The 109250-nt window shown below is 70.5% G+C and carries 113 protein-coding genes, 1 pseudogene and 1 riboswitch (1 of these 115 running past the window's edge); of the genes and pseudogenes, 73 read left to right on the top strand and 41 right to left on the bottom strand.

The window, feature by feature from the left end:
* Nucleotides 1-93 precede the first annotated feature (93 nt).
* Nucleotides 94-411 carry a PepSY domain-containing protein gene (locus AC1ROY_RS17855; protein WP_493150210.1) on the bottom strand — a complete coding sequence of 106 codons (318 nt, stop codon included), beginning with the start codon at nt 409-411 and terminating at the stop codon, nt 94-96.
* A 161-nt stretch (nt 412-572) separates the two neighbouring features.
* On the opposite strand from AC1ROY_RS17855, the gene AC1ROY_RS17860 reads away from it, so the two are divergent.
* Nucleotides 573-806, top strand: coding sequence for a hypothetical protein (locus AC1ROY_RS17860; protein WP_493150211.1), 234 nt, complete (start codon nt 573-575; stop codon nt 804-806).
* A 73-nt stretch (nt 807-879) separates the two neighbouring features.
* Here the strand turns inward: AC1ROY_RS17860 and AC1ROY_RS17865 are convergent, their stop codons facing one another.
* Nucleotides 880-1467, bottom strand: coding sequence for a malonic semialdehyde reductase (locus tag AC1ROY_RS17865; protein WP_493150212.1), 588 nt, complete (start codon nt 1465-1467; stop codon nt 880-882).
* A gap of 226 nt (nt 1468-1693) precedes the next feature.
* Complete coding sequence (locus AC1ROY_RS17870; RefSeq protein ID WP_493150213.1) at nt 1694-2254, bottom strand: NifU family protein; 561 nt, start codon at nt 2252-2254, stop codon at nt 1694-1696.
* A 118-nt stretch (nt 2255-2372) separates the two neighbouring features.
* On the opposite strand from AC1ROY_RS17870, the gene AC1ROY_RS17875 reads away from it, so the two are divergent.
* The gene (locus AC1ROY_RS17875) at nt 2373-2891 is read left to right on the top strand and encodes a hypothetical protein (RefSeq protein ID WP_493150214.1); all 519 of its coding nucleotides are present in this window, start codon (nt 2373-2375) and stop codon (nt 2889-2891) included.
* Here AC1ROY_RS17875 and AC1ROY_RS17880 read toward each other — a convergent pair.
* Nucleotides 2873-3556 carry a YggS family pyridoxal phosphate-dependent enzyme gene (locus AC1ROY_RS17880; RefSeq protein ID WP_493150215.1) on the bottom strand — a complete coding sequence of 228 codons (684 nt, stop codon included), beginning with the start codon at nt 3554-3556 and terminating at the stop codon, nt 2873-2875. The two genes, AC1ROY_RS17875 and AC1ROY_RS17880, sit on opposite strands and share 19 nt — an antisense overlap.
* A 52-nt stretch (nt 3557-3608) precedes the next feature.
* Here AC1ROY_RS17880 and AC1ROY_RS17885 point away from each other — a divergent pair, with 52 nt between their 5' ends.
* The 13 genes and pseudogenes from AC1ROY_RS17885 to AC1ROY_RS17945 all read left to right on the top strand — a co-directional run bounded on the left by AC1ROY_RS17885 (nt 3609) and on the right by AC1ROY_RS17945 (nt 14697).
* Entirely contained in the window at nt 3609-4187 is a 579-nt protein-coding gene (locus AC1ROY_RS17885; RefSeq protein ID WP_493150216.1) for a thiamine phosphate synthase, read from the top strand.
* A 184-nt stretch (nt 4188-4371) separates the two neighbouring features.
* Entirely contained in the window at nt 4372-5805 is a 1434-nt protein-coding gene (locus AC1ROY_RS17890; RefSeq protein WP_493150217.1) for a porin, read from the top strand.
* Nucleotides 5806-5892: 87 nt separating this feature from the next.
* The gene (locus AC1ROY_RS17895) at nt 5893-6450 is read left to right on the top strand and encodes a DUF3576 domain-containing protein (protein ID WP_493150218.1); all 558 of its coding nucleotides are present in this window, start codon (nt 5893-5895) and stop codon (nt 6448-6450) included.
* Between the two features lie 82 nt (nt 6451-6532).
* Nucleotides 6533-9187 (top strand): leucine--tRNA ligase, encoded by a 2655-nt coding sequence (leuS, locus tag AC1ROY_RS17900; protein WP_493150219.1) that lies wholly within the window; start codon nt 6533-6535, stop codon nt 9185-9187.
* A gap of 43 nt (nt 9188-9230) precedes the next feature.
* On the top strand, nt 9231-9791 hold the full coding sequence (gene lptE, locus AC1ROY_RS17905) for an LPS assembly lipoprotein LptE (protein ID WP_493150220.1): 561 nt from the start codon (nt 9231-9233) through the stop codon (nt 9789-9791).
* A 7-nt stretch (nt 9792-9798) separates the two neighbouring features.
* Entirely contained in the window at nt 9799-10812 is a 1014-nt protein-coding gene (gene holA / locus AC1ROY_RS17910; RefSeq protein ID WP_493150221.1) for a DNA polymerase III subunit delta, read from the top strand.
* Between the two features lie 288 nt (nt 10813-11100).
* Complete coding sequence (gene rpsF / locus AC1ROY_RS17915; RefSeq protein WP_493150222.1) at nt 11101-11574, top strand: 30S ribosomal protein S6; 474 nt, start codon at nt 11101-11103, stop codon at nt 11572-11574.
* A gap of 4 nt (nt 11575-11578) precedes the next feature.
* Entirely contained in the window at nt 11579-11857 is a 279-nt protein-coding gene (gene rpsR / locus AC1ROY_RS17920) for a 30S ribosomal protein S18 (protein WP_131548281.1), read from the top strand.
* Between the two features lie 16 nt (nt 11858-11873).
* The gene (locus AC1ROY_RS17925) at nt 11874-12770 is read left to right on the top strand and encodes a hypothetical protein (RefSeq protein WP_493150223.1); all 897 of its coding nucleotides are present in this window, start codon (nt 11874-11876) and stop codon (nt 12768-12770) included.
* Nucleotides 12771-12785: 15 nt separating this feature from the next.
* Nucleotides 12786-13337: a 50S ribosomal protein L9 gene (gene rplI, locus AC1ROY_RS17930; protein ID WP_493150224.1), complete on the top strand. Its 552-nt coding sequence runs from the start codon at nt 12786-12788 to the stop codon at nt 13335-13337.
* Nucleotides 13338-13663: 326 nt separating this feature from the next.
* Nucleotides 13664-13768, top strand: a pseudogene (locus AC1ROY_RS17935) (hypothetical protein); the annotation flags it as partial.
* Nucleotides 13755-14033: a BrnA antitoxin family protein gene (locus AC1ROY_RS17940; RefSeq protein ID WP_493150225.1), complete on the top strand. Its 279-nt coding sequence runs from the start codon at nt 13755-13757 to the stop codon at nt 14031-14033. The pseudogene AC1ROY_RS17935 and the gene AC1ROY_RS17940, both read left to right, overlap by 14 nt.
* A gap of 76 nt (nt 14034-14109) precedes the next feature.
* Nucleotides 14110-14697: a LysE family translocator gene (locus AC1ROY_RS17945; RefSeq protein WP_493150226.1), complete on the top strand. Its 588-nt coding sequence runs from the start codon at nt 14110-14112 to the stop codon at nt 14695-14697.
* Here the strand turns inward: AC1ROY_RS17945 and AC1ROY_RS17950 are convergent.
* Entirely contained in the window at nt 14690-15373 is a 684-nt protein-coding gene (locus tag AC1ROY_RS17950; protein ID WP_493150227.1) for a DJ-1/PfpI family protein, read from the bottom strand. The genes AC1ROY_RS17945 and AC1ROY_RS17950 overlap by 8 nt on opposite strands.
* A gap of 118 nt (nt 15374-15491) precedes the next feature.
* On the opposite strand from AC1ROY_RS17950, the gene AC1ROY_RS17955 reads away from it, so the two are divergent.
* Nucleotides 15492-16082 (top strand): DUF4136 domain-containing protein, encoded by a 591-nt coding sequence (locus AC1ROY_RS17955; RefSeq protein ID WP_493150228.1) that lies wholly within the window; start codon nt 15492-15494, stop codon nt 16080-16082.
* Between the two features lie 7 nt (nt 16083-16089).
* On the opposite strand, the gene AC1ROY_RS17960 is transcribed toward AC1ROY_RS17955, so the two are convergent.
* Nucleotides 16090-16488, bottom strand: coding sequence for a YbhB/YbcL family Raf kinase inhibitor-like protein (locus AC1ROY_RS17960; RefSeq protein WP_493150229.1), 399 nt, complete (start codon nt 16486-16488; stop codon nt 16090-16092).
* A gap of 10 nt (nt 16489-16498) precedes the next feature.
* Entirely contained in the window at nt 16499-19195 is a 2697-nt protein-coding gene (gene acnA, locus AC1ROY_RS17965; RefSeq protein WP_493150230.1) for an aconitate hydratase AcnA, read from the bottom strand.
* Between the two features lie 74 nt (nt 19196-19269).
* On the opposite strand from acnA, the gene ccmA reads away from it, so the two are divergent.
* The 6 genes from ccmA (at nt 19270) to AC1ROY_RS17995 (ending at nt 24317) form a co-directional block, all read left to right on the top strand.
* The gene (gene ccmA / locus AC1ROY_RS17970) at nt 19270-19857 is read left to right on the top strand and encodes a heme ABC exporter ATP-binding protein CcmA (protein WP_493150500.1); all 588 of its coding nucleotides are present in this window, start codon (nt 19270-19272) and stop codon (nt 19855-19857) included.
* Nucleotides 19854-20504, top strand: coding sequence for a heme exporter protein CcmB (gene ccmB, locus AC1ROY_RS17975; RefSeq protein WP_493150231.1), 651 nt, complete (start codon nt 19854-19856; stop codon nt 20502-20504). Before ccmA ends, ccmB begins: the two co-directional genes overlap by 4 nt.
* Before the next feature lie 81 nt (nt 20505-20585).
* Entirely contained in the window at nt 20586-21824 is a 1239-nt protein-coding gene (locus tag AC1ROY_RS17980) for an extracellular solute-binding protein (protein WP_493150232.1), read from the top strand.
* Between the two features lie 56 nt (nt 21825-21880).
* On the top strand, nt 21881-22705 hold the full coding sequence (locus AC1ROY_RS17985) for a carbohydrate ABC transporter permease (RefSeq protein WP_493150233.1): 825 nt from the start codon (nt 21881-21883) through the stop codon (nt 22703-22705).
* A complete protein-coding gene (locus tag AC1ROY_RS17990; protein ID WP_493150501.1) occupies nt 22705-23520 on the top strand; it encodes a carbohydrate ABC transporter permease in 816 nt (271 codons plus the stop codon). Before AC1ROY_RS17985 ends, AC1ROY_RS17990 begins: the two co-directional genes overlap by 1 nt.
* A complete protein-coding gene (locus AC1ROY_RS17995) occupies nt 23517-24317 on the top strand; it encodes a PfkB family carbohydrate kinase (RefSeq protein WP_493150234.1) in 801 nt (266 codons plus the stop codon). Before AC1ROY_RS17990 ends, AC1ROY_RS17995 begins: the two co-directional genes overlap by 4 nt.
* Here AC1ROY_RS17995 and AC1ROY_RS18000 read toward each other — a convergent pair.
* Both AC1ROY_RS18000 and AC1ROY_RS18005 read right to left on the bottom strand, forming a co-directional pair.
* Nucleotides 24304-24786: a MarR family winged helix-turn-helix transcriptional regulator gene (locus tag AC1ROY_RS18000; protein ID WP_493150235.1), complete on the bottom strand. Its 483-nt coding sequence runs from the start codon at nt 24784-24786 to the stop codon at nt 24304-24306. The two genes, AC1ROY_RS17995 and AC1ROY_RS18000, sit on opposite strands and share 14 nt — an antisense overlap.
* A 285-nt stretch (nt 24787-25071) precedes the next feature.
* Entirely contained in the window at nt 25072-25473 is a 402-nt protein-coding gene (locus AC1ROY_RS18005) for a hypothetical protein (RefSeq protein ID WP_493150236.1), read from the bottom strand.
* Between the two features lie 165 nt (nt 25474-25638).
* Between AC1ROY_RS18005 and radA the strand changes: the two genes are divergently transcribed.
* The 8 genes from radA (at nt 25639) to AC1ROY_RS18045 (ending at nt 33626) form a co-directional block, all read left to right on the top strand.
* Entirely contained in the window at nt 25639-27045 is a 1407-nt protein-coding gene (radA, locus tag AC1ROY_RS18010; protein ID WP_493150237.1) for a DNA repair protein RadA, read from the top strand.
* Complete coding sequence (locus tag AC1ROY_RS18015) at nt 27042-27566, top strand: methylated-DNA--[protein]-cysteine S-methyltransferase (RefSeq protein WP_493150238.1); 525 nt, start codon at nt 27042-27044, stop codon at nt 27564-27566. The genes radA and AC1ROY_RS18015 overlap by 4 nt, the downstream gene beginning before the upstream one ends.
* A gap of 80 nt (nt 27567-27646) precedes the next feature.
* On the top strand, nt 27647-28207 hold the full coding sequence (locus AC1ROY_RS18020; RefSeq protein WP_493150239.1) for a CvpA family protein: 561 nt from the start codon (nt 27647-27649) through the stop codon (nt 28205-28207).
* 11 nt (nt 28208-28218) lie between these two features.
* Nucleotides 28219-29670 (top strand): amidophosphoribosyltransferase, encoded by a 1452-nt coding sequence (gene purF / locus AC1ROY_RS18025; RefSeq protein ID WP_493150240.1) that lies wholly within the window; start codon nt 28219-28221, stop codon nt 29668-29670.
* Nucleotides 29667-30374 carry an SDR family NAD(P)-dependent oxidoreductase gene (locus AC1ROY_RS18030; protein ID WP_493150241.1) on the top strand — a complete coding sequence of 236 codons (708 nt, stop codon included), beginning with the start codon at nt 29667-29669 and terminating at the stop codon, nt 30372-30374. The genes purF and AC1ROY_RS18030 overlap by 4 nt, the downstream gene beginning before the upstream one ends.
* A 141-nt stretch (nt 30375-30515) precedes the next feature.
* Nucleotides 30516-31334, top strand: coding sequence for a 23S rRNA (adenine(2030)-N(6))-methyltransferase RlmJ (locus tag AC1ROY_RS18035; protein WP_493150242.1), 819 nt, complete (start codon nt 30516-30518; stop codon nt 31332-31334).
* Nucleotides 31327-32301 carry an NAD(P)H-dependent glycerol-3-phosphate dehydrogenase gene (locus AC1ROY_RS18040; RefSeq protein WP_493150243.1) on the top strand — a complete coding sequence of 325 codons (975 nt, stop codon included), beginning with the start codon at nt 31327-31329 and terminating at the stop codon, nt 32299-32301. The genes AC1ROY_RS18035 and AC1ROY_RS18040 overlap by 8 nt, the downstream gene beginning before the upstream one ends.
* Nucleotides 32302-32639: 338 nt before the next feature.
* On the top strand, nt 32640-33626 hold the full coding sequence (locus AC1ROY_RS18045) for an alpha/beta hydrolase (RefSeq protein ID WP_493150244.1): 987 nt from the start codon (nt 32640-32642) through the stop codon (nt 33624-33626).
* Nucleotides 33627-33664: 38 nt separating this feature from the next.
* Here the strand turns inward: AC1ROY_RS18045 and AC1ROY_RS18050 are convergent, their stop codons facing one another.
* The 4 genes from AC1ROY_RS18050 to hemC are packed head-to-tail and all read right to left on the bottom strand — an operon-like array spanning nt 33665 to nt 37819.
* Nucleotides 33665-34915: a heme biosynthesis HemY N-terminal domain-containing protein gene (locus AC1ROY_RS18050; RefSeq protein WP_493150245.1), complete on the bottom strand. Its 1251-nt coding sequence runs from the start codon at nt 34913-34915 to the stop codon at nt 33665-33667.
* Between the two features lie 6 nt (nt 34916-34921).
* Nucleotides 34922-36133, bottom strand: a complete 1212-nt coding sequence (locus AC1ROY_RS18055; protein WP_493150246.1) for a hypothetical protein — start codon at nt 36131-36133, stop codon at nt 34922-34924.
* Complete coding sequence (locus AC1ROY_RS18060) at nt 36130-36831, bottom strand: uroporphyrinogen-III synthase (RefSeq protein ID WP_493150247.1); 702 nt, start codon at nt 36829-36831, stop codon at nt 36130-36132. The genes AC1ROY_RS18055 and AC1ROY_RS18060 overlap by 4 nt, the downstream gene beginning before the upstream one ends.
* Nucleotides 36824-37819 (bottom strand): hydroxymethylbilane synthase, encoded by a 996-nt coding sequence (hemC, locus tag AC1ROY_RS18065; protein ID WP_493150248.1) that lies wholly within the window; start codon nt 37817-37819, stop codon nt 36824-36826. The genes AC1ROY_RS18060 and hemC overlap by 8 nt, the downstream gene beginning before the upstream one ends.
* A gap of 25 nt (nt 37820-37844) precedes the next feature.
* On the opposite strand from hemC, the gene tsaD reads away from it, so the two are divergent.
* Together tsaD and AC1ROY_RS18075 are read left to right on the top strand one after the other, a co-directional pair.
* Complete coding sequence (gene tsaD, locus AC1ROY_RS18070) at nt 37845-38903, top strand: tRNA (adenosine(37)-N6)-threonylcarbamoyltransferase complex transferase subunit TsaD (protein WP_493150249.1); 1059 nt, start codon at nt 37845-37847, stop codon at nt 38901-38903.
* A 44-nt stretch (nt 38904-38947) separates the two neighbouring features.
* Nucleotides 38948-40168 (top strand): MFS transporter, encoded by a 1221-nt coding sequence (locus AC1ROY_RS18075; RefSeq protein ID WP_493150250.1) that lies wholly within the window; start codon nt 38948-38950, stop codon nt 40166-40168.
* 157 nt (nt 40169-40325) lie between these two features.
* On the opposite strand, the gene ahpD is transcribed toward AC1ROY_RS18075, so the two are convergent.
* The 5 genes from ahpD to AC1ROY_RS18100 form a co-directional block, all read right to left on the bottom strand.
* Nucleotides 40326-40856: an alkylhydroperoxidase, AhpD family gene (gene ahpD, locus AC1ROY_RS18080; protein ID WP_493150251.1), complete on the bottom strand. Its 531-nt coding sequence runs from the start codon at nt 40854-40856 to the stop codon at nt 40326-40328.
* Nucleotides 40857-41025: 169 nt separating this feature from the next.
* Nucleotides 41026-41601, bottom strand: a complete 576-nt coding sequence (locus AC1ROY_RS18085) for a peroxiredoxin (RefSeq protein ID WP_493150252.1) — start codon at nt 41599-41601, stop codon at nt 41026-41028.
* Nucleotides 41602-41727: 126 nt separating this feature from the next.
* A complete protein-coding gene (locus tag AC1ROY_RS18090; protein WP_493150253.1) occupies nt 41728-46014 on the bottom strand; it encodes a DUF4011 domain-containing protein in 4287 nt (1428 codons plus the stop codon).
* 4 nt (nt 46015-46018) lie between these two features.
* On the bottom strand, nt 46019-47587 hold the full coding sequence (locus tag AC1ROY_RS18095) for a Na+/H+ antiporter (protein ID WP_493150254.1): 1569 nt from the start codon (nt 47585-47587) through the stop codon (nt 46019-46021).
* 14 nt (nt 47588-47601) lie between these two features.
* A complete protein-coding gene (locus tag AC1ROY_RS18100; protein ID WP_493150255.1) occupies nt 47602-47760 on the bottom strand; it encodes a hypothetical protein in 159 nt (52 codons plus the stop codon).
* Between the two features lie 104 nt (nt 47761-47864).
* On the opposite strand from AC1ROY_RS18100, the gene AC1ROY_RS18105 reads away from it, so the two are divergent.
* Nucleotides 47865-48815, top strand: a complete 951-nt coding sequence (locus tag AC1ROY_RS18105; RefSeq protein ID WP_493150256.1) for a S1C family serine protease — start codon at nt 47865-47867, stop codon at nt 48813-48815.
* 395 nt (nt 48816-49210) lie between these two features.
* Here AC1ROY_RS18105 and AC1ROY_RS18110 read toward each other — a convergent pair whose 3' ends face one another.
* The 3 genes from AC1ROY_RS18110 to AC1ROY_RS18120 form a co-directional block, all read right to left on the bottom strand.
* Nucleotides 49211-50713 carry a tripartite tricarboxylate transporter permease gene (locus AC1ROY_RS18110; RefSeq protein ID WP_493150257.1) on the bottom strand — a complete coding sequence of 501 codons (1503 nt, stop codon included), beginning with the start codon at nt 50711-50713 and terminating at the stop codon, nt 49211-49213.
* Between the two features lie 22 nt (nt 50714-50735).
* Nucleotides 50736-51311, bottom strand: coding sequence for a hypothetical protein (locus tag AC1ROY_RS18115; RefSeq protein ID WP_493150258.1), 576 nt, complete (start codon nt 51309-51311; stop codon nt 50736-50738).
* 118 nt (nt 51312-51429) lie between these two features.
* The gene (locus AC1ROY_RS18120) at nt 51430-52401 is read right to left on the bottom strand and encodes a Bug family tripartite tricarboxylate transporter substrate binding protein (protein ID WP_493150259.1); all 972 of its coding nucleotides are present in this window, start codon (nt 52399-52401) and stop codon (nt 51430-51432) included.
* Nucleotides 52402-52577: 176 nt separating this feature from the next.
* Between AC1ROY_RS18120 and AC1ROY_RS18125 the strand changes: the two genes are divergently transcribed.
* From AC1ROY_RS18125 to AC1ROY_RS18140, 4 genes are all read left to right on the top strand, one after another.
* On the top strand, nt 52578-53753 hold the full coding sequence (locus AC1ROY_RS18125; RefSeq protein WP_493150260.1) for a M20 metallopeptidase family protein: 1176 nt from the start codon (nt 52578-52580) through the stop codon (nt 53751-53753).
* Nucleotides 53750-54517: a creatininase family protein gene (locus AC1ROY_RS18130; protein WP_493150261.1), complete on the top strand. Its 768-nt coding sequence runs from the start codon at nt 53750-53752 to the stop codon at nt 54515-54517. Before AC1ROY_RS18125 ends, AC1ROY_RS18130 begins: the two co-directional genes overlap by 4 nt.
* The gene (locus AC1ROY_RS18135) at nt 54517-55464 is read left to right on the top strand and encodes a ketopantoate reductase family protein (RefSeq protein ID WP_493150262.1); all 948 of its coding nucleotides are present in this window, start codon (nt 54517-54519) and stop codon (nt 55462-55464) included. The genes AC1ROY_RS18130 and AC1ROY_RS18135 overlap by 1 nt, the downstream gene beginning before the upstream one ends.
* 200 nt (nt 55465-55664) lie before the next feature.
* Nucleotides 55665-55919, top strand: a complete 255-nt coding sequence (locus tag AC1ROY_RS18140; protein ID WP_493150263.1) for a GNAT family N-acetyltransferase — start codon at nt 55665-55667, stop codon at nt 55917-55919.
* Here AC1ROY_RS18140 and AC1ROY_RS18145 read toward each other — a convergent pair.
* Entirely contained in the window at nt 55892-56851 is a 960-nt protein-coding gene (locus tag AC1ROY_RS18145; protein WP_493150264.1) for a hypothetical protein, read from the bottom strand. The two genes, AC1ROY_RS18140 and AC1ROY_RS18145, sit on opposite strands and share 28 nt — an antisense overlap.
* A gap of 45 nt (nt 56852-56896) precedes the next feature.
* Here AC1ROY_RS18145 and AC1ROY_RS18150 point away from each other — a divergent pair, with 45 nt between their 5' ends.
* Entirely contained in the window at nt 56897-57421 is a 525-nt protein-coding gene (locus AC1ROY_RS18150; RefSeq protein ID WP_493150265.1) for a cytochrome b, read from the top strand.
* 61 nt (nt 57422-57482) lie between these two features.
* Here the strand turns inward: AC1ROY_RS18150 and aat are convergent, their stop codons facing one another.
* Entirely contained in the window at nt 57483-58148 is a 666-nt protein-coding gene (gene aat, locus AC1ROY_RS18155) for a leucyl/phenylalanyl-tRNA--protein transferase (protein ID WP_493150266.1), read from the bottom strand.
* 247 nt (nt 58149-58395) lie between these two features.
* Between aat and AC1ROY_RS18160 the strand changes: the two genes are divergently transcribed.
* On the top strand, nt 58396-60045 hold the full coding sequence (locus tag AC1ROY_RS18160; protein WP_493150267.1) for an FkbM family methyltransferase: 1650 nt from the start codon (nt 58396-58398) through the stop codon (nt 60043-60045).
* Nucleotides 60046-60047: 2 nt separating this feature from the next.
* Here the strand turns inward: AC1ROY_RS18160 and accC are convergent, their stop codons facing one another.
* The 3 genes from accC to aroQ all read right to left on the bottom strand — a co-directional run bounded on the left by accC (nt 60048) and on the right by aroQ (nt 62473).
* On the bottom strand, nt 60048-61394 hold the full coding sequence (accC, locus tag AC1ROY_RS18165; protein ID WP_493150268.1) for an acetyl-CoA carboxylase biotin carboxylase subunit: 1347 nt from the start codon (nt 61392-61394) through the stop codon (nt 60048-60050).
* A 141-nt stretch (nt 61395-61535) separates the two neighbouring features.
* On the bottom strand, nt 61536-62021 hold the full coding sequence (accB, locus tag AC1ROY_RS18170) for an acetyl-CoA carboxylase biotin carboxyl carrier protein (protein WP_493150269.1): 486 nt from the start codon (nt 62019-62021) through the stop codon (nt 61536-61538).
* On the bottom strand, nt 62018-62473 hold the full coding sequence (gene aroQ / locus AC1ROY_RS18175) for a type II 3-dehydroquinate dehydratase (RefSeq protein WP_493150270.1): 456 nt from the start codon (nt 62471-62473) through the stop codon (nt 62018-62020). The genes accB and aroQ overlap by 4 nt, the downstream gene beginning before the upstream one ends.
* 362 nt (nt 62474-62835) lie before the next feature.
* Here aroQ and AC1ROY_RS18180 point away from each other — a divergent pair, with 362 nt between their 5' ends.
* From AC1ROY_RS18180 to AC1ROY_RS18205, 6 genes are all read left to right on the top strand, one after another.
* Nucleotides 62836-63168 (top strand): hypothetical protein, encoded by a 333-nt coding sequence (locus tag AC1ROY_RS18180; protein WP_493150271.1) that lies wholly within the window; start codon nt 62836-62838, stop codon nt 63166-63168.
* 144 nt (nt 63169-63312) lie between these two features.
* Nucleotides 63313-63423, top strand: a riboswitch (TPP riboswitch).
* Nucleotides 63424-63465: 42 nt separating this feature from the next.
* Nucleotides 63466-63702 carry a sulfur carrier protein ThiS gene (gene thiS, locus AC1ROY_RS18185; RefSeq protein WP_493150272.1) on the top strand — a complete coding sequence of 79 codons (237 nt, stop codon included), beginning with the start codon at nt 63466-63468 and terminating at the stop codon, nt 63700-63702.
* Between the two features lie 3 nt (nt 63703-63705).
* Nucleotides 63706-64518: a thiazole synthase gene (locus AC1ROY_RS18190; RefSeq protein ID WP_493150273.1), complete on the top strand. Its 813-nt coding sequence runs from the start codon at nt 63706-63708 to the stop codon at nt 64516-64518.
* A 70-nt stretch (nt 64519-64588) separates the two neighbouring features.
* Nucleotides 64589-65728 (top strand): GTPase family protein, encoded by a 1140-nt coding sequence (locus AC1ROY_RS18195; RefSeq protein WP_493150274.1) that lies wholly within the window; start codon nt 64589-64591, stop codon nt 65726-65728.
* Nucleotides 65729-65802: 74 nt separating this feature from the next.
* Entirely contained in the window at nt 65803-66582 is a 780-nt protein-coding gene (locus tag AC1ROY_RS18200) for an SDR family oxidoreductase (RefSeq protein ID WP_493150275.1), read from the top strand.
* Nucleotides 66583-67003: 421 nt separating this feature from the next.
* On the top strand, nt 67004-68134 hold the full coding sequence (locus AC1ROY_RS18205) for a type III PLP-dependent enzyme (protein ID WP_493150276.1): 1131 nt from the start codon (nt 67004-67006) through the stop codon (nt 68132-68134).
* Here AC1ROY_RS18205 and AC1ROY_RS18210 read toward each other — a convergent pair.
* Both AC1ROY_RS18210 and AC1ROY_RS18215 read right to left on the bottom strand, forming a co-directional pair.
* Nucleotides 68125-69315, bottom strand: coding sequence for a PepSY-associated TM helix domain-containing protein (locus AC1ROY_RS18210; protein ID WP_493150277.1), 1191 nt, complete (start codon nt 69313-69315; stop codon nt 68125-68127). The two genes, AC1ROY_RS18205 and AC1ROY_RS18210, sit on opposite strands and share 10 nt — an antisense overlap.
* Nucleotides 69315-71396: a TonB-dependent siderophore receptor gene (locus AC1ROY_RS18215; RefSeq protein WP_493150278.1), complete on the bottom strand. Its 2082-nt coding sequence runs from the start codon at nt 71394-71396 to the stop codon at nt 69315-69317. Before AC1ROY_RS18215 ends, AC1ROY_RS18210 begins: the two co-directional genes overlap by 1 nt.
* Before the next feature lie 227 nt (nt 71397-71623).
* Here AC1ROY_RS18215 and AC1ROY_RS18220 point away from each other — a divergent pair, with 227 nt between their 5' ends.
* On the top strand, nt 71624-71923 hold the full coding sequence (locus AC1ROY_RS18220; RefSeq protein WP_493150279.1) for a colicin immunity domain-containing protein: 300 nt from the start codon (nt 71624-71626) through the stop codon (nt 71921-71923).
* 7 nt (nt 71924-71930) lie between these two features.
* Here the strand turns inward: AC1ROY_RS18220 and AC1ROY_RS18225 are convergent, their stop codons facing one another.
* Nucleotides 71931-72155 (bottom strand): hypothetical protein, encoded by a 225-nt coding sequence (locus tag AC1ROY_RS18225; protein WP_493150280.1) that lies wholly within the window; start codon nt 72153-72155, stop codon nt 71931-71933.
* 52 nt (nt 72156-72207) lie between these two features.
* Here AC1ROY_RS18225 and AC1ROY_RS18230 point away from each other — a divergent pair, with 52 nt between their 5' ends.
* On the top strand, nt 72208-72765 hold the full coding sequence (locus tag AC1ROY_RS18230) for a helix-turn-helix domain-containing protein (RefSeq protein ID WP_493150281.1): 558 nt from the start codon (nt 72208-72210) through the stop codon (nt 72763-72765).
* Between the two features lie 141 nt (nt 72766-72906).
* Here the strand turns inward: AC1ROY_RS18230 and AC1ROY_RS18235 are convergent, their stop codons facing one another.
* Complete coding sequence (locus AC1ROY_RS18235; protein ID WP_493150282.1) at nt 72907-73848, bottom strand: aldo/keto reductase; 942 nt, start codon at nt 73846-73848, stop codon at nt 72907-72909.
* A 42-nt stretch (nt 73849-73890) separates the two neighbouring features.
* The gene (locus tag AC1ROY_RS18240) at nt 73891-74901 is read right to left on the bottom strand and encodes a quinone oxidoreductase family protein (RefSeq protein WP_493150283.1); all 1011 of its coding nucleotides are present in this window, start codon (nt 74899-74901) and stop codon (nt 73891-73893) included.
* 117 nt (nt 74902-75018) lie between these two features.
* On the opposite strand from AC1ROY_RS18240, the gene AC1ROY_RS18245 reads away from it, so the two are divergent.
* Nucleotides 75019-75426, top strand: coding sequence for a DOPA 4,5-dioxygenase family protein (locus AC1ROY_RS18245; protein WP_493150284.1), 408 nt, complete (start codon nt 75019-75021; stop codon nt 75424-75426).
* Nucleotides 75423-76124 (top strand): SDR family NAD(P)-dependent oxidoreductase, encoded by a 702-nt coding sequence (locus AC1ROY_RS18250; RefSeq protein ID WP_493150285.1) that lies wholly within the window; start codon nt 75423-75425, stop codon nt 76122-76124. The genes AC1ROY_RS18245 and AC1ROY_RS18250 overlap by 4 nt, the downstream gene beginning before the upstream one ends.
* 59 nt (nt 76125-76183) lie before the next feature.
* On the opposite strand, the gene lepA is transcribed toward AC1ROY_RS18250, so the two are convergent.
* Nucleotides 76184-77989 carry a translation elongation factor 4 gene (lepA, locus tag AC1ROY_RS18255; RefSeq protein WP_493150286.1) on the bottom strand — a complete coding sequence of 602 codons (1806 nt, stop codon included), beginning with the start codon at nt 77987-77989 and terminating at the stop codon, nt 76184-76186.
* 135 nt (nt 77990-78124) lie between these two features.
* Here lepA and AC1ROY_RS18260 point away from each other — a divergent pair, with 135 nt between their 5' ends.
* The gene (locus AC1ROY_RS18260; protein ID WP_493150287.1) at nt 78125-79093 is read left to right on the top strand and encodes a Bug family tripartite tricarboxylate transporter substrate binding protein; all 969 of its coding nucleotides are present in this window, start codon (nt 78125-78127) and stop codon (nt 79091-79093) included.
* Between the two features lie 233 nt (nt 79094-79326).
* A complete protein-coding gene (locus tag AC1ROY_RS18265) occupies nt 79327-80901 on the top strand; it encodes an MDR family MFS transporter (protein ID WP_493150288.1) in 1575 nt (524 codons plus the stop codon).
* Nucleotides 80902-80980: 79 nt separating this feature from the next.
* Here the strand turns inward: AC1ROY_RS18265 and AC1ROY_RS18270 are convergent, their stop codons facing one another.
* Complete coding sequence (locus AC1ROY_RS18270; RefSeq protein ID WP_493150289.1) at nt 80981-81976, bottom strand: isopenicillin N synthase family dioxygenase; 996 nt, start codon at nt 81974-81976, stop codon at nt 80981-80983.
* Nucleotides 81977-82119: 143 nt separating this feature from the next.
* On the opposite strand from AC1ROY_RS18270, the gene AC1ROY_RS18275 reads away from it, so the two are divergent.
* From AC1ROY_RS18275 to AC1ROY_RS18290, 4 genes are all read left to right on the top strand, one after another.
* Nucleotides 82120-82419, top strand: a complete 300-nt coding sequence (locus AC1ROY_RS18275; RefSeq protein WP_493150290.1) for a YMGG-like glycine zipper-containing protein — start codon at nt 82120-82122, stop codon at nt 82417-82419.
* A 71-nt stretch (nt 82420-82490) separates the two neighbouring features.
* A complete protein-coding gene (locus AC1ROY_RS18280; RefSeq protein ID WP_493150291.1) occupies nt 82491-82874 on the top strand; it encodes a RidA family protein in 384 nt (127 codons plus the stop codon).
* A gap of 38 nt (nt 82875-82912) precedes the next feature.
* Nucleotides 82913-83152 (top strand): type II toxin-antitoxin system ParD family antitoxin, encoded by a 240-nt coding sequence (locus AC1ROY_RS18285; RefSeq protein WP_493150292.1) that lies wholly within the window; start codon nt 82913-82915, stop codon nt 83150-83152.
* A complete protein-coding gene (locus tag AC1ROY_RS18290; protein WP_493150293.1) occupies nt 83149-83475 on the top strand; it encodes a type II toxin-antitoxin system RelE/ParE family toxin in 327 nt (108 codons plus the stop codon). Before AC1ROY_RS18285 ends, AC1ROY_RS18290 begins: the two co-directional genes overlap by 4 nt.
* 5 nt (nt 83476-83480) lie before the next feature.
* Here AC1ROY_RS18290 and AC1ROY_RS18295 read toward each other — a convergent pair whose 3' ends face one another.
* Genes AC1ROY_RS18295 through AC1ROY_RS18305 form a run of 3 tightly spaced genes read right to left on the bottom strand, consistent with a single transcriptional unit; the run spans nt 83481 to nt 86462 of the window.
* Entirely contained in the window at nt 83481-84116 is a 636-nt protein-coding gene (locus AC1ROY_RS18295; RefSeq protein ID WP_493150294.1) for a DNA-3-methyladenine glycosylase family protein, read from the bottom strand.
* 2 nt (nt 84117-84118) lie between these two features.
* Nucleotides 84119-85510 carry an L-lactate permease gene (locus AC1ROY_RS18300; protein ID WP_493150295.1) on the bottom strand — a complete coding sequence of 464 codons (1392 nt, stop codon included), beginning with the start codon at nt 85508-85510 and terminating at the stop codon, nt 84119-84121.
* A gap of 25 nt (nt 85511-85535) precedes the next feature.
* Nucleotides 85536-86462 carry a DMT family transporter gene (locus AC1ROY_RS18305; protein WP_493150296.1) on the bottom strand — a complete coding sequence of 309 codons (927 nt, stop codon included), beginning with the start codon at nt 86460-86462 and terminating at the stop codon, nt 85536-85538.
* A gap of 25 nt (nt 86463-86487) precedes the next feature.
* Between AC1ROY_RS18305 and AC1ROY_RS18310 the strand changes: the two genes are divergently transcribed.
* From AC1ROY_RS18310 to AC1ROY_RS18325, 4 genes are read left to right on the top strand one after another with little or no spacing between them, the layout of a single operon-like run.
* Nucleotides 86488-88365 (top strand): propionyl-CoA synthetase, encoded by a 1878-nt coding sequence (locus AC1ROY_RS18310; RefSeq protein WP_493150297.1) that lies wholly within the window; start codon nt 86488-86490, stop codon nt 88363-88365.
* The gene (locus AC1ROY_RS18315; RefSeq protein ID WP_493150298.1) at nt 88362-88805 is read left to right on the top strand and encodes a hypothetical protein; all 444 of its coding nucleotides are present in this window, start codon (nt 88362-88364) and stop codon (nt 88803-88805) included. The genes AC1ROY_RS18310 and AC1ROY_RS18315 overlap by 4 nt, the downstream gene beginning before the upstream one ends.
* Complete coding sequence (locus AC1ROY_RS18320) at nt 88802-89572, top strand: enoyl-CoA hydratase (RefSeq protein WP_493150299.1); 771 nt, start codon at nt 88802-88804, stop codon at nt 89570-89572. Before AC1ROY_RS18315 ends, AC1ROY_RS18320 begins: the two co-directional genes overlap by 4 nt.
* On the top strand, nt 89572-91191 hold the full coding sequence (locus AC1ROY_RS18325; RefSeq protein WP_493150300.1) for an acyl-CoA synthetase: 1620 nt from the start codon (nt 89572-89574) through the stop codon (nt 91189-91191). The genes AC1ROY_RS18320 and AC1ROY_RS18325 overlap by 1 nt, the downstream gene beginning before the upstream one ends.
* Nucleotides 91192-91275: 84 nt before the next feature.
* Here AC1ROY_RS18325 and AC1ROY_RS18330 read toward each other — a convergent pair whose 3' ends face one another.
* From AC1ROY_RS18330 to AC1ROY_RS18350, 5 genes are all read right to left on the bottom strand, one after another.
* Nucleotides 91276-91806 (bottom strand): dihydrofolate reductase family protein, encoded by a 531-nt coding sequence (locus tag AC1ROY_RS18330; RefSeq protein WP_493150301.1) that lies wholly within the window; start codon nt 91804-91806, stop codon nt 91276-91278.
* 84 nt (nt 91807-91890) lie between these two features.
* On the bottom strand, nt 91891-92523 hold the full coding sequence (locus AC1ROY_RS18335) for a trimeric intracellular cation channel family protein (RefSeq protein WP_493150302.1): 633 nt from the start codon (nt 92521-92523) through the stop codon (nt 91891-91893).
* 13 nt (nt 92524-92536) lie between these two features.
* Nucleotides 92537-93244 carry a metallophosphoesterase family protein gene (locus AC1ROY_RS18340; RefSeq protein WP_493150303.1) on the bottom strand — a complete coding sequence of 236 codons (708 nt, stop codon included), beginning with the start codon at nt 93242-93244 and terminating at the stop codon, nt 92537-92539.
* A 123-nt stretch (nt 93245-93367) separates the two neighbouring features.
* Nucleotides 93368-94499 (bottom strand): peptide chain release factor 2 gene (prfB, locus tag AC1ROY_RS18345; protein ID WP_493150304.1). Its coding sequence is split into 2 segments (ribosomal slippage): nt 93368-94429 and nt 94431-94499, totalling 1131 coding nucleotides; the frame shifts between segments, so codons are not numbered across the junction.
* Between the two features lie 6 nt (nt 94500-94505).
* A complete protein-coding gene (locus AC1ROY_RS18350) occupies nt 94506-97100 on the bottom strand; it encodes a penicillin-binding protein 1A (RefSeq protein WP_493150305.1) in 2595 nt (864 codons plus the stop codon).
* Between the two features lie 295 nt (nt 97101-97395).
* Between AC1ROY_RS18350 and AC1ROY_RS18355 the strand changes: the two genes are divergently transcribed.
* The 14 genes from AC1ROY_RS18355 to AC1ROY_RS18420 form a co-directional block, all read left to right on the top strand.
* Nucleotides 97396-98988 (top strand): ABC transporter substrate-binding protein, encoded by a 1593-nt coding sequence (locus AC1ROY_RS18355; RefSeq protein WP_493150306.1) that lies wholly within the window; start codon nt 97396-97398, stop codon nt 98986-98988.
* A gap of 1 nt (nt 98989) precedes the next feature.
* Nucleotides 98990-99964 carry an ABC transporter permease gene (locus tag AC1ROY_RS18360; protein WP_493150307.1) on the top strand — a complete coding sequence of 325 codons (975 nt, stop codon included), beginning with the start codon at nt 98990-98992 and terminating at the stop codon, nt 99962-99964.
* Complete coding sequence (locus AC1ROY_RS18365; protein ID WP_493150308.1) at nt 99961-100884, top strand: ABC transporter permease; 924 nt, start codon at nt 99961-99963, stop codon at nt 100882-100884. Before AC1ROY_RS18360 ends, AC1ROY_RS18365 begins: the two co-directional genes overlap by 4 nt.
* Nucleotides 100881-101861 (top strand): ABC transporter ATP-binding protein, encoded by a 981-nt coding sequence (locus AC1ROY_RS18370; protein ID WP_493150309.1) that lies wholly within the window; start codon nt 100881-100883, stop codon nt 101859-101861. The genes AC1ROY_RS18365 and AC1ROY_RS18370 overlap by 4 nt, the downstream gene beginning before the upstream one ends.
* Before the next feature lie 8 nt (nt 101862-101869).
* Nucleotides 101870-102904, top strand: a complete 1035-nt coding sequence (locus AC1ROY_RS18375) for an ABC transporter ATP-binding protein (protein WP_493150502.1) — start codon at nt 101870-101872, stop codon at nt 102902-102904.
* Between the two features lie 154 nt (nt 102905-103058).
* A complete protein-coding gene (locus AC1ROY_RS18380; RefSeq protein ID WP_493150310.1) occupies nt 103059-103649 on the top strand; it encodes a hypothetical protein in 591 nt (196 codons plus the stop codon).
* Nucleotides 103646-104815, top strand: a complete 1170-nt coding sequence (locus AC1ROY_RS18385; protein ID WP_493150311.1) for an MFS transporter — start codon at nt 103646-103648, stop codon at nt 104813-104815. Before AC1ROY_RS18380 ends, AC1ROY_RS18385 begins: the two co-directional genes overlap by 4 nt.
* A 32-nt stretch (nt 104816-104847) precedes the next feature.
* Nucleotides 104848-105402, top strand: coding sequence for a hypothetical protein (locus AC1ROY_RS18390; protein WP_493150312.1), 555 nt, complete (start codon nt 104848-104850; stop codon nt 105400-105402).
* Between the two features lie 90 nt (nt 105403-105492).
* Nucleotides 105493-106431, top strand: coding sequence for an SPFH domain-containing protein (locus tag AC1ROY_RS18395; protein WP_493150313.1), 939 nt, complete (start codon nt 105493-105495; stop codon nt 106429-106431).
* Nucleotides 106432-106436: 5 nt separating this feature from the next.
* Complete coding sequence (locus AC1ROY_RS18400) at nt 106437-106862, top strand: NfeD family protein (RefSeq protein ID WP_493150314.1); 426 nt, start codon at nt 106437-106439, stop codon at nt 106860-106862.
* 13 nt (nt 106863-106875) lie between these two features.
* Entirely contained in the window at nt 106876-107274 is a 399-nt protein-coding gene (locus tag AC1ROY_RS18405) for a (R)-mandelonitrile lyase (RefSeq protein ID WP_493150315.1), read from the top strand.
* A 74-nt stretch (nt 107275-107348) separates the two neighbouring features.
* The gene (locus AC1ROY_RS18410) at nt 107349-107990 is read left to right on the top strand and encodes a TetR/AcrR family transcriptional regulator (protein WP_493150316.1); all 642 of its coding nucleotides are present in this window, start codon (nt 107349-107351) and stop codon (nt 107988-107990) included.
* The gene (locus AC1ROY_RS18415) at nt 107987-108934 is read left to right on the top strand and encodes an HlyD family secretion protein (protein WP_493150317.1); all 948 of its coding nucleotides are present in this window, start codon (nt 107987-107989) and stop codon (nt 108932-108934) included. The genes AC1ROY_RS18410 and AC1ROY_RS18415 overlap by 4 nt, the downstream gene beginning before the upstream one ends.
* On the top strand, nt 108931-109250 hold the start of the coding sequence (locus tag AC1ROY_RS18420; protein ID WP_493150318.1) for an ABC transporter ATP-binding protein. Its footprint extends 637 nt past the window's final position; only the first 320 of its 957 coding nucleotides appear in the window; its start codon is at nt 108931-108933; its stop codon lies beyond the right edge, outside the window. The genes AC1ROY_RS18415 and AC1ROY_RS18420 overlap by 4 nt, the downstream gene beginning before the upstream one ends.

Here is a 109250-nt window from a genome sequence, read left to right on the forward strand (position 1 = left end):
CCCCAAATCATGAGTATTTTCTTGTGGGCTGGGAGGGGTGGAGAAGAGACAGGGCCACGCGAGTGGCCGGCGCGCTGCGTTTCGTGGCTGGGTTCAGGTGGGCGGGCCGCGGCGGCCCGACCGGATCACGGCGCCGGTCGAGGCATCCAGCTCGACCGTGAAGACCTCGCCATTGGGCGGCAGGATCTTGATCTCGTAGCGCCACTGACCGTCCTCCGTCTCCAGCTCCGCCTCGATGACGCGGCCATGGAACTGGCGCTCCACCCCGGAGAGGATTTCGGAAAGGGGACGGATCTGTCCCGCCTCCAGCGCGGCGCGGGCCCGCTCGTGGTCCCGCCGCTCGCCGCTGGCGACGCGCCCGTGGAAGACAGGCGGCAGGGCGAGCAGGGATGGCAGGAGGCGGCGGCGCATGGGCGTCGATTCGCGCGCCGGGGCTGAACGAAGGCTGAACCATGTGCTCAGTCCATGTTCAGGAAAGGGTCTCTAGAAGAGGCAGCAGGACGACTAGGCCCCACGGCGTTTCACGCCCGGAATTTCGAACGGCGCCGCGTCCGGCAAGGAGTTTCGGAGTCATGCTGCTCGATCTGGAAGAACTCGCACCGCATATGCTGGGTGTGTTCATGATCGCGCTGGCCTGCATTCCGCTCGTCTTCGTCTGGCAGGACCGCGGCCGCAAGCAGGCAGAGCGGGATCGCGTCGCGAGGCTGCAGCGCGAGGCACGCCTCGCCGCGCGGCTGCGGGCCCAGGGCGCAGCCGGCGCAGAGCCCCGCTTTGCCGAGGATTGGCTGGGCGAAGCCCGGCGGTAGATCGCGTTTTCAGGCAGGTATCAGGCGCCGGCCGCGGGAGCGGCCGGCGCCTTGGCATTTCAGCCGGGGGCGTTCAGACGATCGTCGCGACCTCGTCGAAGCCGAAGCGCGGCAGGCGCTCCATGACGCCGGCCGGGTCGCCATGGCCGAGGTTGATGAGGAAGTTCGTCTTGAAGCCCGAATCGGCGAAGAAGAGCTCGTCCACCTTGGCGTTGTCGAAGCCGCTCATCGGGCCGGTGTCGAGGCCGAGCGCGCGCGCCGCCAGGATCAGATAGGCGCCCTGCAGCGTGCCGTTGCGGAAGGCCGTCGTGTCGGCCAGCGACCAGTTGCCGGCGAACCAGCTCTTGGCATCGGCATGCGGGAAGAGCCGCGGCAGGTGATCGTAGAACTTCGGATCATGGGCGACGATGACCGTGACCGGGGCCGTCATCGTCTTCTCGGTGTTGCCGGAGGAGAGCGCCTGCTTCAGCTTGGCCTTGGCCTCGGGCGAGCGCACGAAGACGAAGCGCGCCGGCGAGGCGTTGGCGCTGGTCGGGCCGAATTTCAGCAGGTCGTAGAGCTCGCGCAGCTCCTCGTCGGTGACGGGGGCGTCGGTCCACTTGTTCTGGGTGCGCGCGGTGCGGAACAGCGCGTCGAGGGCGGTGTCGTCGAGCTTGGTCATCGGGGAGGCTCCGATCGGGTTGATGCCCCGACTATGCCGGCGCCCGCCCGTGCCCGCCATCCCGTCCGGCGCCATGAAGATCATTCATGGCGCTGATATTTATGCCCTCAGACGCCGGGCGCCGCCTTCGGCGGCTTGGCTTCGCCGCGCCCCGCCGGCGCGCCGGTGGAAAGGTCAGTTGGGCGGATCCGGCCGCCTCGCGGCCGGATCCGGGAGGCTTCCGGCCTCAGCCCTCGACCTGCTCCACCGCCACAACCTCGGGGATGTAGTGGCGCAGCATGTTCTCGACGCCGTGCTTCAGCGTGGCGCGCGAGGAGGGGCAGCCGCTGCAGGCGCCCTGCATCTTCAGCTTCACCATGCCGTCGCGATAGCCGCGGAAGACGATGTCGCCGCCGTCGCCGGCCACGGCCGGGCGGACGCGCTGGTCCAGCAGTTCCTTGATCTGGTCGACGATCTCGGCGTCGGCCGGGTCGAAGTCCTCGGCCTCGTCGGCGCCGATCCCCTCGATGACGGGCTGGCCGGACAGAAAATGCTCCATCACGGCGCCGAGCACCTGCGGGCGCAGCGCCTGCCAGTCGGTGGCGTCCGACTTGGTGACGGTGATGAAGTCGGCGCCCAGGAAGACGCGCGCCACGCCGTCGAGCGCGAGGAGGCGCCCGGCCATGGGCGCGCGGTCCGCGTCGTCGCCGGCGACGAAATCGGCCGTGCCGGCCTCGCCCATGACGCTCCGGCCAGGCAGGAACTTCAGGGTGGCGGGATTGGGAGTGCTCTCGGTCTCGATGAACATGTCTCGGTGCCCTTCAATCCGGGCTGATGTGGTCCGGTTTGCCCAGCTACGCAAGGTGGCCCCGGGGCTGGCATGGGGGTTGCTGCCCTGCCGGGCCGATCCGTCCCAGGAGCATGCCATGCTGGCCGACCCCATCCGCCTCGCCTTCCGCCCGCCCGGCCGGCTCGACGTGCCCGAGCCCACGGATGGCGGGCCGGCGCTGGGGCCGGACGAGGCCATCCCCATCCCGGGCGAGATCACCTTCGACGAGGTGCTGCGGGGGCTGAACCCGCTGCATCATCTGCCGGGGGTGGGCATCGCCTACCGGGCGGTGACGGGCGAGGACATCCACCCGGTGATGCGCGTGCTGGGGGCCGGGATCCTGGGCGGACCGCTGGGCATGGCGCTGGCCGGCGTCGCCTCGGCGATCGAGATGACCATGCCCGGCGCCCGGCTGCGGGCCGCGCTCAAGGGCGAGCCGGACCCGCTGCCCTCCGCTCCTTCCCCTGGGCTGGCGGTCGCCCCGCAGGACGTGGCGGGGGCCTATCGCCGATGGGTGGAGCTGGCCTCGCCGGCCCGGACGGCGGCGGCGCTGGCCGAGGCAACTCGGCCGCCCAACCAGGCGACGCGGCGGGCGGATCAGGCTCCGGCGGGATAGGCCCGGGCGCCGAAGATCGCCGACCCCACCCGGACCAGGGTGGCGCCCTCCTCGATCGCGGTCTCGAAATCGCCGCTCATGCCCATGGAGAGTTTTTTCAGCCCATGCTCCTTCGCCATCGCCGCCAGGGCCGCGAAGTGCGGGCGCGGATCGCCCTCGGCCGGCGGGATGCACATGAGGCCGGTCACCGGCAGGCCCCATTCCTCACGGCAGGCGCGGATGAAGCCGGCCGCCTCGGCGCGCGGCACGCCGGATTTCTGCGGCTCGTCGCCGATGTTCACCTGGATCATCAGCTCCGGCCGCCGGTTCTCCTTCGCCATGGCCTCGGCGATGGCCTGGGCGAGCTTCGGGCGGTCCAGGCTCTCGATGACGTCGGCCAGCCGCACGGCGTCGCGCGCCTTGTTGGTCTGCAGCCCGCCGATGATGTGGAGCCGCAGCTCCGGGTGGCCTTCGCGCAACGCCGGGAATTTTTGGGCTGCCTCCTGGACCCGGTTCTCGCCGAAGACCGCCTGGCCGGCCTGGAGCGCGGCGATCACCGCCTCGGCGGGGTGTGTCTTGGACACGGCGACCAGCGTGACTTCCGCGGGGTTGCGGCCGGCCCTGCGGGCGGCGGCCTCGATTCGCGCGTGGATTCGGGCGAGGCTCTGGGAGATGTCGTCGGGCATGCACCATAGAATACGGAGAGGGACGCGCGGCGCCAGGGTGGGGAAAGCCCCGGTGCCGCGTCAGTGGCTCCTGAGCGACCCCGTGCGGCTGCCGGACCCGACGCCGCTGCTCGGCCGGCTGCCGCGCGGCTCGGCGGTCCTGCTGCGGGGCGCGGCGCCGGAGGTGGCGCGCCGCGTGGCGCGGATCGCCCGGGCGCGCGGCCTCGTCCTGATGGTCGGGGGGGACGGGCGGGCGGCGCTGCTTCTCGGCGCCGGCCTGCACGTCCCGGACCGGATGTCCTGCCGCAACCTGTTGCCTTTTCTCCTGAATCGGCGGGGAAGGTTACTCTCCGTCGCGGTGCACGGCCGCGCCGGCGTGGCGCGGTCGCAGCGGCTGAATGCTGATGCGGTGCTGGTCTCACCGGCCTTCCCGACCGCGAGCCATCCCGGCGCGCCGGCGCTCGGCCCGATTCGCTGGGGCGACCTGGCCCGTGCCGCGGGCCGGCCGGCGGTGGCGCTGGGCGGGATGACGGCGCTCCGGATGCGGCGGCTGCCGCCGGGACGGGCGGCCGGATGGGCCGCGATCGGGGCGTGGCAGCCGTCTGTGGCGCATCCGCCACAGTGTCTCAGGGAAGTCGCGCTCCGGCGATGATGCCGGTTGCCCGCCCGTAACGCGCCAACGCATAGTCCGCCGCGGACCCGAGTGATCATTGGTTGTCGCGCATCGGCTATGTCCGGAGCGCAGGAACCGGGGGGTCACGGCCTCGCCCAGGGATGGGGGGGGAGGGTCAAGGGGAACAAAGCCGGCTCTGCCGGCCCGTAAGGAGAGTTTGAACATGCGCAAGATTTTGCTGGGCACGACGGCAGTCGTCTCGGCGGTCGTGGGCAGCGCCGTCATGGCGCCCCAGGCCTCCGCTCAGGAAGCGCCGACCGTTCGTATCGGTGGCTTCTTCCGGGCCTACTACGGCTACACGCAGCAGAGCAGCCGCAACTCGGTGACCTCGAGCGGCCTGCCGCAGAACGTTTCCGGCGGCACCGAAAACCTGGCCGGCGTCGGCACCAGCACGGTCTCGACGACCAACGTCGCCCGCCTCAGCAAGTTCGACATCTCGACCGATGCCGGCATCGACGTCATCGTGAGCGGCAAGCTGGCCAATGGCCTGACCTACGGCGCGCAGATCTCGATGAACAGCAACGGCCTCGAAGGTCGTCAGATCGTCCAGGGCCGCGCCAGCGCCGGCAAGACGACGGTCGCCGTGGACGAGATGTACGCCTACATCGCGCATCCCCGCTTCGGTCAGGTCCGCTTCGGTGACGAGGACGGCGTCATGGGCGGCCTGATGAACTCGGGCTGGGTCCAGGGCTTCGGCACGGGCGGTGTGCACGGCTCGTGGGAAAGCTTCGTCACCCGCCAGGCTGGCGCCCGTACGACGACGGCGCCGGGCGGCATCGGTGACAGCTCCAAGATCATCTACATGTCCCCGCAGTTCTTCGGCTTCGACTTCGGCGCGAGCTTCTCGCCGAATGCGAATGTCGGTGAGGACACGGGCTGCTCGAACAACTCCGCCTCGGGCTACTGCGACAGCGCCTATGCCTTCTCCGGCGCCCGGAACTTCGGCATCTACGCCGCGGGTCCCGAGCAGGCGGTGAAGCGCAACGAGATTCAGGCCGCCGTCCGTTGGCGCGGCAATCTGGCCGGTGTCGGCCTGGCTGCGACCTTCGGCTACATCGGTTCCGGCGCCGCCCGCGACATCTCGTCGGCGAACGTCCAGTCCCGCGTGTTCAACGGCCTGAACATCTTCCAGGCCGGTGCGCAGGCGAGCGCCTATGGCTTCACGGTCGGTGCGAACTACACCTGGGGTGACTACAACTACTTCTGGGGCAACACCATGCGTGGTGACCGCTCCGCCGAGCAGATCACCGTGGGTGCCCAGTACACCTTCGGGCCCTTCACGGTGGGTTCGAACTTCGTGACGGGCTCCTTCGAGGGTGGCAGCCGCTCGACCTTCAACGACAGCACCACCGGTGGCATCACGCAGACCTCCTGCCGCCCGACCGCTCCGGGCGTGTCCAACTCCTGCGCCGGCCAGCGCCGCTGGGGTATGTCGGTCGGTGGCAACTACCGCCTCGCGCCCGGCATGGACCTGATCGCCGAGTGGGTTCACTACTCGATCCGCGAGCAGGGCCGCGATCTCGATCCCGTCCGCCCTGGCATCCAGAGCCGCGGCTTCGAGGATGTGTTCATCCTCGGTACGCGTATCGCCTTCTGAGGCTGGTCACTCTTCGTGACGGATCGGGGCGGCAGGGCAACCTGTCGCCCCTTTTCTTTTGCAAGCCCCTCCCCTAGAAGCGCAGCCATGACACACGCCATCCGTCCGATTCTCGCGCTGGGCCTCGCCCTCGCCGCCCTCGCGGCCTGCCAGGGTGGTCGCCAGGTGCGAAACGACGAATACGGCACCGACAGCCAGCGCGAGCTCGCGCTGCGCCAGACGGGTGCCAACCCGACGAGCTCTGGCATCGTGGTCTTCGGTGTCGACCGCTCGCGCGAGGCGCAGGGTGGCGGCGGGTCCGGCCCCAATGCGGGCGGCGGCGGCATGACGGTCAACGCCTATCTCTGGCGCGCCACGCTCGACACGCTGTCCTTCATGCCGCTGGCCAGCGCCGATCCCTTCGGCGGGGTGATCATCACCGATTGGTACTCGCCGCCCCAGGCCGATGGCGAGCGCTTCAAGGCCACCGCCTATGTGATCGGCCGGCAGCTGCGCTCCGACGGCGTGCGCGTGCAGGTCTTCCGGCAGGTGAACCGCAACGGCACCTGGGTGGACGCCGCCGCCTCGACGGCGACGAACTCCGAGATGGAGGACCGCGTCCTCGCCCGCGCCCGCGAGCTGCGGAGCCAATCGGCCGGCCGATAAGTCCCGCCGCCGCGCGCGGCATGCCTGCCCGCTGATGATGGCGCCTTGAGGTGGCCGCGGGCCGGCTCTATTCAGGGGCGTCATGCCCGATACACCACAGCCCCATATCGCAGCCAGCACGGCCGCCGATCGCTACGACTTCGCCGCCGCCGAGCCGCGCTGGCAGGAGGCCTGGGAGGCCGCCGCCTGCTTCTCGGTGCCCGACGTGCCGCCGGCCGGTGCGAAGAAGTACTACGTGCTCGAGATGTTTCCCTACCCCTCGGGCAAGATCCACATGGGGCATGTGCGCAACTACACGCTCGGCGACGTGGTGGCGCGCTACAAGCGGGCGCAGGGCCATCTGGTGATGCACCCGATGGGCTGGGACGCCTTCGGCCTGCCCGCCGAGAATGCGGCGCGCGAGCGCGGCACGCATCCGGCCACCTGGACCTACGCGAACATCGCCAACATGCGCGCCGAGCTGAAGCGCATGGGCCTCTCGCTGGAATGGGCGCGCGAGTTCGCGACCTGCGATCCGGAATACTACGGCCAGCAGCAGAAGCTGTTCCTGGACTTCCTCGCCGCCGGCCTCGTCGAGCGCAAGGAGAGCTGGGTCAACTGGGATCCGGTGGACGGCACCGTTCTGGCCAATGAGCAGGTGATCGACGGCAAGGGCTGGCGCTCCGGCGCGCCGGTCGAGAAGAAGCTGCTGAGCCAGTGGTTCTTCTCCATCACCAAGTTCGCGCCGGACCTGCTGGCGGCGCTGGACGGGCTGGACCGCTGGCCCGAGCGGGTGCGGCTGATGCAGGCCAACTGGATCGGCCGCAGCGAGGGCGCGCGCGTGCGCTTCCCGCTGGCCCGCGAGAGCCTTGACGCCGTGGGCTCCAACAGCGGCGCCGTCGCGCTGACCACGGCCGAGCCGGCGCCGGTCGACGGCATCGCCGAGGTCGAGGTCTTCACCACGCGGCCGGACACGCTCTTCGGCATGTCCTTCCTGGCCGTCGCCGCCGAGCATCCGCTGGCCGCCGCGGCCGCCGCGCGCGATCCGGCCGCCGCCGCCTTCGTCGCCGAATGCCGCAGCCAGGGCACCAGCGAGGCCGTCATCGAGCAGGCCGAGAAGCGCGGCTACGACACCGGCTTCCGCGTCGCGCATCCCTTCATCGAGGGCGCGACCTACCCCGTCTGGATCGCGAATTTCGTCCTGATGGAATACGGCACGGGCGCGATCTTCGGCTGCCCGAGCGGCGACCAGCGCGACCTGGATTTCGCGCGCAAGTACGGCCTGCCCGTGCCGCCCGTGGTCCTGCCGCATGGTGCCGATCCCGCCACCTTCACGATCGCCGACGAGGCCTTCACCGAGGACGGCACGCTCTTCAACTCCGGCTTCCTGGACGGGCTCCCCGTCGCCGAGGCCAAGCGCGTCGCCATCGCGCGGATCGAGGAGCTGGGCCGCGGCCAGGGCGTCACCAACTGGCGCCTGCGCGACTGGGGCGTCTCGCGCCAGCGCTACTGGGGCTGCCCGATCCCCGTCATCCATTGCGACGATTGCGGCGCGGTGCCTGTGCCGCAGGACCAGCTCCCGGTGATCCTGCCCGAGGACGTCGACTTCTCGCGCCCTGGCAATCCGCTCGACCATCACCCGACCTGGAAGCACGTCGCCTGCCCGTCCTGCGGCAAGCCGGCGCGGCGCGAGACCGACACCTTCGACACCTTCGTCGACAGCTCCTGGTACTTCGCCCGCTTCTGCTCGCCGCGCGCCAACCAGCCGGTGACGCAGGCGGCAGTCGATTCCTGGCTGCCGGTGGACCAGTATATCGGCGGCATCGAGCACGCGATCCTGCACCTGCTCTACAGCCGCTTCTTCGTGCGCGGCATGCACGCGACCGGCCATGTGAAGATCGACGAGCCCTTCGCCGGCCTCTTCACCCAGGGCATGGTCCAGCACGAGAGCTACAAGGGCGCCGACGGCCGCTGGCTCTATCCGGAAGAGGTGGAGAAGCGCCCCGACGGCACCTCCATCGTGCGCGGCACCAACGAGCCGGTGACGGTCGGCCGCGTCGAATCCATGTCCAAGTCCAAGCGCAACACGGTGGATCCCGGCGCCATCATCGGCCGCTACGGCGCCGATACCGCGCGCTGGTTCATCCTGAGCGACAACCCGCCCGAGCGGGACATGGAGTGGTCGGAATCCGGCGTGGCGGGCGCGAGCCGCTTCATCGGCCGCGTCTGGCGCCTCGCGCAGAACCTGCGCGAGGCCGATGCGCCGGACGAGGCGGTGGGCCGAAAGCTCCTGCAGGCCACGCACCGGACCATCGCCGCGGTCACCGAGGCGCTGGAGGGCTTCGCCTTCAACGTCGCCGTGGCCCGCATCCACGAGCTCGCCAATGCCATCGGCGATGCCGCAAGCGCGCCCCTGGCCGTCCGACGGGAAGCGCTGGAGGCGCTGGTCCGCCTGTCCTCGCCCATGATGCCGCATCTCGCCGAGGAGCTGTGGTCCGGCCTGCGTCCCGGCGCCGGGCTGGTGGCGCAGCTGCCCTGGCTGGAGGCCGATCCGGCGCTGCTCAAGGCCGAGACGGTGACGCTCGCGGTCCAGGTCCTGGGCAAGCTGCGCGGCACCATCGAGGTCGCGGTGGACGCGCCGGACGAGGTGGTCTTCGCCGCCGCCGAGGCGGAGGAGAACGTCCAGCGTGCCCTGGGCGGCAAGCCGATCAGGAAGCGCATCCATGTGAGGGGACGGGTGGTCAACCTTGTCATCTAGAGCATGATCATCGAAGGAGCTGGCGCCTGAGGAGGGAGCGAACGTGAGCGGATCAGGCCTTAGGCGTCGCGGCCTTCTCCTGTCCTCCTTGGGGCTGGCCTCGGCCGGGCTGGCGGGCTGCGGCTTCCAGCCCGTCTATGGGTCGGACGGGGAGCGGAACATCGCCACGGGCGCGAACGAGCCCGCCTTGCGGGACCAGCTCGCCTCGGTGCGCGTGGGCCCGATCGGCGAGCGCAACGGGCAGATCCTCCGCCGCTCGCTGCAACGGCAGCTCGAGGGGCTGCGGCCGGGCACACAGGCCCGCTTCGATCTCGCCGCTTCGCTCGCCTACCAGGTCGAGGGGCTGGGCTACCGGCGCGACGGGACCATCACCCGGGTGCGCTATACCGCGACCGGCACCTGGATCCTGGCCACGGCCGCGGTTCCGCCGGTGGTGATCGAGCGGGGCACGGCTCGCACGCTGGACGATTTCAACATCCCCGACCTGCAGTTCTTTGCCGCCGACTCCTCGCGCGACGCCATGGAGCGCCGGCTGATCGACGAGCTCAGCGATCGGATCGTGCTCGGCGTGGCGGTTGCGCTGCGCCGGCGCATGCAGGGCTGAGCGCGGCTTGGCCGCGAAGCTCGACCCCCGCCGGCTGACCGCCTTCCTCGCCGATCCTCCGGAGGATTGCCGGGTGGTTCTGCTGGTCGGCGACGATGCCGGGCTGGTGAACGAGCGCGCGGGCCAGCTGGTGCGGAGCGTGGCGGGCAACGACCCGATCCGCGTCGTGGAGCCGGGGCGCGAGGCTGCGAAGGATGCGGGCTCGCTGGCCGGGGAGGCGGCCTCGGTGCCGCTGACAGGCGGGCGCGTGGCGATCCGCCTGCGCGACGCGCGCGACGCCTGGGCCGAGGCTGTCCGCGGCGCGTTGGCCGGGCCGGGGCCGGGGCTCGTGATCATCGAGGGCTCGGGGCTCACCGGACGGTCGAAGCTGCGGACGCTGGTGGCGGCGGATGCGCGCGGCCAGGTGATCGAATGCTATGCGGAGCGGGGGCGGGACCTGGTCGCCTCGATCCAGCGCATCCTCGGCGAGCTGGGCGCCCAGGCCGAGCCGGCCGCGCTGGACTGGCTGGCCGAGCGCGCCGGCGAGGACCGGCTGGCCATGCGCCGCTCGCTGGAGATCCTGGCGCTGCATGCCGAGCCCGGTGGGCGCATCACGGCCGAGGAGGCCATGGAGCTGCTCGGCGAGGGCAGCATGCTGGACCTGGACGAGGCGCTGCTGGCGGCCTCGCTGGGCGAGGTGGCGGTGGCGGACCGCGCCATCGCCAAGGCCTTTGCCGAGGGGGCGAACCCCGTGCAGGTGCTGCGCGCGGCGCTGCGGCATGTGCAGCGGCTGCATCTGGCGGCGCTGGCGGTGGCCGAGGGCAGCGCGCCGGCCGACGCGATCGGGGCGCTCCGGCCGCCCGTCTTCTGGAAGGCCAAGGGGCCGATGGAGCGGGCGCTGCAGCGCTGGTCGCCGGCACGGCTGGAGGCGCTGGGCGCAGCCCTGCTGCGCGCGGAGCGCCAGACCAAGTCGACGGGCCTGCCGGACGAGGTCATCGCGCGGCAGGTGGTGCTGGGGATGGCGCGCAGCGCGGCGCGGTAGGCTTCTGTCCGGCTCGACCACGCAAGGCCGTCGGAACCTTGGAGAATCCGGCCGCACAGCGGCCGGCGCCGCTGTGCGGCCTGCCAGGGGGCTTCAGCGGTGCGGCGAAGCCAAGGCCGCGGACGCGGCCGCCCGGCGTTTGAGGGCGTAAAAACAATATTGACCCGCGAAGCGGGGCATGGTTGATGCGCCGGACCCTGCCGCCGGCGTTGGCACGCCCGCGGCTATGCCTGTTTGCGCGCTCCGATTTCCGAGGCCGCCCGGGCTGAGCAGCCATAGGGAGCTCCCATGCCACTCTACGAATGCGTGTTCATCGCGCGCAACGACGTGACTCAGCAGCAGGTCGAGACGATCGCCGACAACATCGGCACGACGCTCGGCGAGCAGGGCGGCCACGTCCAGAAGCGCGAATACTGGGGCCTGCGCGGCCTCGCCTACAAGGTGAAGAAGAACCGCAAGGGGCACTACATGCTCCTCGGCATCGACGCACCCGCCCCCGCGATGCAGGAAGTCGTCCGGCAGCTCGGCCTCAACGAGGACGTGCTGCGCGAGATGACCATCCGCGTCGAGGCCATCGACCCCGAGACGCCCTCCGCCATCCTGGCCAAGCGCGCCGACGATCGCGACCGTGAGCGCGGCTTCCGCGGGCCCAAGCCCGCCGGCCGCTTCAGCTCGGGCCGCACCGGCGGCCGCGACGACCGCGAGGAGTTCCGGGCCCGTCCGCGCGACGAGATGGACCTCAACCTGAACGACGAGATGTGAGCCGATGAGCGAGACCGCAGAACCCAACATCGCCAATCGCCGCGCCGCCGTGGGGGCCCGCCGCCCCTTCTACCGGCGCCGGAAGTCCTGCCCCTTCTCCGGCCCGAACGCGCCGAAGATCGACTACAAGGACGTGCGCCTCCTGTCCCGCTTCCTGAGCGAGCGCGGCAAGATCGTGCCGAGCCGCATCACGGCCGTCAGCGGCAAGAAGCAGCGCGAGCTGGCGAACGCCATCAAGCGCGCGCGCTTCCTGGCCCTGCTGCCCTACGTGATCAACGACTGACACAGGAGTGTCCGGGGTGAGTCAGACATCGGGCCAAGGGGGGCTGTTCAGCCATCCCGCCGCCCTCGCGGCGGGCGCCGCGGGGGTGGGCTCGGCGCTGCTCGCCCTCTGGGCGATGCGCGGGATGCCGCTGGGCGGGCTGCTGATGTGGCTGTCGCCCATGCCGCTCTTCGCGGCGGGCTTCGGCTTCGGCGCGCGCGCGGCGGTCTCCGCCGTGGGCATCGCGGCGGCGCTGGTCTTCTTCAGCACGAGCTCGCTCGGCCTGCTGGTCTACCTGGCGGTCTTCGGGCTGCCGGCGGCGATGATCGTCGCGACCGCGATGCAGCCGGGCCGGATGGAGCTCTCGCTGCCGCTCGCGCTGCTCGGCCTCTGGCCCGTGGTGGTGCTGGCGGTGCTGGCGCTGGCCATTCCCGACATCGAGGCCGAGATGCGCGAGGCGGTGGAACTGGGCGTGCGCCGCATGGGCGTGTCGCTGCCGGACGGCATGGTGGACCAGATCGCGCAGGTGAAGGCGGCCGCGGCCGGCTTCTGGGTGGCGCTGCTGATGGTGGGCAACGGGCTGGCGGCGCAGGCGCTGCTGGCGCGCAACGGTCTCGCCATCCATCGCACGCCCCCGGCCGACGCGCTGCACCTGCCGGGCTGGTACCTGCTGCTGCCGGCCGTCGCGCTGGCGGCCTGGCTGGCCTTCGGGGGCGCCGTGGCGCTGTCGTCGCTGCTGATCCTGCTGGTGCCGGTCTTCCTGCTGGGCGTCGCCGGCGTGCATCGCCGGCTGCGCGGGCGGACGGGGCGGGTCGCCTTCCTGGCCGGCTTCTACGTGCTGATGCTCCTGTTTCTTCAGATCATGGCTCCGCTGATGGTCGGCGTGGGCCTTCTCGACCAATATCGGCGGCCCTCGATGCCGCCCCAAACCTGAGATCCGAGGCTAATCATGATTGAACTCATCCTGATGCAGCGCGTGGACAAGCTCGGCCAGATGGGCGAGCTCGTTAAGGTCAAGCCTGGCTACGCGCGCAACTACCTGCTCCCCGGCGGCAAGGCGATCCGCGCCACCAAGTCCAACCTCGAGAAGTTCGAGCAGGACCGCGTGCAGCTGGAGGCCCAGAACCTCAAGCGGCGCGAGGAGGCCGAGCGCGTGGCCGAGCGTATGGAGGGGCTCTCCGTGGTCCTGATCCGCTCCGCGGGCGAGAGCGGCGGGCTGTACGGCTCCGTCTCCGCGCGCGACATCGCCGACGGCTGCACCGAGGCGGGCCTGACGGTGAACCGCTCGCAGGTGCTGCTGGACCAGCCGATCAAGACGTTGGGCCTCACCACGGTGCGCGTGGAGCTGCATCCGGAGGTGCTGCTGCCGGTGGTCGTGAACGTGGCCCGCAGCCCGGAAGAGGCCGAGAAGCAGGCCCGCGGCGAGGAGATCTCGCGCGAGGAGGACATCACGCTCGAGGACGAGCTGGTGGCCGAGCTGGGCGCGGCGACGCGGGAGTAAATTTCCCGGCTTTGCTGGTGTTGGGAGAGGGGGCCGTGAGGCCCCCTTTTTCGTGCATGCGTGTTGAAGGCGCGACTCTGCCCCTCCCATGGTCGACACACGAATCGCGTATTGCCATTCCGTAGCTACAGGATCGGTGTATGCTGCCGCCATCAGCCTTCGAATGGGACGAAGCCAAGCGCCGATCCAATCTTGCCAAGCATGGCCTGGATTTTGTCGCCGCCGTTCGCATCTCGGGTGTGCCGTATGGGTAAGGCAGGACAGGGCGTCGCGATTATGGGGAAGATCGATTCCAGGCCGTCGGCGCCGTCCAGGGCCGAGTCGTCTTCATCACCTTCACGTGGCGCGGGGAAGCCTGCCGCATCATCCAAGCCCGCATCGCGAGCCGCGAAGAGCGTGCGCTCTACCAAGCCTTCCTTGCCAAAGGCTGATCTGAAGGACTGGGCGCGGCTCGACGCCTTGACGGACGAGCAGATCGAGGCCGCCATCGCCGATGACCCGGATGCAGCCCCGATCGTCGATGAGGCTTGGTTCGCCTCCGCCAAACTCGTTCTCCCCGAGCCCAAGCGCCAGACCACCCTCCGCCTCGACGCCGACCTGCTCGACTGGTACCGCGGCGCCGGCCCCGGCTGGCAGACGCGGATGAACGCCGTGCTGCGCGGCTACATGGAAGCCCAGCGGAAGAAGAAGCGCTGAGCCCGCGTCCGGCGCCGCCCTGCCATTACGTCAGCATTATTGACGTAATATCCCGGCCACGTGGACACTTCCCGTCATGGAATACCTCCTCACCCTGATCGGCTTCGCTTTCGCGACCTCCGCCACGCCGGGGCCGAACGTGCTGATGGTCGCGGCCTCGGCCGCGCAGGTGGGGTTCCGGCGGGTCATCCCACACATGCTGGGCGTGAGCCTCGGCTTTCCCGCGATGTTCCTCGCCATCGCGCTGGGCCTCGGGCTGCCCTTCGAAAGCTATCCCTGGCTGCACCGGGTCATGCAGGTCGCGGGCGGCGCCTGGCTGCTCTGGCTGGCCTGGAAGATCGCCTCCGCCCCGCCGCCGGGCGAGGCGAAACCCTCTCCGCCGCTGGGCTTCCTCGGTGCCGCCGCCTTCCAATGGGTGAATCCCAAGGCCTGGATGATCGTCCTCGCCGCCCTGCCGGCCTTCACCACCCCCGGCGAGCCCATCCTGCCGCAAGCCCTCACCATCGCGCTGGTCTTCGCCCTGGTCTGCATGCCCTGCCTGCTGCTCTGGGCCTGGCTCGGACAGGAGGCGGGGCGGGTGCTCGGCAGCGGCCTCCGGCTGCGCGCCTTCAACTGGTCGATGGCGGCGCTGCTGATCCTGAGCCTCGTGCCCCTGGTCAGGTGAAGGCGGCGCCGATCCGGCGGGCCATCTCCTCGCGCCGGCCGATCACGCCGGCCATCGCCGTCCGTGTCGCATGCACGAGCTCCGGCGGCGCGGTCTCGGGCGTGCCGGCGTCGAAGGGCGGCTTCGGGTCGTACTGCATGTAGAGCTGGATGCCCTCGGCCACCGCCTGGCCGCGCAGCTTTGCGGCCAGATGCAGCGCGCCGTCGAAACCCGAGGTCACGCCGGCGGCCGTCACGAATTTTCCATCCTCCACCACCCGTGCCTGCACCGGCACCGCGCCGAAGGAGGGGAGGATGTGGTGGCTCGCCCAATGCGTCGTGGCGCGGCGGCCGCGCAGCAGCCCGGTGGCGCCCAGCAGCAGGGCTCCCGTGCAGACGGTGAAGACGGCCTGGGCGCCCTCGGCCTGCCGCCGCACCCAGGCGAGGACCTCCGGGTCGGCCATCTGCGCATCCACCCCGAAACCGCCGGGGATGTGCAGCACGTCGAGCTGCGGCGCCTCCTCCAGCGTCGCGTCCGGGAGGATTCGCAGCCCCTTCATGTCGCGCGCCGGCGCCATGGTCTTCCCGTAGATGGCGTAGCTGGAATCCGGCAGGCGCGAGAGCACCTCGTGCGGCCCGGTCAGGTCCACCTGGTCGAGCTCGTCGAAGATCAGGCTGCCGATGGTGAGGTGGGCCATGTCGCGCGCTCCGCGTTGCGCGCGGATGGTGGCGGCGGCGTAACACCGCTGCAAGACCCGCCGTTGAATTTGCGATCCGTTCGCAATAGCGTGACCATCGATCGGAAGGAAACACCTCATGCTGCGCCGCCTGTTCGCCCTGATGCTCCTCGGGACGCTCGCCGCCTGCGCCGTCGGCCCCGACGTGCGCGTGGACTACGACCACAGCGCCGATTTCGCGCGTTACCGGACCTTCGGCTGGGCGAACCCCCTCGGCACCGACCGCTCGGGCTACACCACGCTCGTCACCGACCGCCTGAAGGCGGCGGTGGAGCGCGAGATGACGGTGCGCGGCTACACCTATTCCGCCAACAGCCCCGACCTGCTGGTGAACTTCCACGGCCGCTTCCGGGAGCGGCTCCAGGTCTCGGGCGGCCCGGCCTTCGCGGCGCCCATGACCTATTACGGTTATCGCGGCTACGGCGTCTGGCCGGGCTACACCTTCGGCAGCGGGCCCTTCGTGGATCAGTACACCGAGGGAACGATCAACATCGACATCGTCGACCGCCGGCGCGACATGCTGGTCTGGGAGGGCGTCGCGATGGCGCCGATCACCGACCGCGACCTCGTCTATCCGCAGGAGCGGATCGACACCTTCGTGGGCGCGATCTTTGCCCGCTATCCCTACCGGGCGGGCATCGGCACGCCGGTTCCGCTGCCGGCGCGCTGACCGGGCCTCACTCGGGCGGGAACATGCGGGTCGCCTGTCCCGTCCCGATGATCCGGCCGGAGGCATCCACGGCGTCGACGATGAAGCGGAAGGAGTGCCGCTCCCCCGCCGGCGGGCAGGGCCCGGCATAATTGGGCAGGGTTCCGGCCGGAATCCGGCCATCGGGCGGCACGAAGACGTCGCTGCCCTGCGAGAAGGTCGGCATGTTCAGGTCGGTCAGCCGGACCGTGACCTTGGTGGTGCCGGGCGGGATGCCGCGGATCGCCAGCGCCGGTGACCGCGGGGAGCACCGGTCCGCGGCACCCCACTGGAAATCGACGCCGATCGCCGCCGCATCGGCGGCCCGCTCGCGCTCCGGCGCGCAGCCCGTGGCGAGCAGCGCGAGGAGCAGGCCGGCGGACCGCATCGCCCTCACATCAGGCGGCCTTGGCCATCCCGCGCAGCACGTAGTGCAGGATGCCGCCGTTCCGGTAGTACTCGACCTCGTCGGCCGTATCGACGCGGCACAGCACCTCGGTCCTCATCACATGGCCGTCGGCCCGGGTGATGACCATCTCCAGCTTCATGCGCGCCTTCAGGTCCTCGACGCCGAGGATGTCCACCGTCTCGTCGCCGCGAAGCGAGAGCGAGTTGCGGCTCTCGCCTTCCTTGAAGACCAGCGGCAGGACGCCCATGCCCACGAGGTTGGAGCGGTGGATGCGCTCGAAGCTCTCGGCGATGACCGCCTTCACGCCCAGCAGGAAGGTGCCCTTGGCCGCCCAGTCGCGCGAGGAGCCGGTGCCGTATTCCTTGCCGCCGAAGACCACCAGCGGCACGCCCTCGGCCTTGTAGCGCATGGCGACGTCGTAGATCGGCGCCACGTCGCCCGAGGGGTAGTGCTTGCTGATGCCGCCCTCGATGCCCGGGACCATCTCGTTCTTGATGCGGATATTGGCGAAGGTGCCGCGCATCATGACCTGGTGGTTGCCGCGGCGGGCGCCGTAGCTGTTGAAGTCCAGCGGCCGGACCTGGTGCTCGAGCAGGTACTCGCCGGCCGGGCTCGTCTTGCGGATGTTGCCCGCGGGCGAGATGTGGTCGGTCGTGATGCTGTCGCCGAGCAGGCCGAGCACCCGCGCGCCCTTGATGGAGGCGAGCGGCTTCACGTCCATGGTCATGCCCTCGAAGTAGGGCGGGTTCTGGACGTAGGTGGAGCCGCCGTTCCAGCGGTAGGTGTCGCTGCCGGCATCCACGCGGATGGCCTGCCACTGCTGCGGGCCCTTGAAGACGTCGGAGTAGCGGGACATGAACATCGGGCGCGTGACGTTGCCATGGACGATCGCGTTGACCTCCTCCTGCGTCGGCCAGATGTCGAGCAGCATGACGGGCTGGCCGTCGCTGCCGGTGCCGATCGGCTCGTGCATCATGTCGATCTTCACCGTGCCGGCCAGCGCATAGGCGACGACCAGCGGCGGGGAGGCGAGGTAGTTCGCGCGGACGTTGGCGTGGACGCGGCCCTCGAAGTTGCGGTTGCCCGAGAGCACACCGGCGACGACCAGCTTGTTGTCCTCGATCGCCTCGACCATCGGCTCGGGCAGCGGGCCGGAATTGCCGATGCAGGTGGTGCAGCCGTAGCCGACCGTCTGGAAGCCGATCGCGTCCAGGTCCTCGGTGAGGCCCGAGGAGTTCAGGTAGTCGGTGACGACCTGGGATCCGGGGGCCAGCGAGGTCTTCACCCAGGGCTTCGGCATCAGGCCCTTGGCGCGCGCCTTGCGGGCCACGAGGCCGGCGGCGACGAGCACGTAGGGGTTCGAGGTGTTGGTGCAGGAGGTGATGGCGGCGATGACCACGTCGCCATGGCCGAGGTCGAACTTGGCGCCATCGACCGCAACGCGCTTGTTCGCCTCGTCACCGGGCACGCCCATGGTGCCGGCGGCAAGGTCCTTGGCGAAGGAGGTGCCGACGGAGCCGAGCGCCACGCGGTCCTGCGGGCGCTTCGGGCCGGCCATGGAGGGCTCGACGGTGGAGAGGTCGAGCTCCAGCGTGTCGGTGAACACGGGGTCGGGCGCGCCGTCCTCGCGCCACAGGCCCTGCGCCTTGCAGTACTCACGCACGAGGTTGATGCGGTGCTCGTCGCGGCCGGAGAGGTTGAGGTAGCCCATCGTGACCTCGTCCACCGGGAAGAAGCCGCAGGTCGCGCCGTATTCCGGGGCCATGTTCGCGATGGTCGCGCGGTCGGCCAGCGCCATGCCGGAGAGGCCGGGGCCGAAGAACTCGACGAACTTGCCGACGACGCCCTTCTTGCGGAGCATCTGCGTGACGGTGAGCACCATGTCGGTGGCGGTCACGCCCTCGCGCAGCTTGCCGCTGAGCTTGAAGCCGATGACGTCGGGGATGAGCATGGCGATGGGCTGGCCGAGCATGGCCGCCTCGGCCTCGATGCCGCCGACGCCCCAGCCGAGCACGCCCAGGCCGTTGATCATCGTCGTGTGGCTGTCGGTGCCGTAGCAGCTGTCGGGATAGACGTAGGTGTTGCCGATGTCCGTCGCGGTCCACACGACCTGGCCGAGGTACTCCAGATTGACCTGGTGGCAGATGCCCGTGCCCGGCGGGACGACCCGGAAGTTGTTGAAGGCCTCCTGGCCCCAGCGCAGGAACTCGTAGCGCTCGCCGTTGCGCTCGAACTCGATGTCCACGTTCTTCTCCAGCGCGCTGGCGCTGCCGGAGACGTCCACCATCACCGAGTGGTCGATCACGAGGTCGACGGGGACGAGCGGGTTCACCTTGCGCGGATCGCCGCCGAGGCTGAGCAGCGCGTCGCGCATGGCGGCGAGGTCGACGACGGCGGGCACGCCCGTGAAGTCCTGCAGCAGGATGCGCGACGGCTTGAAGGGGACTTCCTTCTCGCTGTGGCCCTGCTGGACCCACTCGGCGATGGCCTTGGCGTCGGCGACGGTGTAGCTGCGGCCGTCCTCGAAGCGCAGGACGTTTTCCAGGAGCACCTTGAGGGAGAAGGGGAGGCGCGAGATGTCGCCGATCTGCTTCGCCGCCTCGGGCAGGGAGAAGTAGTGGTAGGTCTTGCCGTCGACGGAAAGCTGGCGTGCGACCTTGAGACTGTCCTGCCCGATCATGCGCATCTTGAAATCGTCCTCTACTCTGTCGTTGCGGGTTTAAGCATGACGACGGTTCACGGTCCATGGAGGCGAGCCTGATCGAGGCGCAGGAATTGGCGTGCTGGCGCGCGGAAAGGCTTGTTTTTGATTGCGTCTCATTCGCAATTGAGCCGGGCGACGCGCTGCTGCTGACGGGCGCGAACGGGGCGGGCAAGTCGTCGCTGCTGCGAGTATTGGCGGGGCTGCTGCCGGCAGCGGCGGGGCGGCTGCTGTGGAGCGGCGCGGATGCCTTCGCCGACCTGCCGGTGCATGGCACGCGGCTGCGCTACCTCGGCCACCAGGATGCGCTGAAGCCGGCGCTGAGTGCTGCGGAGAACCTGGGCTTCTATGCAAGCCTGCATGGCGGAGATGTCATGGCCGCCCTGGCCGCGCTCGGCCTCGCTGATCTCGCGGAGCTGCCGGCGCGGGTGCTCTCCTCGGGTCAGAAGCGGCGGCTGGCGCTGGCGCGGCTGGCGCTGGGACACGCGCCGCTCTGGCTGCTGGACGAGCCTTCCGTGGGGCTGGACGCGGCATCGGTGGAGAAGCTGGCGCCGCTCTTCGCCACGCATCGCGCCGCGGGCGGCATGGTGATCGCGGCCACGCACCTGCCGCTGCCGCTGCCGGACGCCCGGGAGCTGCGGCTTTGATCCCACTCCTGTCTCGCGAGCTGCGGCTGGCCTTCCGCCACCCGGCCGACACGCTTGCGGCCGTGATGTTCTTCGTGCTGGTGGCCGCGCTCTTCCCCTTCGGCGTCGGCCCCTCGCCCGAGCTGCTGGCGCGGCTCGCGCCCGGCGTGCTGCTGGCCTCCGCGCTGCTGGCGGCGCTGCTGCCGCTCGACCGGCTCTTCGGCGCCGAGGCGGAGGACGGCTCGCTCGACCAGCTCCTGCTGAGCAGCCTGCATCCCGCCGCGATCGCGGCGGTGAAGGCGCTGGCGCACTGGATCACGACGGGCGTGCCGCTGGTCGTCGCCACGCCACTTGCCGCGGCGCTGCTGAACCTGCCCGTCGAGGCCATGGCGGTGGCGATGATCGCGCTGGCGCTGGGCTCGGCGATCCTGTCGCTGCTGGGCGCGGCCGGCGCGGCGCTGACGCTGGGCGCGCGGCGCGGCGGCGTGCTGCTGCCCCTGCTGGTGCTGCCGCTCGCCATCCCGGTGGTGATCTTCGGCGCCGCGGCGATCGAGGCGGCCGCCTCGGGCCTCGAGGCCCGGCCCTTCCTGCTGTTGGAGGCGGCCATGCTGGCGCTGGCGATCCCGCTGGCGCCGCTGGCCGCGGGAGCCGCGCTGCGGGGGGATTGAGACCTCCTCATTTCACGCGACTGACACCCAAAGCATCCGGATGACCGGTTAAGTCAGCTCCTCCGCTGAGAGGGACAACCGATGCTTACCCGCCGCTTCGCCCTGGCCGGCCTCATGGCTTCCCCATTGGCCACCCCCTTCGTCTCTCGCGCTGCCCGCGGGGACGATGCGCAGATCGACGTGATGAGCATTTGGGGCAGCGACCGGCCCTTCCAGAAGGTGGTGGACGCCTTCAACGCCAGGCGGCTCGGTGTCACCCTGCGTAATCGCTTCTCCGCGAATTACGAGGAGGCCACGGCCCAGGCCACCGCCAGCATCGCCGCCGGCCGGCCGCCGGCGCTCATGACCACGGGCTGGAAGTTCGGTTCCTACGCGAAGCGCACCCTCGGCGCCCGCGACCTGCGCGAGATCGATCGCGAGCTCGCCGGGCGGCTGATCGCCAACTTCGTCCCCTCGGTGCATCAGCTGGTGACCATCGACGGCGCGCTGATCGGGCTGCCCTGGGCCATGTCCACGCCGATCACCTACGTCAACCTGGCGCTGTGGCACGAGGCCGGCCTGCCGGAGGTCCCGCAGCAGTTCGACACGGACTGGCTCTACGCCCAGGCGCGGGCGATGGACGCGAAACTGAAGGGCCGGCATGCGGCCTACCGCTCGGCGCTGGCGCTCTCGAACAACGAATGGACCAGCCAGTCCTTCATCCAGAATGCGGGCGGCTTCCTCATCGATCCGCAGGGCCAGCTCACGCTCAACCGCCCCGAGGCCATTGCCGGCATGGAGGCCTATTGCGCGCCGGCGCATGAGGGGCTCTGGCAGCCGGTCAACGGGCGCGAGCAGGACACGGCCTTCGATGCCGGCGCGCTGGCCATCGTCACCACCTCCTCGACGCGGGTTTCGGTCCTGAAGGGCCTGCCCTTCCCGGTGGCGACGGCGAAGTTCCCGGGACTGCCAGGCCGCTCCCGCCGGATGAACAGCGGCGGCAATTTTCTTGCGATCTACGCCCGCAACGCGGAGCAGGCCCGGGCCGCCATGGCCTTTCTCGAATTCTGCGCCTCGGCCGAAGGGCAGACGCTCTGGTCGGAGGTCGGCTACCTCAACACCTCCGTGCATCCGCTGCCGCTGATCGCCCCGGAGATGGCCGCCGCCGCCGCGCAGCTCGCCGACGGGCTGACCGCGGAGACCATCTGGCCCGGCCGCCGCGGCTTCGAGGGCCAGGACATCTGGCGCCGCTGGGTGACCCGCATGCTGCTGAAGGAGGTACCGGTCGCCGAGGGTATGGCCCGCGCACAGGCCGAGCTGGCCCGGGTGGTCGTGGCCTGAGGGCTTTCGGGGCACGGATCGCCCCCTACCTCTTCGTCGGCCCCGCCGTCCTCGCGGTGCTGGTCTTCCTGTACCTGCCGATCCTCGCCTCGGCGGGCCTGTCGGTGAGCGACTGGAACCTGCTCTCGCCGGAGGCTGACTTCGTCGGGCTGGAAAATTACCGCACGCTGCTCGACAGCGAGGATTTCGGCCATGCGGCCCGAAACACCTTCTGGTACGTCGCGATCCTCGTGCCGGCGCAGATCGTGCTGCCGCTGGTCCTGGCACTGGCCCTGACCCAGGTCGCCTCGCGCCGGCTGAGCCAGACCTATCGCAGCCTGCTCTTCCTGCCGACGATCCTGGCCTATTCGGTCGCCGGCGTGGCCTGGTCCTGGCTGCTCTCGCCGGTGAACGGCGTGTTGAACGAGGTGCTGGCTGCGCTTGGCCTGCCGCGCTCGCGCTGGCACACCGACCCGGACCTCGCGCTGCTCTGCGTGGCCGTGGTGACCTTCTGGAAGACCTTCGGGCTTAACATGCTGCTCTGGGCGGCAGCGCTGCTGGGCATCCCGAAGGAGGTCCACGAGGCCGCGCGAATCGACGGCGCCGGGCCCTGGCGGCGCTTCTGGACGATCGACCTGCCGCTGATCGCGCCCACCGCCTTCTTCATCGCCGTCACCACGGTGTCGCACGTGCTGGACGACATCGTCGGCGTGATCGACGTGCTGACCGAGGGCGGGCCGGCCGGGCGCAGCAGCAGCCTGCTCTTCTTTCTCTGGCAGCGCGGGCTGGCCTTCTTCCAGTTCGGCGAGGCCAGCGCCGTGGCGGTGATCATGATCGTGCTGGTGCTGGCGGTGACCGCGCTGCAGTTCCGTCTGTTCGAGCGGCGGGTCTTCTATCGGTGATGCGCTGGCTCGCGCACATCCTGCTGGCGGTCGCGGCCGTGCTGACGGTGCTGCCGCTGGTCTGGATCGCCAGCGCGGCCTTCACGCCCAACCACCTCGTGCTGAGCGACCCCATGCGGCTCTGGCCGCGCGAGCCGACGCTGGCCAATTTCTTCGATGCCGCGCGGCGCTATCCCGTCTGGACCTGGCTCGGCAACTCGGTGCTGACGGCCAGCGCGATCACCGCCGGCAAGCTGGCGCTCTCGCTGCCCGCCGGCTTCGCCTTCGCCCGGTTGAGATTCCGCGGGCGGGAGACGCTGTTCTGGATCATCCTGGCGACCATGAGCTTTCCCGCCGTCGTCGCCATCCTGCCGAGCTACATCGCCATCGTGCGGCTGGGGATCTTCGACACCTACACGGCGATGATCCTGCCGATGATCCCCTATATCGGCTTCTACGTTTTCTACGCCCGCCAGGTCTTCCGGCGGCTGCCGGATTCGATCTTCGAGGCCGCGCGGCTCGACGGCGCCGGGCTCTGGCGACAGTTTTTCGGCATCGCGCTGCCGAACGTCCTGCCCTCGGTGGCGGCGCTGGCCGTCATCGCCTTCCTCGGCGCCTGGAACATCTATCTCTGGGCGCAGCTCGTGCTGGAGGAGCCGGGGCGAAAGACCATCGTCACCGGCATCGCCATGTTCGCCGATGCCGAGGGCGGGCAACGGCTCTGGGGGCCGCTGATGGCGACCAGCTTCCTGTCCGCGCTGCCGGTTTTGCTGCTCTTCCTGGCGGCGCAGCGCTTCATCACCGAGGCTTTCGCGCCGGGATCGGCCGAGCATTGAGCGGCATCCTGCTGATCGCCACCACGGCCATCGACCGGATCTGGCGGCTGGACGCGCCGCTGCGGCCGGGCTCGCGCCTTGCCTGGCGGAGCATCGAGGAGCGCTTCGGCGGGGGCGGCATCAACACCGGCGGGCCGCTGGCCGTGCTGGGGCATCGCGTCGCGGTGGCGGGGGTGGTGCATGACGATCCGAAGGGGCGCGCCCTTCTGGCGGAGCTGGCGCGGCTCGGCATCGACGCCGGCCCGACCGTTATGGTGCCGGGTGAGACGCCGCTGACGGAAATCCTGGTCGAGCCGCAGGGCGAGCGCACGCTGATCCACCCGCCGCGCGCGCCTGGGCCCCGCCCGGCGCCAGCGGTGTTGGAGGCCGGGATCGTCTACGTGAACGCACGGCAGCTGCCGGCGGAGACCGAAGCGGCGCTCGCGGCGCATCCCATGGTCGTCGCGCAGTTCCCGCTCGACGAGACGATGGCGCATCCGGCGCGGATCCTGATCGGCTCGCGCAGCGACCTGCCGGAGGGCGATCCCGCCGCCCTGCTGGCGCGCGGCCGCGCGACGACGGGATGCGAGGCCCTGGTGCTCACGGACGGCACGGGGCCGGTGACGGTCGTGGCGGAGAAGGTCTCGACGGTACCGGTGACCCCGGTGGCCAGCACGGACACGACCGGTGCCGGGGACGTCTTCGCCGCCGGCCTGCTGGACGGGCTGGCGCGTGGCCTGCCGCTCGCCGAGGCGGTGCGGTCGGGCTGCGCGCTGGCGGGAAAATTCCTGTCGAGGCCGCGCCTCAGTCCGCGTTGATCAGCTCCAGCGCCGCACCGCGCAGCTCCTCGAGCGAGGCGCGCGCGGTCTCGGCCACGCCGGGGCGCAGCTGCGCCTGCATCGCGCTCTGCGCTTCCTGCCAGAGAGGTAGCGCCTCAGTGAGCCTGGCGCGGCCCGCGGGGGTGAGGCTGTAGGTGATGCGCCGCCCCTTGCCTGGCGCGCCGACCAGCAGCCCCGCATCGAGCAGCCGCGTCAGATTGCGGGTGAGGGTGGAGCGCTCGATGCCCAGCTTGTCGGCGAGCTCGCGTGCGGAATCCGCCTTTCCGGTGGCGACCACGATGAGCACCCCGAATTGCGAGGGCTCCAGCCCCAGCGGCGCCAGCTTGGCGGCATAGGCGCGTGAAATGAGGTTCGCGGTCCGGCGCGCGGCGAAGGCCAGGCACTGCGTCCGGATCTCGGTGCAGGCTTCCGTGGCATCGTCGGCGGTGAGGAGGGGTTTGCGGACCATATGATGCATATACACAACAAATGGCACGATTTGAAGAGGTCTTTGCAACCTCTCCGGGATTTCTGCAGAAGCGGCGTCACGCTGGCCGGAAAGACAAAAGACAGAAGAGGGGGCCCCGGCGGGGACCTAGTTGGGGGGAGTGTCGCCCCGCCGGGGATGTCGCCGCGCCCGGGGGGAAGTTCGGCGCGACGGCAATAGCGTTCATATTGGAGCGGTTCGGCCGCTCCGGATTGTCGTTTTGTAGCCTTCCCGATGGCGGGCGGTTCCACCCGACCTCGGCCAGGCTCAGCGGCAGGTCACTCTCGTGTTCCCCGGCAGGTCGCTCACGGTCAACGCGCCAGAGCCGGTTGGGTTGTGCACCATCTGGCGGCCCAGCAGGACGGCCTGCGACGTGCCCCAGCGGCCGAGCTTCGTGAAATGCGTCCCGTTGGGCCGGTTGTTTGCCTGGTGGGCGATGAAGGCGACGGCGAAGTTCACCTCGAGGCCCGTCGTGTTCTGCAGGATCAGCCAGTAGCTCGTGGTGCTGCTGGTGCTGGTGGCGCTCACCGTGCTGTAGAAGCTCGCGGCTTGCAGCCGGCCTTGGCAATAGGACGGATTGCCCTGCGCCGCAGCCTGGGTGACGGGGGCCGCCGCGAAGCCGAGGGCGGTGGAGGCGGCCAGGGCGGCCATCAGGATGTGCTTTCTCATGTCTGTCTGCCTTTTCCCATCGGGGGTTTTCGTTGTACGATGAGGGAAGGCTATCGGGCGCTGGCGATAGCAACCAATCCGTGAAAGCAGTTTCCCCGATCGGTGTTGCCTATCGGTATCCATCCAGCTTGCATCATGGGTTTGTTCTATTTATGTTCTGATGTGATGGCCAAGGATCGCACCCGCTTCGTCTGCCAGTCCTGCGGCGCCGACCACCCGAAGTGGCAGGGGCGTTGCGACGGCTGCGGCGAATGGAACACCCTCGTCGAGGAATCGACGGCGCCGCGCGGCCCCGGCCCGGCCGGCAAGGCGCCGCTCGGGCGCGGCATCGACCTCGTCGGGCTCGCCGGCGAGAGCGCGCCCCCGCCGCGCCACCTCACCGGCATCGCGGAGCTCGACCGCGTGCTGGGCGGCGGCTTCGTGCCGGCCTCGGCGGTGCTGGTGGGCGGCGATCCCGGCATCGGCAAGTCCACCATCCTGCTGCAGGCCGCGGCGCGGATGTCCAGCGCGGGCAAGCGCGTCCTCTACATCTCGGGCGAGGAGGCGGTGGCCCAGGTGCGGCTGCGCGCGCGTCGCCTGGGCCTGCAGGACGCGCCGATGGCGCTGGCGGCGGCCTCGGCCCTGCGCGACATCATCGCGAGCCTGGAGGCCGAGAAGGACGCCACCCTCGTCGTCATCGATTCCATCCAGACCATGTGGCTGGACGCGCTGGATTCCGCGCCCGGCACCGTGGCCCAGGTCCGCACCTGCGCCTTCGAGCTGATCCGCTGCGCCAAGGCGCGGGGCTTCGCCCTGGTGCTCGTGGGGCACGTCACCAAGGAGGGCACGCTCGCCGGCCCGCGCGTGCTGGAGCACATGGTCGACGCCACGCTCTACTTCGAGGGCGACCGCGGCCACCAGTTCCGCATCCTCCGCGCCACCAAGAACCGCTTCGGCGCGACCGACGAGATCGGCGTCTTCGAGATGACCGAGGGCGGGCTGATGGAGGTCACCAACCCCTCCGCTCTCTTCCTGGCCGAGCGGCGGGGCAATATCGCGGGCAGCGCGGTTTTCGCCGGCATGGAGGGCACGCGGCCCGTGCTGGTGGAGGTGCAGGCGCTGCTCTCGCCCAGCAACGGCGGCAGCCCGCGCCGCCAGGTGGTGGGCTGGGAGGGCGGGCGGCTCTCCATGCTGCTGGCCGTGCTGGAGGCGCGCTGCAACCTCACCTTCGCCCAGGCGGACGTGTACCTGAACATCGCCGGCGGGCTGCGCATCAACGAGCCGGCGGCGGACATGGCGGTGGCGGCTGCGCTGGTCTCCGCCATCACCGACCGGCCGACGGATCCCGATGCGGTGTATTTCGGCGAGGTCGGGCTGTCCGGCGAGATCCGGCAGGTCTCCCAGGCCGAGCAGCGGCTGCGCGAGGCGCAGAAGCTGGGCTTCTCGGCCGCCGTCCTGCCGCGCCGCGTGGCCCGGGGCAACAAGCCGCCGGCGCCGATCGAGGGGCTGAGGCTGACGGAGGTCGGGCATCTGGCGGACCTGGTGGCGCCCTTCGCGGCCAGCACGCTCAAGCGGGAGAAGGCGCGCGCATGACCCGCCTTTTCCTGGACCGGCTGGCGACGCCGATCGGCGAGGCGCTGCTGATCACGGACGAGGAGGGATGTCTCCGCGGCCTCGACTGGTCCGACCACGAGGCCCGGCTGACCTACCTCCTCCGCCTGAACTACCGCCCCTTCGCGCCGGAGCCGGGCGCGGCCCCCGCGGTCATGCGGCGCGCGCTGACCGCCTATTTCGAGGGTGAGCTCGGGAGCCTTGCCTCCGTCGCCTGGCAGACGGTCGGCACGCCCTTTCAGCGGGCGCTCTGGGCGGCCCTGACGACGATCCCGGCCGGCGAGACGCTCAGCTACGGCGCCCTGGCGGCAAAGCTCGGCTCGCCGCGAGCGGTCCGCGCCGTGGGGGCGGCCAATGGCGCCAACCCGATCAGCATCGTGCTGCCCTGCCATCGGGTGATCGGCAGCAATGGCTCGCTGACCGGCTATGGCGGCGGGCTGGACCGCAAGCGCTGGCTGCTGCGTCATGAGGGCGCGGCGTTCCGGGAGTCGAGCGCGGCCTGATCTCTCCGCGAATGTGACGCAATCTCAACTCTTCTGGGGGACTCACGCGAATCACAGCGGCCCGCTATACGCGGCGCAGCATGACCTGGGCCGACGGCATTCTCCTGATCGTGATGGTGGCCTCGGCCATCCTCTCCTTCCTGCGGGGATTCGTGCGCGAGGTGCTCGGCGTCGCCGCCTGGATCGGCGCCGCCGTGGCCGCCTTCACCTTCCGCCAGCCGGTCGTCGCCCTGCTCAACGGCGCCATCGAGCCGGACTGGCTGGCCGACGGCGTGGCGGTCGGCGTGATCTTTCTGGTGGTGCTGGTCGTTCTCAAGCTTGTCATCCACGCATTGGCGGGGCGCGTGCAGCGCAGCCCGCTGGGGGGTGTGGATCGCTCGCTCGGGGCCATATTCGGCCTTGCGCGTGGCGCCTTCATCGCTGCTTTGGCTTATGTTCTCGCCGGGCTCTTCGTGCCCGCCGTCGAGCGCTGGCCCGAAGCGGTGAGGGAGGCCCGGGCGCTGCCTCTCGTCGTCGATGTCGCGAGATGGGTTGTCGGCCTGATGCCGGAGGAGTATCGCCCCCGCATCGCCGCGCCCCCCGAGCGACGTGAGCCGACGCAGGAGGATCTGATGCGCCCGCCTGCCCGCAATCGAACCTGAAGGCCGCCCCCATGCCCCTTCCTCTCTCGGACGACGACAAGTTCCACGAGGAATGCGGCGTCTTCGGCGTCTGGCGCCACAAGGACGCGGCGGCGCTGACCGCGCTCGGCCTGCACGCCCTGCAGCACCGCGGCCAGGAGGCCTCGGGCATCGTCACGCTGGACGATGCGGGCAGCTTCCATGCGCATAAGGGCCTCGGTCTGGTCGGCGACATCTTCGGCGATGCCAAGGTCATGGCCGGCCTGCCCGGCAGCGCCGCCATCGGCCATAACCGCTACGCCACCACGGGCGAGACCGCGCTGCGCAACGTGCAGCCGCTCTTCGCCGATTTCGAGTTCGGCGGCTTCGCCGTCGGCCACAACGGCAACCTCACCAATGCGGGCGTGCTGAAGCGGGCGCTGGTGCGCCGCGGCTGCCTCTTCCAGTCCACGACGGACAGCGAGGTCTTCGTCCACCTCATCGCCATCAGCCTCTACTCCACGGTGCTGGACCGGCTGATCGACGCGCTGAAGCAGGTGCAGGGCGCCTATTCGCTGGTGGCGCTGCACAACGGCGCGCTGATGGGCGCGCGCGACCCGCTGGGCGTGCGGCCGCTGGTGCTGGGTCGCCTGAACGATGGCTGGGTGCTGGCCAGCGAGACCTGCGCGCTCGACATCGTCAGCGCCGAATTCGTGCGCGACATCGACCCGGGCGAGATCGTCATCATCGACGACACCGGCATCCGCTCGGTGAAGCCCTTCTCCGCCACCGAGAACCGCTTCTGCATCTTCGAGTATATCTACTTCGCCCGGCCGGACTCGGTGATGGAGGGCACGCCGGTCTACGACACGCGCAAGCGCATCGGGGCGGAGCTGGCCCGCGAGAGCGGCGTCGAGGCGGATGTGGTCGTGCCCGTGCCCGACAGCGGCGTGCCCGCCGCCATGGGCTATGCGGTCGAATCCGGCATTCCCTTCGAGCTCGGCATCATCCGCAACCACTATGTGGGCCGCACCTTCATCGAGCCGACCGACCAGATCCGCCACCTCGGCGTGAAGCTCAAGCACAGCGCGAACCGCGCGGTGCTTGAGGGCAAGCGCGTCATCCTGGTGGATGATTCGATCGTGCGCGGCACCACCTCGAAGAAGATCGTCGAGATGGTCCGCCAGGCCGGGGCGGCCGAGGTCCATATGAGGATCTCCTCGCCGCCCACCACGCACAGCTGCTTCTACGGCATCGACACGCCCGAGCGCAGCGAGCTGCTGGCCGCCAAGCACGACCTGGCCGAGATGGCGAAGCTGATCGGCGTCGACAGCCTCGCCTATATCTCCATCGACGGGCTCTACCGCGCCCTCGGCAAGGCCGGGCGCGACAGCGAGAAGCCCGCCTTCTGCGACGCCTGCTTCACCGGCGACTATGCCATCCCGCTCACCGACATGACGGACAATGCCGAGCGCCGCGGCAGCCTTCTGAAGGCCGGCGCGTGAGTTCAGGACTGCTGGCAGGACAGGTCGCGCTCGTCACGGGGGCCAGCCGGGGAATCGGCCGGGCCACGGCGCTGGCGCTGGCGGGCATGGGCGTGCACCTCGTGCTGACGGCGCGCAGCCAGGGCGGGCTCGAGGAGACGGACGACCTGATCCGCGCATCCGGCGGCACGGCGACGCTGCTGCCGCTCGACATGGTGCGCGAGGCCGAGCAGCTCGACATGCTCGGACCGTCGATCGTGGAGCGCTTCGGCCGGCTGGACGTGCTGGTGCATGCCGCCGGCGTGCTGTCGAAGCTGACGCCCGCGGCGCACATCACGCCGCGCGACTGGGAGGAAAGCCTCGCGGTCAACACCAGTGCGACCTGGCGGCTGATCCGCACCTGCGATCCCGCGCTGCGCGTGGCCCCGGCGGGCCGCGCGATCGTGCTGACCGACAGCTATGCGGACAGGCCGACGGCCTATTTCGGGCTGTATTCGGCGGCCAAGGCGGCGCAGGCGCATCTCGTGCGCTGCTGGGCGGCGGAGGTCGAGCAGACGCCGGTGCGCGTGGCGCTTGCCGATCCGGGGCCGGTGGCGACCAACCTGCGCTGGGCGGCCTTTCCGGGCGAGGATCCCAAGTCGATCCGGCAGCCGGCCGAGGTGGGCGCGGCCATCGCGAAGCTCGTGGCCGGGAGCCCGGAGCATGGCGCCACGCTCAGGATCTGAGCGGCCGGCTCGCGCTGCCACGGACAAGATGCGCGGCGCCTCCCAATCGACCGAGCCCAGGCTAACCTTTTCCCCGGCGCGACCGTCGCGGCGCGAAGGCAAGGCGGCAGAGCCGCCGCCCGCCGTCTGAGGGCATAAAATATGAACTACCGCCATGCCTTTCACGCCGGCAATTTCGCCGATTGCATGAAGCACGCGCTGCTGGCCTGGCTGCTGCGCGCGCTGGCGCGCAAGCCGGCGGCCTTCCGTGTGCTCGACACCCATGCGGGCATCGGCCGCTACGACCTCGGCGGCGACGAGGCGCAGCGCACGGGCGAGTGGCGCCAGGGCATCGGCAGGCTCCAGGGCATCACGGACGGGCCGCTGGCCGATTACATCGCGCTGGCGAGCGAGGGCGGCTCCTATCCCGGCTCGCCGGCGATCGCCGCTGCGCTGCTGCGCGAGCAGGACCGCCTCGCGCTGGTCGAGCTGCACGAGGAGGACCACGCCACGCTGCGCGCGCTCTTCCGCCGCGACGACCGCGTGGCCGTGCACAGGCGCGATGCCTGGGAATCGCTGCGGGCGCTGACACCCTTCCCGGAGAAGCGCGGCCTCGTGCTGATGGACCCGCCCTTCGAGCAGCCCGGCGAATACGAGCGGCTGACCGCTGGCATCGTGGAGGTCTCGCGCCGGGCGCGCGGGCTGGTGCAGGCGGCCTGGTATCCCATCAAGGGCCGCGCGCCGGTGCGCGCCTTCCACACGGCGCTGGCGGAATCGGGCGTGAAGGACATCCTTGCCGCCGAGCTGCACCTGCGCGAGCCGATCGACGCGGCGCGGCTGAACGGCTGCGGCCTCGTCGTGGTCAATGCGCCCTATGGCTTCGAGGAGGCCGCGCGCGCCATCCTGGCCGAGCTGGCGGATCTGCTGGCAAGAGGGGAGGCTGGTGGAGGATGGACGCTGACGCGCATCGCGGATGAGTGAGGTCGCGGTGATCGGCGCCGGCGCCTGGGGCACGGCGCTGGCGATCCACGCCGTTCGGCTCGGGCATCGCGTGGTGCTCTGGGCGCGTGACCCGAAGCGGGCGGAGGCGATGGCGGCCTCGCGCGAAAATCCGCGCCTGCCGGGCATCGCCCTGCCGGCGGCGCTGCGCGTGACGGGCGATGCCGGAGAGGCGCTGGGCTCGGCGCTGGCCATACTGGCGGTGCCGATGCAGCCGCTGCGCGCGGTGCTCGCCGCGCTGCCCACCGGGCTTCCGCCGCTGCTGCTCGCCTGCAAGGGGCTGGAGACCGGTAGCCTGCGACTGCCGCTGGAGGTGATGGCCGAAGCGCGGCCGGACCTCGCGGCCGGCGTGATCTCCGGCCCGAACTTCGCGCATGAGGTGGCGGCCGGGTTGCCGGCGGCGAGCGTGGTCGCGGCGGCCGACATGGCGCTCTGCGAGCGGGCGCAGTCGCTGCTCTCGGGTGGCGCGCTGCGGCTCTATGCGAGCGAGGACGCGTTGGGCGTGCAGCTCGGCGGGGCCGCGAAGAACGTGCTGGCCATCGCAGCCGGCATCGCGATGGGCGCCGGGCTCGGCGAGAACGCGCGCGCGGCGCTGATCACACGCGGGCTCGCGGAGCTGTCGCGGCTGGTGGTGGGGCTAGGCGGCCGGGCGGAGACGGCGTCGGGGCTGTCGGGCCTGGGCGACCTGCTGCTGACGGCGACGGGGCCGTCCAGCCGCAACACTTCGCTGGGCATGGCGCTGGGGCGGGGAAAGAGCCTCGCCGAGATCCTGGCCGGCCGCACGAGCGTGACCGAGGGCGTGACGACGGCACCGGCGCTGCTGGCCCGCGCCGCGGCGGCGGGGGTGGAGCTGCCCATCGGCGCAGCGGTGGTCGAGGTGCTGGAGGGCCGGCTCGACGTGCCGGCCGCGATGCAGGCGCTGCTGGCCCGCCCGCTGCGGCAGGAATAGTCCAGGTCATCCGGACGACCTGGAAGGTGGCTTGCCACGATTTCCGGCGATCATTGGAAACGGCGATCCCGCACAGGTCGCCATTACAACGATATAGCAAAATCTTCGCCGACCGTGACGACTTCATAGATCGAATGTGCTCTGTAATTTGCACGTATATCAGGATTTTACATTCATTATTGATTGAGTACCATCATGTAACGCAAAATATACTATTGTATTATTCGCACTCCGAAATGGATCGAGCAGATTTCCGGAGCGGCGCTCCCTGCGCCGCGAGTCAGGACAATCCCATGATTCAGATCCGAAACCTCGTCCCCCTTCTGCTCGGAGCATGCATGATGACGCAGACTGCCATGGCCGCCGATGTCGCGACCGATCCCCATCTCGACCCGCAGGTGCGGGCCCTGCTGGTCCAGCTGAACAAGGACCCCAGCCCGTTCTGGGAGCTGCCGCAGCCCCGTCCGCAGGAGATCCTCAGCGGACTCCAGGACAGCGTGCCCGTCGACATGTCGGGCGTGACCACGGTCGAGCGGACCATCACCCAAAACGACCGGACGGTGAAGCTCTACATCATGACGCCAGAGCGGCCGGCCGCGAATCCCGGCGTGCTGCTCTTCATCCACGGCGGCGTCTGGATCGTCGGCAACTTCCACAACCACCAGCGGCTGCTGCGCGACCTCGTCGTCCAGTCCGGCCAGGTGGGCGTCTTCGTCGAGTACACGCCGCTGCCCGCCGCCCATTATCCGACGCAGCTCGAGGAGAGCTACGCCGCGCTGAGCTGGGTCTCGCAGCATGCGCAGGAGTTCGGCGCGGATGGCAGCCGCATCGCGGTCGCGGGCAACTCCGTCGGCGGCAACATGACCGCGGCCCTCGCGCTGATGACGAAGGACCGCCACGGTCCGCGCATCGCCTACCAGGTGCTCCTCATCCCGGCGACGGATGCCAGCGTGGACACCCAGTCCTACCGTGAGTTCGGCACCGGCCACTTCCTGGCCCGCGCCTTCATGCAATACGGCTGGGACCGCTACGTGGCCGACGCCTCGACGCGCAACAGCCCCTATGTCTCGCCGCTGCGGGCGAGCCTCGAGGAGCTGCGCGGCCTGCCGCCGGCGCTCGTCATCACCGCGGAGAACGACCCGTTGCGCGACGAGGGCGAGGCCTATGCGCGCCGGCTCAAGGATGCCGGCGTGACAGTCGCGGCGGTGCGCTACAACGGCACGATCCACGACTTCGTGCTGCTCAACCCTCTGCGGAACGTGCCCTCGACCGTGGCGGCGCTGCAGCAGGTGGCCGACGGCATCCGCAGCCACATCGGTCAGTAGGTGCGTCGGGCCGGTGCGGGCTCCGCGCCCGCGCCGGCCTACCGCCCCGCTCCGCTCCAGCTGATCGCGCCCGCCGTGTTGCAGGCCTCGCAGAGCGGCTTCCACGTCCGGTGCTCGGTGCCGCAATGGCCGCAGCGCCAGACCGGCTCGACCGGCGCCTCGGCCGCCTCGCGCAGCCAGGCCGCCTCCTTCTCGCGGGCCGCGTCGGGGCTGTGCTCGGCGCGCTCCAACTCCACCAGCAGGTCGTAGCAGCGGCGATCGGCGTGCCCGCTGTCGCGCAGCGCGATCAGCTCCTGCCGCGCGCGTCCGGTCAGCCCCGCATCCAGCGAGACTCGTGCCCGCAGGAGCCGGCTCTCCGGATGGTCCTGCGTGCGATGCGTCAGCTCGTCGGCCAGCTTCACTCGGCGGATGAGGTCCTCCTCGCCGGCCAGGAAGGCCGTGGCGATGTCCGGGTGCGGCGCCGCGTCCCAGCCCTGCTGCAGCACCGAGCGGCCCCGCCGCGGGCTGCCGGCCTCGGCGAGCCGCTTCGCATGCGCCAGCACGGCGGGCGAGAAGCTGGGATCGGCCATGAAGGCCTGCCGCTCCAGCTCGCGCGCCTTGACCGGATCGGACTCCTGCTCGGCGGCAGCGAGGGTCAGGCTGGCGCGCGGCGCCTCGGCGTTGGAGAGGGCCAGCGCCTCGCCCCAATCCTTTCGGCGCAGCGCGACCTCGGAGCGCTCGGCGCGCAGCCATTCGGCCTTGGGCTCGACAGCCTGGGCGTCGGCGGCGATCTGGCGGGCCGTGTCCCAGTCCTCGCGTGCCTCGGCCTGGCGCAGCAGCCCGCGCAGCCCGAGGAAGCGGGAATCCGCGCGTCCGGCCAGCTCCTCGAAGGCCTTGGTGGCACCTTCCTCGTCGCCGAGCGAGCGGGCGGCCTCAGCCTCCAGCAGCAGGAGCTGCGGCGTCGCGCCGGCGAGGCCCTTCGCCCTGGCGACCTCGATCCGGGCGGCTTCCGGCCGGCCGGCGGCGAGCGCCACCAGCGCGCGGGTCAGCGCGATCTCGGCCAGCGCGCGGTCGTTCAGCCGGCGGCGGACGCGCCGGCGCTCCGGCCAGCCGCGCAGCCAGGCGACGATGCGCAGCAGCACGTGCAGCAGCAGGAAGACGGCAACCGCCAGCACGATCGCGGCCGGCAGCGAGATGCCGATCCACCACTCGCCATGCCGGATCTCCACCTGCCCGCCGAGTCCGGCGAGCCAGAGCACCACCGCGAAGACAAGCGCGAGGACGATGAGGAACTTGATGACGCTGCGCATGGCGGTTCAGCCGGCGGCGAGGCTGCGGAGGGCGGCGCGCGCGGCGACCAGCGCCTCGGCATCGGCGATCCAGCCGCGCAGGGCAGTCCGGTTGGCCTCGGGCAGGCGGCCCAGCGCGGCCACGGCGCCTTCGACGTCGCCAGCCTCCAGCGCCCGGCGGGCGCGCTCGATCTGGACCTCGGAGGAATCGCCCCAGATCACCTCGTCGCCGCGCCGCACCGTGAGCAGCGAGTTCAGACGGGAGGTCAGGCTTTCCTGGGCCGTGGTGACGGTGCGGGCCTGGCGCACCGCCTCCTCGAAGCCCAGTCGGAGGGCGGACTCGGTCGGCGGCGCGGCGGCGGCGTAGCGCGCGAGGGGCTCCGGCGGCTCGGCGCCGAGCCGGGGCAGGGCGGTGCCGAGCGGTTGGCCGGCATCCAGCAGCGTGCGCAGCGCGTCGATGGCGCCGAGCCGGCTGGTGCGGGCCTCCGCCGCGGAAAGGCGGCGCAGCGCGTCCTGCAGCGGGGCGAGGCGCTCTGTGGTGCTCTGGTCGAGGGCGGCGAGGCGCTGGGTCATCGCCTGCTCGGCCTGGGTGGCGCGCTGCGTGGCGGCCTGCTCGATCGCGGCCAGGCGCTGGGTCACCGACTGCTCGGCCTGGGCGGCGCGCTGCGACGCCGCCTGGTCGACCGCCTCGATGCGCCGGGTGACGGCGAGCTCGCCGGCGGTGCGCTCGGCGACCGCGCGCTCCAGCACCTCGATGCGGCGGCCGATGGCCTGGTCGGCGCCGGCGCGCTGCGTGGCGGCCTGCTCCACGGCGTCGAGCCGGCGGCCGAGGGCCGCATTGCCTTCGCCGATGCGCTGGGCAAGCCGATCCTCCAGCGCCTTCAGCCGGGCATCCAGTGCCTGGGCCGCGGCGGCGCGGCTTTGCTCGATCCCCTGGTCGAGCCGCTGGCCGAGCGCAGCGACGGCGGCGGGATCGCCGGCCGGGCGGGCTTGCAGCTCCGCCAGCGCGGCCTCGCTGGCGGCGAGGCGGGCGGAGAGCTCGGCCAGCTGCACCTCCAGCGGGTTCGGCGCGGGCGTGGCGGTCCGTGCCGCCACGGCGGGCTCCGCCTCGACGCGCCGCTCCGGCTGGGGGCGGCTGCTCGCCAGCCAGGCCGAGGCGGCGATGAGCACCAGCGCCGCGGCGGCGAGGGCGATCCAGGCCGGGTCGAAGGGAAGCTTGCGCGGGGGGGCGGATGTCATGGCGGGCCAAGCAACTCCAAGATGTGGTCCTGGTCCGGCCTTCGGGCGGTCCGGACGGAGCGCCAGGGGAGGCCGTCCAGGACGGCGGCGACGCGCGGGCTGATGGCGATGGCCTCGATCCCGCGCAGGGCCTCCGACAGGCCGGAAGCGGTCAGGGCGCGGACGCTACACCCCGCACTGCGCGGCGAGAAGAACAACGCGTGTGACACTTGGCGGTTGCGCAGGGCGGCGGCGGCCTCGGCGGGGAAATCCATTGATTCCACAGCCGCATAGGCCACGCGACGGGCGACGCGGAAGCCCCGCTCGCGCAGGGCTGCGGTGAGGTCCAGAGAATAGCCCTCGCCCACTGCCAGCAGCAGCGGGCCGGCCGCCGGGTCGAGGCGCGCGGCGCAGAGGGCGGCGAGGGCCGCGGCATCGCCATCGGCGGCGCAGACATCCGGAAATCCCCCGGTGCGGGCCGCCTCGGCCGTCGCCTCGCCGACCGCGAGGACCGGGATGTCCCAGGGCGTGAGCGCGCGGGCGGCGGCGCGGCTAGTGAGCAGCAGGGCCTGGGCGCGGACCGGGCGGAAGGGCCGCGGCGCCAGCACTATCGCCGGCGCCAGCACGGGGCGCCGGCCGAGCGCCGCGACGCGCGCAGCGGTCTCGGCCGCACCCGGCTCGGGGCGGGTGATCAGCACGCCGCTTGCGCGCTCAGGCAAAGATATCCGCGGGGCTGTCGAGCCGCAGCTCCTCGCCGAGCGCACGGCCCAGGCGGACCGCGTCGGCCACCGTGCCATGGATGGTGCGCTTCAGCAGGAAGCTGCCATCGGCCCGCGCGACGAGGCCCGTCAGGTGCAGGGCGCCGTCCGGCAGCAGCCGCGCATGGCCGCCGATCGGCGTGCGGCAGGAGCCGTCGAGCGCCGCCAGCAGCGCGCGCTCGGCCTTGGAGACGGCGGAGGCCTCGCGGTCCTCGATGCCGGAGAGCAGCTCCAGCAGCTCGGTGTCGCCCTCGCGGCAGGTGATGGCGACGATGCCCTGGCCGGCGGCGGGGACCATGGCCTCGGGGTCCAGCGCCAGGGCGGCCTCGTGCTCCAGGCCCAGGCGCTTGAGGCCGGCCAGGGCAAGGAGGCTGGCGGTGACCTCGCCGGCGTGGATGGCCGCCAGCCGGGTCTGCACGTTGCCGCGCAACGTCACGACCTCGAGATCCGGCCGCGCCGCCAGCAGCTGCGACTGCCGCCGCAGCGAGGAGGAACCGATGACTGCACCGGCCGGCAGGCAGGCATAGGGATCGCCCGCATCGGGCACGCCGCAGCCGGGGCCGAGGATCAGCGCGTCGCGCGCATCCTCGCGCTTCAGCGTGCAGGCGAGGACGATGCCGGGCGGCATCTCCGTCTCCAGGTCCTTGAGGCTGTGGACGGCGAAGTCCACGCGGCCGTCGAGAAGCGCCTCGTGGATCTCCTTCGCGAAGAGCCCCTTGCCGCCGATCTCCGACAGCCGGCGGTTCTGGATCGCATCGCCGGTGGTGCGGATCGGGTGCTCCTCGAAGGCGTTCACGCCGCGAAGCACCGGGCAGAAGCCTATGATGATCTCGAGGAAGTGTCGCGTCTGCCAGAGGGCCAGCGGCGAGGCACGGGTGCCGACTCGCAGCGGCAGGGAGCGCATCTTGGAGTGGGGCGCGGGAGCCGAGCCCGGCATGGCGGAAGACATCGGCGCGTCATATAGGGCGCGGGTGATGAACGGAACCCGCCTGCCTCCCGTCCTGGGCCCCATCCTGGGGATCGAGTCGAGCTGCGACGAGACGGCGGCCGCCGTGCTCGACGGGGATGGGCGCATCCTGGCCGAGGCGGTCTTCACGCAATCGGCCGAGCATGCGCGCTTCGGCGGTGTGGTGCCGGAGATCGCGGCCCGGGCGCATCTGCAGCGGCTGGGCGGCCTGGTGCAGGGCGTGCTGGACGAGGCTGGGCTGCGCATCTCCGATCTTGGCGGCATCGCCGCCACGGCCGGGCCGGGGCTGATCGGCGGCCTCGTGGTCGGCGCCAGCTACGGCAAGGGCCTGGCGCTCGGCGCCGGCCTGCCCTTCCTCGGCGTGAACCACCTGGAGGCGCATGCGCTGACCGCGCGGCTGCCGGGGCTGTTTCCGGAAGCCCCGGCTTATCCCTACCTGCTGCTGCTGGTCTCGGGCGGGCATTGCCAATGCGTGGCCGTGCTGGGGCTCGGGCGCTACCGCCGCCTCGGCACCACGCTGGACGACGCGGTGGGCGAGGCCTTCGACAAGGCGGCGAAGCTGCTCGGCCTGCCCTGGCCGGGCGGCGCGCATCTGGAGCGGCTGGCGGCCTCCGGCGATGCCTCCGCCGTGAAGCTGCCGCGGCCGATGCTGGGGCGCCCCGGCTGCGACTTCTCCTTCAGCGGGCTCAAGACGGCCGTTGCACAGGCGGTGGCCAAGGGTGAATTCCGCCCCGAGGACATCGCGGCCGCCTTCCAGGCCAGCGTCGCCGCCGTGCTGGCCGATCGTGCGCGCCATGCGCTGGCGATGCTGCCGGCGGCCACGGCCCTGGTCGTGGCGGGCGGCGTCGCGGCCAACCAGGCCGTGCGGGCCTCGCTCGCGGCCGCGACGTCGCGGCCGCTGCTGGCCCCGCCGCTGCGCCTCTGCACCGACAATGCCGTCATGGTCGCCTGGGCGGGGCTCGAACGTCTGCGCGCCGGCCAGTCCGACGCGGTTTCATTGGCGCCGAGGCCTCGCTGGCCGCTCGATGACTTGCGCCCGCCCAATGAAGTTCCAGTAACCCGCTGATCCCCGTCATTGACGACGCGTGGACGCCCGGACACCTTGTCCGGATGAGCGAAGTCGTCCTCTCCCCGAAGCGCGATGCGCAGATCTGCGCCCTCATCGGGACCGGGCATTTCCTCTCGCACTTCTACATGCTGTGCCTGGCGCCGCTCTTCCTGGTCTGGCGCGACGAGTTCGGCGTTTCCTTCGCCATGCTGGGCCTCGCCGTCGCGCTGATGAGCGCGACCACGGCCCTGCTGCAGACGCCCGTCGGCTTCCTGGTGGACAGGTACGGCGCCAAGCGCTTCCTGATCGGCGGCACGCTGATCATGGCGCTCTCCATCAGCGCCATGTCCTTCGTCACGGATTTCCGGCTGATCCTGGCGCTGGCGGTGCTCTCGGGCGTCGGCAACTCGGTGATCCACCCGGCCGACTACGCGATCCTGGCGGGCTCGATCCGCAAGGAGTTCGTGGGTCGCGCCTTCGCGCTGCATTCCTTCACCGGCAATCTCGGCTTCGCCCTCGCCCCCCCGACCGTCGCGCTGCTGCTGCTCACCATGGACTGGCGGGGCGCGCTGCTGCTGCTGGGCCTGCTCGGCCTGCCCGTCGTCCTCGCGATCCTCTGGCAGTCGCGCATCCTGAGCGACCAGCCCAAGACGCGCGCCGCCAGGCCCGCGGGCGCGGCGAAGCTGCTGCTCAGCAAGCCCATCCTCGCCTTCTTCGCCTTCTTCCTGCTTTCGGCCATGTCGGGCTCGGGCATCCAGGCCTTCCTGATCACCATCCTCGGCAAGCTCTGGGGCACGCCGGTCGCCGTCGCTTCGCTGGCGCTGACCGGCTACATGATCGGCGCCACAGTGGGCACGCTGATCGGCGGCTGGTGGTCGGACAAGCGGGGCGGCGGCTCGCTGATGGGCTTCGTCACCGTGCTGACCCTGATCGCGGCCGGGCTGATCCTTTCGCTCGGCCTCATGCCCTATCCGGAATTCCTGATCCCGGTCGTCGCGCTGGTCGGTGGCACCTGCATGGGCTCCTCGCGCACGCCGCGCGACGTGATGCTGAAGGAAGTCTGCCCGCCCGGCGAGATCGGCAAGGTCTTCGGCTTCGTGAGCTCCAGCCTGCCGCTGGGCTCGGCGTTGATGCCGGTGCCGATGGGCCTGCTCATAGATTACGGCTTCGCCTGGCTGGTGCTGCCGACGGTCGCGACCCTGCTCGTGCTGTCGCTGCTCTGCGCCGGCGGCGCGCGCAGCTTCACTATCGCACGGCGGGTGCGGGTGCAGCCCGCCGAATAGGCGGGCGTCCGTTCCGGGCGGTTGGATGCGAGAGGGCTTCGCCCCCTCGGTTGTCTCCGCTTCGCGGCCAACCCCCCACCAGGGGCCTCTCGGCCTTTGGTAGGGGGTGCCGGGGACAAAGTCCCCGCAATTCCACCGTCTGGAACGAGTGCCCCGCCTAAGCGGCGAGCGCCTCCTCCGCGTCCATCGTCACGGCCGTGGCGTGCACGACGGCGGCGATGCGTACCGCGGCCTGGACCTGCTCCTTGGTCAGGCCGCCGTGGAGCACGACCTTCTCATGGGCTTCCATGCACATGCCGCAGCCGTTGATGGCGGAGACGGCGAGCGACCAGAGCTCGAAGTCCACCTTCTCGACGCCCGGCTTGCCGATGACGTTCATGCGCAGCTTGGCCGGCATGGTGGCGTAGTCGCCGCCGACGAGGTGGGTGAAGCGGTAGTAGATGTTGTTCATGCCCATCACCGAGGCCGCGGCCTTGGCGGCGCCGAGCGCCTCCGGGCTCAGCTGCGGGCCGAATTCGGCAAGGATGGCGCGCATGACGCGCGGGTTCCGGCTGGCGATGGCGGAGGCCACGAAGGTGCCGGCGCGCTGCTGCTGCGTCAGGGACGGCTCCGTCGCCAGGGTGCCGAGGTTGAGCTTCTGGTCCTTGGCGTATTCGGGCAGGTCGTTGCGCAGCGATTCCAGCGACATGGCGCGGGGCTCCCAAAGGGCTTGGATTGTGGGGAAAGGGGGAGGAGCCGGTCCCGTCCCATCGCCGGCAGGCGACGGGGCGGGAGGCTCGAGGGGGCGGGGGGTGCCCCCTCGGGGCCGCGCGGCGAGGAGAGTCGGGGGGATCGCCGCGCGGTGGTGGGCTAGTGGATCAGGCGGCCTTCTCGAAGAGCTCCTGCGGCTTCAGGGCCTCTTCGCCCTTCGTCCAGTTGCAGGGGCACAGCTCGTCGGTCTGCAGCGCGTCGAGGATGCGCAGCGTCTCCTGCGGGTTGCGGCCGACATTGAGGCCGTTGATGGCCACATGCTGGATCGTGCCCTCGGGGTCCACGATGAAGGTGGCGCGCAGCGGAACGCCGGCGTCCTTGTCGAGGATGCCGAGCGCCGAGCTCAGCTCGCGCTTCAGGTCGGCGAGCATCGGGATCGGCAGATCCTTGATGTCCTCGTTGTAGACGCGCCAGTTGAGGTGCACGAACTCGCTGTCGGTGCTGACGCCGTAGACGACGGTGTCGCGGTCGGCGAATTCCCCGGCGAGCTTGCCGAACGCCGCGATCTCGGTCGGGCAGATGAAGGTGAAGTCCTTCGGCCAGAAGAACACGACCTTCCACTGGCCCGGGTCGCTGGCGTTGTTGATCTGGATGAACGACTTGCCCGGGCCGCCGAGGCCCTCGGGGCCGCCCTTGACGGCGGTCAGGTCGAAGCTGGGGAACTTGTCGCCAACGGTCAGCATGCAGTGTCTCTCCTCGGGAGGTGGTGGGCTCTCGGTCCGCGTCGCTGCGTTCCTGTAGGACGATATGGCGGTGCAACATGCATTTTGCCAATGAATAGTTTTGGGCATTACCATTGACCTAATCGATCATCGTCCCGCAGTCAGAATGATTTGTCCGGACCCTATGAGCATGGCGAGCCGAGCGGCCATGGCAGGGGTGGCGACGGGGTCGAGGCCGAGGAGCCGCGTGACACCGGCAGCAAGTTCTTCCTCCGTGGCTTGGGTCTGCACGCCGAGCAAAACTCTGGCCGCGGCGGCCACTTCCCCGGGGTGAATCAGGGACGGCCGCCGGGTGAAAGCGGCGGCGGACCGGCGGTCGCGTGGGTCGATGGGCGCGGCCTCCTCGGGGAACCAGAAGCCGCCCTCCTCGCGAGCGCCGTGGAGCAGCTTCGCTTCGTTGAGGGTGGCGGCGCAGGTCCTCGCGTCCGGCGCGGCGGCGCCGAGGAGGAGGCGCAGGCGCTCGGCGACGGCGTCGGCATGGATGGGCGCCTCGGTGGCGATGATGGCGGCGACGAGCTGGCCCAGCTCCGAGCGGTTAGCCGGCGGCTTCTCCATCGCGGTCTCGTGATAGGGCGCGGCGAGGCCGGGATCGGCGGTGACGGCCGGCGCTGCGGGGGCCGCGAGGCCGAGCGGGCCGCGCAGCCGGGCCTGGGCGGCCTCGGGCTGGTTGAGCCAGTCGAGCGACCAGCTTCGCGCCAGCTTCCAGCCCATGCCTTCCAGGGCCGCCTGCCGGCCGCGATCGCGATCGCGCGCGCAGCGGAGGGCGGACCAGTCGGGTCCATCCAGCTCGATGCCGAGGTCGAAGCCGGTCTCGCCACGCGCGGCGACGTCGAGGAAGAGTCCGGACAACCCCAGATGCGGCACGGCGACGCGCCCGGACTCGGTGACGAGTCCGCCGATCAGCGCGCCGATGGGCGAAGCCTGGCCGGACTCCAGGTCGCGGCCCTCGGTGCCCGCCGCGAAGCCGAGAAAGGCCTTCAGCGCCGCCACGCCGCGCCCGCCGGCGCGCGCGAGGTCGATCTCCTCGGCGCCGATCCCGGAGAAGACCACGCAGCGCTTCTTGGCGCGCGTGATGAGCACGTTCAGCCGCCGCTCGCCGCCCTCCATGGAGAGCGGGCCGAAGCGCATGGCCAGGCGGTTCTGCGCGTCGCGCCCATAGCCCACGCTGATCAGGATGGCGTCGCGCTCGTCGCCCTGCACGTTCTCCAGGTTCTTCACGAAAAAGGGCTCGGCGGGATGGGCGGTGAAGAAGACCTCGGTCTCGGGGCTGGTGCGGCGCAGCGCCTCGACCGCGTCGAGGATCGCGTCGCGCTGGGTGACCGAGAAGGCGGCGACGCCGAGCGTGTCGCCGGGCGTCTCCTTCGCGTGGCGCAGCACGGAAGCGGCGACCGCCTGAGCCTCCGCGGCATTGGCGCTGCCGGTGAAGCGGCCCTCCACACGGATCAGCGAGAGGCCGAGCGTGGCGCTGCGCGGCCGTGGCGAGGGCAGGACCAGCAGGCGGCCGCCGTAGAACTCGGCGTTGGAGGTCGCGATCAGGCTCTCGTGCCGGCTGCGGTAATGCCAGCGCAGCATGGCGCCCGGGATGCCGCGCGCATTGGCGAGGCCGAGGATGCTTTCCACGTCGCGCGCCTCCAGCGCGGCGTCCTCGTCGGGCGCGTCGTCGGCGTCGTCTTCCGTCATGCGCTGGAAGAAGCGGGTGGGCGGCATCTGCCGGTCGTCGCCGACGACCACGACCTGGTTGGCGCGAGCGATGGCGCCCATGGCATCCACGGGCTCGATCTGGCTGGCCTCGTCCATGACCATCAGGTCGAAGACGGGAAAGCCGGGCATCGTCGCGTGATGCGGATTGGCCAGGAACTGCGCCACCGTCAGCGGGCTCAGCATGAAAATGGGCTTGGCCTTGCGGATGAGCGGCGCGGCGCGCGTCATCAGCGTGCGGATGGGCGCATGGCCGCGCTTGCGCTCGAACTCGCCGCGCAGGAAGGCGAGGGAGGAGGCTTCCTCGCCCTGGCGCAGCGCGGTGAGGCGCTCGGCGTGCTTCGCGGCGGCCTCGCTGCGGGCGAGGCGCACGCGGGCGGCATCGGCCTCGCGGAAATCGGCGACGAGGCGATCGGCAGCGGCGCCGTCGAAGGCGGCGAGCTCCGGATGCTGGCGCATCGCGACGCGGAACAGGGCTTCGAGGATGGCGAAGTCGAGCGCGGATTCGGCGTCGCCAGGCGCGACGGCGCCGGCTTCCAGCGCCTCCGCGAGCGGTACCAGCGCGGGCTCGGCGGCCATGGCACGGGACCAGCCCTGCCAGGGCGCCAGCGCCTCCGGCTCGGCGGCCATCGCAGCGAGGCGTTCGGCGAGGGCAGCGAAGGTGTCGGGCGCTTCGAGGCCCGTCGCGTCGCGGATGATAGCCCAGGCGGCCAGCGCGTCGCGTTGGGCCGGCGTGGCGGGCGGAGTGCCGAAGGCGTCCCGGTGCTGGTCGAACCAGGCGAGGCGTTCGGCGAGCGCCGCCTCATCCGGTCCCGCGCCGAGGCGTGCCTGCGCGGCCTGGGCGGCGAGCAGCGCCTCCAGCGCGCCGGCATCCTCGGGATCGCGCAACGCGGCGGCGATGGCGGCCTTCGCCTCGCGCCTCGCGCCATCGAGGAAGCCGAAGAGCCCGGACGGCTGGGCCAGCGTGCCGCGCGCGGCGGACAGCCCCGGCGCGTCCAGCGCGCCCGGCCGGAAGCGCGGCTCGACCCTTGCCGCTGCGACATGGCGGAGGTCGGCGAGGCGCGCCCTGGCGGCCTCGACCTCGCCGGGCTGGATCGGCGCCGTGGCCCGCAGCGCCTCGGAAGCGACGGCGTGCTCGGCCTCGGCGATGCTTCCAGGCGCAGCGGCCAGGGCGCGGATGTGGCGCGGCAGCTCCGCCTGGAACCGGCTCGCGGCGATGGCGTCCAGCGCCGCCGACACCCCACGCCATGGACTCCGGGCGCCGGCGCTGTTCGCCGCCAGCTCGCGCGCGCCCGAGCGCAGGTTGCGCAGACGTGCCGCGTCCCATCCCGAGGCGTCCAGCCGGAAGGGCGGCGGCGCGGCGCCCGAGGCGCGCAGCGCGGCCAGCCGTGCGATCACCTCCTGCACCGTTACGCCCGTCTCGCCCACGACATCGCGCATCGCGGCGGCGTGACGGTTCAGCCGCCCGCGCAGGTCGCCCAGCCGCTGCACCGCCGCCTCGCGCTGCGGAGCCGGCGGCGAAGGGAGCGCGAGCGTCGCGCGCAGCTCGTCCAGCACCGCGCGCTTCGAGGGCTTTTCACCATGCAGCTCCAGTACGGCCGCACCGAGGCCGAGATTCTCCAGCCGCCGCTTCACCACCTCCAACGCGGCGGACTTCTCCGCGACGAAGAGCACGCTGCGCCCGTCCAGCACGGCCTGGGCCAGGATGTTCACGATGGTCTGGCTCTTGCCCGTGCCGGGTGGGCCCTGGATCACCAGGCTGTGGCCGCGCCGCACCGCTTCGGCGGCGAGCGCCTGGCTGCCGTCCACCTCCACCACATGGTCCAGCCGCTCGACCGGGACGGCGGCGTCCACATCGGCGTCGTCGGCGAAGGGCGGTGGTTCCGGCGGCGGCGCGACCGGGTCGAGCAGGCGGCGAAGCATCGGATGCTCCAGCAGGCCGGGATGCGCGACGGGATCGAGGTCGCGCCACATCAGGAACTTGGCGAAGGCGAAGAGGCCGAGGGCCAGCGCATCCGGATCCACGCGCCAGTTCTCGCGCCCCGCGACGGCAGCGGCGACCTTCTCCGCCCATCCCTCGGCGGAAAACTCGGGCAGGGCGATGCGGAAATCGGCCGAGAGCTTTTCCCGGAGGGACAGATTCTCGACCATCTCCTCGGGGTTGCCGCGCAGCCGGAAGCGATTGCTCACGCCCTCGCGCTCCAGCGTCGCGGGGATGAGGGCCAGTGGCGCCATCCGCTCCGTCTCCGGCGTCGCGGGATCGCGCCAGACGAGCCCGCCAACGGCGAGGTAGAGGCTGGCCACGCCGCTCTCCTCGCGCGCGCTGCGGGCGTCCGACATCACGTCGCGCAGGCGGCGCGCGAGCTCGTCGGGCGTCAGCGCGACGCGGAGGCTTTGATCCGCCCGCCATTCCTCGCGCGTCGCATCGGGCCTGGCGGCGGTCACGCCTTCGGCGCGCCGGCGGCCACGCTTCGGCCCGTCGGCCGGCACCTGTGCCGCTTCAAAGCCGAAGGCCCTTCCGGCCGCGAGCTGCTCCAGCACGAAGGCCGCATCCTCGTCGTCGATGCGGAGCACCGCACGCGCCCGCCCTTGCGCCGGCAGGCTCAGCAGCCGGTTGCGCGTCGAGAGGTCGATCAGCGCGCGGCGGGCCTGCTGGAGCGTGTCGGCGATCGCCATCGGGTTAGGCCAAGGCCTGCCGCAGACGATTCTCCTCGTAGTCGTATTCCTGGCCGAGCCGCGCCAGCAGCTCCTCCGGCAGGTCGTGCTCCTGCTGGTGCGTGCGCAGCGCGGTGCGCGAGGCGTTCAGCGCCTCCAACCGCAGCGCCCGCCGTGCTGCACGCTCGGCCGCCACGGCGCCGCCGCCGCGCGCCGTGCGCTCCAGATGGGAGGCGCGGTCGCGGAACTCCGCGACGAGGTCGGCCGCGATCGGGCCGTAGAGCACGTCGGCGGTGCGCGCCTGGATGGCATCGAGCGCCGCGGCCGCCGCTACATGGCGCGCCGTGGCCTCCTCCGGATCGATGCCGTTGGGATGGGGCGGCATGGCGAGGCCCACGCGCTTGATCACCCATTCCAGCGTCGTGCCCTGCGCGACCAGCGTGGCCAGGATGGCGCAGAAGGCAAGGAAGACGATGATGTCGCGCTCCGGGAAGTCGGCCGGCAGGGCCAGCGCGGCGGCGAGCGACACCACTCCCCGCATGCCTGCCCAGGAAAGCACGATCATATGGGAGACCGGCGGCCTCGGCTCGTGCCGGGCGAGGCTCTTGATCCGGCTCGGCAGGTACATGGCCGGGAAGATCCAGATGAAGCGCGAGGCGATCAGCGCCAGCGAGACGGTCAGGGCGAGCGAGATCAGCTCCCACAGCCCGCGCGCCTCCAGCCGCTCCAGGATCTCGCGGAGCTGGAGGCCGATCAGGATGAAGACCAGCGAGGTCAGGACGAATTCCAGGAACTCCCAGACCATCTTCGCCTCCAGCCGCGTGCGGGCGGAGAAGACGCGGTACTGCGCCTGGCCGAACATGATGCCGGAGGTGACGACGGCGAGGACGCCCGACAGGTGCAGCGCCTCGGCCGCGAAGAAGGTGGCGTAGGTGCCGAGGAAGGTCAGCGTCACCTCGAGCAGCGTGTCCTTGACGTGCGCGATCAGCCAGAGGACCGCGCGGGCGAGGATCCAGCCGACGGCGATACCGCCGAGGGCAACAAGGAAGAAGAAGCCGGTCGCCTGCAGCGGCGCGACGCTGCCCATGGCCATCGCCGAGACGGCCAGGCGGTAGATGACCAGCGACGAGGCGTCGTTCACCAGGCTTTCGCCCTCCAGCACCGTCACGATGCGCGGCGGCAGGCGGAGGCGCTGCAGCACGGCGGCGGCCGCGACCGCGTCGGGCGGCGCCAGGATGGCGCCGAGCGCGATGGCGGCGGGCCAGGGCAGCTCGGGGATCAGCCAGCGCGCCAGCCAGCCGATCGCGAAGGAGGTGAAGGCGACGCAGCCCAGCGCCAGCAGCAGGATGGCGCGGATGTTCCGCCGGAAGGCGCGCCAGTCGGTGCGGTAGGCGCTGCCCACCAGCAGCGGCGGCAGGAAGAAGGCCAGCGCGATCTCGGGGTCGAGCGCCACACGCGGCAGGCCGGGGATGAAGGCGATGACGATGCCGCCGAGGATGAGCGCCACGGCATAGGGCAGCCCGGCGAAGCGGGCGACGACGGCGAGCACCACGCAGGTCGCCATGAGGACGAGGAGGGCCTCGACGATCTCCATGCGTCCGCCCCGGCTCAGCGCCGGCGGATGAGGACGGCGGCGAGGACCGCGATCGCGATGATCAACACGGTCATCATGCCCTGGACGACCGTGTAGTTCGGCGCGTCGGGCGCGACGAACCAGGCGGCGACCGCGCCTCCGGCGAGCAGGGCGATTCGTACGAGCCAGGCCATCGGGGCACCTCCGGCGAAGGTTTTGCCACGCGGCTTGCGACGATGCCATGCCTCCCATGCGTCGGCGCCCTGGTGGCGGGGGCGGCGCTGCCTATGTGAGAGGCATGCTCGATGCCGCCATTCCCTCCGATGCTCCCCTCCTCGATTCCTATTCCGCTGCCGTGACCTCGGCGGTGGCCCGCACCGGGCCGGCCGTCGTCCACGTCGCGGTGAAGCGGGGCGGGCGCCAGATGGGCAGCGGTTCCGGCGTGATCGTCTCGCCGGACGGGCTGGTGCTGACCAATTCCCACGTGGCCGCCGGCGCCGAGGCGCTCGAGGTGACGCTGGCCGACGGAAGGCTCGTGCCCGCGCAGCTGCTGGGCGAGGATGCCGACACGGATCTCGCGCTGCTGCGGCTTTCGCGCGGCGACGGGCTGCCGGTGGCGGAGATCGCCGACAGCGCGGCGCTGCGGCCGGGCCAGATGGCGATCGCGATCGGCAATCCGCTGGGCTTTTCGTCCACCGTGACGGCCGGGATCGTCTCCGCCGTGGGGCGGACGCTGGCAGGGCGCGGCGGGCGGCCGATCAATGATCTGATCCAGACCGATGCGGCATTGAACCCCGGCAATTCCGGCGGCGCGCTGCTGGACAGCGCGGGGCGGCTGATCGGCATCAACACGGCGATGATCGCGGGCGCGCAGGGGCTCTGCTTCGCGGTGGCCTCCAACACGGCGGTGCTGGTGCTGGGCGAGCTGGCGCGGCACGGGCGTGTGCGGCGGGCGCGGCTGGGGCTTTCCGGCGAGCGCCAGGCGGTGCCGCGTCGGCTGGCGCGGGCGCATGGGCTCGCGCAGGAAAGCGGCGTGCTGGTGGGCTCGGTGGAGGGTGGATCGCCCGCGGCCGAGGCGGGCATCGCGCCGGGCGACCTGCTGCTGAGCGTGGACGGCACGGCGCTGACCGGCGTGGACGCGCTGCTGCGCTGGCTGAGCGGCGACCGCGTGGGCCGGCCGGTGGCGCTGGTCCACCTGCGCGGCGAGGGGCTGCGCGAGGCGGTGATCACGCCGGGCGAGCGGAAGTAGCCGGCCCGAAGGGCCGCACCGGCGCAATTCATCAGGTTCGGCGGATCAGCGCAGAGGCCGGTCGGAAAGGGGATGCCCTCCGGCATCCTGGAGCCGGCATCCAGCGCCGCCCATCAGGATCGGCGAGTCAATGCAGAGCCCGGCCGAAGAGGGATGTCCCTCGGCGTCCCGGAGCCGGCATTCAGCGCGGCCCGTCAGGATCAGCGGGCCAATGCAGAATCCGGCCGCACGGCGGCCGGCGCCGCCCACTCCACTTTCCGGCTTGGCGCTCCAGTGGCGCGGCGAGCCAAGCCGCCGGAGGCGGCGCCCGGCGCTTAAGGGCACAAAAACGAGCAGAATAAAAAACGCCCCGAGGAGGTCTCCCCGGGGCGTCGTAACCAGCGATGGTGCGTTTTTTATTCCGCCATCGCCTTTTCCTTGCCCTTCCGGATGTTCGGCAGGGCCATCAGGATCAGCGCGATCGCCGCGATGCCCAGCATGGTCGCCGAGATCGGGCGCTGGACGAAGACCGACCAGTCGCCGCGGCTCAGCAGCATCGCGCGGCGCAGGTGCTCCTCCATCATCGGCCCGAGCACGAAGCCGATCAGCAGCGGCGCCGGCTCCATCTTCAGCTTGTTGCAGACGTAGCCGAACACGGTGAAGGCGACCGTCATATAGACGTCGAACACGTTGTTGTTCAGCGAGTACACGCCGATGCAGCAGAAGACGAGGATCGAGGGGTAGAGGAAGCGGTAGGGCACCTGCAGCAGCTTCACCCACATGCCGATCATCGGCAGGTTGATGACGAGCAGCATGACGTTGCCGATCCACATCGAGGCGATCAGGCCCCAGAAGAGGTCCGGCTGCGCCTCGACCATGCGCGGGCCCGGCTGGATGCCCTGGATGATCAGCGCGCCGACCATCAGCGCCATGACGGCGTTGGACGGAATGCCCAGGGTGAGCAGCGGGATGAAGCTGGTCTGCGCCGCGGCGTTGTTCGCGGCCTCAGGACCGGCCACGCCCTCGATGGCGCCCGAGCCGAACATGTGCCGGCCCTTCGACATCTTCCGCTCCATCATGTAGGAGCCGAAGGCCGCCAGCGAGGCGCCGCCGCCCGGCAGGATGCCGAGGAAGCTGCCCACGATCGTGCCACGCAGCACGGCCGGTGTCGCGCGCCGGAACTCCTCCTTGGTCAGCCAGAGCTGGCCCACCTTGGTGCTCATCACCGAGCGCGATTCAGGCCGTTCGAGGTTCAGCACGATCTCGGCGATGCCGAACATGCCCATGGCGATCGGCACGAAGCCGATGCCGTCGGACAGCTCGGGGATGCCGAAGGTGAAGCGCTGCTGTCCCGTCTGCACGTCCGTGCCGACGAGGCCGAGGGCCACGCCCAACACCACCATGCCGACCGCCTTCACGATCGAGCCCTGCGCGAGCACGCAGGCGATGATCAGGCCGAGGAGCATCAGCGAGAAGTAGTCGGCCGGGCCGAAGCTCAACGCCACCTGCGTCAGCAGCGGGCCGGAGGCGGCGACCAGGATGGTGGCGACGGAGCCCGCGAAGAAGGAGCCGAGCGCCGCGGTGGCCAGCGCCGCGCCGGCGCGGCCGTTGCGGGCCATCTTGTAGCCTTCGAGCGTGGTGACGACGGACGACACCTCGCCTGGAAGGTTCAGCAGGATGGCCGTGGTCGAGCCGCCGTACTGCGCGCCGTAGAAGATACCCGCGAGCATGATGATCGCGGTCGTCGCCGGCAGGCCGAAGGTGATCGGCAGCAGCAGCGAGATCGTGGCCACCGGGCCGATGCCCGGGAGCACGCCGATGGCGGTGCCGATCAGCGCGCCCAGCAGCGCGAAGGCCAGGTTCTGGATGCTGATGGCGACGCCGAAGCCATGCAGCAGGTTGGTGATGAGGAGTTCCATGGTCGCTTTTCCTATCCCGCTCTCAAGTCTGCGGCCACAGATTCACGCGGATATCGAGCTCGTAGATGAACACCCACCAGCACATGATCAGCAGGAAGACGAGCAGGCCAGCGACGCCCTTCCTGGTGTGCGTGTGCTCGGCGATGCAGCTGACGAGGATGAGGCCGGTCAGCGCGAGGAAGAAGCCGCCTGATTCCAGGGTCAGGCCGAAGAGGCATATCGAGGCGCATATGACGGCCAGCAGCTTCCATCCGGCGGAGAAGGCCATGACGATGAAGGCCACCATGATGCCGAAGCCGACCGCGTTGTAGGTCTGGCCGAAGAAGCCCCAGATGGAGGGGGAGATCTTCCACGCGATCACGCCGAGGACGACGCCGCCCACCAGGGTGCCGATGTCCATCCCGGTCCATCTCTCGAGCGGGTCGGGGCCGCTGGCCAGCGCGACGAGGCAGACGATCAGCCCGAGCCCGGCCTGGATCCAGAACACCAGCATCGGCATGTAGCCTGGGCCCATGCGCCGCGCCGTGCCGAGGCTGTGGTCCATGTTGAGGTACAGGCCGGCCAGGGCGATGACGATCAGGAAGATCCCCGACGCCATGTCCTTTCCATTTAGGTTCAACTTCATAAATCTCTCACTCCCCGCCTCGGGCCGGCAACTTCCGGCATTTCGACTAAACTGCCAAGCGGCAACCGCAAATCCGTTCAAATCTTACGAATCAGTCAGGTCTTGCGCCAGTTTCGCGAACAAGGGGCCCCCAAAGGGCGACCTCCGAGGCCACGAACGCAGCGTATTCCTCGGGCGTGAAATGCCCGGCGGAACCGCCGATCTCCGCGAAGCGCGCTCGCGTCGAATCACTGTCCAGGATCGCGCCGACCTCGCGGGCGAGGCGGTCCACGATCGGCCGCGGCAGGTTCGCCGGGCCGGAGAGGCCGAACCAGCTGCTGGCCACGACGTCGTAGCCCTGCTCGCGGAAGGTCGGCACATCGGGAAAGGAGGGATGGCGCACGGCGCTGCTCATGGCGACCGCCTTCACGCTGCCCTGCCGGATATGCGCGGCGGCCGAGGGCAGGCTGTCGCTCATCAGCGGCACCTGGCCGCCGATCACGGCCGTCATCGCCGGGCCCGCGCCGCGGAAGGGGATGTGGTTGATCTCGCGCCCCAGGATCCGGCCCATGCGCACGATCAGCAGGTGGTTGGAGGAACCCGACCCGCTGCTCGCCATGTCGAGCCCGCGCTCGCGATGGAGGCGGGCGAGGTCGGCGAGATCAGCGATGCCGGCGCGCGGATTCGCCACGAAGACCGAGGGATTCTGCGTCAGCAGCGCGATGTGGCTGAAGTCCCGCACCGCATCGTAGCGGACATTGCCGTAGAGCGCCGGCGATATGGCGTGGCTGGCGATGTTGGAGAGCACGAGCGTGTGCCCGTCTGGCGCGGCCTGCGCCACGACGAGGCTGCCGACGGTGGCGCCTGCGCCGGGCCGGTTCTCCACGATGATCGGCTGTCCCAGCTTCTCCTGCAGCGGAGTGGCGACCAGGCGCGCGATCAGGTCGGTGGTGCCGCCGGGCGCGAAGGGCACGACGAGGCGGATGGGCTGGGACGGCCAGGCGGAGGGTGACTGCGCGCGCGCAAAGGCCGGCAGCCCGAGGCTGCCTCCCAGGATCGCGCGGCGACGCCACGTCTCGAACATCCGAACTCCCAAACACGGCCGAACTTTGTCTGTTCGGCAGACATTCTTGGCCTTCGGCTATCGCATGCCGTTCAGCCTGCTGCAAGCTTTGTGGCGCTCCTAAGGCGCGTGGCTGGACAGCTCGGAAACTGCCGCCGAGGATAGTTGCATCGCAGCATCACCCGTCCGGGAATCCTATGATCGTCAACGACCCCGAAGCGCGCATCCGCGAGCACGCCGCCACGCTGGAACCGCGCCTCATCGAGATCCGCCGTGACCTGCACGCCCATCCCGAGCTCGGCTTCGAGGAGGTGCGCACCGCGGGCATCGTGGCGGCCGAGCTGGAGCGCATGGGCATCGCGCCCCGCACCGGGGTGGGCGGGACGGGCGTGCTCGGCGTGATCGAGGGCGGGCGGCCGGGGCCGACGCTGGCGATCCGCGCCGACATGGACGCGCTGCCGATCCAGGAGGAGACCGGCCTCCCCTTCGCGAGCGAGGTCGCGGGAAAGATGCACGCCTGCGGGCATGACATCCATACGACCACGCTGCTCGGCGCGGCCGAGGTGCTGAAGGGGCTGGCGCCGAATCTCGCGGGCCGGATCCTGCTGGTCTTCCAGCCCGCCGAGGAGGTGCTGGGCGGCGCGAAGGCGATGATCGCGGACGGTGCGGCCGAGGGTATCGACATGGCCATCGGCTTCCACAACCACCCGGAGATGGAAGTCGGCACCTTCGGCTATGTGCGGGGCTACTCGCTCTCGGCGGCGGACAAGTTCGACATCGTGCTGCGCGGCAAGTCGGGCCACGCCGCGCATCCGGACGCCGCGGTCGATCCGATCGTCGGCGCGGCACATATCGTGACGCAACTGCAGACCGTGGTGAGCCGCGAGCAGAACCCGATCCACTCCTGCGTCGTCACTGTCGGCATGTTCCAGGCCGGCACCACGCACAACATCATCCCCGAGCGCGTGATGCTGAAGGGCACGGTGCGCACGCTGCACCCGAAGGCGCGCGAGACGGCCGAGCGGGCGATCCGCCGCCTCGTCGAGAACACCGCCGCGGCGATGCGGATGGAGGCGAGCATCGAGTACACGCGTCTCTGCGGCGCGCTGTACAACGACGACCGCATTTTGGAGCCGGCCGTCGCCTCGGTCGCCGCGCATTTCGGCGCGGAGCTGGAGAACAGCGATCCCTCCATGGGCGCCGAGGATTTCTCGGAGTTCGCCTCGCGCGCCCCGGCCTTCCATCTGCGCGTGGGCTCCGGCGCGCCGGGGCGCGAGGACCGGCTGCACAATGCCTTCTACCAGCCCGACGAGCGCTGCATCGCGCTGGGCGTGCAGGCGCTGTCGCGCATCGCGGTGGACATGCTCCAGTGAGGATCGCCGAGCTTTCGGCGCCTGAGGTCGCGCGGCGCATCGCCGCGGGCCAGGCGGTGCTTGTGCCCATGGGCAGCACCGAGACGCATGGCCCGGCGCTGCCGATGGGCGACTACCTGCTGGCCGAGGCGATCGCGCTGCGCATCGCGGAAGCGGCCGGCGACGCGCTGGTCCTGCCGACGCTCGCCTTCGGCGGCGCGGATTTCTTCCGCGGCGTGCCGGGTGGTGTGGCGCTGAGCCCTTCGACGCTCACCGCCGTCGTCACCGATGTCCTCGTGGCGCTGCATGAGGGCGGGGCCAAGCGCATCCTGATCCTGAACGGCCATGGCGGAAACATCCCGTCGATCGAGGAGGCGCAGCGGAAGCTGCGCCACAGCCATGGCGTCGTGGCGCCGGTGCTGCATCTCTGGAAGTCCGCCGGCGGCTGGCAGAAGGAGCTGGGCGGCGCGCCCACCGCGCTCGGCCATGGCGGCGACCCCATCGCCTCCGTCGCGCTGCATCTGCGGCCCGACCTCTGCGCGCCCGCGGCGATGAAGCCGCGCGCCGCGCTGCCGCCCTTCCTCGGCCTGCCGGTCAGCGGCTTCGGCACCATCCGCGCCGCCGGCGTGGATTTCGGCGTGCCGATCGAGCTGGAGGAGGTGGCGGCCGGCGGCGTTGCAGCGGCCAATCCGTCGGGCGCCAGTGCGGAACATGGCGCCCGGATCGTCGCGCGCTTCGTGGAAGCCGCGGTGGCGATGCTCGCCGCGATGAAGGGATCAGCCTGATGAAGGTCACGGTATTCGGCACGGGCGCCATCGGCAGCCATGTCGCGGGGCGCATGGCCAAGGGCGGCAAGGCCGAGGTCAGCGTGATCGCGCGCGGACCGCAGCTCGAGGGCATCCGCGCCAACGGCATCACCGTCGAGGCGCCGGACGGCACCTTCAACGTGAAGGTCCGTGCCGAGCAGGACCCGGCGAAGTTGGGCCCGCAGGACGCGGTGGTGATCACGGTGAAGGCGCCCGCGCTGACCGGCGTGGCCGACGCCATCGCGCCGCTGCTCGGGCCGGAGACGCCGGTGGTCTTCGTCATCAACGGCATCCCCTGGTGGTGGGGCGAGGGCCTGGACGTGCTCGACCCAACTGGCTCGGTGCGGGGAAAAATCGGGCTGGAGCGCACCATCGGCGGCGTGGTCTGGTCAGCCTGCACGGTGACGAGCCCCGGCACGGTTAAGGTGGCGAGCGCCACGAGCAAGGTGGTCTTCGGCGAGCTGGACGGCAGCCTCTCGCCGCGCGCCACGGCCATCGCCGAGGTGCTGGACGCGGGCGGCATGGGCGGCGCCGTCTCGCCCGACATCCGCACGGAGATCTGGACCAAGCTGCTCAACAACCTCGTGAACGGGCCGATCTGCCTGCTCTCGCGCCGGCACATGAAGGGCACCTTCGACGAGCCCATCCTCATGGAGGCCGCGCTGACGGTGATGCGCGAGGCGCTGGAGGTGGCGAAGGCGCTGGGCCATCCCATCCAGGGCGATGCGGAGAAGCAGATCCTCCGCTCCGTCGTCATCGCGCACAAGCCGTCCATCCTGCAGGACCTGGAGCAGGGGCGCGGGCTGGAGTTCGACGCGCTCTTCACCGTGCCGCTGCAGCTCGCGAAGCAGGCGGGCGTGCGCGCGCCGACGCTGGAGCTGCTGGTGGCGCTGGCGCGGAAGGGCGCCTACGCCGCCGAGGCATGAGGCCATGCGCATCGTCCGGAACGCTGTCGCGTCCGACCTCGATGCGCTGCAGGCGCTCTACCTCCACTTGAATCCGCGGCGGCCGGAGCTGTCGCCGGAGACCGCGTCGCGGATCTTCGGCGAAATCCTGGTGCGGGCGGACTGCCACCTCTTTGTCGCCGAGGCGGAGGGAGAACTGGTGGCCAGCTGCATGCTCGGGAATGATGCCGAACCTGATGCGGGGCGGCCGGCCCTATGCGCTGCTGGAGAACGTTGTCGCGCATACGGGTCACCGGCGGCAGGGGCATGCCCGTGCGGTGATGGAGGCCGCGCTGGCCAAGGCCTGGGAGGCGGGCGCCTACCAGGTCTACCTGCTGACCTCGCGCCCCGATCCCGGTGTCCGGCTTTTCTACCAAAGCTGCGGCTTCGCCCTGGGGCGCAAAGCCGGCTACGTGGCATCCTGCCCGGTTGGCTGACCGAGCCAGGCGGGCAGGTCCGTCTGCCCCAGCACCCAGCCCTCCCAGCGCCGCACGCCGTCGTCCTCCGGGATGAAGTCGGCGCGGTGGCCGTCCAGCACGGCGATAACAGCGAGTAGGCCGAGCGTGCAGTCCAGCCGGTCCTCGCCGGCCGCATCGGCGCCGAAGCCGTCGGCAAGGGCGGCCGACAACGCGTGCGAGGGCGTCACGCGCAGCCGCGCCATCACCTCGCGCAGCGGCTCGGCCAGGGCGAGGCGCGCGGCGCGGTCGCGCTTGCTGCCGCCCAGTCGGAGCCCGAGCTGCCGCAGCGCCTCGGCCGGATAGACCTCCGCCACCGTCAGCCGCCCGGCGCGGAGCAGCCCATGCAGCTTCCCGGCGAAGGGCCAGAGGTCGAGCGGTGCGCCTTCCGCCAGGGCCGGCGCCAGCCATTCGCGCCAGGCCGAGAGTCCTGCCTTGCCCGACTGGTTCGCGCCCAGCGTCCAGAAAGGCGGCGCGCCGGCGGGGCGCGTGGCGGTGGCGCTGTCGCACCAGCGGTGCAGCGCGTGGGCGCCGGGCAGGCCGAGCGCGGCGGCATGGCTCGCCCGCGTCATGCCCTTGAGGCCGCGCATGGGGTAGAAGGGCGCCGCCAGCCCCACCGTTTCCAAGGTGGGGTTCACCGTGAAGAAGCTGATATCGCCGGCGCGGCGGCGCAGGAAATCGACGAAGCCGGCTTCGGGCCGCTGCGCCGCATAGAGCCGCGGCACGCCGAGCGGCAGGTCCAGCCCCAGCACGGCGGGCACGCCCTCGCGCCGCAGCGATTCCGCCAGCGCCCCGAGGTCCGGCGCCGGGCGCGGCGCCTCCATGCGCCAGTTGGCCCCATCGGCCTCGGCGACACAGGCCCAGCGCTTTCCGGGCGCGATCGACCAATCCGCGTGCGCGGCGCGGATTCTCATGACAGGATCGGAACCATCCCCCGGAAGGGAGGCATGGAGGCGCGCATGGAAGGCTATTCCTCGACGGCGAAGTGGTTCCATTGGATCACGGCGGGGCTGATGTTCGTGGCCCTGCCGACAGGCTTCGTGATCCAGCACCTGACGGATGAGAGCAAGGGCGCCTTCTACGCCATCCACCAGAATGCCGGCTTCACCATCCTCATCGTCGCCGCCTTGCGGCTCTTCTGGCGGGTGAGAAACCCGGTGCCCTTGGACCCCGCGCTGCCGCCGCCGATGCGGATCGCGGCCACCGGCGTGCACCACCTGCTCTATCTGGCGCTGATCCTGCAGCCGCTGCTCGGCTTCTTCACGACCAATGCCTACGGCTTCCCGCAGGCCGGCGACACGGCCTATCTCGGGCTGATCGACTTTCCGAAGTTCATGGAGGCCAATGAGGGCGTCGCGAACACGCTGCTCATGCTGCATGCTTGGCTCGGCTGGACCCTCGTCGTCCTGATCTGCCTCCACGTCGCCGCGGTGATCTTTCACCAGGCGATCCGCAAGGACGGCACGCTGCTGCGCATGGTTTAGCGCCCTCAGGCGCCGGGCCGTTGGCGCAAGCAGCCCCCGCCCGGCAGGACGGTGCCGGCAGCTACTCTCCCGGATCGCGCAGCCGCGCGATCTCTTCGGCCAGGACCTCCTCCGGCAGGTCCGCAGGGAAGTGCGCGGGCAGCTCCACCGCGACGGAGAGCAGCCGCTTGTAGATGGCCCGCGGCACCTCCTCCGTGCCGAACTGGGCCAGGTGCGTCGTCTGGAACTGCGCGTCGAGCAGGGTGAAGCCCCCCAGCCGCAGCCGTGCGACCAGATGAACCAGCGCGATCTTCGAGGCGTCGTCGGCCCGGCTGAACATGCTCTCGCCGAAGAAGGCGCCGCCCATGGCGACGCCGTAGAGCCCGCCCACCAGCTCCTCGCCCCGCCAGGCCTCGATGGAATGCGCGTGGCCCTGCTCGTGCAGCGCGAGGAAGAGCGAGCGGATCTCGGCGTTGATCCAGCTCTCGGGCGAGCTCGGCCGCGGGGCGGCGCATTCGTCGATGACGCGCTCGAACTCCCGGTTCGCCGTGATGCGGTAGGGCGCCTGCCGGATGCGCCGCGCCAGCCGACGGGACAGATGAAAGCCGTCGAGCGGGATGACGCCCCGCTGCTCCGGGTCCAGCCAGTAGAGGGTGCGTGCCTCCCGGCTCTCGGCCATGGGGAAGAGGCCGATGCGGTAGGCCCGGAGCATCAGCTCGGGCGTGATCTCCATCTGCCGGCGCGACATGCGGGCGCTCAGCCCGGCTGGGCGGGGCGAGGGAGGCGCGGAAGCGGGATCTTGGCCTTCGAGGGTTCCACGCCCCCATCCTAGACACCGTCGGGTCGTTTCGGAACGCCCGTCTGCGTTTCGGATGACGAAGACCAGGGTTGCGCCGGCCGGTCTGGCGCTCCGGGCAGCCCTTAACCACTCCTTCACGTTTGGTCCCTAGGCTGCGGAACGAAGCGAAGAAAAGGTCGCCTGGATGACGCAAGGATTGGGTCGTCCCCCGCGCATCGCGTTCCTGCTGCTTGGGGGGCTGGATCATTTCACGCCGGATCTGATCGCCGCCCTGGCTGCCAGCGGGGCCGTCGAGGTGCGCGGCTTCCGGCTGCGCCAGGGCGAGGATGCGCTGGCCGAGGCCATGGCCTGGACGGATGACCCGGCCCGCGACGCGGTCTGGTTCGAATTCTGCTGGCCGCCCTTCCAGAAGTTCCTGGCCGTCACCGACTTCGGTGGCCGGCGCGTCATCATGCGGGTGCACCGGGTCGAGGCCTACGGCTCCAGCCACGCCGCCAACACGCCCTGGCACAAGGTGGACGACGTCATCGTCGTGGGCCAGGACATGGAGCGCCGCCTGCTGGCCGCCGCGCCGGCGCTGCCCAGGACCACCCGCCTGCACGTCATCCCCAACGGTGTCGACCTGCGGCGCTACCGCCCGGCGGCGGCGCCGGACCCCTTCCGCATCGGCTGGTGCGGCTACCTGACGATGCACAAGAATCCCAACCTGGCGCTGGAGATCCTGTATCGCCTGCGGGCCGAGGATTCCCGCTACACCCTGCACGTCGCCACCAGGCGGGCCGATGTCGTCCTCCTGGACAGCTTCGGCCATCTGGCCGAGCGCATGGGGCTCAGCCGTTTCATCGACATCCAGTGGGAGGTCCCGCAGGAGGCGATGCCGGACTGGCACGCGCGAAACGGCGTGCTGCTCTCGACCAGCATCTACGAAAGCTTCGGCTACGCCATTGCCGAGGCGGCTGCCGTTGGCTGCGACGTGGCGATGCTGGACCACACGGCAGCCGCCGACCACTGGCCCTCGGCGATGCGCTTCGGCACGGTGGACGAGGCGGTGTGGATCATCCGCAACGCAAGCCCGCACCGCTGGCGCGGCCACGTGGCGCGGCACTTCTCCCTGGAGCGGCAGGTGCAGGCGGTGGTGGACCTGCTGCGCAGCCCACGGTTGCAGTCCATGATCCCGATCGCGCATGGCGGCTGGCGCGGCCGCTTCGTGCTGCGCGACGCGGAGGAGCACATCCAGCGCGGCATCGCCGGGTCCGGCCGCTTCTACGAGCACGAGATGCTGGAGGATCTCCGCCGCCGCCTGCCGCCGGACGGGGTCTTCTTCGACGTCGGCGCCAATATCGGCAACCACACGCTCTTCGCCGCGGGGGTGTGCGGCGCGCGGGTGCTGGCCTTCGAGCCTTCCGGCGAGCTGGCCGATCACTGCGCGGCCAATATCCGGGCGAACGCCGTGGCGGAGCGGGTGGAGCTGCGCCGTGAGGGCGTGGGGGAGCGCAGCGGCTGGGCGCGGATCCTGCCCGGGCCGCGCCACAATGCCGGCATGACGCGGCTGGAGATCGCCGACGGGCCGCAGGATGACGCGGTCGCCGTCACCAGCCTGGACGAGGCGGCATCCTCGTTCGGCGCCGCGCCCGACGTGGTGAAGGTGGATGTCGAGGGCATGGAGCATGCCGTGCTGATGGGGGCACGGGAGACCCTCGGCCGCCATCGGCCGGTGCTGTACGTCGAGGTGGCGGAGGACGAGGCCTATCCCCGCGTCGCGGAACTGCTCAGGCCGTTCGGCTATCGGGTCGCGGGACGGTTCAACGCCACGCCGACCTACCTGTTCCTGCCGGCGGCGGCCTGAGGCTACTCCTGCCCCCGCGCGACGAACTTCTCCAGCCAGTGGATGGTGTAGTCGCCGGCCTGGAATTCCCTGTCGGCCATGATCCGGCGGTGCAGCGGGAGCGTGGTCTCGATGCCGTCCACCACCATCTCCTCCAGCGCCCGGCGCATGCGCGCGATGGCCTGCACGCGGCTGGGCGCATGGACGATGAGCTTGGCCACCAGGCTGTCGTAATGCGGCGGCACCGAATAGCCGGAGTAGAGCGCGCTATCCACGCGCACGCCGAGGCCGCCCGGGGCATGGTAGGTGTTCACCTTGCCGGGCGAGGGGGCGAAGGTCACGGGATCCTCCGCCGTGACCCGGCACTCGATGGCATGGCCGGAGAAGGCCACATCCTCCTGGCCGTAGCCCAGCGTCTCGCCCGAGGCGATGCGGATCTGCTCGCGCACCAGATCCACCCCGCAGACCATCTCGGTCACGGGATGCTCGACCTGGAGGCGGGTGTTCATCTCGATGAAGGCGAACTGCCCATCCTGGTACAGGAACTCCAGCGTGCCGGCGTTGCGGTAGCCGAGCTGGCGCAGGCCGGAGGTGACCTGGGCGCCCAGCGCGTCGCGCTCCGCCCCGGTCAGCGCGGGCGAGCCCGCCTCCTCGACCAGCTTCTGGTGGCGGCGCTGCAGCGAGCAGTCGCGCTCGCCGAAATGCACCACGTTGCCATGGTTGTCGGCCAGGACCTGGAGCTCGATGTGCCTGGGCTTGTCGAGGTACTTCTCCATGTAGACGGCGTCGTTGCCGAAGGCCGCCTTGGCCTCCGTGCGCGCGACGCGCCAGGCCTCCTCCAGCTCGTCGGCGGAATGAGCCACCTTCATGCCGCGCCCGCCGCCGCCGGCGGCCGCCTTGATGAGCACCGGGTATTTGATCTGCTCGGCGACCTCGCGGGCCTCGTCCAGCGTCTCCAGCGCGCCCTTCGAGCCCGGGACCAGCGGCACGCCGAGCTCGCGCATCGCGTCCTTGGCCGAGATCTTGTCGCCCATCATGCGGATATGGGCCGCGGTCGGGCCGATGAAGATGAGGCCGTGCGCCTCCACCATCTCCGCGAAGCCGGCATTCTCGGACAGGAAGCCGTAGCCCGGATGGATCGCCTCGGCGCCGGTGATGGTGGCGGCCGAGAGGATGGCGGCGACGTTGAGGTAGCTGTCGCGCGCCGAGGGCGGGCCGATGCAGACGCTCTCGTCGGCGAGGCGGACATGCATGGCCGAGGCGTCGGCGGTGCTGTGCACGGCGACGGTGCGAATGCCCATCTCCTGGCAGGCGCGATGGACGCGAAGCGCGATCTCGCCCCGGTTCGCGATCAGGATCTTCTTGATCATTTTTGTGCCCTCGAACGCCGGGCGCGGCCTTCGGCCGCTTGGCTTCGCCACGCCATCGGAGCGCCGAGCCGGAAAGTGGAGTGGGCGGCGCCGGCCGCTTTGCGGCCGGAATCCTCGCGCGCGGGACCCATGTGGTTGGACCTACTCAACCAGCACCAGCGGCTCGCCGTATTCCACCGGCGTGCCCGATTCGATCAGGATGCGGGTCACCGTGCCGGCGCGCGGGGCCTTGATCTGGTTGAAGGTCTTCATCGCCTCGATGAGCAGCAGCGTCTGGCCCTGCGTCACCTTGGCGCCGAGCTGCACGAATTGCGGCGTCCCGGGCTCCGGCGAGAGGTAGGCCACACCCACCATCGGCGAGGTCACGAGGCCCGGATTCTTGAGGTCCAGCACCGCCGGGTCGACGGCGGAGGCCGGCGCCGCGGCCGGGGGGGCTGCGGCGGGCGCGGCCGCCGCGGGGGCTGCCGCCTGCATCACCGGCGCCGCGACCGTCACGGCCGGCAGGATGCGGGCCACCCGGATGCGCGCGTCCTTCTCGGAGAGCTCGATCTCGGTCAGGTCCGTCTCGCGCAGGATCTCGGCGAGCTTGCGGATCGCCTCCGGGTCGAACTGGATGCCGCTCGTCATGCGTCTTCGTCCTCGTCTCCACCGATCAGCCCCGCCATGGCCTGCAGCGCGAGCGCGTAGCCCGCGACGCCCAGGCCGGCGATGACGCCGGTGGCGGCCTTGGAGACCAGGCTGTTGTGCCGGAACTCCTCGCGCCGATGGATATTGGTGATGTGGACCTCGATCACCGGCAGCCCGACCGCCAGCAGCGCGTCGAGGATGGCGACCGAGGTGGTGGTGTAGCCCGCCGGGTTGATCACGATGCCGGCGGCGCGGCCGCGGCACTCCTGGATCCAGGAGACCAGCTCACCCTCGATGTTGGATTGCCGGAAGTCGATGGCCAGCCCCAGCTCCTCCGCCGCCTCGGCGCAGAGGTTCTCCACATCGTCGAGTGTCGCAGTGCCGTATTTCTCCGGCTCGCGCGTGCCCAGCATGTTGAGGTTGGGGCCGTTGAACACGGCGATGAGGTTCATGTGGATGTCCGGAGGGGCCTCTCGAAGGGGCCGGGGCTAGCACGCGATAACAGGCACCGGCAAGCGCCGGCCGACGCGATCCCCGCGGCGCGGCCGGGGAGGCGGGGCAGCGCCGCCTCTTTCCGGGGCCGGCGAATCCGGCAGCGATGACGTGCCGTCAGTCCCATGCCTCGGCAGATTGTCTCTTTTCGGCCCTATAAGCCCGCCGCGCGGTTGTCCGGCCCGTTCTTCCGTCTTTTGTGTTGGGACGCTCGGTCGTGGGTCCTGCGCCGCCGGCCATGACGGGCGCGAGACGGACGTGAATTCGCCGTCTCCGCGAGAGTCCCGGCCGCGCCTGTGTCGACCAAGAAAAGGAACGCAACATGATCACGTTCACGCGCATGGCGCGCATCGCCGGCTTTGCGGCCGTTCTCGCCTCGCCCTCCGCCTTCGCCGCGCCGAGCCCGGCATTTCAGCAGGCCATCCTGGCCGAGCTGTCGCCCCAGACCCGCGCGGAGGTCCAGCGCCGCGCGACCGACGGGAACTCCGTCTACGAGGTCCTGGCGGTCATCCTCCTCAACAACCTCCAGCTGGCCGGGACGCCGCTCGCCGAGGTCGTGGCCGTCGACTTCGGCCGCGAGCGGGCCGTCGTGAAGGTCGGGGACAACTACCGCGTCATCAACTTCGATTCGAGCACGCTGGCCGTCCGCAACTGACCCGAAGGCCCGCGCCCGGAGCCGTTGCGGCGGCGGGCGCGGGCCGCTTCTCCCGCCGAGGGGCGGCCGCCCCTTGTTCCTCCCGCCGGCCGCCGCCATGTTCCGCTCAGGATGTTGACTCTCCCGAGCCGGAGGACGCAGCATCGATCGACCAAGGGGAGCCCTTCGAGAGGGCTGAGATTCCGCGGATGACGCGGTCAACCCTTAGAACCTGATCCGGGTCATGCCGGCGAAGGGATGGGCAACAGGCACCACGCCACCCTCCCCTTCGAATCGATCTGTGGGATGAAGCGAGCGATGCCTGACACCCTGATGCCGCCCACCGCCGCCGTATTGGCGCTGACGGTCAATGGCGAGGCGCGGACCATGCCGGAAGGCGCCAGCGTCGCCGGCCTGCTGGCCGAGATCGGCCTGGCGGAGCGCAAGGTCGCCGTCGAGCGCAACCTCGAGATCGTGCCGCGCTCGCAATATGCCGCGACGCTCCTCAGCGCCGGCGACGCCATCGAGATCGTCCATTTCATCGGAGGGGGCTGAGCCATGCCCGACGACATCCGCGCACCCATCGACACCACGGACGACAGCTGGGAAGTGGCCGGACGCCGCTTCAAGTCGCGCCTCATCGTGGGCACCGGGCGCTACAAGACGCTGGAGCAGACCGGCGAGAGCATCAGGGCCAGCGGTGCCGAGATCGTCACCGTCGCGGTCCGCCGGGTGAATCTCAGCGACGCCTCGGCGCCCATGCTGCAGGATTTCGTCCCGCCCACGGACTACACCTATCTGCCCAACACCGCCGGCTGCCACACGGCGCAGGAGGCGGTGCGCACCCTGCGGCTGGCGCGCGAGGCCGGCGGCTGGAACCTCGTGAAGCTGGAGGTGCTGGGCCCGCCGCCCTACCTCTACCCGGACATGGCCGGCACTTTCGAGGCCGCCCAGGCCCTGCTCGCCGACAATTTCGAGGTGATGGTCTATTGCGCGGACGACCCCGTGGCGGCGAAGCGGCTGGAGGAGATGGGCTGCGTCGCCATCATGCCGCTGGGCGCGCCGATCGGCTCGGGCATGGGGGTGGTGAACCCCTACATGATCCGCAGCATCAAGCAGAACGCGAAGGTGCCGGTGCTGGTGGACGCCGGCATCGGCACGGCCAGCGAGGCCGCCTTCGCCATGGAGCTCGGCTGCGACGCGGTGCTGCTGAACAGCGCCATCGCCCATGCGCAGGACCCGGTGCGGATGGCCGTTGCGATGAAGCATGCTGTCATCGCGGGGCGTGAGGCCTTCCTCGCCGGCCGCATGCCGCGCGACTACCGGGCGGATGCGTCGAGCCCGATGACGGGACTCATCCGCCCCGCCTGATCTGGCTCAAGGACGGAGTCCGCCCGGCCGCCTAGGAAGAGGCTCCCCTGCCACGGCGGAGCCTCCCCTCATGTCGCAGTTCCTGACCCCGCCGGCGGCGATGCCGGACCCGGCCGATGGCGAGTCCATGCCGGTGGTCTGGCTCCTCGGTCCCGCCGGTGCGGGGCAGACCAGCCTGCTGGCCGCGCTGACCGACGGCTGGCGCGCGGTGGTCCGCCACGTCCTCGAACGGGCGACGCCCACAGCCGAATCCCTGGACTATCCGATGGAGGCGCCGAAGCTCCGCTTCCTGCTCACCACCGGGCTGGAGAGCGGCGTCCCCTACGATCCGGCGCCCGACATCGCCTTCGCGGGCGAGGCGCCCGGGCTGATCATCGCCACCATCCGCGCGGACGACGCCGAGCCCGGTCCTCTGCTCGAGGCCCTGCGTGTTGCGCGGCGGGCCCGTCCCGATTGGCCGGTCCTCGTCGCGCAGACCTGCCTGCACGCGCTCTATCCGAAGGGCGGCCGCCACGTCCGGCCCTATCCCTATCACGACGAACGGCCGAAGCGGGGCGTCCCATCGTCGGTCTCCGGCGCGCTGGCTGCCCAGCGCGCCCGGTTCCGGCAGGTCCTCGACGGCCGCGACGCCTTCGTGCCGCTGGACCTGACGCAGCCGGAACAGGGACTGCCGCCGTTGGATTACGGGCTTCCGGCGCTCCGTCGCGCCATCGCGATGCTGTCGCCCGAGGTGGCGGCGTCGCTGGCGCCGGCGGTGGACCCGGCCGAGGGTATCTGGACCCGCGTCGTGCTCCCCTGGGCTGCGGCGGCGGCGATCGTGGACGCACCGCCCATCCCCGTGGTCGGCGGAGTGGCCGCCGTGCTCGTCCAGGCCGGCATGGTCCGCGCCATCGCGCGGCGCTTCGAGGTGCAGGCGGACACCGTCGTCTGGGCGAACTTCCTGGGCCTGCTCGGCCTGGGCTTCCTGCTGCGCTTCGCGGTGGCCTGGCTGGTCTGGCGCTTCCTGAAGCTGGTGCCGGCCTGGGGCATGGCGGCGGTGGGCGCCTGGACCTTCGCGGTGAGCTGCGGGCTCGGCCAGGCGGCGATCCTGTTCTGCCGTTCGGAGGCGCAGGGGCGGCGCCCCACCGGCGAGGCGCTGCGGGAGGCCGTCCGCCAGGGCGCGCGGGCCGGAGCCGTCCACGGCGCGGGGCGGGGCGGCGCGCAGTTTTAGCGTGCGGCGTCGGCCGGCTGGATTGTGCCGGTGAGCCGTGGAATGCTCCGCCGCGTTAGAGGGAGGCATTCCATATGGATCTCGGCATCAAGGGGCGCAGGGCCATCGTCTGCGCCGGCTCCAAGGGGCTCGGCCGCGGCTGCGCCGAGGCGCTGGCCCGCGAGGGCGTGGAGCTCGTCATCACCGCGCGCGGCGGCGAGGCGCTGGAGGCCACGGCCAAGGCGATCCGCGACGCGACGGGCGTCACCGTGAAGACGGTCCAGGGCGACATCACCACTGAGGCCGGCCGCGCGGACGTGCTCGCCGTCCTGCCGGATCCGGACATCCTCATCACCAATGCCGGCGGGCCGCCGCAGGGCGAGTTCTCCGGCTTCGAGCTGGACGACTGGCGGAAGGCCGTCGAGGCCAACATGCTGACGCCGATCGCCCTCATCAAGGCGGTGCTGCCAAAGATGATCGAGCGGCAATTCGGCCGCGTGCTGAACATCACCAGCTATTCGGTGAAGGCGCCGATCGCGCGGCTGGAGCTCTCCAACGGCGCGCGGACGGGGCTGACCGGCGCGCTCGCCTCGCTGTCGCGGCGGGTGGCGGTGAACAACGTCACCATCAACCACCTGCTGCCTGGGCCCTTCGACACGGACCGCATCCGCGGCAACTGGCGGCAGGTGGTGGCCTCCGGCAGCGCCACGATGGAGGAGCTGAAGCAGCAGGCGGTGAAGGCGATCCCCGCCGGCCGCCTCGGCACGGCCGAGGAGTTCGGGGCCTTCGCCGCCTTCCTCTGCTCCGTGCATGCGGGCTTCACGACGGGGCAGAGCATCCTGCTCGACGGCGGGTCCTACCCGGGCACGCTGTAACAAATGCGTCACGCGCAGAGCTGACACGCGCCGGAAACACTCCGGCTCCCCCCGGGGCGCTTCCGGCGTTTCGCCGCGAAGCCCAGCGGGGCTTCGGAGGGGTTCCGGCGTCCCCAGGGGTCGGCACGAAAAAAATTCGCCCCCGGCCGCAAAGCTGCTTGCATGCCGCGGACGGGGGGCTTATGTCCCCGCCCACAAGACGCAGTACGCACGTGCCTCTGGCCCCAGGCCCACGGAGCTGAGCCCCGACTTCAGGCTTGCCACCGCGGCGCAAGGTTTACGCAACGACGTCAAGCGTTCTGGCAACCCCGGGGGCTCACCCTCCCGGTTTTCTTCTGGTCGCTGGTTCGTTCGACCGTTTCGTCAATCTGGGGCCGCCCTGCGAGGGGAGGTTCCACTATGTTTGTGGAAGGTGCTTGCGATGACCCCAAAGGTCGCTCGCTTCCTTGCTGACAACCAGCCGGCGACGCCGTGCCTGGTTCTCGACGTGGACCGCGTGGAAGAGAATTTTCGGCGGCTGCGCGATGCCCTTCCGCTGGCCCGGATCTATTACGCCGTGAAGGCGAACCCGGCGGCGCCCGTGCTGGAGCGGCTGGTCGGCCTCGGCTCCTTCTTCGACGCCGCGAGCTTCCAGGAAGTCTCGATGTGCCTGGAATCCGGCGCCGCGCCGGAGGCCATCTCCTACGGCAACACCATCAAGCGCGAGCGCGACATCGCCGCCGCCTATGCGCGCGGCGTGCGCATGTTCGCCTTCGACAGCGAGATGGAGCTGGAGAAGCTGGCCCGCTCCGCCCCGGGCAGCCGGGTCTATTGCCGCATCCTTGTCGGCAATGACGGCGCCGAGTGGCCGCTCAGCCGCAAGTTCGGCTGCGAGGTCGAGATGGCGAAGGCGCTGATGGTGAAGGCGGGCGAGCTCGGCCTCGACCCCTTCGGCCTTTCCTTCCATGTCGGCAGCCAGCAGACCCGCACCGCGGCCTATGAGGCGGCGATCGCCAAGGTCGCCATGCTCTTCACCGACCTGGTGGATGCCGGCGTGAAGGTGCGCATGGTCAACCTCGGCGGCGGCTATCCGGTCCGCTACAAGTCCGAGGTGCCGGAGATCGGCGAGATCGGCGCGGCCATCATGGGCGCCATGGTCGAGCATTTCGGCAATGCCCTGCCCGAGATCGTGATCGAGCCCGGCCGCTTCCTGGTCGCCGACGCCGGCGTGGTCCAGGCCGAGGTCGTGCTGGTGAGCCGCAAGGCCGCGAACGACCCCGTCCGCTGGGTCTATCTCGACATCGGCCGCTTCGGCGGCCTCGCCGAGACCGAGGGCGAGGCGATCAAGTACGCCTTCCGCACGCCGCATGACGGCACGGCCGAGGGCCCGGTGACCATCGCCGGTCCGACCTGCGACAGCACGGACACGCTCTACGAGACGTCCAACTACCGGCTGCCGACGGCGCTGACCGCCGGGGACCGCGTGGAGCTGCTGGCCACCGGCGCCTATGTCACGACCTATGCCAGCCAGAAGTTCAACGGCTTCGCGCCGCTGGAAGAGCACTACGTCTGAAGCTGAGACGCGACGGCGGCCGGTCCGGGAGGACAGGCCGCCGCCGCCAGCACCTGGCCGGCGCGCCTGAGGCGCCGCTTCCGCAGCCAGTACAGCAGCCCCGACATCCACAGCGCGGGGAGGGCCAGCCCCGCGAGCACCGCGATCAGGCGGCCGCCCAGCCCGAACAGGGCGCCGCTGTGCACCCAGATCATCTCCTTCTCCATCCGCGCGCCGAAGGGGCCATGCCCCTCGCCGAGGATGCCAAGGACCCGACCGTCCGCCGGGTCGATCCACACGTAGCTGCGCTGCCGCAGCCGCGGATCGCCCCCGACGCCGCGAAGGCCCACCTGCCAGGCATTGCGCCGGGGCAGGGGCGGCGAGATGTAGCCCGCCTCGGCGTGGGGCACCGCGGCTTCGGCCCGTGCCTGGGCCTCGGCGGCGCCGATCGCCGGGGGCCAGGCGAAGCGCGCGGTCGAGACCGGGGGCCGGGTGCGGGTCTCGGTCACCAGCCCCACGACGGGCCGCACCACGCCGGGCAAGGCGAGCCAGACGCCCGCGCTCACGACCACGATCAGGGGGATCGCACACCAGGCGCCGGCGAGGTTGTGCAGGTCGACATAGAGGAGCTGGCGCGGCCGCCGGCGCAGCTGCACCAGGGCCGCGCCCATGCCCCTGCCGCCGCGCGGCCACCAGAGCCAGAGCCCGCTGCCGATGGAGAAGAGCGCAAAGAGCCCCGCCGCTCCCACCATCTCCTCGCCCCACCAGTCGCGCAGCAGGAGGTTGGAGTGGAGCCGGTTCACCGTGCGGGTGAAGGAGGCGTCGTAGTCGCGGCTGCCCAGCACCCGCCCGCTCGCCGGATCCACATGCACCATCCAGAGGCGCTGGCGGCCGTCGGGTCCGCGCCGCGTCTGGTTCACGGTGATGACCGGCCAGACCGGGTCGGGCAGGCGGACGAGGGTGACGCGGCCGCTGCGATCCTGCGCCAGCGCCGCCGCCATCGCCTCGGCCGCGCCGGCCTGCGCCGGTCCCTCGCCCGGCGCGAAGAGGGCGGGGTTGAGCCAGACGTCGATCTCGCGCTGGAAGACGGTGAGGGCGCCGGTCAGGCCGATCAGCGCCAGGGCGGTGCCGAGCACCAGCCCGATCCAGCGGTGCAGGAAGCGCCAGATGCGCCGGCCCTGCGCGCGGCCGCCGCCAGACATCAGAAGCTGAACCGCAGCGAGCCGACCACTGTGCGCGGGCTGCCCGCATAGTTCTCGGTCCGGCTCACCGGGGCCTCGATGTAGCGTGCGTCGAACAGGTTGCGGACCGCCACGGCGAGGCGGACGCCCTGGGCGACGGGATAGCTCGCCGAGAGGTCCACGCGCGTGTAGCCGGCGACCCGGAAGCTGTTGTTCAGGTCGCCGGGGCGGGAGCTGACGAGGAAGATGCCGCCACCCAGCGTCAGCCCCTGCAGCCGCCCCGCCGGAATCTCGTAGCTGTTCCAGAGGCTGCCGCTCCAGCGCGGCACGCCGGTCAGGCGGCGGCCGGCGGGGATCGCGGAGTCGTCCGTGACGACCGCGTCGGTGTAGGCGGCGCTGGCGAAGATCCGCCAGTTGGGCAGGATGTCGCCGGCCAGCTCCAGCTCCAGGCCGCGGGAGCGCTGCTCGCCGGTCTGGATGGAGAAGCCGCTGTTCACGGGATCGGCGGTCAGCACGTTCTGGCGGCGGATGTTGAAGGCGGCGAAGGTCGCGGTCAGGCGGTCGGGGATGAGGTCCGCGCGGACGCCGACCTCGTATTGCTCGCCGGTCTCGGGCTGGAAGGCCGTGCCGCCGAAATCGGCGCCGAGCTGCGGCACGAAGGAGCGGCTCCAGCCCGCGAAGAGCGCCAGGTTGTCGCGCAGGCGGTAAAGGGCGCTGAAGCGGGGCGCGGCATTGTCGCCGCTGGCGGAGGAGCGGCTGGCGTTGTTGATCGTGCGCTGGTGGAAATTGTCGTAGCGGACGCCGCCCAGCAGGATCAGGCGCCGGCCGATGTCGAGCTGGTACTGCGCGAAGCCCGAGGTCATGTCGAGCACGTCGTTGCGCGTGGTGCGCAGCGCGAGGTTGCGGGGCAGCGCGCCGTAGATCGGATTGAAGATGTCGATCGAGGCCAGTGTGCCCTGGAAGAGCGCCAGGCTGCGCTTGGCGTGCAGGTATTCCACGCCGGCGGTGACGGCGTGGCGGACGATCCCGGTCTCGAAGCGGGCCGTGCCGTCGAGCAGCAGGTCCACGTTCTGCATGTTGTCGTCCTGATCCGTCGCGCGGCGGGTCAGGGTGCGGTTGTCGGCCGAGAGCGAGACGGGATCGGCGCTGTAGCGGTGCGCGCTGCCCCAGCCGAAGCTGGTGGATTGCCGAAGGGTGAGCCAGTCGGTGGCCTGGTGCTCCGTCCGGATGTTCAGGTCGCTCTGGATGGAGCGGCTGTTGGACCAGGATTCGCCGAGATAGCGCCGCGGGTTGACGATCACGCTACGGCCGGTCGCGACGAGGCCGCGGTCGAAGGCCCCGGTCTGGTCGTAATGCGTGAGCGAGACATAGACGCGCGTGCGGTCGGTGGGCTGCCAGAGGAAGCTGGGCGCCAGGAAGAAGCGCTCCATGGGCCGGGCGACGTCCTTGAAGCCCTCGTCGCGGGTCAGCGAGCCGATGAAGCGGCCGGCGAGGCCGGCGCTGGCCGAGCCGCCGGTCACGTCGAGCTCGCCGCGGGTGTAGCCGAACATCCCGCCCTCGACGTTCAGCCGCGCGGCAGGCGTGAATTCCGGCCGGCGGGTGACGATGTTGATGAGGCCGCCGGGATCGCCGATGCCGTAGAGCACGGAGGCCGGGCCCTTCAGCACCTCCACGCGCTCGACATTGGCGAGGTCGCGGAAGCCGTTCACGAACTCGTTGGCGGGATTCTGCAGAAGGCCGTCCACCGCGTAGTTCTGCGTCCGGAAGCCGCGGAGGATGTAGCTTTCCGCGCGGTTGCCGGCCGAGCCACCGGGCCGGACGCTGGCGACGTTGCCCAGCACGTCGTCGAGGCTGCGGGCATGCTGGTCCTCGATCAGGTCGCGCGGCACGATGGCGACGAATTGCGGCGTATCGCGCAGGGGGAGGTCGGTGCGGGTGGCGGTGCCGGAGGTGGTGGCGCGGTAGCCGTGGACCGGGCCGTCGGCCCGCTCGCCTGTTCCCTCGACCTGGAGCTGCGGCAGCTCCAGCGCGGGCGCTGCCTCCTGGGCGCTGGCGCCCGCGGCCAGGAGGAGCAGTAGGGCCGGGGCGAGCGTCGGTCGCATGCGGGATCCGTTGATATTGCGATGCACTCGCAATATCCGAAGCCGGTACGTTCTGGCAAGGATATGGTTCCCCGAGGGACCGGGGGTGCGGCTCTTTGCAATAAATGCCGCATCGGCCAAAACTTTATCCGAGTGAAATTGGCCCCTTCCGCCCCGTTCTAGGGATGTTAACCCTTTCCGGCGCATAGCGCCGCGGTTGCGGTGGCCGCAGGGAAAGATGCGACGAAATGAACAGGGGTGGGACGCAGGATGCGCATCTTCGCGCCTACATTGTCATTATACAGAGTTTCTTGGATGGTGGCGTCGCGGCGGATGAGTTGAAGCAGGCTTACCAGGAATATTTCCTGAGCGATCCCGAGCCTTTCGGTCAGGACAGCCCGGAATATCAGGCGGTCCACCTCTTCTTCCTCGACTGCGAGGACTTCTGGGAGGACGGGACCACCCGCCGCCCTCGGCATTCGGACGAGGGTGAGTTCCGGCGGCGGGCCGAGCAGGCGCGGGACCGGATCCGGGCGCTGATCGGGTGATCCGCCGCTAGAGGTATTTCCCGCGCTCCAGGATCTCCAGCGTGTATTCCTTGTAGGTCATGCCAAGCTCCTCGGCCCGGGCGAGGCGGCGGAGCGCGATCTCGCGGGGCGGCGTCTTCCAGGCCTTCTTGTGCGCCTTGCGCCAGACCCAGCTGCGCCAGGAAGCGTCGGGGTCCAGCGGCGGGCCACCATTGTGTCCGATCCCCGGCGGCTTGCTCGAATCCATGGCCATGGGACGAGCGTTCCATTAAAGTGGTCATATGTCCACCATGCTGGATGATCCTTTGCAAACCCTCCTGGCCGGCCGAATACGGCGTGAGCGGGAGGCTCGCGGCTGGTCCATCGCCGAGCTGGCCGCAGCCTCCGGCGTCTCGCGCGCGATGATCAGCAAGGTCGAGCGCGCCGAGGCCAGCCCGACCGCCGCGCTGCTCGGCCGGCTCTCCGGCGCCTTCGGGCTGACCGTCTCGGCGCTGCTGGCCCGCGCTGAATCCGATGGCGGCGGCGGCCGCCTGACCCGCGCGGCCGACCAGCCGGTCTGGACCGATCCGGAGACCGGCTATGTGCGCCGGCAGCTCTCGCCGCCCGGCGTCGATCCGGAGCTGGTGCATGTGGAGATGCCGCCGGGCGGGCGTGTGGCCTATCCGGCCTCATCCTATGCCTTCATGCGCGGGCACTGCGTCTGGCTGCTCGCGGGGCGGCTCGTCATCCGCGAGGGCGCGACGGAAATCGTGCTGCGGCCAGGCGACTGCCTGGCCTTCGACGTCTCCACGCCGCTGGACCGTGAATACGAGAACGCCTCGGACGCGCCCTGCCGCTACGTGGTCACGCTGGCGCGGCGCTGAGGGTGAAGGCCCTTCGCCGCCCAGGGGACTACGACGAGGCGCAACTCTCCCGTTTCGCCCAGCGGGCCCGGGGCGAAATCCTCGCCCCGATGGAGGGCAGCGAAGAAGACGGCGCCGCGCGATAGGCCGATCGCCTCCGGCTCATCCGGCGGCGATCGCCTCCACCTCCGAGATCTCCGCCGGCGTCAGCTTCCAGCCGCCGGCCTTCACGTTCTGCGCGATCTGCTCCGGCTTCGTGGCCCCCGCGATGACGCTGCTCACCGGCGCCTTCGCCAGCAGCCAGGAGAAGGCCAGCTCCACCAGCGTATGGCCGTGCGCCTTGGCGAAACCCTCCAGCTTCTCCACCACGTCGAAGCTCTCGGCCGTCTGGTAGCGCGCGTAGCGGTCGGTCCCGGCCATGCGCGTGCCGGCGGGCGGCGGCGCACCGCGCTTGTACTTGCCGGTGAGCATGCCGCTCGCCAGCGGGAAGTAGGGCAGCAGCCCCATGCCGTAGCGCGCGGCGACCGGCGCCACATCCTGCTCGGCCTTGCGCACCAGCAGCGAGTACTCGTCCTGGCAGGAGACGAAGCTGTTCAGCCCGAGATGCTTCGAGGTCCACTGCGCCTCGACCACCTGCCAGCCCGGCAGGTTGGAGCAGCCGATGTAGCGGACCTTCCCCTGCCTCACGAGGTCGTCCAGCGCCCGCAGCGTCTCCTCGGTGGGCGTGAGGGGATCGGGCTTGTGGTACTGGTAGAGGTCCAGATAGTCCGTCTTCAGCCGCTTCAGGCTCGCCTCGACGGCGGACATGATGTAGCGCCGCGATCCGCCCTTGAGCCGCCCGTTCTCGCCGTCCATGGGCAGGCCGAACTTGCTGGCCAGCACGATGTCCTTGCGCCGGTCGCCGAGGACCTGGCCCATCAGCGTCTCCGAGCCGCCCTGGTTGCCGTAGACGTCGGCCGTGTCGAAGAGGGTGATGCCGTGGTCGAAGGCCGCGTGGATCACGGCACGCGTGCCCTCGAGGTCCAGCCGGCCGCCGAAGTTGTTGCAGCCGAGGCCGATGATGGAGACCTGCAGGCCGCTGCTGCCGAGATTGCGTTGCTTCATGGACGCGTGCCTTCGTTGCTCGCGCGGAAGATTGCGCGCGGCTCAGCGGGGCGGCAAGTCGACCAGGGGCAAGTCGAGCAGCGGCTTGCCGATCAGGCGGCGCTCCTCCAGCGCGGCATGGGCTTCTTCCACGTCGTCCAGCGTGAAGCGTGCGGCGATGTCGAGCGAAAGCGCCCCGTCCAGCAGCCCGGAGAAGATGTCGGCCGCGCGGCGGCGGACGGTCGGGCCGTCGGGCAGGTGGTCCGCGAGGCGCGGGCGGGTGAGGAAGAGCGATCCGGCCTCGCCGAGCTCGATCGGGTCGAGGTCGCGGACCGAGCCGCTGACCGAACCGAAGGCCACCACAAGCCCGCGCTTGCGCGTGGCCCGGAAGCTGTCGCGCAGGGTGGTACGGCCGATGGGATCGAAGACCACGTCGGCGCCCCGGCCGCCAGTGAGGTCCCGCACGGCGTCGGCGAAGCGGCCCTCCTCGTAGAGCAGCGCATGCGCGGCGCCGCGCTGGCGGGCCACCTCAGCCTTCTCCGGCGTGCTCGTCGTGGCGATGACCGTGGCGCCCATCCGCGTCCCGAGCTGCACCAGGAGCTGGCCGATGCCGCCCGAGGCGGAGTGGACCAGGCAGGTCACGCCCGGGCCGAGCCGGCCGAGATCATCGGCGAGGTAATGTGCCGTCAGCCCGTGGAACATGGAAGCCGCGGCGCGGTCGAGCGGGAGCGCATCCGGCACGGGGACGACGCGCCAGGCCGGAACGACGGCGTATTCGGCGTAGCTGCCCCAGTGCAGGCAATAGGCGACGCGGTCGCCGGGCTGCAGATCGATGACGTTCCGCCCGACGGCCTCGACGACACCTGCGCCCTCGATGCCGAGCGTCGTCGGAATGCGCACCGGATAGGTGCGGGAGCCGTCGTACTTCCCCTGCCTCGTGTGCACGTCCATGAAGTTGATGCCCGAATGGGCGAGGCGGATCAGCACCTCGTCGGATGCGGGGACGGGCACGGGAAGATCACGCCGGACAAGGACCTCGGGGCCGCCATAGCGGTCGATCTGGATGGCCTTCATGCTTCCTCCTCTGCTCATCTTCGAATCCGGACGCGGCTTTCCTGCAAATCGGAAAGACGCCCCCATGTCTGGGCCAATCCGGCGTCCATCGCCATTCCCCGGGAGTTCCGCCCCGCCATGACCGTGCAGCCGCTCGACATGATCCAGGGCTATCACGCCCATGTCTATTTCGACGGGCCGGACCAGCGCGCCGCCGCCGAGATCCTGCGCGAGGAGATCGCCCAGCGCTTCTCCGTCCTCCTCGGCCGCTGGCACGACCGGCTGGTCGGCCCGCACACGCGGCCGATGTACCAGGTGGCCTTCGCGCCCGCCGAATTCGCCCGCCTTGTGCCCTGGCTCATGCTCAACCGGCGCGGGCTCGCCGTGCTGATCCATCCCGAGACGGGCCATTCCAGGCGCGATCACCTGACCCATGCCATGTGGCTGGGCGAGATCCTCGACATCAACGCGGCCCCCCTGTCCGAGGACAGGACGGAACCCGGGCCCGCGATCGTCCCCAACACCCATCCGACGGTGACACCATGACCGACATCCCCTACCGCAGCGCGCTCATCATCGGTGCCGGGCCGGGCATCAGCGGGTCCCTCACCCGGCTCCTGCGCGCCGCAGGAATTCCGGTCGTGGTCGCCTCCCGGCACCCCGACCGGCTGGCGCCGCTGGCCGCCGAGACGGGCGCCGTCGCGCTGCCGGTCGATGCCAGCGACGCCGGCGAGGTCGAGCGGCTCTTCGCCGAGACGGAGGCGCGGATCGGCGCGCCGGAGATCGTGATCTACAACGCCAGCGGCCGGGTCCGCGGCCCCATCGCCGAGCTCGACCCCGCCGAGGTCGGGAAGGCCCTCGCCGTCTCGGCGCTGGGCGCCTTCTACGCGGTGCGGCAGGCGGCGAAGCGCATGCTGCCGGCTGGCAAGGGCGCGATCCTGCTGACCGGCGCCACCGCGGGGGTCAAGGGATTCGCGCTCTCCGCGCCCTTCGCCATGGGCAAGTTCGCGCTGCGGGGGCTGGCGCAGAGCGCGGCGCGGGAGCTGGCCCCGCAGGGCATCCATGTCGCCCATGTCGTCGTCGATGGCGGTGTGCGCGCTGCCCAACGCCCCGACCCGGCGGACCGGCCGGACAGCACGCTCGACCCCGACGCCGTCGCGCAATGCTATGTCGACCTGCTGCGCCAGCACCGCAGCGCCTGGTCCTGGGAGATCGAGGTCAGGCCCTGGGTCGAGAAGTTCTGACGTGCCTGGGCGCGTGCTTCAGACCGGCAGCGCCCCAGCGCCTTGGGTCATCGCGCGTCTCAGGCGTCCATCTTGAGGGCGGCGATGAAGGCGCTCTGCGGGATCTCGACTTTGCCGAACTGCCGCATGCGCTTCTTGCCTTCCTTCTGCTTGTCCAGAAGCTTGCGCTTGCGGCTGATATCGCCGCCATAGCACTTCGCCGTCACGTCCTTCGACATGGCCGAGATGGTCTCGCGCGCGATCACCCGGCCGCCGATCGCGGCCTGGATGGGGATCTTGAAGAGCTGCCGCGGGATCAGCTCCTTCAGCTTCTCGCAGATCTGCCGGCCGCGGCGGTCGGCCTGGTTGCGGTGAGCCATGAAGGACAGCGCATCGACAGGCTCGGCATTCACGAGGATGGAGATCTTCACGAGGTCGCCGGCCTCGTAGCCCTCGATGGAATAGTCGAAGCTGGCATAGCCGCGGCTGATCGACTTGAGGCGGTCGTAGAAGTCGAACACCACCTCGTTCAGCGGCAGCATGTAGACCGCCATGGCGCGGCTGCCGACATAGGTCAGCTCTACCTGCCGGCCGCGGCGCTCGTTGCACAGGGTCAGGACCGGGCCGAGATACTCGTCCGGCACCATGATGGTGGCCTTGATCCAGGGCTCCTGGATTTCCTCGATCTGGCTGGGATCCGGCATGTCGGCGGGATTGTGGAGGTCCATCTCCTCGCCGTTGGTCTTCTTCAGCTTGTAGACCACGCTGGGCGCCGTCGCGATCAGGTCGAGGTCGAACTCGCGCGACAGCCGCTCCTGCACGATCTCCAGATGCAGCAGGCCGAGGAAGCCGCAGCGATAGCCGAGGCCGAGCGCCGCCGAGGTCTCCATCTCGTAGTGGAAGCTGCTGTCGTTCAGCCGCAGCTTGCCGACGCTTTCGCGCAGCTTCTCGAAGTCGTCGGCATCGACGGGGTAGAGGCCGCACCACACCACGGGAATGCTGGGCTTGAAGCCCGGCAGCGCCTCGGCCGCGGGGTTGCGGTCGTCGGTGATGGTGTCGCCGACATTGGTGTCGGCCACCGTCTTGATGGCGGCGGTGACGTAGCCCATCTCGCCCGGCCCGAGGCTCTCGCAGGCGATCATCTTCGGCGTGAAGATGCCCACCTGCTCCACGGTGTGGACGGCGCCGTTCGACATCATGCGGATGCGCTGGCCCTTGCGCAGGTGCCCGTCGCGCACCCGCACCAGCACCACCACGCCGAGATAGGCGTCGTACCAGCTGTCGACCAGCAGCGCGGTCAGCGTCTTCGAGGCGTCGCCCTTCGGCGGCGGCAGGCGGGTGACGATGGCCTCCAGCACGCCCTCGATATTCAGCCCGGTCTTGGCGCTGATCATCACCGCATCGGAGGCGTCGAGGCCGATCACGTCCTCGATCTGCTGCTTCACCCGGTCCGGCTCGGCGGCGGGCAGGTCGATCTTGTTGAGCACGGGCACGATCTCGTGCCCCGCATCCAGCGCCTGGTAGACATTGGCCAGCGTCTGCGCCTCGACGCCCTGGGAGGCGTCGACCACCAGCAGGGACCCCTCGCAGGCGGCCAGCGAGCGGCTGACCTCGTAGGCGAAGTCCACATGGCCCGGCGTGTCCATGAGGTTGAGCGTGTAGGTCTGGCCGTCCTTGGCGGGGTAGCTGATGCGGACGGTCTGCGCCTTGATGGTGATGCCGCGCTCGCGCTCCAGCTCCATGCTGTCGAGAAGCTGCTCCTTCATGTCGCGCGCAGCCACCGTGCCGGTCGTCTGGATCAGGCGATCGGCGAGCGTGGACTTCCCATGGTCGATATGCGCGATGATGGAGAAGTTGCGGATCAGGTGCAGCGGAGTCTCGGTCATCCGCGGGAGATAGGGCCAAAGGGGCCCGAGTGAAAGCGCGGAAGCCATGCGCGCAGCTTTCCCTTCACGCGACGCCCGACATGCCGCAGCATAAGCCGGTAACCGGGGGCCAATCCCGGTCTGGAGAAACGTCCCATGACCCTGCACCGCCGCGCGGCCCTGCTCGCCGCGCCTTCCCTCCTCATCGGCGCCAACGCCTTGCGCGCGCAGGGTTTTCCGACGCGGCCCGTCCGGATGATCGTGCCCTACACGCCGGGTGGTGTCTCCGACATCACGGCGCGGCTGATCGCCGAGCCCATGGCGGCCGCGCTCGGCCAGCCGGTGCCGGTGGAGAACCGCGCCGGCGCCGACGGCGTGATCGGCACGGATGTCATCGCCAAGGCGACGGACGGGCACACGCTGGGCCTGGTCTCGGTCGGCCATCCGGTCAACGCCGCCTTCTACCGGCTGCCCTACGACACGATCCGCGACTTCACCTTCCTGACGCTGACCACGCGCACGCCCCTGGTGATGTGCGCGTCCAAGGACTTCGCGGCCAATACGCCGGCCGAGTTCGTCGCGCTGGCGGGCCGCAACCCGCCGGGTCACTTCACCTTCGCCGGTACGGCGGGCGTGGTGCGGCTGGCGCCCCTGCTCTTCGCCCAGCGGACCAACACCCAGCTCACCTACGTGCCCTATCGCGGCAGCACCCAGGCCCATCCGGACCTCATGGCCGGCCGGGTGGACGTGATGTTCGATACGGTGCCGGCCGCGCTCGGGCACATCCAGTCGGGCGCGCTCAAGGCCCTGGCGACGACGGGCGCCCAGCGCGCGCCGCAGCTGCCGAATGTTCCGACGATGGGAGAGTTCCTGCCCGGCTTCGAGGCCTCGACCTGGGGCATGGTGATCGGGCCGGCGAACATGCCGGAGCCGGTGGTGGCGCGGCTGCATCGCGAGATCGTGGCCGCGCTGAACCGCCCGGACGTGCTGGACCGCCACAAGACGCTCGGGGCCGAGGTATCCACCCTGACGCCGGAGCAGAGCCGCGACTTCACCATCGCCGAGATGGAGAAATGGGGCGCCGCGGCCCGCGCCGCCGGCATCCAGCCGCAGAATGCCGGCTGACGGGCAGCGGCGGCCCGCATCGGCGCCGACTCGGGAGGCCCGGACTCTTTCCCGGGCCTGACCTATTCTTCATCCAGCACCCGCCGCGCGGCAGACCTGCCCATCTATCGGGTTGAGCCGGCGGCCTCATCGCGCGATGCTGCACCGCGACAAAGCGACGGCGGCACGCCTGCCGTCCGCGTGACCCCTCCGCATGCCCCGTCATGCGGCAGCGGAACGAGGACCGACGACTGATGCAGGCTCCCGCCACATCGACCATGGCAGCGCCCCAACCTGGCGACATCCCCCACAACTTCACCCATCGCCAGATCCTGAAGGTGCTGAGCGGCATCCTGCTCTGCATCTTCCTGGCCGCGATCGACCAGACCGTCGTGATCCCCGCCGTGCCGGCCATCGCCGCCGATCTCAACGGCTTCAGCCACCTGGCCTGGATCGTCTCGGCCTACCTGCTGACCTCCACGGCGATGACGCCGATCTACGGCAAGCTCTCCGATATCTACGGCCGCCGGAAGCTGCTCCTGGTGGCGCTCGCGATCTTCGCGCTCGCCTCGGCCCTCTGCGCCCTGGCGACCAGCCTGGGCGAGCTGATCGCGGCGCGGGCGCTGCAGGGCGTGGGCGGCGCGGGGCTGATGGCCATGGCGCAGGCCTCCATCGCCGACGTGGTCAGCCCGCGCGAGCGCGGCCGCTACCAGGTCTTCATGGCCTCCACCTGGGGCGTGGCGTCGACGGCCGGGCCGATCATTGGCGGCTGGGCCACCGAGGCCCTGTCCTGGCGCTGGATCTTCTGGATCAACCTGCCGATCGCGCTGATCGCCATGATCCTGTGCGACCGCGCGCTGCGCCTGCTGAAGACGGCCCCTCGCAAGGCGCGGATCGACTGGGTCGGCGCCGGGCTGCTGACCTCCGCGGTCAGCGCCTGGCTGCTGATGCTGACCTGGGGCGGGGTGGAGATGCCCTGGACCTCGCCGGTGATCCTCGGCCTCGGTGCGGCCGGGCTGGCGCTGGTGCTGCTGCTGACGGTGCAGCAGCGGCGCTTCCCGGATCCGCTGCTGCCGCCGCACCTCTTCGCCAACCCGGTCTTCGTGCGCGGCGTGATCATCGCCTTCTTCGCCTCGATGGGGTTGTTCGGCGGCACCTTCCTGCTGCCGCTCTTCTTCCAGCTCGTCTGGGGGGTGAATGCCGCCACGTCCGGCGCGCTGGTCGTGCCCTTCCTCGCCGCGAACTGCTTCGGCGCCTGGTTCGCCGGCCGCACGGCCCGGCGGCGCGGGCGGATGAAGGCGATCCTGGTCGGCGGGCTGAGCGGCTGCGTGCTGGGATTCCTGCTCCTCGCGGTGGCTGGCACCGGCACGCCGAAGGCAGTCCTGGTCACCTTCCAGCTCGTGCTCGGCTTCGCGATCGGCATGGTGATGCCGAGCAGCCTGATCACCGTGCAGAACGCCGCGGAGCATCGCGACATCGGCACCGCCACGGGCTGCCTGCTGTTCCTGCGCTCCATGGGCGGCGCCTTCGGCAGCACGGTGGTCGGCACGGTGCTGAGCGCGACCTTCGCCTCCCGGCTGCTGGAGCAGGGAATCACCGCGAGGATCGACCTGGGCGAGACCCGCGGGGCGGGCGGGGCCCTGGCCCATATCCCGGCAGCGCTGCTGCCGCAGGTGCAGGCCTCCCTGGACGGCGCCTTCCACATCGCCTTCCTGGCCTGCGCGGCGGGGATGGCGGTGGCGGTGGTCGCGGCGCTCGGCATGCGCGACCTGCCGCTGCGCACCCGCGCGCCGGCCGAGCAGAAGGCGTCGGCGGCCCTCGCGCATTGAGACAATGCCCTCGGCCGCTTTGCGGCCGGATTCCTTGAAGGGCAGACCCGATTCTGCCCGGCGGTGATGCCGGGCGCTGTCAGGCCTCGGCCGGCGCCGCCTGCCGGTGCGCGAAGTTGGTCCGGTTCAGCTTCAGCCGATGGTCCATGTAGAGCAGGTCCTCGTAGCGCGCCGGATTGTCAGCGCTCACGCAGCTCGGCACGCATTTGATGATCGCGTCGTTGTCCGGGCCGTAGAAGAAGGGGATGGCGTAGCGCATCTCCTTGTTGTTGTTCACGACCCGGTGCGGTGTCGGCGCGAAGCGGTCGTTGCTGTAGCGGCCCAGCATTTCCGCCGTGTTCACGACGAAGGTGCCGGGGATTGCCGGCGGGCGCAGCCACTCGCCCTCGCGCGTGCGCACCTCGAGGCCCGGCAGCGCGGACTGCGCGAGGTAGGTGGTGAAGTTCGTGTCGATATGCGGCGCGAAGCCGAAGCGGTCGCCTTCGTCCTCGGGCTGCGGCTGGTAGCGGATCAGGCGCAAAGTGCAGGTCGGGTCGGTGAAGTCGCCGTCGAAATAGTCGGGCGCGAGCTCAAGCGCCTCGGCGAAGACCGGCAGCATGCGGTGCGCCAGCGCCTTCATGGCGGTGAAATAGGCCATGGCCGCGGTGCGGAAGCCGGGCAGGGCGGGCGGCCACTTGTTGGGCTCGGCGAAGGGCTTTTTCCCCAGCACATCCGGATCGTCCGGCGCCAGGTCCTTCATGATGTAGAAGCTCTCGTTGAGGTTCGGCTTCTTCACCTCGGCGACCTTGGAGGTGCGGATGGTCTGCGCGCCCGTCGGCAGGAAGCCCAGGTTGATATCGCCGATCTTCAGCGCGAGCTTCTGGTCCTCCGGCAGGGCGAAGAATTCGGCCGCGGCGGCGAAGCAGCCGTCGATCAGCGCCTGGTCGATGCCGTGGCCGGCGAAGACCAGGAAGCCGGTGTCCTCGCAGCTCCGTGCCACATGATGGGCCAATTCCTGCCTTGCGCCGGCCTCGCCGCGCAGGAAAGGTCCGATATCGAGGACGGGGATGCGGCCTTCGGCCAGGGAGGGATTCATCGGGAAGATCCTCAGGGATTTCTGGCAGCGTAAGATGTTGTCGCCGGGGCGTGAACTCGACAGAGCCGGCAGCGAAACCAATTGTTGAGCGTTAGGTGCGATGATAGCGTTCCAAAACATGCCATCCGATGGAGCACGGCAGAATGCATAAGACGACGGTGGTTCTGCTGGCGGGCGTGGCCCTGCTCGGCGCAGGTTGCACCAACCCCTACGACCCCGGCCAGCGGGCCCTGGGCGGCGCGGGGATCGGCGCACTGGGCGGCGCGGCCATCGGCGGTCTGGCGGGCGGCGGGCGCGGCGCGGCGATCGGCGCCCTGGCAGGCGGCGCCACCGGCGCGGTCGTCGGTGCGGCCACCACGCCGACTCCGCCCCCTCCGGCCTATGGCTATGGCTACCCGCCGCCGGGCTACGTGCCGGCGCCCGCGCCCTACTACGGCAAGTAGGGTCTCGTCCCCGTCGACGCGGCAGGACGAATTCGGCAGCCTGGGCTGGCACTCCTCCTGAAGGATCCGCCATGCCCAAGCGCGCCATCTCCACCGACAAGGTCTTCCGGCCGAGCCTACCCTTCGCCCAGGCGACGGAGGCGGGCGGCTTCGTCTTCGCCTGCTCGACGGGCCGCGACGTCGAGGGCCGATTCGCCGTCGGCGACATCAGGGCGCAGACCCAGCAGACCATCGACAACATCCGCGCGCTGATCGAGGCCGCCGGCGGCACGTTGAAGGACGTGGTGAAGTGCACCGTCTATGTGACGGACCGTGCCAACTGGGCGCCGATGAACGAGGTCTACTTCGCCAATTTCGCCGAGGACCCGCCGCATCGGGTCTCGTGCATCGTGACCGGGCTGGGCTCGCCGGATTGCCTCGTGGAGATCGATGCGACGGCCTATGTGGGTAAGTGATTCTTGCCAAATTTTGCCAAGAATCCTAGATTGCCGCTATGAGCACGATGAACATCTCGCTGCCCGAGGCGCTCAAGGCCTTCGTCGATGAGCAGGTCGCCGGCCGCGGCTACGGCACCAGCAGTGAGTACATGCGCGACCTCATCCGCCAGGATCAGGACCGGCAGAAGCTCCGCCGGATGCTGCTGGACGGCGCCAATTCCCCCCTGGAAGCACCCGTGGACGACGCCTTCTTTGAAGATCTTCGGGAGATTGCGCGCGGCCGCAAAACTGTGTGAGCGGCAAGCCCCTCGCTCCCAGACGGCAAGCCCGTATCGATATTGAGCAGGCGATCCATGGCTACCATGCGATGGCCAGCGAGAAGGTCGCCGTGCGTTTCGCCGACGCTGTGGAGGCAGCCCTGGCGAGGATTGCCCGGCATTCCGCTGCCGACTCACCAGGTCACGGACAACGATTGCGGATTGCCGGGCTGCGCAGCCTCATGATCCGGCGATATCTTTACCTTGTCTTCTATGTCGAATTCGCAGACCGCATCGAGATCTGGAGAGTGCTGCACGCGCAGCGGGATATCGATGCGCTGATAGGCCCGGACGAGAACTGACGCTCCTACGCCGCCGCCTTTCTCACCTTCTTCCCCTCATCCGACGCCCGCCACAGATACCAGGCCGCCACGCTGCGCCAGGGCTTCCAGGCCTCGCCGATCGCGGCCAGCTCCTTCGGCTTGATCTGCTCCTCCGCGCCGGTGAGCAGCTTCCATCCGTCGCGCACGCCGAAATCGTCCACGGGCAGGATGTCGGTGCGGCCGAGGGTGAACATCAGTACCATCTCCACCGTCCACTGACCGACGCCGCGGATAGTGACGAGGCGCTGGATCAGCGTCGCATCGTCGATATCGGCGGCCTCTTCCAGGCTCGGCACCAGCCCGCCGACCGCCTTCTCGGCGATGTCGCGGATGGCGGCGGTCTTGGAGCCGGAGAAGCCGCAGCCGCGCAGTGCCTCGGGCGGCAGGTCGAGCACGAAGCGGGGCGGCGGGAAGGACTCATGCGGATGAAGCGCGATGAAGCGGCCGAGGATCGCCTCGGCCGCGCGGGCGTGCACCTGCTGGTGCGAGATGGCGCGGACCAGCGCCTCGTAGGGCTCCCGCGGGATGTGCTCCATCGTGCAGGGCCCGACGCGCTGGATGAGCGGGCGCAGGATCTTGTCGCGCAGCAGTCGGCGCTCAGCAGTCTGCCAGTCGGCCATCGTTACTCCAGGAACAGCAGCGCCAGCGTGCCCATCAGCACCACCAGCGCCATGGAAGGCAGCATGAGGCGCCAGACTTGCACGGGACGCGTGCCGTCGGCGAGGAGGGCGCAGAGCATGGCCGTCGCGGCGATGCTCATGCCCGCGCCGGCGCCGCCCGCGAAGTTGTGCAGGGCGGGGGCGAGGAGGGTGGGAAGGCCGAGCTCCCGCCCCAGCGCCACCTGGATCGGCATCAGCGCGGCATTGCCGCCGACATTGCTGCCGGTGATGAAGCCGCCCAGAAAGCCCATCGGCACCATGGCATAGGCGGCAAGCACGCCTTTGCCTTCGATCAGCGCCTGGGCGAGAGCCTGCGCCACGCCGCTGCCGGCCAGCCAGCGGCCGAGCAGCACGTAGAGCAGCATGGCCGCGGCTGGGCGTTTTGCCCGGCGCAGCGCGGTGGCGGCGCGGGACAGGCCGTCGGCGTGCGTGGCCAGCAGGCCGAAGGCGACGATCCAGAGCACCACGGCGACATGGGTGATCGGGATGCCCGGCAATTCCGGAAAGGGCCGGAAGGCCGGTGGATGGGGCGCCAGCCGCGCGGCGAGCAGGCAGGCCGTCAGCAGGAGATAGGGCCAGCTTGCCTGGAGCGCCGAGCGCAGGTCGCGCGGCCGGTCGGAGCGCCAGAGCGCCCAGACGGCGACGATCCCGCTCGCCACCAGCCCCACCGTCTCGAAGGGCAGGATGGCGTGCAGCGCGACCAGCAGCGCCGCCATGACAGCCAGCATCAGCGCCTGCATCGCCTTCTCGCGCGGCGGCACCGGCACGCCGGCGCGGGCCTGCATCCACCAGAGCACGGGGGCGAGGGCCAGGATCCAGGCGGCGTTCGGGCGCGCGACCTGTGCCACCATCTCCTGCGCCGGCACGCCCGCGAGCACCGCGCCCAGCGCCGATCCGGGCCCGAGCGCGCCCCAGGGCACCATGACCTGCGACTGGAGCGCCAGCGCGATGGCGACCGCGCCGCCGATCCCCATGCCGCGCAGCGCCGAGAGGGCGAAGACGGCGCCGACCGCAAAGCCGGTGACGCTTTCCAGGAAGACGCCCATCGGCAGGGCCACGGCGAAGATGCGCGCGGGCGTGGCCTCGCGCGGCGCGGCGTCGCGCGCCTGCACGACAGCGGCATGAAAGAGCAGCCCGCCCGCCACGACGGCGATGGGCTGGAGGGCGAGGAAGGCGGCGCGCGGGCTCTCGCGCAGCAGGACGTCCGGGACGGAGACGCCGTCGGGGATGGTCACCGCGATGGCCGGGATCGCCGCGGCCAGGGCGATGCCGCAGGCGGCCAGCGGGCTCGCCCGGCCGCTGGCGAGCAGCGCCAGCAGCAACACGAGCGGCGCGGCCTGGAGGGCGAGGGTCACCGTCGCGCCTCCGGCGCGCGAGACATCATCTTCTCCTCGCCTCGCTCACGGTGATGACCACGGCGCCCGAGAGGATCACGATCGCGCCCAGCCAGGTCCAGCCGTCCGGCACCTCGCCCCAGAGCGCCCAGCCGACGGCGGTGATCACCACGAGGCGCAGATACTGGAAGGGCGCCACCGCGCTGGCCTCGCCAGCCCGCAGCGCCTCGGTCACCAGCCAGATGATCCCCGGCGTGAAGAGGCCGAAGACCGTCAGGATGACCACGTCGCCGAGGTTGAGCGGCGTCCAGCCCGCGACGGCGAAGGGCAGAGTGCAGGTGGTGGTGATCAGCCCGACCCAGGCCAACACCGTCTCCGTCCGCTCGGTGCGCGAGAGGCTGCGCGAGCTCAGCGTGATGCCGCACCAGGAGAAGGCGGCGCCCAGTGCCACCAGGGCGCCAGTCAGCGGGATGTCGGCGCCCGGCCGCAGCATCACGGCGACGCCCAACAGCCCGGCGATCGTGCCGGCCCAGCGGGCGCGGTCTACGCGCTCGCCCAGCAGCGGCCCGGCCAGCATCGTCGTGAACATGACGTTGGTGAAGGAGAGGACCGTCGCCGTGGCCAGGTTCAGATAGGCGAAAGACAGAAAGTAGAGGCCCCAGGTCGCAGTGGAGCAGAAGCCGCGCATGAGGTGCATTCCCACGCGCCGGGTCCGGAACACGCCGGTTCCGGCGGTCAGGACCATGGGCAGGACCCAGACGAGCTGCCCGAAGGACCGCACGAAAAGCTGCGTCGAAGTGGGCACGCCTCGGTGGTTCAGCCAGCGGATGAACAGCGCCTCGGTCGCGAAGAGCATCGCGCTCAGGGACATGAGGATCGCGCCGCGGAGGTTGCCGGGCAGGGCCGCGAAGCGCGTGAACATGGTGCGGAGAGTGCTGCGGTCGTGCTTGCGAAGCAACGCCCGTGGGGTCATTTTCCTTCATGGAGGAGAACGGTCCATGACGGGTTATGACGCCGCGGTCGCGCGGTGGCGTGCCGATCCGGAAGCCTACTGGCTGGAAGCCGCTGACGGCCTCGACTGGACGCGCCCGCCCTCCCGCGCCTTCGACGGATCGATGGGCCTCTACGGCCGCTGGTTCCCCGACGGCGTGCTGAACACCTGCCACAACGCGCTGGACAGGCATGTCGCGGCCGGGCGCGGGGCGCAGACGGCGATCCTCTACGACAGCCCCGTCACCGGAACGATCCGCCGCTTCAGCTATGCCGAGATGCTGGAGCGGGTGAGCCGGCTGGCTGGCGCTCTGGCAGTGCGCGGCGTGGCGAAGGGCGACCGCGTCCTCCTCTACATGCCCATGGTGCCCGAGGCGGCGATCGCCATGCTGGCCTGCGCGCGGCTGGGGGCGGTCCATTCGGTGGTCTTCGGCGGCTTCGCGGCGGCGGAGGTCGCAGCGCGGATCGACGACGCGACACCCAAGGCGATCCTCTCGGCGAGCTGCGGCATCGAGCCGGGGCGCATCGTCGCCTACAAGCCGCTGCTGGACGCGGCGATCGGCATGGCGGCGCACAAGCCGGACTTTTGCCTGATCCTCCAGCGCGAGCAGCAGGGCTGCACGATGGTCGCGGGCCGCGACTTCGACTACGCGGAGGCGGAAGCTACCGGCACGCCGCATCCCTGCGTGGACGTGGCGGCGACGGACCCGCTCTATATCCTCTACACCAGCGGCACGACGGGAAAGCCCAAGGGCATCGTGCGCGACCATGGCGGGCACGCCGTGGTGCTGCATGCCAGCATGCGGATGATCTACGGGCTCGGCGCAGGGGATGTCTTCTGGACGGCCTCGGATGTCGGCTGGGTCGTGGGGCATTCCTACATCGTCTATGCGCCGCTGCTGGCGGGCTGCACTTCGGTGCTCTTCGAGGGCAAGCCGGTCGGCACCCCCGATGCCGGCACCTTCTGGCGCGTCTGCGCCGAGCATGGCGTGCGCGTGCTCTTCACCGCGCCCACCGCGATCCGCGCCATCCGCAAGGAGGATCCGGAGGGCGCGCTGATGAAGCAGCATGACCTCTCCAAGCTGGAGGCGCTCTACCTCGCCGGCGAGCGCTGCGATCCGCCGACCGCGGTGTGGTCCGCGGAAAAGCTCGGCGTGCCGGTGGTGGACCATTGGTGGCAGACCGAGACCGGCTGGCCCATCACCGCCGGCTTCCGCGGCTTCGGCTTGTTCGAGCCGCATCCGGGTTCCGGCGGGAAGCCCTCGCCGGGCTTCGACCTGCGCGTGCTCGACATCGAGGGACATGAGGTGCCGCGCGGCACGCAGGGCGCTCTGGTGCTGAAGCTGCCGCTGCCGCCGGGCTGCGCCCCGACGCTGTGGAACGCCGAGCAGCGCTACCGCGAGGCCTATCTCTCCACATTCCCCGGCTTCTACGACACCTCGGATGCCGGGATGATCGACGAGGAGGGCTTCGCCTGGGTGATGGGCCGCACCGACGACATCATCAACGTCGCCGGCCACCGCCTCTCCACCGGCGCGATGGAGGAGGTGCTGGCGGCGCATCCGGACGTGGCGGAATGCGCGGTGGTCGGCATGGCCGATGCGCTGAAGGGCCAGGCGCCGCTGGGTCTCGTGGTGCTGAAGGCCGGCGTGAATCGTGCGGATGGCGACGTGGCGCGGGAGCTCGTCGCGCTGGTGCGCGAGCGCATCGGGCCGGTCGCGGCCTTCAAGGAGGCGCGCGTGGTTGCGCGCCTGCCCAAGACACGCTCGGGAAAAATCCTGCGCGGGACGATCCGCAAGATCGCCGACGGTGAGCGCTATACGGTGCCGCCGACCATCGACGATCCGATGATCCTCGAGGAGATCGCGGGAGTGCTGGCCAAATGATCGCGCGCCGCGCCGCCCTGCCGTTGCTGCTGCTGGCGCCGCCCGCCTGGGCGCAGCCGCATTCCATGGACGTCATCCGCGGCGACCCGGACCGGCGGCTCCTGCTGGATGCGATCCGTCCGACGCTGATGCGCGCCACCAACGGGCCGGTCCATTTCACCGTGCGCGAGCTGCGGCGCTTCGGCGAGTACGCCTACGGCGTGCTGCAGCCGCGGCGGCCCGACGGCGAAGGAACGATCGACTGGACCACGACGCCCTATCGTGCGCGGATGGAGAGCGAACAGTTCGACAACGGTGTCACCTATGTGCTCTGGCGGCGCCTGGCGGGAGGCTGGAAGGTGGAGGAATACGCCGTGGGTCCCACGGATGTCGTCTGGATCGCCTGGCAGCGCCGCTATCGTCTGCCACAGGCCCTGTTCGAGCAAGGAGGCCTGCCGTGATCACCATCGAGCCCCGCAACGACGGTGTCGCGCTCATCACCCTGGATCGTCCGAAGGCGCGCAATGCGTTGAGCATCAGCATGCTGGAAGCGCTGGCCGAGGCACTGCTTGCGGTCGAGGATGCGCGCTGCGTGGTGCTGGCCGCGAACGGACCGGCCTTCTCCGCGGGGCACGACCTGCGCGAGCTGACCGCGGCGCGCGAGGAGGCCGATGGCGGCCGTGAATTCTACAAGCGCACCATGGCGCTGTGCAGCCGGGTGATGCAGCAGGTGGTGAATCATCCCGTGCCGGTGATCGCGGCGGTCGAGGGCATCGCGACGGCGGCCGGCTGCCAGCTCGTCGCGAGTTGCGACATGGCGGTGGCGACGCCGGCCTCGAAGTTCTGCACGCCGGGCGTGGAGATCGGCCTCTTCTGCTCGACGCCGGCCGTGGCGGTCGCGCGCGCCGTTCCGCGCAAGGCGGCGATGGAGATGCTGCTGACGGGCCGCATGGTGAGCGCGGAGGAGGCGAAGGATCTCGGCCTCATCAACCGGATCGCCGGGGATGCGCGCGCCGCCGCGCTGGAGCTCGCCTCCCAGGTGGCCGCGCGCTCGGCGGTGACCATCCGGATGGGCAAGCGCGGCTTCCTCGAACAGGCGGGGCTTCCGCTCGCGGAAGCCTATGACGCCGCGAGCGCAGTGATGGTCGAGAACATGATGGCCGCCGACGCCGCGGAGGGCATCGGTGCCTTCCTCGGCAAGCGCGCCCCGCATTGGCAGGATCACTGATGTCCGCTTCCGATTACGACGCCCTTCCGCGTGCCGCCGCGAACCATCAGCCGCTGACGCCGCTGCTCTTCCTGGAGCGCAGCGCGGCGGTGTTCCCCGATCATCTCGCCGTCGTGCACGGCGGCCTCCGCCGCAGCTATGCCGAGCTGCGCGCGCGCTGCGTTCAGCTCGCGCATGCGCTGGCGCAGCGCGGCCTCGGGCGCGGCGACACGGTCGCGGCGATGCTGCCCAACACGCCCGCGATGCTGGAATGCCACTACGGCGTGCCCATGGCCGGTTGCGTGCTGAACAGCATCAACACGCGGCTCGATGCGGCGACCATCGCCTATATCCTCGACCACGGCGAGGCGCGCGTGCTGGTCGTGGACCGCGAGTTCGTGCCGGTGCTGCGCGCGGCGCTCGCGCAATGCGAGAACCGGCCCGAGATCATCGAGGTGAACGACAGCGAGGCGCCGTCCGAGGAGACGCTGGGCGGGCTCGACTACGAGGCCTTCCTCGCCGAGGGCTGCGCCGATTTCGCCTGGCCCATGCCGACAGACGAGTGGGATGCCATCGCGCTCAACTACACCTCCGGCACGACGGGCAAGCCGAAAGGCGTGGTGTACCACCATCGCGGCGCGCAGCTGCTGGCGGTCGGCAACGTGCTCTCGGCGGGGATGGGGCGGCATCCGGTCTATCTCTGGACGCTGCCGATGTTCCATTGCAACGGCTGGTGCTTCCCCTGGACCATCACCGCAATGGCCGGCACGCATGTCTGCCTGCGCGCGGTGCGCGGCCCCGCGATGTGGTCGCTCATCGCCGAGCACGGCGTCACGCACATGTGCGGTGCGCCGATCGTGATGGGCACGCTGCTCGCGACGCCCGAGGCCGAGAAGCGCCCGCTGCCCGGGCCGATCACCTTCGTCGTCGCCGGCGCGCCGCCGCCCGAGGCGGTGCTCGCCGCGATCCGCGAGGCGGGATTCGACGTGCTGCACGTCTACGGGCTGACGGAGTGCTACGGCCCCTCCGTCACCAACGAATGGCACCGCGAATGGAACGGCCTCGCCGCGGGCGAGCGGGCGCGGCTGATGGCGCGGCAGGGCGTGCGCTACGTGGCGCTCGAAGGGCTGGACGTGATGGATCCGGAGACGATGGGGCCCATCCCCGCCGACGGCGTCGCGATGGGCGAGGTCATGATGCAGGGCAACAGCGTCATGAAGGGCTATCTGAAGGACAAGGCGGCGACGGACGCGGCCTTCGCCGGCGGCTGGTTCCACACGGGCGACCTCGCGGTGAAGCATCCGGATGGCTACATCCAGCTGCGCGACCGCTCGAAGGACATCATCATCTCCGGCGGCGAGAACATCTCGTCCATCGAGGTGGAGGATGCTTTGTACAAGCATCCCGCCGTCGCGATGGCGGCCGTGGTCGCGCAGCCGGACGAAAAATGGGGCGAGGTGCCCTGCGCCTTCATCGAGCTGAAGATCGGCATGAGCGCCACGGAGGCCGAGATCATCGCCCATTGCCGCGGGATCATGGCCGGCTTCAAGGCGCCGAAGCGGATCGTCTTCTCGGAGCTGCCGAAGACCAGCACGGGCAAGATCCAGAAGCACGTGCTGCGCAGCCAGGTCCGCGGCTGACGCCTGGCCCTTCCGGCTCGCGAGCAGCAGGACCGTAACGGCGCCGTCTTTGCCGACCGGCAGGTTCCGGAGAGAGGCGCGGGATCAGGCAGGAACGTAGGTCAACCTGATCGCATCCTCGCCGATCCGATCGTGGCTCATAAGGCGGAGCCGCGGCCAGGGGCCGGCGAAATAGGGCTTGCCGTGACCAAGCACGACGGGGTGCAGGTAGATTCGATACTCGTCGATCAGGCCAAGTTCGGTGAGGCTTCGTGCCAGGTCCGGTCCGGCGACTTCGATCTCTCCGTCGCGCTCGGCCTTCAGTTGGCGGATCGCGCCCTCAAGATCATCGGCAACAAGCCTGGCGTTGGGGCCGACCGATTTCAACGAGCGCGAGACGACCCATTTCGGCTGGCTGCGCCACGCCGCGGCGAAGGCGTGTCGCTCCGCATCCCATTCAGGATGCTCGTCGTCCCAGTACCGCATGACCTCATACATCCGGCGACCGTAGACACTGCCCGCCTGCCCCTCAGCCTCCTCGATGAAGTGGCGGAAGAGCGTCGGGTCTGGCGCAAACGCCATGTGGTCGACATAGCCGTCCAGGGACTGGTTCATTCCGAACACCAGCTTGGCCATGCCGCACCTTTTCTCCACGCAGCGCATCCCGCGGTTCCGATTGCGCTACGCCATCGGCTGGAGCGCAAGAGGGAACCGCTGTGCCTACTCCTCCTGCTTCGGCGCGACCGGCAGCTTCCAGCCGCGCGAGATCGCCGTCAGGCGCAGCGCCAGGCAGAGGCCGATGGCGGGCAGCGAGACCATGGCGGGCGAGAGACCAAGCCAATGGCCCGCGACCACCGCCAGCGCCGCCGCGAGGGCCGCGACCGCGTAGATCTCGGCGCGCAGCACCACCGGCACGCGGGCCGTCAGTACGTCGCGCACCATGCCGCCGCCGATGCCGCTCAGCATGCCGAGCAGCGCGGCCATGGGCGGCGGAAGGCCATGGTCCAGCGCCTTGTAGGTGCCGGCGACGGCGAAGACGCCGAGGCCCGCGGCGTCGAGGATCAGCACGGGCGTCTGGAAGCGCGCGATCGGGCGCTGGAAGCCGAAGGCGAGCAGGCCGGCGGCGACGGAGATGGCCAGCGCATGCCAGTTCGCGATGGCCTCGGGCGGCACGGCGCCGAGCAGCAGGTCGCGCAGGATGCCGCCGGAGACGGCGGTGGCGAAGGCCAGCACCAGAACGCCGAAGATGTCCATCTTCCGCTGCGTGCCGAGCACCGCGCCGCTCAGGGCGAAGACGAAGGTGCCGACCAGGTCGAGCGCCTGGATCAGGTAGGAGACGGGCAGGTCGATCATCGGCCCTCCCTCCTCAGGCGGTCAGGATCCCGATGCGGTCTTCCTCGAAAATGCCGCAGGTGAGCGGGCCGCCGAAGACGGCGCCGGTGTCGAGGTTGATGCGGTTCTCGCGCAGGTCGGCCTCGCGCTCGCGGACGGGGGTGTGGCCGTGCACGACGATCATGCCGTGGTCGGCCTCGCTGTCGAGGAAGGCACCGCGGATGCGCAGCAGGTCCTCGGGCTTCTGCTCTTCGAAGGGCATGCCGGGGCGGATTCCCGCATGGACGAAGAGGTAGGGGCCGACGCGGTGGTGCAGCCGCAGCCCGCGCAGGAAGGCGATGTGGGGGGCGGGGATGCCGGCGGCCCAGGTCTCGCGTGGGGCGAGGGAATCGAGGCCCCAGCTCGCGAGGGCCTGGCTGCCGCCGTAGTACATCCAGTCGGTGGCGCTGGGGGCGTCGCCGTCGAGGGCGGCGAGGAGGGTGTCTTCGTGATTGCCGCGCAGGTTCACGACGGGGCAGGCCTCGAAGGCCATCACGGCCTCGATGGCGCCGGCGGAATCGGGCCCGCGGTCGATGAAGTCGCCGAGATGGACGAGGGAGGCGCCGGAGGTCGGATTTTCCTTCAGGTCGGCGCGGATAAGGTCGTGCAGGGCCTTCAGCTGGTTGGCGCAGCCGTGAATGTCGCCGATGGCGTAGATGCGCGTGCCGACGGGGAGGGTCGCGGGTGCCTTGAGCCACTTCATGGCGAGAGGGGCTTCGCCCCCCTCGCGTTCCCCCCATCAGGGCTTTTGGCCCTGGACCCTTTTATAGATGAGGGTGCAGGGAACGTGTTCCCTGCCGGGGTCCAGGGGCGGAGCCCCTGGCCTTTACCGCGCCGAGGCACTCGCATCCGACCGCGTGTTCCCCACGCGCGCGGCCAGCGCCGCCGCCATGAAGTCGTCGATGTCCCCATCCAGCACGGCGGAGGGGTTCCCCTTCTCCAGCCCGCTGCGCAGGTCCTTCACCAGCTGATACGGCTGCAGCACGTAGTTCCGGATCTGGTGGCCCCAGCCGATGTCGGTCTTGCCGGCCTCGATGCCGTCGCTGATGGCCTCGCGCTTGCGCAGCTCCAGCTCGTAGAGACGCGCCTTCAGCATATCCATCGCGATCACGCGATTGCGGTGCTGGCTGCGGTCCTGCGTGGAGGCCGCGACGATGCCGGTCGGGATATGCGTGAAGCGCACGCCCGATTCCGTCTTGTTCACGTGCTGCCCGCCGGCGCCCGACGCCCGGAAGGTGTCGGTCTTGATGTCGGCCGGGTTGACCTCGATCTCGATCTTGTCGTCGATCACCGGATAGACATAGACGCTGGCGAAGCTGGTCTGACGCTTGTCGTTGCCGCCGAAGGGGCTGATGCGCACCAGCCGGTGCACGCCCGTTTCGGTCTTGAGCCAGCCGAAGGCGTTGTCGCCGGTGACCTGGAGCGTGGCGGACTTGATGCCCGCCTCCTCGCCCTCGGACTGCTCGGTGAGGACCACCTTGTAGCCGCGCCGCTCGGCCCAGCGCATGTACATGCGCATGAGCATCTCGGCCCAGTCCTGGGCCTCGGTGCCGCCGGCGCCGGCGTTGACCTCGATATAGGCGTCGTTGTGGTCGGCCTCACCGGAGAGGAGGCTCTCGATCTCGCGGCGCTTGGCCTCGACGGCGAAGGATTCGAGATCGGCAACGGCGGCATCGGCGGTGGCTGTGTCACCCTCGGCCTCGGCCATCTCGATGAGCTCCATCGCATCGGCGACAGACTGCTCTAGCTTCTTCACGCCCTCGACCTGCTCGACCAGGCGACCACGCTCGCGCATGAGGCGCTGGGCCTCGGCGGCGTCATTCCAGAGGGTGGGGTCCTCGGCCCGGGCGTTCAGCTCGGCGAGGCGGATGAGAGAGGCATCCCAGTCAAAGATGCCTCCTCAGCAGGGCCACCGAAGCGGTGATCTGCTCGTGCAACTGTGTGGCATCGGCGCGCATGGGCTCTCAGTAGAGTCCCCCGAGCCCGCTGTCCACACGGGCCGCCGCGCCTGCGCCGCTGACCTCGGTCGGCGCGGTGGCCGCGTTCTCGGTGCCGGGGCGGAAGGCCTCGAGGATCGACTGGCCGTTGTCCGTCGTGATGCGAACGAGGGCGACGCCCGGCGGCGCGCGGAAGGGCACCGGCGGGCTGCCCTGGAGCGCCGCGGCCGCGACCTCGCGGAAGATCGGCGCGGCGTTGCCGCCGCCTGTCTCGCCGTTGCCGAGGCTGCGCGGGTCGTCGTAGCCCATCCAGACGGCGATCACGATGTCGGGCGTGAAGCCGACGAACCAATTGTCCTTGTAGTCGTCGGTGGTGCCGGTCTTGCCGGCGACGGGGCGGTTGAGGCCGGCGCCGGCGCGACTGCCCGTGCCGCGCTGCACGGCGCCCTGCAGCAGGTTCACGATCTGGAAGGCCGCGATGGGGTCGGCGATCTGCTGGCGGTTCTCGGCGATGCGGGGCGGCTGGGCGTCCGGCCCGGCAGCGCAGCCGGGGCATTCGCGCGCCTGGCTGCGCCAGATCACCCGTCCCCGCTGGTCCTGCACGCTGTCGATGAAGGTGGGCTCCACGCGCCGGCCGCCGTTCACGAAGCTGGCATAGCCGGCGGCCTGGCGGAGCACCGTGGTCTCGCCGGCGCCGAGGCTCATGGAGAGGTAGCGCGGCATGTTGTCGATGACGCCGAAGCGGGCGGCGGTGTCGGCCACGCGGTCGATGCCGACCTCCTGCGCGATGCGGACGGTGACGAGGTTGAGGCTGCGTTCCAGGGCCGAGCGCATGGTGACGTAGCCGCCGCTCATCCCGCCGCCATAGTTGCCTGGGCGCCAGACGCCCTGCGCCGTCGCGACCTCGATCGGCCCGTCGAGGAAGCGCTGATTCGGCGGAATGCCGTTCTCCAGGGCGGTGATGTAGACATAGGGCTTGAAGGAGGAACCGGGCTGCCGCATCGCCTGGGTGGCGCGGTTGAACTGGCTGCGCTCGTAGCTCCAGCCGCCGGAGGTGGCGAGGACGCGGCCCGTATTGGGGTCGAGCGCGACGACAGCTCCCTCGACCTCCGGGATCTGCCGGAGGGCAAGGCGCTCCTGCCGGGGCCCCGGGGCGGGCGCGGCGGCACCGCGGGCCGGCGGCGTGGCGGCCGCGACGGGGCGGTTGGGCTCCGGCTCCACCATCACGACGTCGCCGACGGAGAGCACCTCGGAGACGCGGCGGGGCTGGTTGCCGAGGCGCGGCGGCTGGCCCGGCTGTGCCGGCAGCACCGGGCGGGCCCAGGCCAGGTCCTCCAGGAGGACCACGCCGGTCTTCGGCTCGGAGGGGATGCGGGGGTTGGGGCGCTCGAACCAGCCGAGCCGGGCCTCGCGCTCGCGGACCTCCAGCACGACGGCCTGGCGCCACTCGTTGAGCATGCCGGGCGGACGGGGCAGGGCCTCCAGGGCCGGGAGCCAGTCGGTTGGGCCGTAGGCGCTCTTGCCGAGGGCGCCGCGCCAGCCGCCGCGGCGGCGGTCATAGGCCATCAGACCGTTGCGCAGGGCGGTCTCGGTCGCCGCCTGAAGATTCGGGTCGAGGCTGGTGCGGACCACGAGGCCGCCGCCCTGGGTCTGCTCGGAGCCGAAGCGCTGGATGAGCTCGCGCCGGACCTCCTCGGTGAAGTGGCCGCCGACGGCGACCATGTCCGGCCGGCGGGAGGGGCGGGCCTGGATGGGCTCGGCCTTGGCGGCCTGGGCCTCGGCCGTGGTGATGACCCGGTCCTCGGCCATGCGGTCGATGACCCAGTCGCGGCGGATGCGGGCCTGCTCGGGATAGCGGAGCGGGTTGTAGTTGTTGGGTGCCTTGGGGAGGGCGGCGAGGAAGGCCGTCTCCGAAATCGTCAGCTCGTCCAGGGACTTGTTGAAATAGGCCTGGGCGGCGGCGGCCACGCCATAGGCCTGGGCGCCGAGAAAGATCTCGTTCAGGTAGATCTCGAGGATGCGCGACTTGGGCAGGGCATTCTCCAGCCGGATGGCCAGCAGCGCCTCGCGCGCCTTGCGCAGGATGGTGCGGTCGCTGCCCACCAGCATGTTCTTCGCGACCTGCTGGGTGATGGTGGAAGCGCCGACCATGCGCCGGCCGGAGCCGTACTGTTCCACATTGGTGACGATGGCGCGGATCAGGGCGACGGGGTCGACGCCCTGGTGGCTCTCGAAATTCTGGTCCTCGGCGGAGATGAAGGCCTGCTGGAGGCGGCGGGGAATCGCCTCGATCGGCACGAAGACCCGGCGCTCGGCGGCCAGCTCGGCCATCAGGCGGCTGTCGCCGGCATAGATGCGGCTCATCTGCTGGGGCTGGTAGTCGGCGAGCCAGCGGTAGTCGGGAAGGTCGGATTCGAGCTTGCGGTAGAGGCCGTAGCCCGCCACGCCGGCCGCGACCACACCGATGATGGCGACGGTGAAGAGGCTGCGGACGAAGCCGCCGAACAGCCGGAAGGGCGGACGCTTCGCTGCCTTGGGCCGCTCCTTTCCGGAGGGCTTCTTCGGCGGCTCTGCGCGCGGCCGCGGCGGGATCACCGGGGCTTCGATGGGACCCTCAGTCATAAGGATGGGCAGTCATGGGCATGGGCGGCATCTAGCACATTATGGGTGGCCGGGCGTCGGATTCCCCAACGCATGGCTGGTGCGGAGATTTCACGCGGCCTGCGGCATTTTTGCGGCGCAGCAACCCGGTCGGCGGGACTGGCGCGAACCGAGGCAGCCCCGGCCCGGATTGCGAGGGAGGCAGGCGGTTCTCCCCGGGGTGCCTGCGGAAGAGGTTGGGGTGGCCTGGATTGTGCTGTTAGCTTGCTGCTACAAGCCGCGCTTCGCCGCGCCGCATCCCGGGAGACCCCAAAAAATGCGCACGACACTCCGCGCCCTGGCCGCCGCCGGCCTCCTGGGACTGGCTTCCACCCAGGCCCCCGCGCAAACCCTGACCATGGCCGTCGGGGCCCCGGTCACCAGCCTGGATCCGCACTACCACCAGCTCTCGCCCAACAACGCGGCGGCGAGCATGATCTTCAGCCGGCTCGTCGAGACCGACGACCGCGCGCGCAGCATCCCCGGCCTCGCCGAGAGCTGGCGGGCGGTGGAGCCCACCGTGTGGGAGTTCAAGCTCCGCCCCGGCGTGCGCTTCCACAACGGCCGCGAGTTCACGGCCGAGGACGTGGCCTTCACCTTCGCGCGCGTGCCGAACGTGCCGAACAGCCCGGCCTCCTTCACCCTCTTCGTCCGGCCGATCACCCGGGTGGAGATCGTCGACCCCCTGACCATCCGGCTGCACACGCGCGCGCCCTATCCGCTGCTGCCGATGGACATGACCAACATCTTCATCCTCGACCGCGAGACGCATGAGGGCGCCACCACCGAGCGCTTCAACAGCGGCGAGCTGGCGATCGGCACCGGCCCCTTTCGCGTGGTGCGCCACGCCAATGGCGACCGCATCGAGCTGGAGCGAAACGAGAATTTCTATGGCGAGCGGCCGGCCTTCGCCCGCGTGAACTACCGCATGATCACCAACGACGCCGCCCGCACCGCCGCGCTGCTGGCCGGCGACGTGGACGTGATCGACCAGGTGCCGACGGCGGATCTCTCCAAGCTGCGCACCGACGCTCGTCTTTCCCTCTACGAGACGACCGGCCTGCGGCTCATCTTCCTCTCGCTCGACCATTCGCGCGAGGACGCGACGCCCTTCGTCACCGACAATGACGGTCGCCCCATCGCGCGCAACCCTCTGAAGGACGTGAGGGTCCGCCGCGCGCTCTCCATGGCGATCGACCGCCCGAACATGGTGGCGCGCGTGATGGAAGGCGCGGCCACGCCGACCGGCCAGTTCCTCGCCGAGGGCGTGACCAGCCATATCCCGGGCTTCCCCGTTCCGCGCTACGACCCCGACGGCGCCCGCCGCCTGCTGGCCGAGGCCGGCTTCCCGAACGGCTTCCGGCTGACCATCCACGGGCCGAACGACCGCTACCCGAACGACGCGCGCATCATCCAGGCCGTGGGCCAGATGTGGACCCGCGTGGGCATCCGGACCTCGGTGGACGCGCAGACTTGGGCGACCTTCATCGGCCGCGCCAGCCGTGCCGAGCTCTCCGCGTTCCTGGTGGGCTGGGGCATGAACCCGGACGGCAGCCATCCGCTGCGCAACCTGATCGCCTGCCCGAACCGCGAGACCGGCCTCGGCGCTTCCAACCGCGGCCGCTACTGCAATCCGGAGCTGGACCGGGGCCTCGAGGAATCCTCGCAGATGCTGGACGAGGAGGCGCGGCAGAAGCGGCTGATCGAGCTGGAGCGCATGGCGCTGGAGGACGTGGCGCTCATCCCGCTGCACATCCAGACCAACATCTGGGCCGCCCGCCGCGGCTTCGTGGTGACGCCGCGCGCGGACGAGCTGACCCGGGCGCAGGACGTCCGCCCCGCTTCTGCCACCCCGGCAGCGGCCCGCTGAGGTGACCGTCTACCTCCTGCGCCGGTTGCTCCAGGCGCTGCTGGTGATGCTCGCCATGAGCGTCATCGTCTTCGTCGGCGTCTATGCCATCGGCGACCCCGTCGAGATCCTGATCTCGCCCGACGCCGACCAGATGGAGCGCGAGCGCGCCATCAAGGCGCTGGGGCTCGACCTGCCGCTCTGGCAGCAATACCTGACCTTCCTGTTCCGGGCGCTGCAGGGCGACCTGGGCCGCAGCTTCGTCTTCAACGAGCCGGCCTTGCAGCTGATCCTCCAGAAAATGCCGGCGACGCTGGAGCTGGCGGTCGGCGCCACTTTCATGGCGGTGCTGATCGGCCTGCCGCTCGGCCTCTATGCCGGGCTCAAGCCGGACAGCGCCGGCTCGAAGGCCATCATGGCGGGGAGCATCCTGGGCTTCTCGCTGCCGACCTTCTGGGTCGGGCTGATGCTCATCATGGTCTTCGCGGTGCAGCTCGGCTGGCTGCCGAGCACGGGGCGCGGCGAGACGGCGTCCTTCCTCGGCCTGCGCTGGTCCTTCCTGACGCGCGACGGCCTCGCGCATCTCATCATGCCCGCGGTGAACCTCTCGCTGTTCAAGATCAGCCTCGTGGTCCGGCTCACGCGATCGGGCGTGCGAGAGACCATGCTGATGGACTACGTGAAGTTCGCACGCGCCAAGGGCCTCTCGCCGGCGCGCGTGACCTATGTGCACGTGTTCAAGAACATCCTGATCCCGGTCGTGACCGTGGTGGGGCTGGAACTCGGCTCGACCATCGCCTTCTCGGTGGTGACGGAGAGCGTCTTCGCCTGGCCGGGCATGGGCAAGCTGATCATCGACAGCATCAACGTGCTCGATCGCCCCGTCATCGTGGCCTATCTGATGATCATCGTGATGATGTTCATTGTCATCAACCTCGCGGTGGACCTGCTCTACTCGACGCTGGATCCGCGCGTGCGGCTGGAGGGCAAATCGTGAGCGACATCACCGCCAGCGAGGTTCCCGTCGTCGCCACAGTGGTGAAGGAGGAGACGCCCTTCCGGCGCTTTCTCTCCGAGTTCTTCGCCAGCAAGATCGCGACGGGCGGGCTGATCGTCTTCGGGATCATCGCGATCCTGGCCATCCTCGCCCCCTGGATCACGCCGCAGAACCCCTATGACCTCGCGCAGCTCGACATCATGGACGGGCGGCTGGAGCCGGGCTCCGTGGGCGGCTCGGGCATCACCCACTGGCTCGGCACGGACGACCAGGGCCGCGACATGCTGTCCGGCATCATCTACGGGCTGCGCATCTCGCTGACGGTGGGCATCGGCTCGGCCTTCATCGCCTCGCTGGTGGGCGCCTCGCTGGGGCTGCTCGCGGCCTATGGCGGCGGGCGGACCGACAGTCTGATCATGCGCCTCGTCGACCTGCAGCTCTCCTTCCCAACCATCCTCGCCGCGCTGATGATCCTGGCCTTCCTGGGCAAGGGCATCGGCAATGTGGTGATCGCCCTGGTCATCGTGGAATGGGCCTATTACGCGCGCACCGTGCGCGGCTCGGCCCTGGTCGAGCGGCGGCGCGAATACATCGAGGCGGCGCAGTGCCTGGCCCTGCCGACGCGGCGCATCCTGTTCCGGCATCTGCTGCCCAACTGCCTGCCGCCGCTGATCGTGGTGGGGACCATCCAGGTGGCGCGCGCGATCGCGCTGGAGGCGACGCTCTCCTTCCTCGGCCTCGGCGTGCCGATCACCGAGCCCTCGCTCGGCCTGCTGATCGCCAATGGCTACGAGTACATGCTGAGCGGGAAGTACTGGATCAGCTTCTATCCGGGCATCGCGCTGCTGGTGACGATCGTGAGCATCAACCTGATGGGCGACCATCTCCGTGACGTGCTGAATCCGAGGTTGAAGAAGTGAGCGTAGCTACCCTCGAAGTCCGGAATCTCCAGACGCATTTCTTCACCCGCGCCGGCGTGGTGAAGGCGGTGGACGGCGTGAGCTTCACCGTCGGCCGCGGCAAGGTGTTGGGCCTGGTCGGCGAATCCGGCTCCGGCAAGACGGTGACGGGCTTTTCCATCATCGGCCTCGTGGACGAGCCCGGTCGTGTCGTGGGCGGGGAGATCCTATTCCACGGCCAGAACTTGGCGCGGCTCAGCGAGGAGGAGATGCGGCAGCTGCGGGGCAACCGCATCGCCATGATCTTCCAGGACCCGATGATGACGCTGAACCCGGTCCTGCGCATCGACACGCAGATGATCGAGACGGTCCTCGCGCATACCAAGGTCAGCCACGAGGAAGCGCGGCAGCGCTGCCGCGACACGCTCGGCATGGTGGGGATTCCCTCGCCGGAGGAGCGGCTGAAATCCTATCCGCACCAGTTCTCGGGCGGCATGCGCCAGCGCGTGGCCATCGCCATCGCGCTGCTGCACCGGCCGGAGTTGATCGTCGCGGACGAACCGACGACGGCGCTGGACGTGACCATCCAGGGCCAGATCCTGGCCGAGGTGCAGAAGCTCGCGGCCAACACGGGCACGAGCCTGATCTGGATCACGCATGACCTCTCCGTCGTCGCCGGCCTCGCCGACGACATCGCGGTCATGTATGCCGGCCGCGTGGTCGAGGATGGGCCGGTGTCGGAGGTGCTGGACAAGCCGCTGCACCCCTACACCCATGGCCTGATCGGCTCCGTTCCCAGCCGCAACAAGCGCGGCGAGCCGCTGCGGCAGATTCCGGGCATGACGCCCTCGCTGCTGAAGCTGCCGCCGGGCTGCGCCTTCGCCAGCCGTTGCGACCGTGCCACGGCGGAATGCGCGGCGCCGATCGCGCTGATGGAGCTGGTCCCGGGCCGCCACGCGCGCTGCATCCACCCGCACATGGAAGCGGTGGCGGCATGAGCGCGGCGATGCAGCAGTCCCAAGGGACAGGCACTGGGACGACCCATGTGCCGGAACGCCCGATCATCGAGCTGATCGGCATCAGCAAGCGCTTCGAGAAGAAGCTCGATTTCATTGGCAAGCTCGCCCAGAAGCTGGGCGCGCCGATCCGCGAGGAGATCGTCCACGCCGTCGACAACGTGAACCTCTCGATCCGCAAGGGCGAGGTGGTCGGGCTCGTCGGCGAATCCGGCTGCGGCAAGTCGACGCTGGGCCGCGTCGTCGCCGGCATCATGCCGCCCTCGGATGGCGAGGTGCTGTGGCGCGGCCGGAACATCGGCTCGCTGCACGGCGCCGAGGCCAAGGAAGCCAAGCTGCGCGCGCAGATGATCTTCCAGGATCCCTACGCCTCGCTGAATCCGCGCATGAAGGTCCAGGACATCGTGGGCGAGGCGCCGCTGGTACATGGCATGACCACGCGGGGCGGCTTCGACAAATACGTGGACGACCAGCTGCGCCGCGCCGGGCTCGATCCCACGCTGAAGAAGCGCTACCCGCACCAGTTCTCGGGCGGGCAGCGGCAGCGCATCGGCATCGCCCGCGCTCTGGCGGTGCAGCCGGAATTCCTGGTCTGCGACGAATCGGTGGCGGCGCTGGACGTCTCCATCCAGGCGCAGATCCTGAACCTGTTCATGAAGTTGCGCTCCGAGCTGGACCTGACCTATCTCTTCATCAGCCACGACCTCGGCGTGGTGGAGCATCTCTCCGACCGCGTGGTGATCATGTATCTCGGCCGCGTCGTCGAGCAGGCGCCGTCGGAAGAGATCTTCGCCCGCGCCAACCATCCCTACACGGTCTCGCTGCTCTCCTCGGTGCCGCGGATCGAGGCGCGCAAGCGGGCCTTCGCGACGGTGAAGGGCGAGATTCCATCGCCGCTGAACCCGCCGCCCGGCTGCCACTTCCATCCGCGCTGCCCGCACGCCTTCGACCGTTGCAAGGTCGAGGTGCCGGTGCTGAAGGAGATCGCGCCGGGCCATCTGAGCGCCTGCCATCTGAATGGGTAGCTTTTTCGCGCCCTCAAACGCCGGGCGGCGGCTTTGCCGCCTTGGCTTCGCGCCGCGACGGTAACGCCCCCATGGGTCAGTTGGCCTGGGCGCGCCGGCCGCCCCGTAGCTGGCGCGTTCGCCAGCGAAGGCAAACACGACGTGGCCGGATTCGATGAGCGAGACGCCGCCCTATTTTTCCCAGTGGGCCTCGGCCGAGCTGGTGCCGGAGTTTCTGGATGGCCGCCCCAGCGCGACCGATCCGCTCTGGGCCGAGAGCGGCGCCGCCGATATCGCCGAATACGCGCGCTGGGCGCACCACCTCTGCGGCATCGCCTGCCTGAAGATGGCCATGGCCGCGCACGGCGAGGTGCACAGCATCCACGCGCTGCGCCGCGAGATCCAGGCGCTCGGCGGCTACATCGACCAGGGTGGCGATGACATCCGCGGCCTCATCTACGCGGGTGCGGTGGCCTGGCTGAACGCCCGCGGCATCGCCGCGCGCATCGTGCTGGATGAGCCGCGCCCGGAGCTCTCGCCGGGCGAGCTCTACATCGCCTCGGTGCATCCGCGCATTCGCACGCCGGAACTCGATCCGCCGCACAAGGGCGGGCACCTGGTCCTGGTCTTCGGCAGGGACGCGGAGGGGCGGCTGCGCTTCCACAACCCCTCGGGCCACAGCGACGAAACCCGGCGCGACGCCCGGATAAGTCCGGACGATTTCTCGCGCTTCCACGCGGATCGGGGCATCTTTATCCCATCGTGAATCCGACAACCGACCGCGGCCTGATCTGGGGCACCGCCCTGACCCAGTTCATCGGCTGGGGCGCGCTGTTCATCCCCTTCAGCCTCGTGCTGGAACCGATGGAGGCGGATCTCGGCTGGAGCCGCGGCGAGCTGAACGGCGCCCTGACCATCGGTCTTCTGGTCTCGGGCGTCCTCGGCATTCCCGTCGGCCGCTGGGTGGACCGGCATGGCGGCCGCCTGCCGCTGACCCTGGGCGCGCTGCTCGGCGCCGCGGTGCTGGCCGGCTGGGCGATGGTGGACCGGCTCTGGGTCTTTTATCTGCTCTGGATCGCGATGGGCTGCGCGCATGCCACCGCGCTCTGGGGCCCGGCGATGGCCGTGGTGGTGGCGCTGGCGCGGCAGCCGGCCAAGGTGATCGCCGGCATCACCTTCATCACGGGCTTCACCGCCACCGTCTTCGTGCCGCTGATCGCGGCGCTGGTGGAACGGCTGGGCTGGCGCGGCGCGCTGCTGGTGCTGGCGGCGCTGCAGCTGGTCCCGGCGATCACGGCCTGGATGCAGTTCCGCGGCGTGGCGGCGCCCGCGCCCCTGATGGCCGTGGCCCGTGGCGACGCCCTTCGCCGTGTCATGCGGCGGCCGGCCTTCTGGGGCCTGGCGCTCTGCTTTGCCGCGCATGTCTTCATCGGCGTGGGGCTGGGCACGCATCTCGTGCCGCTGCTGCGCGAGCTCGGCCTGCCGGAGACGAGCGTGCTGCTGCTCGTGGCGCTGCATGGGCCGACGCAGGTGGCAGCGCGGGCGATCCTGTACTTCGCCGGCAACCGCGCCTCGATGCGCATGGTGGGTCTGCTCGCGGTGCCCTTGTTGGTGGTGGCGCAGCTCTGGCTGGCCATGGCGCCGCCGGCCTTCGTCTGGCTGCTGCCCTTCGTGGCCTGCTGGGCGGTGGCGGACGGCCTCATGACCATCGTGCGCGCCGCCGGCACGGCCGAGATCCTGGGGCGCGAGGGCTATGGCGCGATCACCGGCGCGCTGACGCTGATCGGCGTGCTGCCGCGCACCGCCGCGCCCTTCGCCATCGCTTTGGTCTGGGAGGCGGAGGGCGGCTACGGCGCCGTGCCCTGGCTGCTGGCGGCGGTCGCGGCCCTGGGGGCGGGGGCTTTTTTGCTCGCTGTGCGCGATCGGGGCTAGGCTGGTTCGTACCATCTGCGGAACGTCCGGCCATGCGGCTCCCGATCCTCCTCGCGCTCCTCCTCCTCGCAGGGACGGCAGCGGCGCAGCAGCGGGCCGGCACGGTGACGCTGGGCGGCCGCGCCCAGACCGGCGCGGACAGCCGCGAGGTGCGCTTCGAATTCCATTGCTCGGAGAACGGCCGGAACACGACAGGCGCGCTGGGCGTAGACCTCTACGTGCCGCGCTATGCCGAGCTGGCGCAGGTCTTCGACTTCGACGCCTTCGAGGGGCCGGATGCGGATGCCGGCGCGCGCACGCGGATCGATGTGGGCAGTGTCTCGGGCCGCTTCACCGTCTCGGGCTGGGCGGGCGTCGCGGACGACAACCCCTTCGGCTTCGGCCTCACCGCACCCCGCCGGCGCGATCCGCAGCGGCTGGCCGCGGTCGCGCGCGTGCTGCAGCCCCTGGCGGCCGGCCCTGCCACCCTGAACTGGACGCAGCGGAATGCGGAGCGCAGCGGGCCCGCCATCGTGGCGCGGCTCGAGGTCGGCGCGGAGGATTCGGCACGGCTGCGCACGCTGCTCGCGCCATGCCTCGGGCGATAGCGGCGATACAAATGCGACGAAGAACCTGTCGTCGCGGCAGGCGCGCAAAACTATATGTAGGAGCAAGCAAACGACTTGGAGCAACGCGGCATGGAATACGTCCTTCTGGCGATCGTCGTCGTCGCGGTCATCGCCATCTTCCAGGGCGTGCGGACCGTGCCGCAGGGGAGTATCTGGACGGTCGAGCGCTTCGGCCGCTTCACCCGCACGCTGGAGCCCGGCCTCAACCTGATTATCCCGGTCGTTGACCGCGTCGGCCGGCGGCTGAGCATCCAGGAGACGGTGCTCGACATCCCCGAGCAGGCGGTCATCACCAAGGACAATGCGGCCGTGCTGGTGGACGGCATCGTCTACTACCGCGTGATGGATGTGGTGAAGGCGGCCTACCAGGTGGCCGAGCTCGGCAAGGCGCTGGAGGCGCTGGCCATGACCAACCTGCGCAGCGTCATCGGCTCCATGACCTTCGACGAGACGCTGAGCAAGCGCGAGGAGATCTCGCACCAACTCATGGCCGTGCTGGACGCCGCGACGGATCCCTGGGGCGTGAAGGTCACGCGCGTGGAGCTCCGCAAGGTCGAGCCGCCCCAGAACCTCATCGAGGCGATGAACCTGCAGATGACCGCGGAGCGCCGCCGCCGCGCCGTGGTCGCCGAGGCCGACGGCAAGCGCGAGGCGCAGGTGCTTGAGGCGCGCGGCCGCATGGAGGCGGCCGAGATGGACGCCCGCGCCCGTGAGCGCCTCGCGGAAGCTGAAGCGAAGGCCGTCGAGGTGGTGGCCCGGGCGGGCGAGGGCACGGGCGGCGCCGCGCTGAGCTACTTCATCGCGGACAAGTACATGGCGGCGCTGCGCGGGCTGGCCTCCAACCCCTCGACCAAGACGCTGATCATCCCGATGGAATCCGCCTCCATGGCGGGCGGCATCGCGCAGGTCATGGCCGCGCTCGGCGCGGTCGGCGCGCAGCCGGTGCCGCCGAGCCCGCCGGGCTCGGTGCCGAGCATCGTGCCGCCCGGACCCTTCGGCCCGAGATGAACGGCATGGGCTGGGCCGTCCTCGCCGTCATCGCCCTGGTCCTGATGGGGCTGGAGATGCTGCTGCCCTTCACCGTCTTCCTCTGGATGGGGGTGGGCGCGGCGCTGGCCTCGCTGGCCTCCTTCCTGGGCTTCGGCTGGGGCGCGCAGGTGCTGATGTTCCTGGTCGGCTGCTCCGGCAGCCTGGCGGTCTGGTATCTGCATCGTGGCCGGCGGCGCGAACGCGGCGACGTGTCGCGGCCGGACCGGGTGCTGCAGGGCTTGCGCGGCATCGCAATCGGCGACATCGCGCCGGTTGGACGCGTGCGGGTGGCGGACGGGAGCTGGGCCGCGCGCTCGCGGGGCGGGATGGCGATTCCGGACGGGGCGACCATCGTCGTGGTCGGCCATGACGGGCCCACGCTGATCGTGGACCGGCCCGAGACGGCCTGAAGGAGAGACTTCGATGGACATCCTGCGCGCGGGCTCCCGGCCCTCCGGCAAGGGGCCGGCCGACTGGTTCACCGGCACGGTCCGCATCGACCCGCTGCTCAGCCCGCCCGAGCCGGCCCGCGTGGCCGGCGCCCTGGTCACCTTCGAGCCGGGCGCTCGGACCGCGTGGCACACCCATCCGCTCGGCCAGACCCTGATCGTGACCTCCGGCTGCGGCTGGGTCCAGCGCCTGGGCGGGCCGGTCGAGGAGATCCGGCCGGGCGACGTGGTCTGGTTCCCGCCGGGCGAGAAGCACTGGCATGGCGCCACGGCGACGACGGCCATGAGCCACATCGCCATCCAGGAGAAGCTCGACGGCCGGAACGTCGACTGGATGGAGCAAGTCACCGACGCGCAGTACCTGGCCCGGTAGGGGCAGGGCGCGATGATCTGAATCATTGCGGCCGAGGGCGGTAACCGCGTAATTGACTGACCGTTAGGTTAGTCATGAAGATGCCAGCCCCCACCACCCGAGCCCGCCGCAAGGCCGACCGCCCCGCCGAGCTCCTCGAAGCCGCGCTGGACACCTTCGTCGCGAAGGGCTTCACGGCCGCGCGCATGGAGGACATCGCCGCGCGTGCCGGCGTCTCCAAAGGCACGATCTACCTCTACTACCCTTCCAAGCAGGCGATCTTCGAGGCGCTGGTCCGCGCCAGCATCCTGCCCCGGCTGGAGGCGGCCGAGGCGCTGCTCGCGGTCTCCGGCGCGCCGGCCCCGGTCCAGCTCCGGCGGCTGGCGGAGTTCATGGCGCAGGCCACGGCGGACCCGCGCATCGCCGCCATCCCGAAGCTCGTCCTGGCCGAGGCGGGCAATTTCCCGGACATGGCCCGCTTCTATCGGCGCGAGGTGGTGGGGCGCGGCCTGGCGCTGCTCGAGGGCGTGCTCCGGCGCGGCATGGAGGCGGGCGCGTTCCGTCCCCTCGACACCCGCGCCACCGCCCGCCTCTTCGTCGCCCCCATCATCCTCTCCGCCCTCTGGCAGACCAGCTTCGCCCCGATCGAGGACGAGCCCGATCCGCCGGGACCCATGCTGGCCCTGCATCTCGACCTGTTTCTGGGCGCCATCCGCGCCGAGGGAGCCTCGCCATGACGCGCGTCCTCGCGGTGCTGCTGCTGGCGCTGTCGCTCGCCGCCTGCAACGACGACGGCGATGCCGGCTACCAGGGCTACATGGAGGGCGAGTACCTCCGCATCGCGGCCCCCGAGGGCGGCTGGATCCAGAGCATCACGGCCGTCCGCGGCACGCAGGTCACGCCGGGTGCACCGCTCTTCGCCTTGGACCCGGTGCGCGAGCGCGCCGCCGTCGCCCAGGCCCAGGCCGATCTCGCGAGGGCCGGGAGCGACCTCGCCGACATGCGCCTCGGCGCCCGGCCGGAGGAGATCGCCGCCATCGAGGCGCAGATCGCCGAGGCCGAGGCGAACCAGCATCTGGCCGAGCTCACCCTGGCGCGCCAGGTGGAGCTGGTCCGCACCCGCTCCGTGCCGCAGGCCCGGTTGGACGACGCGCAGATGCAGCAGCAGCAGGCGCTGGCCCAGGTGGCTCGCATGCGCGCCCAGCTCGCGACGGCGCGGCTGCCCTCCCGTCCGGATCGCATCCAGGCCGCCGAGGCCACGGCGGAATCCGCGCGTCACGCGCTGGAGCAGGCGCAATGGCGGCTCGCCCAGCGCCAGGTCGCCAGCCCGGCCGGCGGGCTGGTGGACGACGTGGTGCGCCGCCCCGGGGAATGGGTGCCGGCCAATGGCGTGGTGGTGAGCCTGCTGCCGCCGCAGAACATCCGCGCGGTCTTTTTCGTGCCGGAGCCGCGCCGCGTCGATTTCCGGCCGGACCAGCGCATCGCCGTCACCTGCACCGGCTGCCCGCAGGGGCTCTTCGCCCGCGTCAGCCGCATCGCCAGCGAGGTGGAGTTCACGCCGCCCGTCATCTTCAGCCGCGAGACGCGCGCCAAACTGGTCTTCCGCATCGAGGCGCTGATGGAGCCGTCGGATCGTAACCCGCTCCCCGGCCAGCCCATCACGGCCCGGATCGCGCCATGAACGACGCCGCCGAGCAGCCGGTCATCTCCGTGAAAGGGCTCACCAAGCGCTTCGGCACGCGCACCGTGGTGGACCACTTCTCGCTCGACGTGATGCGCGGGCAGATCTACGGCTTCCTCGGCCCCAACGGCAGCGGCAAGACCACGACCATCCGCATGCTCTGCGGGCTGCTGGTGCCGGACGAGGGGGAGGGCACCTGCCTCGGCCACGACATCCTCACCGAGAGCTGGGCCATCAAGCAGCGCGTCGGCTACATGACGCAGCGCTTCAGCTTCTACGAAGACCTGACCATCGCGGAGAACCTGGACTTCGTGGC

It is taken from the genome of Roseococcus sp. GW821-FHT12F05, from assembly GCF_058806835.1.

Excerpts from the sequence above, each read along its gene's own strand:
- AC1ROY_RS17855 (WP_493150210.1), bottom strand. The coding sequence starts at position 411 with ATGCGCCGCCGCCTCCTGCCATCCCTGCTCGCCCTGCCGCCTGTCTTC.
- AC1ROY_RS17860 (WP_493150211.1), top strand. The coding sequence starts at position 573 with ATGCTGCTCGATCTGGAAGAACTCGCACCGCATATGCTGGGTGTGTTC.
- AC1ROY_RS17865 (WP_493150212.1), bottom strand. The coding sequence starts at position 1,467 with ATGACCAAGCTCGACGACACCGCCCTCGACGCGCTGTTCCGCACCGCG.
- AC1ROY_RS17870 (WP_493150213.1), bottom strand. The coding sequence starts at position 2,254 with ATGTTCATCGAGACCGAGAGCACTCCCAATCCCGCCACCCTGAAGTTC.
- AC1ROY_RS17875 (WP_493150214.1), top strand. The coding sequence starts at position 2,373 with ATGCTGGCCGACCCCATCCGCCTCGCCTTCCGCCCGCCCGGCCGGCTC.
- AC1ROY_RS17880 (WP_493150215.1), bottom strand. The coding sequence starts at position 3,556 with ATGCCCGACGACATCTCCCAGAGCCTCGCCCGAATCCACGCGCGAATC.
- AC1ROY_RS17890 (WP_493150217.1), top strand. The coding sequence starts at position 4,372 with ATGCGCAAGATTTTGCTGGGCACGACGGCAGTCGTCTCGGCGGTCGTG.
- AC1ROY_RS17895 (WP_493150218.1), top strand. The coding sequence starts at position 5,893 with ATGACACACGCCATCCGTCCGATTCTCGCGCTGGGCCTCGCCCTCGCC.
- leuS (WP_493150219.1), top strand. The coding sequence starts at position 6,533 with ATGCCCGATACACCACAGCCCCATATCGCAGCCAGCACGGCCGCCGAT.
- rpsF (WP_493150222.1), top strand. The coding sequence starts at position 11,101 with ATGCCACTCTACGAATGCGTGTTCATCGCGCGCAACGACGTGACTCAG.
- rpsR (WP_131548281.1), top strand. The coding sequence starts at position 11,579 with ATGAGCGAGACCGCAGAACCCAACATCGCCAATCGCCGCGCCGCCGTG.
- rplI (WP_493150224.1), top strand. The coding sequence starts at position 12,786 with ATGATTGAACTCATCCTGATGCAGCGCGTGGACAAGCTCGGCCAGATG.
- AC1ROY_RS17945 (WP_493150226.1), top strand. The coding sequence starts at position 14,110 with ATGGAATACCTCCTCACCCTGATCGGCTTCGCTTTCGCGACCTCCGCC.
- AC1ROY_RS17950 (WP_493150227.1), bottom strand. The coding sequence starts at position 15,373 with ATGGCCCACCTCACCATCGGCAGCCTGATCTTCGACGAGCTCGACCAG.
- AC1ROY_RS17955 (WP_493150228.1), top strand. The coding sequence starts at position 15,492 with ATGCTGCGCCGCCTGTTCGCCCTGATGCTCCTCGGGACGCTCGCCGCC.
- AC1ROY_RS17960 (WP_493150229.1), bottom strand. The coding sequence starts at position 16,488 with ATGCGGTCCGCCGGCCTGCTCCTCGCGCTGCTCGCCACGGGCTGCGCG.
- acnA (WP_493150230.1), bottom strand. The coding sequence starts at position 19,195 with ATGCGCATGATCGGGCAGGACAGTCTCAAGGTCGCACGCCAGCTTTCC.
- AC1ROY_RS17980 (WP_493150232.1), top strand. The coding sequence starts at position 20,586 with ATGCTTACCCGCCGCTTCGCCCTGGCCGGCCTCATGGCTTCCCCATTG.
- AC1ROY_RS17990 (WP_493150501.1), top strand. The coding sequence starts at position 22,705 with ATGCGCTGGCTCGCGCACATCCTGCTGGCGGTCGCGGCCGTGCTGACG.
- AC1ROY_RS18000 (WP_493150235.1), bottom strand. The coding sequence starts at position 24,786 with ATGGTCCGCAAACCCCTCCTCACCGCCGACGATGCCACGGAAGCCTGC.
- AC1ROY_RS18005 (WP_493150236.1), bottom strand. The coding sequence starts at position 25,473 with ATGAGAAAGCACATCCTGATGGCCGCCCTGGCCGCCTCCACCGCCCTC.
- radA (WP_493150237.1), top strand. The coding sequence starts at position 25,639 with ATGGCCAAGGATCGCACCCGCTTCGTCTGCCAGTCCTGCGGCGCCGAC.
- AC1ROY_RS18015 (WP_493150238.1), top strand. The coding sequence starts at position 27,042 with ATGACCCGCCTTTTCCTGGACCGGCTGGCGACGCCGATCGGCGAGGCG.
- AC1ROY_RS18020 (WP_493150239.1), top strand. The coding sequence starts at position 27,647 with ATGACCTGGGCCGACGGCATTCTCCTGATCGTGATGGTGGCCTCGGCC.
- purF (WP_493150240.1), top strand. The coding sequence starts at position 28,219 with ATGCCCCTTCCTCTCTCGGACGACGACAAGTTCCACGAGGAATGCGGC.
- AC1ROY_RS18035 (WP_493150242.1), top strand. The coding sequence starts at position 30,516 with ATGAACTACCGCCATGCCTTTCACGCCGGCAATTTCGCCGATTGCATG.
- AC1ROY_RS18040 (WP_493150243.1), top strand. The coding sequence starts at position 31,327 with ATGAGTGAGGTCGCGGTGATCGGCGCCGGCGCCTGGGGCACGGCGCTG.
- AC1ROY_RS18045 (WP_493150244.1), top strand. The coding sequence starts at position 32,640 with ATGATGACGCAGACTGCCATGGCCGCCGATGTCGCGACCGATCCCCAT.
- AC1ROY_RS18050 (WP_493150245.1), bottom strand. The coding sequence starts at position 34,915 with ATGCGCAGCGTCATCAAGTTCCTCATCGTCCTCGCGCTTGTCTTCGCG.
- AC1ROY_RS18055 (WP_493150246.1), bottom strand. The coding sequence starts at position 36,133 with ATGACATCCGCCCCCCCGCGCAAGCTTCCCTTCGACCCGGCCTGGATC.
- hemC (WP_493150248.1), bottom strand. The coding sequence starts at position 37,819 with ATGTCTTCCGCCATGCCGGGCTCGGCTCCCGCGCCCCACTCCAAGATG.
- tsaD (WP_493150249.1), top strand. The coding sequence starts at position 37,845 with ATGAACGGAACCCGCCTGCCTCCCGTCCTGGGCCCCATCCTGGGGATC.
- AC1ROY_RS18075 (WP_493150250.1), top strand. The coding sequence starts at position 38,948 with ATGAGCGAAGTCGTCCTCTCCCCGAAGCGCGATGCGCAGATCTGCGCC.
- ahpD (WP_493150251.1), bottom strand. The coding sequence starts at position 40,856 with ATGTCGCTGGAATCGCTGCGCAACGACCTGCCCGAATACGCCAAGGAC.
- AC1ROY_RS18085 (WP_493150252.1), bottom strand. The coding sequence starts at position 41,601 with ATGCTGACCGTTGGCGACAAGTTCCCCAGCTTCGACCTGACCGCCGTC.
- AC1ROY_RS18090 (WP_493150253.1), bottom strand. The coding sequence starts at position 46,014 with ATGGCGATCGCCGACACGCTCCAGCAGGCCCGCCGCGCGCTGATCGAC.
- AC1ROY_RS18095 (WP_493150254.1), bottom strand. The coding sequence starts at position 47,587 with ATGGAGATCGTCGAGGCCCTCCTCGTCCTCATGGCGACCTGCGTGGTG.
- AC1ROY_RS18100 (WP_493150255.1), bottom strand. The coding sequence starts at position 47,760 with ATGGCCTGGCTCGTACGAATCGCCCTGCTCGCCGGAGGCGCGGTCGCC.
- AC1ROY_RS18105 (WP_493150256.1), top strand. The coding sequence starts at position 47,865 with ATGCTCGATGCCGCCATTCCCTCCGATGCTCCCCTCCTCGATTCCTAT.
- AC1ROY_RS18110 (WP_493150257.1), bottom strand. The coding sequence starts at position 50,713 with ATGGAACTCCTCATCACCAACCTGCTGCATGGCTTCGGCGTCGCCATC.
- AC1ROY_RS18115 (WP_493150258.1), bottom strand. The coding sequence starts at position 51,311 with ATGGCGTCGGGGATCTTCCTGATCGTCATCGCCCTGGCCGGCCTGTAC.
- AC1ROY_RS18120 (WP_493150259.1), bottom strand. The coding sequence starts at position 52,401 with ATGTTCGAGACGTGGCGTCGCCGCGCGATCCTGGGAGGCAGCCTCGGG.
- AC1ROY_RS18125 (WP_493150260.1), top strand. The coding sequence starts at position 52,578 with ATGATCGTCAACGACCCCGAAGCGCGCATCCGCGAGCACGCCGCCACG.
- AC1ROY_RS18135 (WP_493150262.1), top strand. The coding sequence starts at position 54,517 with ATGAAGGTCACGGTATTCGGCACGGGCGCCATCGGCAGCCATGTCGCG.
- AC1ROY_RS18140 (WP_493150263.1), top strand. The coding sequence starts at position 55,665 with ATGATGCCGAACCTGATGCGGGGCGGCCGGCCCTATGCGCTGCTGGAG.
- AC1ROY_RS18145 (WP_493150264.1), bottom strand. The coding sequence starts at position 56,851 with ATGAGAATCCGCGCCGCGCACGCGGATTGGTCGATCGCGCCCGGAAAG.
- AC1ROY_RS18150 (WP_493150265.1), top strand. The coding sequence starts at position 56,897 with ATGGAAGGCTATTCCTCGACGGCGAAGTGGTTCCATTGGATCACGGCG.
- aat (WP_493150266.1), bottom strand. The coding sequence starts at position 58,148 with ATGTCGCGCCGGCAGATGGAGATCACGCCCGAGCTGATGCTCCGGGCC.
- accC (WP_493150268.1), bottom strand. The coding sequence starts at position 61,394 with ATGATCAAGAAGATCCTGATCGCGAACCGGGGCGAGATCGCGCTTCGC.
- accB (WP_493150269.1), bottom strand. The coding sequence starts at position 62,021 with ATGACGAGCGGCATCCAGTTCGACCCGGAGGCGATCCGCAAGCTCGCC.
- aroQ (WP_493150270.1), bottom strand. The coding sequence starts at position 62,473 with ATGAACCTCATCGCCGTGTTCAACGGCCCCAACCTCAACATGCTGGGC.
- AC1ROY_RS18180 (WP_493150271.1), top strand. The coding sequence starts at position 62,836 with ATGATCACGTTCACGCGCATGGCGCGCATCGCCGGCTTTGCGGCCGTT.
- thiS (WP_493150272.1), top strand. The coding sequence starts at position 63,466 with ATGCCTGACACCCTGATGCCGCCCACCGCCGCCGTATTGGCGCTGACG.
- AC1ROY_RS18190 (WP_493150273.1), top strand. The coding sequence starts at position 63,706 with ATGCCCGACGACATCCGCGCACCCATCGACACCACGGACGACAGCTGG.
- AC1ROY_RS18195 (WP_493150274.1), top strand. The coding sequence starts at position 64,589 with ATGTCGCAGTTCCTGACCCCGCCGGCGGCGATGCCGGACCCGGCCGAT.
- AC1ROY_RS18200 (WP_493150275.1), top strand. The coding sequence starts at position 65,803 with ATGGATCTCGGCATCAAGGGGCGCAGGGCCATCGTCTGCGCCGGCTCC.
- AC1ROY_RS18205 (WP_493150276.1), top strand. The coding sequence starts at position 67,004 with ATGACCCCAAAGGTCGCTCGCTTCCTTGCTGACAACCAGCCGGCGACG.
- AC1ROY_RS18210 (WP_493150277.1), bottom strand. The coding sequence starts at position 69,315 with ATGTCTGGCGGCGGCCGCGCGCAGGGCCGGCGCATCTGGCGCTTCCTG.
- AC1ROY_RS18215 (WP_493150278.1), bottom strand. The coding sequence starts at position 71,396 with ATGCGACCGACGCTCGCCCCGGCCCTACTGCTCCTCCTGGCCGCGGGC.
- AC1ROY_RS18220 (WP_493150279.1), top strand. The coding sequence starts at position 71,624 with ATGAACAGGGGTGGGACGCAGGATGCGCATCTTCGCGCCTACATTGTC.
- AC1ROY_RS18225 (WP_493150280.1), bottom strand. The coding sequence starts at position 72,155 with ATGGCCATGGATTCGAGCAAGCCGCCGGGGATCGGACACAATGGTGGC.
- AC1ROY_RS18235 (WP_493150282.1), bottom strand. The coding sequence starts at position 73,848 with ATGAAGCAACGCAATCTCGGCAGCAGCGGCCTGCAGGTCTCCATCATC.
- AC1ROY_RS18240 (WP_493150283.1), bottom strand. The coding sequence starts at position 74,901 with ATGAAGGCCATCCAGATCGACCGCTATGGCGGCCCCGAGGTCCTTGTC.
- AC1ROY_RS18245 (WP_493150284.1), top strand. The coding sequence starts at position 75,019 with ATGACCGTGCAGCCGCTCGACATGATCCAGGGCTATCACGCCCATGTC.
- AC1ROY_RS18250 (WP_493150285.1), top strand. The coding sequence starts at position 75,423 with ATGACCGACATCCCCTACCGCAGCGCGCTCATCATCGGTGCCGGGCCG.
- lepA (WP_493150286.1), bottom strand. The coding sequence starts at position 77,989 with ATGACCGAGACTCCGCTGCACCTGATCCGCAACTTCTCCATCATCGCG.
- AC1ROY_RS18260 (WP_493150287.1), top strand. The coding sequence starts at position 78,125 with ATGACCCTGCACCGCCGCGCGGCCCTGCTCGCCGCGCCTTCCCTCCTC.
- AC1ROY_RS18265 (WP_493150288.1), top strand. The coding sequence starts at position 79,327 with ATGCAGGCTCCCGCCACATCGACCATGGCAGCGCCCCAACCTGGCGAC.
- AC1ROY_RS18270 (WP_493150289.1), bottom strand. The coding sequence starts at position 81,976 with ATGAATCCCTCCCTGGCCGAAGGCCGCATCCCCGTCCTCGATATCGGA.
- AC1ROY_RS18275 (WP_493150290.1), top strand. The coding sequence starts at position 82,120 with ATGCATAAGACGACGGTGGTTCTGCTGGCGGGCGTGGCCCTGCTCGGC.
- AC1ROY_RS18280 (WP_493150291.1), top strand. The coding sequence starts at position 82,491 with ATGCCCAAGCGCGCCATCTCCACCGACAAGGTCTTCCGGCCGAGCCTA.
- AC1ROY_RS18285 (WP_493150292.1), top strand. The coding sequence starts at position 82,913 with ATGAGCACGATGAACATCTCGCTGCCCGAGGCGCTCAAGGCCTTCGTC.
- AC1ROY_RS18295 (WP_493150294.1), bottom strand. The coding sequence starts at position 84,116 with ATGGCCGACTGGCAGACTGCTGAGCGCCGACTGCTGCGCGACAAGATC.
- AC1ROY_RS18305 (WP_493150296.1), bottom strand. The coding sequence starts at position 86,462 with ATGACCCCACGGGCGTTGCTTCGCAAGCACGACCGCAGCACTCTCCGC.
- AC1ROY_RS18310 (WP_493150297.1), top strand. The coding sequence starts at position 86,488 with ATGACGGGTTATGACGCCGCGGTCGCGCGGTGGCGTGCCGATCCGGAA.
- AC1ROY_RS18315 (WP_493150298.1), top strand. The coding sequence starts at position 88,362 with ATGATCGCGCGCCGCGCCGCCCTGCCGTTGCTGCTGCTGGCGCCGCCC.
- AC1ROY_RS18325 (WP_493150300.1), top strand. The coding sequence starts at position 89,572 with ATGTCCGCTTCCGATTACGACGCCCTTCCGCGTGCCGCCGCGAACCAT.
- AC1ROY_RS18330 (WP_493150301.1), bottom strand. The coding sequence starts at position 91,806 with ATGGCCAAGCTGGTGTTCGGAATGAACCAGTCCCTGGACGGCTATGTC.
- AC1ROY_RS18335 (WP_493150302.1), bottom strand. The coding sequence starts at position 92,523 with ATGATCGACCTGCCCGTCTCCTACCTGATCCAGGCGCTCGACCTGGTC.
- AC1ROY_RS18340 (WP_493150303.1), bottom strand. The coding sequence starts at position 93,244 with ATGAAGTGGCTCAAGGCACCCGCGACCCTCCCCGTCGGCACGCGCATC.
- AC1ROY_RS18350 (WP_493150305.1), bottom strand. The coding sequence starts at position 97,100 with ATGACTGAGGGTCCCATCGAAGCCCCGGTGATCCCGCCGCGGCCGCGC.
- AC1ROY_RS18355 (WP_493150306.1), top strand. The coding sequence starts at position 97,396 with ATGCGCACGACACTCCGCGCCCTGGCCGCCGCCGGCCTCCTGGGACTG.
- AC1ROY_RS18375 (WP_493150502.1), top strand. The coding sequence starts at position 101,870 with ATGCAGCAGTCCCAAGGGACAGGCACTGGGACGACCCATGTGCCGGAA.
- AC1ROY_RS18380 (WP_493150310.1), top strand. The coding sequence starts at position 103,059 with ATGAGCGAGACGCCGCCCTATTTTTCCCAGTGGGCCTCGGCCGAGCTG.
- AC1ROY_RS18390 (WP_493150312.1), top strand. The coding sequence starts at position 104,848 with ATGCGGCTCCCGATCCTCCTCGCGCTCCTCCTCCTCGCAGGGACGGCA.
- AC1ROY_RS18395 (WP_493150313.1), top strand. The coding sequence starts at position 105,493 with ATGGAATACGTCCTTCTGGCGATCGTCGTCGTCGCGGTCATCGCCATC.
- AC1ROY_RS18400 (WP_493150314.1), top strand. The coding sequence starts at position 106,437 with ATGGGCTGGGCCGTCCTCGCCGTCATCGCCCTGGTCCTGATGGGGCTG.
- AC1ROY_RS18405 (WP_493150315.1), top strand. The coding sequence starts at position 106,876 with ATGGACATCCTGCGCGCGGGCTCCCGGCCCTCCGGCAAGGGGCCGGCC.
- AC1ROY_RS18410 (WP_493150316.1), top strand. The coding sequence starts at position 107,349 with ATGAAGATGCCAGCCCCCACCACCCGAGCCCGCCGCAAGGCCGACCGC.
- AC1ROY_RS18415 (WP_493150317.1), top strand. The coding sequence starts at position 107,987 with ATGACGCGCGTCCTCGCGGTGCTGCTGCTGGCGCTGTCGCTCGCCGCC.